We start from the raw sequence: 113,669 nt of genomic DNA on the forward strand, positions 1-113,669 counted from the left end.
GCCGAACTTTTCGATCGATCGGGCCAGTTCGATGTGATCGCGGGCATAGTCCGCCAGCGCAATGCCCTCGACCGCCGCCTGCCAGGCCTGCAGCACGGCCCGCACGCCGGCACCGGGTCCGTCCGGATGGCTGACGATGCCGCCGCCGCAGAGGTAGAGGAGGTCGACCGTGCGGCCGGTGCGCTCATAGGTTTCGGGTGCCTGGCCGCCCCATTGGCCCGAGCAGGCCACGGGCAGCGCGCAATCGTCTGATGAAAACAGCGGCGTCGTCACTGCCTCGAAGGAGCGGATGAAGGAATCGTCCGGCTCCCAATATTTCGAGCCGATGCCGTTGATCTGGAACTGGTCGACGCCGAGCAGCCGCCAGAATTGCTGCCAGACCTTGAAGTCCATGCCGAGGCCGGGGTGGCGTGTGAGAATGTCCCAGCCATTGCGATGGGCATGCAGCACCAAGCCGGAACGCTTCCGCAGAAAAGCCATGCCACCGAAGCCGATCGAGTTGATGTTGACGACCGCGCAATTGCCGCCGGCTTGGAGCACAAGATCGTGGTTGCGCATCATCTCGTCGGGATCGGCATGCGAGATGCCGAAGGCATACATCACCTTCTTGCCGGTCTTCTGCTCATGGTCGAGAATCCCTGGCATGATCGCCTTCACCCGCTCCGCCAGCGGCGAATAGGCAGGGCTCATCAGCTTCTCGTCGTCCTTGATGAAATCGACGCCGGCCTCGATCAGTTCGCCCACCATCGCGGCCGTCTCGTGCGGCCTGAGACCAAGCGCCGGCTTGACGATGGTACCGATGATCGGGCGGCCCTCGACACCGGTCAGCCTGCGGCTGCCCGCAACGCCGAACTGTGGACCCGGATGGGCACCCCGGTATTGTTCCGGCAGCTTCATGTCGATGACGCGGATGCCGGACAGGCCCCTGATCGAATAGGTGCCACCAATGGCAATGGTCATCAGTGCCGACAGGTCGGTGCCGATGGCGTCGAAGGGGAAGGCGATGTCGACATCGGCGCGCCGGAAGGGCCCGCTGCCGGATCCCGGGAGAGAGGGTTGCACGGCATCCGGCAGGTGCCGGATCGCCAGCACGCGCGCCGCCACGCGCGCCTTCAGCTCCTCGGTCTCGCCCGGCAGCGCGACGAAGGTGCCGGTCGACTGGTCGCTGGCGATCTTGGCGGCCAGCGCCTCGATGCTGCCAGGGGTTTCGATGCGATAGGTAAGCGTGATCATGGTCGGTCGGCCGCTCGAAAAGGGTTCGAAAAAAGTTTCGTCGCGCAGGAAATCTGGTATAATGAGTACATAAGTATTGCAAGAAATATCCGCGCCTCGGCAAGAGCGGGTGTGCTGCGGCAAAGCTGGAGCGAACCCGCTCCAGGCGCGGGCATTCCGGTAATCCTGCCGGGAATGCTAAACAGGAACCGGGCCAGGGAGTGATTCGTCACGATGAACCGTTCGGAGCCGATCGTCCGGCGCAAACTTTCCGACGAAGTCTTTGCAAGACTGAAGCGGCTGATCACCAGCGGCGAACTGCAGCCGGGCGACGACATGCCGTCCGAGCGCGAGTTGATGGAGCGCTTCGAGGTCGGCCGGCCGGCGATCCGCGAGGCCATGCAGGCGCTGAGCAATATGGGATTGGTCGCCATCTCGCATGGCGAGCGCGCCAAGGTGCTGCAACTGACCGCCAAGTCGATCATCAAGCAGGTCGACGGTGCGGCCAAGATCATCCTGTCCTCGTCCCGGGACACGCTGGAGCACCTGAAGACCGCGCGCATCTTCTTCGAGCGCGGCATGGTCAGGGAAGCCGCGGAAAAGGCCAAATCAGAGGATGTGCAATTGCTGAAGGCGACCGTGGCCGAGCAGCGCGCCGCGCGCGGCGATTCCGAAGCCTTCATCTCCGCCGACATGAAATTCCATACCCAGATCGCGTCCATTTCAGGCAATCCGATCTATGTCGCCGTCAGCGAAGCCACACTGGGCTGGCTGAAGGAATACCACACCGAAATGCTGATCTGGACCGGCAAGGAAAAATACACGCTGACCGAGCACGAAGAGATCATCGACCGCATCGAGCACGGGGATGCCGACGGCGCCGAGAAGGCGATGATCAAGCACCTCGAGCGCTCGCGTGCGCTCTATGTGATGAATTCCGAGAAGTAACCGATCCTGGTAATCGCATAGGGAGACATCACGAGATCGCCCCGGCCAAGCGCGGAAGCGTCGACCCGCATGTCGTTCGGTGTCAGGTTCGCCAGCCAGACGATGGTCTCGCCCGACGCGGAGCGGCCGGCCAGCGCCAGGACCCGCGTCTCGTCGCTCGTCGTGGCGGAAACATGCGTCAGCCCGGCCAACTCACAAAGCCCTTCAATGGCCTGGAAAATCGGCCGCGGCGATCCCTCTGCGGCGGATTCGCCCGATCCCGCGACCACGCCGAACGGTCCAGCGAAACTGGACAGAGTCAGCATCTCCAGTCCCGCCGGCGCGACCCGCGCGGCATAGCCGATCGTCCATGCGGCGGCGAACTGCGCGGCGTGGCGCGGGTCGCGGTTCGCCATGGCGATGCGCTGTCCCTGAGGATTGTCCTTGGTCGCGCCGCCATAAGGGTTCTGGCGCATGGCAATCGTCGATGGTCCGATCCGGTACGGCTTTGTCCCGAAGATCGCCCGCGTGGACCGGGTGATGAAGGGCAGCGCCTCCAGCGATTGCATCACGCTGAGATCGTCGGCGGCATGCACGATCGGGTTGGTGCAGTGGGTGATGAAATCGAGCTGGCCGGCTGGAACGCGCTTGCGGTTGAGCTCGGTGAAATAGCTGAACATGCCGCCGCCGAGGCGGAGGCCGGGAAAGGCGCGGCGAGCGGCCGCGTAGACATCCTCGAGCGGTGGGCATGCCGGCCACGCACTGCCCGGCGGCGTCGATTGCCGGTCGACCGCAGGCGACACCGCGATGGCGTCGAGCCGCAGGCCTGCCCGGCGCACCATGTCGGCGATCTCGGAAAGTTCGGCGTCCAGATCGCCGTCACAAGCGACCACGCACTCCAGCGTCGTCGAAACAGGATAGGCGGCCGCCAGCCGGGCATGGGCGCGCAGCGCCTCGAGGCCGTGACCACGCGTCGGGTCGAAGTGGAAAAGCAGTTGCCGGGGACCGAGCCCTCGCAGCAACGGCAGGTCGGCAAGTGCCGCCTCGATCTCCTCGGGATAGACCACGATGCCGATATCGGGCAGCTTCGCGCCGGCTTGCCCGAGCTCGACGCGGACCGGTTCGGCCGGCGCCGCCGAGGCAGGCACATTGGCATCGCCGGTGATGCGCAGGCTGATCGTCTGGCGCATCGGTTCGCCGGCTGGCAGCACATACGGCCATGGCAGCGCCAGCGGCCGCACATAGGTTTTGTACGAGGCGTCGGACCAGTTGCGCTGGTCCTCCATCTCGAATGCGTCGCCTTCCATCCGGCATTGCGCGACAACGCCGGGCCGCACCTGATGCGTGATGGCGCGCAAATCCTTGAACGGCTGCCAGGGGTCGATCAGATCGGGGAGTTCCGTCTCGACCACGCTGCCGTCGGTGTGCTCGACGGTCATCGGGCTGCCGGCGAAGCCGGCGATCGGGTGCAGGATGCAGAAGCCGCAGCGGTTGGTTTCGAAATTGCTCTCGGGGAGCGCGGTCACATCGAAGACCAGCCTGCCGTCGGCGGACCCTTCGATCGTCGCGTGGAAGCCGAGCCGGCTGCCGTCCGGACTGAGGCAGCTTGCCGCGTAGCCGACGGAGAAACGGTCGTCCTTCTGGTCGATGGTCAGGTCCGTCAGGTCGGGCTCATAGGTGCCCCAGTCGCGGTCGCGCACGATATAGGCGATGGCGCGCAGCACTTCGGTGCCGCCGTGGCGGATGGTGCGCAAATTGCCGTTGACCAGTTCCGCGCTCAATGCGCCCGCACGCAGCGTGACCGGCTTGGGCTCGGCCGCGCGCGTGCCGTAGAGCTGGAAAGCGTCTGCCGTCATCTCAGCAAGGCTTCGATCTGCACCGGTTCTCGGCTGGCGGCACCGGCATAGGCGGCCTCGACCAGGGCGAATGTCCTCAGATTGTCCGCGCCTGACGTCGCCGGTTCCTGGCCTGATGCAAGGCAGTCGACCCAGTGCCGCTGGATGGCGGCAACGCTTTCCTGGATGTTGTGCCACGGTCGCGAGGCCCAGGGCAGCAGCGGTGGCGAGACGTCGCTCACCCTGGTTCCGCTCTTGCCGGTGACGGTCAGCCGGTAGCCTTGCGCCAGCCGGATCGTGCCGTCGCTGCCGTCGAGTTCGATGAGCGTCTCCGGGAACGGCTCCACGGCAAGCTTGGTCGCATAACTGCAATCGACCACCGAGGTGGCGCCGCCGGCGTGATCCATGAGGATCGTGGCGACATCCTCGCCGGCGATGACCGGGTTGATGCGTTTGGTTCGCGCGGTCAGGCTCGACACATCGCCGAGCAGGAAGCGGGCGATATCGAGGATATGGATGCCGAGATCCTCGATAATGAAGCGCTTGCCCGTCGCGAGATAGGGCTGGCCGGAAAACACGTCATAGCCGGAGCGGAAGGAGATGCGTCCGAAGAAGGGCGTGCCGATCTCGCCGCTGTCGAGCACCGCGCGCACCGCCTGGATCGGCGATTGCCAGCGAAAATTCTCATGCACCATCAGCGGGACGCCGGCGTCCGCGCAGGCCTTCACCATCGCCTTGGCGTCGGCCAGCGTTGGCGCGAACGGTTTCTGACAGATCACGGGAACGCCATGCGCGGCCGCCATCTCGACCAGCGGCCGATGGCTGCCGACCGTGGTGGCAATGTCGACGAAGTCGAGCGTCTCGGCGGCGAAAAGTTCCGCCGCATCGGTGTAGCGCCGCGTCACGCCGAACTGGTCGCCGACTATCTTGAGCCGCTCGGGATCGCGGTCGCAGATAGCGACGATCGAAGCGCCCTCTATGTCGTGCCAGGCATGCATCTGGTTGACGGCGAAGAAGCCGCAGCCGATCAGCGCTCCACTTAAGCTCGCCATGCTCAACCCGCCTTGGCCATCTGCATCAGGGTGACGCGCTGCTGCAGCCGGCGCTGCGCCTGGTCGACGACGACGGCGACGATGATGACCAGCCCCTTGATCACCATCTGCCAGAACGAACTTACGCCCATCATCACCAACCCGTCCGACAGGATGCCGATGACGAAGGCGCCGACTATGGTGCCGCCGATCGTGCCGCGCCCGCCCGACATCGAGGTGCCGCCGAGCACCGCCGCGGCGATGGCGTTCAATTCGAAGCTCTCGCCCGTCGCCGGATGCGAGGCCATCAGCTCCGAGGAGATGATCAGGCCGACGATCGCGGCGCAGAAGCCGGAGAACATGTAGACGAACATCTTGACCATGTTGACGCGCACGCCCGAGATGCGCGCCGCCCGCTCATTGCCGCCGACGGCGAAGATGTGCCGGCCGAGCGGGGTGTAGCGCGCGAGATAGGCAGCCCCCAGCGCCACCACGATCAGAATCCAGATCGACACCGGCAGGCCGAGCAGCCGGCCGGCGCCGAGGAAGCCGAAGCCGGTGGTGCCGAGTTCCGGCTTGCCGACCAGGTTGGGGAAGGTGCGGCCGTCGGAGGACAGCAGCGCGAAACCGCGCGCGACATAGAGCACGCCGAGCGTGGCGATGAAGGGTGCGACGTTGAGCCTGGTGATCAGCAGCCCGTTGACGGCGCCGATCGCTATGCCGACCAGAAGCGTGATCAGGGCGATCTCGACGACGTTGAAATAGATGGTGTAGCCGATCTGCAGGTCGATGCCGTTGAGCACGAGATAGCCGGCCACCATGCCGCACAGGCCGACGATCGAGCCGACCGAAAGATCAATGCCGCCGGTGATGATGACGAAGGTCATGCCCATGGCCAGGAAGGCGTTGAGCGCCACGTGCTTGGCCATCAGGATCAGGTTCGCCGCAGACAGGAAGTTCGGCGCGGCGATCGAGAAGAACACCAGGACCGCGATCAGCGCGATAAAGGTCCTGAGCTTCATCAGTGTCAGCAACGCGGAGCCGCCGGAGGCGGAAGGAGCGGTCGCCTTGGCCGGAATGTCAGTCATCAGCGTTGCTCCCCATGTGCGGCCGGTCCGTGGCCCAGCGCCGACGCGGCGACGATCGCCGCCTCCGTCGCTTCGGTGCGGTCGAACATGCCGGTCAATCTGCCATTGCTCATCACCGCGATGCGGTCGGACAGTGCCATCACTTCGTCGAGGTCGGAGGTGGCGAACAGGATGCCCAGCCCGTCGCGCGAAAGCTTGCGCATGGTGCGGAAGACATCGGCCTTGGCGCCGACATCGATGCCACGGCTGGGCTCGTCCATCAGAAGCACTTTCGGTCCGGTGAGCAGCGCCTTGCCGATCACCACCTTCTGCTGGTTGCCGCCCGACAGCGACGAGACTTCCTGCGCCGGGTCGGCGACCTTGATTGCCAGTTCCCGCACCATCTGCATCACGGCCTGCCGCTCGGCGCCGCCACGGATATGGAACAGGCGTACGAAACGCGACAGGCTCGCCAGCGTCAGGTTGCTGGCCACCGAGAGGATCGACACCAGGCCTTCGCGCTGGCGGTCCTCGGGGATCAGTGCAAGCCCGCGCTGGATACGGCGCGTCGTGTCGCGCTCCTTCACTTGCCTTCCGGCGATGAAGATCTTGCCGCTGGCATGGCCGTGGCGACCCATGATGCAGTCGAACAGCTCGCTCCGCCCGGCGCCCATCAGCCCGTATATGCCGAGGATTTCGCCGGCGCGCAGCGACAGCGAGACATGGTCGACCGCCAGTCCGCCGGTGACGCGCGGCAGGCAGATCTCCTCGGCGCGGAAGATTTCCTCGCCTGGCTGGTGGCCGTCGGCCTTGGCGAAATCCTTGGCATCCGAGCCGATCATCTGCCGCACGATCCACTGCGTGTCGACGTTCTTCATTTCCTCCTGGCCGGTGATGCGCCCGTCGCGCAGCACGGTGACCGTGTCGCCGATGCGGATCAGTTCTTCCAGCCGGTGCGAGATGTAGACGATAGCGACGCCGCGCGCCTTGAGGTCGGCGATCACCTTGAACAGGATTTCGACTTCCGTAGCACTCAGCGCCGAGGTCGGCTCGTCCATGATCAGGATCTTGGCGTCGAGCGATACCGCTTTGGCGATCTCGACCAGCTGCTGCTGGCCGATGCGCAAGTCCTCGACCAGCATGTCTGGCCGGATGCCGGCCTCGAGCCGGTCGAGGAATTCGCCCGCCCGCTTTTCCTGTGTCTTGCGATCGATCTTGCCCAGCCGGTTGGTGATCTCGCGTGTGGCGAAGATGTTCTCGGCCACGGTCATATTGCCGAACAGGTTCAGCTCCTGGAACACCATGCCGATGCCGCGCGCGACCGCGTCTCCCGACGAGGAGAAGGAAACCTCTTCGCCTTCGAGCAGGATACGGCCGAGGGTCGGCTGCTCGACGCCGGCGATGATCTTCATCAGCGTCGACTTGCCGGCGCCGTTTTCGCCGACCAGCACGTTGACGGCCCCCTTGTGCACCTCGAAGTTCGCCTGCTTGACCGCAACCGTGCCGGCATAAACCTTCGAGACGTCCTCCAGCTTCAGGATAACCTCGTGAGCGGGGCTCATGGCTTCGGTCCGATCTCGGCCTCCGCCGGAGTCACCAGCGGCAGGTCTTGGCCGCCTTCGATCGTATAGGCGCCGATCACCTTGGCGGTGCGGCCTTCAAGCGCCTCGCGCGGCAGTTTGGACAGCACGGTCTTATCGGCATAGGCGTTGAAGGCCTTGCCGAACTGGGCGAAGTCGATCTGATTGGTGAAGTCGTTGAACTGGACGAAATCGAGGCTGTCTCTAAGTGCAGTGCCGCGTATCGCCGGCCCGATCTGGACGCGCGCATCGGCCTTGTCGTCGCCGTCCACGTCGACATCCATCGTTGCCGCGCGCGACTGCGTGTTGGCGGCGACGATCTTGCCCTCGACGCGGACCGCGAAGGTCCATGGCGAATTCGCCTGCTTCCTTGGATTGCCGTATTTGGCGCCAGCCGCCGCCGGATCGGTTTTCGCCAAGGCATGGACCTCGGCGAACGGCCCAGCCTTCTGCCTGAGGTAGGGGATGACCTTCGGGGCCCAGATGTCCTCGACCATCTTGTCCGGGTTAAAGGCAGACGCGCTGTTTTCACTCTGCGCCACCGGCGTCGGCAGGATTTTGCAACCGCCGAGGCCAAGGCCCGCGAGCGCGACAAGCGTCAGCCAACTAAAAGGGGTTAGCCAGGTCAATGTCTTCGGCATGGCGGTCAAAAGCACCCGGAACGTGAAATTAGAGCAATTCCAGGAAAACTGTGAAACGGTTTCCCGTCCGGAATTGCATCAAAATAAAGCACTGAGGGGCGAACGCGTGTCCGCCCCTCGCAATTATATCGTGCCGGCTCAGTTCTTCAGCGCGAAGGTTTCCAGCTTGGCGGCATTGTCGCCATTGATGAGCACGCAGTCCATCAGCTGCTTTTCCTTCTCGGGCGACTTCTTGTTCTTGATGAAGTCGTTGGCCTGTTCGACCGCCATCTGCGCCTGGGCGTAGGCCGGCTGCAGCACCGTCGCCTTGATGCCGCCCGAGGTGATGGAATCGCGCACGTCGTTCGAACCGTCGAAGCCGACGACGATGACATCCTTGCGGTTCGCCGCCGCGAGCGCCGCATAGGCGCCCATCGCCATCGTGTCGTTGCCGGAGATGACGCCCTTGATGTCGGGGTTGGCCTGCAGGATCGATTCCATCTTGGAATAGGCCTCGGTCTGGCTCCAGTTGGCCGATTGCTGCGCGACCATTTTCAGGTCCGGATAATCGTCGATGACGTCATGGTAGCCCTTGGAGCGGATGCCGGCATTGGTGTCGGATTCCTTGCCGACCAGCTCGACGAAATTACCCTTTTCGCCCATCAGCTTGACGAACTCCTGCGCGCCGAGCTGGGCGCCCTGGTAGTTGTTGGAGACGATCTGCGCCACGGCAACGCCTGTGGCGTTGATCTCGCGATCGATCAGGAAGGAGGGAATGCCGGCGTCCTTGGCCTTCTGCACGGCGGCGACGGTCGCGTCGGCGCCGGCATTGTCGAGGATGATCGCCTTGGCGCCGCGGCCGATCGCGGTATCGATCAGCTCGGACTGCTTGTTGGCGTCGTCGTCATGCACCAGCACCAGCGCCTCGTAGCCGAGTTCCTTGGCCTTGGCCTCGGCGCCGACGGCTTCCGCCTTGAAGAACGGATTGTCGTGCGATGGGGTGATGATGGCGATCAGGTCCGCCGCGTAGGCGGGCATCGCCGTGCCGAGCGCCAGCACGCCGGCGAAGGCGGCAAGCGTCATTCTGCGTGTCAGTTTCATGAAGTCCTCCCGTTTGAAAAGCCTGTGTCTCGATCGTTCGAGCCACTTGTCTGTGTTTGAATTCGTCAGCGTGTGAAGGTTGCGGAACGCCCGGGCTCAAGCCCACCAGCTCCGCCAAGGCAAGTTCCTATTCCCCCATCCTCCACCCGTCTCAGCATCGAACTCCCGGCGAAGCGTGATCCGAGCGAACATTAGCTTAGCTAACTGGTATGATGAGTCAACCACAAATTCAGGTGATCTGTACCTAAGGCAGATCTGTACCTAGAGACGCTCAAGTGATCCGCTGGATGCTGGCCGCGATCTCTTCGGGCTCGAAGACGCGCTTCCAGTCGTCGCGCATCAGCACCGGCTTGCCAAACTCGATCGCCTTGTTGCAGGCATCCGAGAACACCCCCTTGGTTTCGCCGAAGATGACGGCGCCGAGCACGTTCATGTGGCCAAGCAGGAAGTCGAGTGCCGCCTGCTGGTCGACGCCGCGCGCCACCACCTCGTCGACCGCTTCCTTCATGACGACCAGCAGCGAGGCGCACACCGTTTCCGAAAGTCCCGGCTCGAGCAGCGCCATCTGTTCGACGGAAACGCGGTGCGAGCGCATTACCGGCGCCCAGATGATCTTGGCGATAGCCTCCCCCTTGGCGTAGTCGGCCTCCGGTCCCTGCATCAGTGCGCTGACCATGTGCTGCTTGGCCTTGACGCCGCCGAAATAATCCTTCTTGGCCGCCATGTCGGTCTCGTCGTTGAAGATCGGCGGATGACAGGGATGGGTGACGAAGTAGGTCAGGTCGGGACGATTAGGCAGATGGCCGGCAAACGGTGCGGCGGCATCGAGCACGATGACCATCGTGCCCGGCGCAAGCTTGCTCTCGATGCCGGCCGCGACCTTGCCGATATGGGTGTCCGGCACGGCCAGGATCACCACGTCGGCGCCTTCCAGCGCCTCGTCGGCGCTGACTGTGTCGAAGCCCAGTCCGGTCTTCAGCCGCTCGCGCCCGGCCTCGCTGACCTCGACATGGCGGATTGTATAGGGCGAACCGCGGAAATTGGTCGAAAGGCGGTAGCCCATTTTGCCACCGGCACCGAACAGCGCAATCGTCGTCATCTAGCCCTTGCTCCTTGGTCGCGGACGCCGGCATTGCCGATCGTCACCTTATCTACTGGTATGATCACTCTACCACAGCTTGGCAAGAGAAATCATCACTCGGATTTCAGCGTGCCGTCGTCGCCTGCGCGGTCGACGGCGGCTCGCCTCGACAGCACCTGGCGGCCGGCCAGCGCCAGAACGAAGATGACGACGATGCCTTGCACGATGTCCTGCGCACCTGGCGGCAGGCCGACGATCTGCATGGTGGTGACGATGAGGATCAAAAGGATGCTGGCGAACAGCGTGCCGACGGCGCTGGCCGAGCCGCCGAAGATCAGCGTCCCGCCCAGAACCACCGCAGCGATCGACTGCAGGAGATAGGGCTGGCCCATTTCGAGGAAGGCGCCGCCTATATAAGCGCCGAGCAGCAGCCCGTTGAGCGAAGCCAGCACCGCCGAGATGATGAACGCCGACGCGATGATCCGGTTGTTGCGGATCGCCGCCAGTCGCGCGGCGGTGCGATTCTGGCCGACCGCCGACAGCAACTGTCCGAACACCGTGTAGCGCAGCACGAACGCGGTCGCGGCCACGCCGACAATGGCGATGACGGCCATGATCGGCACGCCGGAGACGCGGCCCGTCGCCAGCGTCTTCAAGAGCGGGCTGACGGCGAAACCCGATATGGCGCGGTTCGACAGCAGCGTTGCCGTCGCCAGCACATAACCCGTCGCCAGCGTGGCGATGATGGCTGGTATGTTCAGCCCGACGACGAGCAGCGAGTTCAAGCCGCCGACCGCAAGGCCGAGCAGGATCGCCGCACCCACGCCGATGGCGAGGTTGGCATCCTGGCCCTTGATGGTGAGCAGCGCCACGAAGGCGCTGAGCGTGATCACCGACGCCACCGAAAGGTCGATATTGCCGCGCCCGGTGGTGACGACGAACATCTGGCCTATGCCGACAACGGTCAGGAACGACGCCGATAGAATGATGCCCGACAGGCTGGAGAGGCTGAACCGGTTGGTGACGATGGACAGCACCAGCCAAAGCACGAGCACGCCGATCGCCGACCAGACCCAGCGGTTCTTCTGCGCCCACAGGCTGAAGGCGGCGAGGCCGTTCATTGTTCGCTCCTGCGGTCGGCGGTCAGGCTGCGCAGCGTCAGCAGGGCGATGAGGATCAGCCCTTGCGTTGCCGCGTTGAAGTCGCTGCTCACGTTCAGCGTGCCGAGCAAGGCGCCGATCAAGGCCAGCGTGACCGCCCCGGCGACGGCGCCGACCGGCGAGATGACGCCGCCCAGCAGCGAGCAGCCGCCCATCACCACGGCGGCGACGCTGAGCAGCGTGAACGAATTGCCGGAATTGATATCGCTTGCCGTGTTGATCGCGGTCAGCGACAGGCCGGCGGCAGCCGCGAACAGTCCGGCGACGAGGTAGCGCACCAGCGCATAGCGCGTCGGCGACCAGCCGGAGCGGATCATGGCGGTCGGATTGTTGCCGAAGCCGCGCAGCACCACGCCGAGCGGCAGCCGGTCGATCACCAGCACCACCAGCGCGACCGCGGCGATTAAGATGATGGAGGTGGGCAGGAAACCCAGTGACCAGCTGAACATCGCCGACAGCCATTCGGGGCTGGCGCCGCCCGGCGTCGGCTGCAGCGCGTAGCCCAGTCCCATCCAGATGAAAGAGGCGCCAAGCGTGACGACGATGGCTGGGATCTTGCGTGCCTGGATCAGGCCGCCAAGCCCGGCATAGGCGGCGACCGCCGCCACCAGCGCCAGCGCGCCGAGCCATGGCTGATCGTAGAGCAGCGTGGCGGAAAGCACGCTGACCAGGCCGGCAAAGGCGCCGACGCCGAGATCGATCTCGCTGCCGCCGACGATGAACATCTGCGCCGCCGTCACTAGCACCAGCGACAGCGCCGGCATCAGGAGCAGGTCGAGCCCGAAGATCGAAGCGACCGCCGGGTTGGCCGAGATCATCACCGCCAGCACGGCGGCGAGGCCGATGAAGGGAGCCGCGTTCACCAGCCGGCGGGCAAGCCCGGCGCCGGCAGAGCCGCTGCGACCGGCGCCGATGGCTTTGTCCGCCTGCTGGGCAAAGGACGCTCCAACGATGGCTGATTCCGTGATCGCCTCGCCGGCCAATTCCTTGACGATGCGGCCGCCGGAAAACACCAGCACGCGGTCGCAGGCCAAGAGTTCGGCATCTTCGGTGGTGTGCCACACCAGCGTGCGCCCGCTGCGCGCGATCTCGTTGCAGAGCCTGTAGAAGTCCTGCTTGGTGGCGATATCGACGCCGCGCGTCGGATCGTCGAGCAGCAGGATCGGCGTGTCGGCGACGAGCGCCCGGGCAACCAGCGCCTTCTGCTGGTTGCCGCCGCTGAGTTCGAGGATGTTGGAGCCGAAGCGCTTGTCGTCGAGCCGCAGCCGGCCGGCCGCTTCGGCCGCCGCCTCGCGGTTGGCACGCTGCGAAACCAGCCCCAGTGCCGGACGGCGGGCAAGGCTGCCAATGCTGATGTTTCCAAGCACGCTCCACAGCGGGAACACGCCTTCCTTCTGGCGGTCGCCGGCAATGAAACCGGCATCGCCGCTCCGGGTCACCGCGGCCCCTCTGGCGGAATCCGGCTCGAAAATGGCGTGCAGCAACTCCTTCTGTCCGCTGCCCTCGAGCCCTGCCAGTCCGATGATCTCGCCGCGGCCGATCTCGATGTCGCGGCCGAGCCCGGCAGTCAGGAAGCCGGACAGTTTGACCAGCGCCTCGCCGCTGCTGGCGGCAGTCGCGCTGTGCTGGTGGATCGAATTGGCGTCGCCGCCCATGAGCTGCACAAGTTGGCCAATCGAAGTGCCGGCGACATCGCCGCGCCAGGCGGTGCGCCCGTTGCGCAGCACCATCACCTGCGTGGCGATGTCGATGATTTCCTGCAGCTTGTGGCTGATGAAGATGAAGGCAAGGCCGGATTTGGCTCGTTCGCGGATGAAGGCCCGCAACTGCCTCGAGCGGTCGAGGTCGAGCGAGGAGGTCGGCTCGTCGAGCACGATCAGCTTGACACCCGGCGTGGCGGCGGCGCGCGCGATCTCGACCATCTGCCGCTCGGCGATGGAGAGATGGCCGACTTCGGCGTTCACATCGATGCCGTTGGCGGGAAAGACGGCGTCCAGCGCCGCCCGGGCGCGGGCTCGATAGAGCGCGCGCCAGCCCGGCCGGTTGCCTGCGTCGCCTGGCGTCTCCAGGAAGAAGTTCTCGGCCACGGAAAGGTTGGCGCACAGCGACAGTTCCTGATGCACCATGCGGATGCCGCGCCTTTGCGCCTCCGCCGTGTCGTAGTCGGCGAAGCCCACATCCTGGCCGGTGAACGAAATCGAGCCGAGGGTCGGTGACGTCGCCCCGCACAGGATGCGCATCAGTGTCGATTTGCCGGCGCCGTTGCCACCGACCAGGCCGATGATTTCGCCGGCCGAGACGGCGAGGTCGATTTGCGCATTCGCCAGCGTCGGCCCGAAGCTCTTGGTGATCCGCGACAGCGAGACGACGTTTGGCCTGGTGTCGGGCACCGTAGCGGCTGCACCCTCCGGATCGGTTACGGCGAGATGGGACATTCGTCCTCCGTTTCTTACGGGCAGGGACCGGGCGCGGCCGTTTGGCGCGCCCGGTCCCTGGCAATGGCAGCCTTACTTGCTGAGCAGGTTCTGCTTGACCCAGTCGAGCGAATAGGTAGGGCTGATGATCTGGCCGCCCGGCAGCTTCGCATACTCCTTGAGATTGCTGGCATCGACCGTCGCCACCGGCATGATCATCAGCTTCGGTGCCTTGCCGCCCTTGAGCAACGAAAGGCCGAGCCAGAACGCGGCGCCGCCAATGCCCGGCGTGGTGTTCATCGAGACGGTCTGGTAGCCGTTCTTGGCATTCTCTTCGGCCCACCATTTGACGAAGTCGGTGCCGCCGCCGCCTTCGATGATCGGCATCTTGCCGGCATAATCGCCGCCATACTGGACGAAGGCCTGGGCGATGCCGACATCGTCGCTGCCGCCCTGGCCGAGCACGGCGTCGACATGTGGCAGCGAGGGCAGGACGTTGGCGATCGCCGCCTGCGCGACCGAGGCGGTCGCCTGGCCGTAGACGGTGGCAACAACCTTGATGTCGGGATATTTCGCCAGCACCGACTGCTGCGCGTTGAACATGTCGTTGTCGGGCGCAGAGCCCTTCACGCCGCGCACCTGGATGACGTTGCCCTTGCCGCCGATCATCTTGAAGACGGCTTCGGCCTGGGCCGCCTTGTAGCCCTTGAAGTCGAAGTTGAGCTGGTAGTTGCAGGGCGCCGAAGCAACCGAATCGAAGGAAACGACGATGATGCCGGCCTTGCAGGCCTTTTCGATGATGCCGTTGACCGCGGTCTCCGAGGCGGCGTCGACGGCGAGCACATCGACCTTCTTGAGGATCAGCTCGGCGATCTGGCTGTTCTGCTGCGCCACCGAGCCGTCACCGTTCATGATGATGTAATCGGCGATCTGGCCACCTGCCTTGGCTTCCTTGGCCGAGGCCTCGAACGCCTCCACCATCTGGTGGCGCCAGGTGTTGCCGTAATAGGCGTTGGCGAGCGCGATCACCGGTTTGTCCGACGATGCGATCGCCGGCAAAACAGAAGCACTGGCCAGCGCGGCGCCGGCAAGCGCCGCCACAATTGAAAACTTCATGATCTCTCCTCCCAAAAATCGGCCGACCTGATCGGCTCGTCTGTCACTCCGTAAAGGTGTCTCTTCCGAAGGACACCATACCAGCTACATGTTATACCAGCATACCAAATAGGCAAGTCACTCGGAACCTCATTTGACTGCGTCCACGGGAGCAACGCGCCCGCCGGGTTCTCCGTCTCATCCCTGGCCAGTCGGGCCGTGCCGACACTATGTTTGCCGTCACGCGCCGCATTGAGACTGGCCACACTGGACGCTAGGTCATCATATATGTAATGTCAATTATTAGCGGGGACCTTGCCTGTTGGTGCGACTCGGGATCGATTGCCCCCGGGAAACGATCAGGAGAGATGCGGATGGAACCGGTCCAGAAGAAGAAGTTGTATGTCGAGGTGCTCGATCGGCTGATGGCGGCGATCTCGACATCCGAATTTCCGCCCGGTTCCCAATTGCCGTCGGAAAAGGAACTGATGACGATGATCGGCGTCGGGCGGCCGTCGATCCGGGAAGCGATGCTGACGCTGCAGCAGATGGGGCTCATCCGGATATCGCACGGCGAACGGGCGCGCGTCATCAACCCGACGCCGGAGGTGATCGTCGATCAGGTCTCCGCGGCAATGGTCATGATGCTGGCGACGAATTCGCGCGGCCTCGAAGAACTCAAAGAAGTCAGGCTCTTGCTGGAAACGGGCCTGGTTCGGATCGCCACGCGACGCGCCACGGCCAAGAGCCTGGAACGGCTTGCCGGGACCTTGCGCCACCTACGCGAGGCGAAGGGCGACCAGGCTCGGTTCGTAACCGCCGACATGGAATTCCACGCCGTCATAGCGGAAATGAGCGGCAATTCGATGATCGCGGCCGTGGCCAAGGGCATGCTCGAATGGCTGTCGCGCTTCAAGCGCGATCTCGTGGCCGTGAAAGGCGCCGAGCGTCTGACGGTCGAGGAACACGAACGCATCTACAAGGCGATCGCCAGCGGCGACGCCGAAGGCGCCAGCGCCGCCATGGCGGACCATATAGGCCGCGCCAACGAACTCTATTCGAAACTGGCGGGCAACGACGGCGGGGACTGACAGTCGCAAATTTTTTGACCGGGAAAACTCATGTGATGACATGATGTCTTTTTGATGCTATCGCTCCCGTTATGAAGTTCATTCCAGCCGGGAAGCCTGCATTGACCGGTCGTCTTAACGCCACCTACCTGATCGAAACCCGCTATCCCATGGAGGTCGCCGCGGCCGCGATGGCGGGTGAGCAATCGAGCGGGACATTCCGTCCGATCCCTGGGGAGACGCCGGAACTGCTGCTCAGATTTGGCGCGCGCGTCGAATTCATCGAGGATCTTGGCGAGGTCGATGGCGAGGCGTTGCCGTTTTCGCGCGCGCCCGGAGATGCGGCGGCCGTCAGGCCGCGCCGGGCCAAGGTGGGTCTTTCCTGGAACATCGAGAACATGGGCACCGTGCTGGCTTCGGTCTGGTCGACGGTGCTCGGCAATCTGTTCGAGCTGCATCATTTCTCGGCCATGCGTCTGCTCGACGTCAGCTTTCCCGATGTCTTCGCTGATGCCTATCCGGGGCCGGCTTTCGCTGTCGAAGGCACGCGTCGTCTGACCGGCGTCACGGGACGGCCGCTGATCGGCACCATCGTCAAACCGAGCGTCGGCCTTACGCCGCGGGAGACCGCGACCCTGGCCGATACGCTGATCTCAGCCGGCCTCGACTTCATCAAGGACGACGAACTGATGGGAGATCCCCCGCATTCGCCGTTCGAACAGCGGTTCGAGGCGGTCATGGCTGTCATCGACCGGCACGCCGACAGGACTGGGCGCAAGGTCATGTACGCGGCCAACATTTCCGGCGACATCGACGCCATGCGCCGCCAGCTTGACCTGATCGAGCGCCGTGGCGGCACCTGCGCCATGCTTGTCCTCAATTCCGTCGGCCTGTCGGGTGTCGTCAAGATGCGCCGGCATTCCGCCGTCGCGCTGCACGGCCATCGGGCGGGCTGGGGTCTCTTCAGCCGTTCTCCTGATGTCGGCATGAGCTATCTCGCCTACCAGACATTCTGGCGCCTGGCCGGCATCGACCACATGCACGTCAACGGGCTGTCCAACAAGTTCTGCGAGCCCGACGATTCGGTGATGGCATCCGCCCACGCCTGCCTCACTCCGATGTTCGGCCGGGCCGACCGGCCCGATACGGTGATGCCGGTGTTTTCGTCCGGACAGACCGCGGTGCAGGCGGGCGAGACCTATGGAAGGCTCGGCACGAACGATTTCATCTATTGCTGCGGCGGCGGGATCATGGCGCATCCCGGCGGTCCGGCCGCCGGCGTTCAAAGCCTGCACGATGCTTTCGAAGCCGCGGCGGCAGGCATTCCCGCGCGCGACTACGCCGCCACGCATCCGGAGCTCGAGGCCGCGCTGCAAGCGTTCGGCTGAATCTGCGCCATCGGCGCGCCATCAAGAGGAAATGGGAGAGAAGCAAATGATGACATCCGTGGCGGTGCTTGGAGCCGGAGGGAAGATGGGCTTCCGCGTGACGCGCAAGCTGATCGAAGCAGGCTACGATGTCCGCGCCGTGGAGATCGGCGAGGCCGGCCGCAAGCGGTTGGGAGAAGCCGATATCGCCGCCGTCGCCATGGAGGAAGGCATTCCCGGCGCCAAGGTCGTGGTGATGGCTCTGCCGGACAACATCATCGGCCAGGTGACGCGGCAAATCTCGCCGATGCTTGCCAAGGGCACCATGATCCTCGTTCTGGATGCGGCCGCACCCTATGCCGGCGACCTGCCGAAGGACAGGCCAGATCTCACCTATTTCGTCGGTCATCCGTGCCATCCGCCGCTGTTCGGCGACGAGACGGAGTGGGCCGCGCGTCGCGACTATCATGGCGGCATCGCCAGGCAGTCGATCGTCTGCGCCCTGATGCAGGGACCTGAAGAGGACTACGCGCTTGGCGAGGAGGTGTGCAAGGCGATGTGGTCGCCGATCATCGACAGCCACCGGGTGACGGTCGAACAGCTGGCGATCCTGGAGCCCGGCCTGTCCGAAATGGTCGCCATGCCCTTCGTCGACACGATGGTCGAGGCCGTCGAGGAGTGCGAGCGCAAATATGGCATTCCAAGGCAAGCCGCGCTCGACTTCCTGATCGGTCATCTGAATGTCGAGATCGCCATGTGGTTCGGTTTCTCGCCGAAAGTGCCGTCCGACGCCGCACTGCGCCTGATGCGCTTCGCCAAGGGCGTCGTGGTCCGTGACGACTGGCGCGAGGCACTGTCGCCGGCCAAGGTGAAGGAAGCCTCGGAATTGATCGTCTACGGCAAGGGAGCCTGAGCCCTGCCTTCGCGGATCATGTCGGTATCGACCGCTCTCTTCGACGGCTATTCCATGGAATTGGCCGTCGAGGAGATTGCCGCTGTGGGTGCCGCCCATGTCGAGCCGGCCTTTATCAGCGGCTATGTCGATTTCGACGAGGGTCTGTTTGCGGCTGCGCACGCCGCGAAGCTGCGCCGGGCAGCGGAACATGCCGGGCTGGGCATCAACGCCGTGTCGGCTCATCTCGACCTGTCGGGGGCCGATGCCGCCGACGCCTTGTCCCGGCGCATCGGCTTTGCCGCCGGTCTCGGCGCGTCGTTCCTGATCACCAATGCCGGCCCGGCGAGAAACAGCGCGGCGATCCGCGCGACGATCGACGCTCTCCTGCCGAGGCTGGAGGAGGCCGGCATGGTTCTGGCGCTCGAAAACCCCGGACATGGCAGTGGCGATCTGCTCGGCAGCGCGCGATCGGGGGCAAGCTTCGTCCGCGACATCGGATCGCCGTACGTCCGCCTGAACCACGATGCCGGCAACATCTTCACTTACAGCGGCGAGACGATGCAGCCGGCGCAAGATATCGCCGATGCCATCGATACGGTTGGACATGCTCATCTGAAGGATGTCGTCAGCACCGGCGAGGGATGGGCCTTCTGCGCCATCGGCGACGGCTCTGTCGACTATGCATCCTACTGGGCCGTGCTGCCCGCCACGCTGCCAGTCAGCATCGAACTGCCGTTGCGGCTGCAGCGCCCGCAGCGCAATGATCCCCAGCGGCGAAGCACGCCGGTGGATATCGGCACCATTCGCGGCGCCTTGCGGCGCTCGCTGGAATTTGTGAACGCGCTGGACAATGCCGAGTTCTGAGCGCGGCCCGCCTATCCCCGCTCGGGGAACATCGCCTTCAGCCCCTCGCGCGACGCTTTGGCGATGCCGCGCTCGGTGATCAGCCCGGTGACCAGCCGCGCCGGCGTCACGTCGAAGGCGGGGTTTGCCGCAGGCGTTGCTTCGGGCGAGACGCGAACCTGGGCGATCTCGCCGCTCGCTGTCTTGCCCCACACCAGCGAAACCTCGTCGCCGGAGCGCTCCTCGATCGGGATTTCGGCAAGTCCGTCGCCCACCGTCCAGTCGATGGTCGGCGAAGGCAGCGCAACGTAGAACGGCACGTCGTTGTCCGCGGCGGCGAGCGCCTTCAGATAGGTGCCGATCTTGTTGCAGACGTCGCCGTCGGCGGTGGTGCGGTCGGTGCCGACGATGACCATGTCGATTGCGCCGCGCTGCATCAGATGGCCCCCGGCATTGTCGACGATCAGCGTGTGCGGCACGCCGTGGCCAGCCATCTCCCAGGCGGTGAGTTGGGCGCCCTGGTTGCGTGGGCGTGTTTCATCGACATAGACATGGACCGGAATGCCGGCTTCGACAGCGAGGTAGATCGGTGAAGTGGCTGTCCCGTAGTCGACCGTCGCCAGCCAGCCGGCATTGCAGTGGGTGAGGATATTGACCGTCTCGCCCGGCTGCTTGCGCGCCGCGATATCCTTGATGATGGCGAGACCGTTCTCGCCGATGGCGCGGTTGAGCCCGACATCCTCGTCGGCGATCTCATTGGCACGCCGGTAGGCGGCCGCAGCGCGTTCACCAAGCGGCAACGGCCGCAGAAAGCGCCGCATCTCGTCGAGCGCCCAGCGCAGGTTGATCGCCGTCGGCCTGGTATCGTGCAGTATCTCCCACACAGTGTCGAGCGCTTCGTCGGATGCATCATCCGTCATCTGCATGGCGACGCCATAGGCCGCGGTGACCCCGATCAACGGTGCGCCACGCACCCACATGTCGCGGATCGCGGTGGCGATGCCGGCGACCGTGACGAGCTTCTCGATACGGAACTCATGCGGCAGCCAGCGCTGGTCGATGATATCAACTGAGCGGCCGTCGTCGCTCAGCCAGATGGTCCGAAAGTGGCGGTCGCCGACGTTCAAATGCTGTTCTCCTGTTCGATCAGCGCGGCCAGATTGTTGACCTCGTCGATGCTGTGGATCTGGCGCCGATTGACAGCGATGTGGCGGCCGAATTTCAGTGCCTTCGCCTCACAACTGGCGCGCAGATCTTCATCGGCAATGGTCTCGAAGTCGGCATTGTGGGCGAGGCCGAGGATGCGCCGGTGCACCTCGATGCCGGCAAAGCCGAGCAGATCGTCCCAGATCAGATGCAGGACATTATCGAGTGCCTGCTCGGCGCCCAGCCGGTCGCCCTGATCCTCGAACAGGCTTTTTTGATAGAGCATGCCGGTGCGCTCGGTGCGCCATAACAGCGAGAACTCGGCGCGGAACACGGCCCAGGTCTCGGCCGTGACGCCGAGCAGATAGGCACGCATGGCGTCGCGCCTGCCGTTCTGCTCATGCCCGCGCTGCGAGAAGAAGGACATCCAGAAATTGGCGAGCAGCATGCCGACGTCGAAGGCCATCGGGCCGTAGAAGGCGAACTCCGGATCGATCATCCGCGTTTCCTGGTCGGTGACCATGATCGAGCCGGAATGCAGGTCGCCATGCAAAAGCGTCTCGGCATTGGCGGCGAACATATGCTTCAGCCGCTGCGCCTCCACCTTGAGGTCGCGGTCGGCCCGCAGTTCCGCCACCAGCCCATCGAGCTGCGGACTGGTGTGGCGGTTCATCTTGGCGTCGAAATAGGGGTCGGAAAACACCAGGTTTTCGGTGATGTCGCAAAGCTCGACATTGTCGGCGAACAGCGCCAAATCCGCCTTGCGCTCCTTGGTCACCATCGACAGGTCCGAACCGCGAAACAGCGTGCGGGCCATGAACAGGCCGATATCCCTGGCAATGTTCGGCAGTCGGCGCCCGTCGATCAGGGCGCGCCTGAGAATGATGTGTGGCGGCGCCAGATACTCCATGATGATCAGCGCCTGGACCTCGTCGAAGTAGTAGATCTCCGGCACCGAGCCCGGCGCGCGTGCCTCTTGCCGGGTCAGTGCGTGGTATTCGAAGAAGGAACGTTTTAGCGGCAGCGGCCAGCTGTCGCCGACCAGGCGGACATAGGGCAAGGCCTGCTTGACGATGGCGCCGCCACTGGCGCCTTCGACGATGAACACCAGGTTCAGATTGCCGTCGCCAACCTCGCGAACTTTCCAGGCGCTCGCATCCTTGCCGATCTTCGCGCACAGCGCTTCGTTCGTGCCGAGACGGGTTGCGAGCGTCTCCACCGACAATGCTTCGAACGGCAAGTTCCCAGTCATCCTTGTCCCTCCCGCCTATGTGCTCCGATCATAAGGAGCCCAAGCGGCGGGGCCAAGCTAGGAAGCTGTCTGGCAATTGTCAATCGTGTTGACAATTGCCTACATTGACCATAGCGTCATGACCAGGGAGGAACGCATGGTCGGCAATGCCGTGTTCCGCGTAGAGGGACTGAGGAAATCCTTTGGCCGCAACGAGGTGCTTGGCGGCATCGCGCTGGACCTCCATGCCGGCGAAGTGACCGTGCTGATGGGCGCCAACGGCGCCGGCAAATCCACCCTCGTCAAGATCATCAGCGGCGTCTACGAGCGTGGCGGCGGCTCTATGACCCTCGCCGGTGCGGAGTTCGCGCCGAACACGCCGGCGGAAGCGATCCGCGCGGGTGTCGTCACCGTGCACCAGAACATCAATGACGGCGTGGTCGCCGATCTCGATGTCGCCACCAATCTTACGCTCGACCGGCTGAGCGGCCGGGGCGTGCCGACCCTGTTCAATCCCGCTCGCGTGCGCCGTGAGGCCAAGGCGGTCGCCGACCGCATGGGGCTGGCCATCGATTTGAAGGCGCGCGTCAGCGATCTTTCGCTGGCCGACCGCCAGATGGTGGCGATTGCCCGGGCGCTGGCGCACCAGCCGAAAGTGCTGATCCTCGATGAGCCGACCTCGTCGCTCTCCAGTGCCGAGGCCGACAGGCTGTTCGCGCTGGTCGACCGTCTGCGCGAGCAGGGCGTGGCGATCCTCTATATCTCGCATCGCATGTCGGACATCAGGCGGCTCGCCGACCGCATCGTCTCGATGCGCGACGGTGTCGTCTCGGGCGCCTTCGATGCCAAGCCGCTCGATTATGAAGGCGCGGTCAACGCCATGCTCGGCCGCAAGATCCATCTCGACCGGATCGTGGCCAGGAGTTCCGCCAGGGCGGTCCTGACCGTCGAAGGCCTGCGCATCGCGCAGGGCGCCAGGCCGATGTCGCTGACACTCGGCGATGGCGAGGTCGTCGCCATCACTGGCCTCGTCGGCGTCGGCAAGACCGCTCTTGCCGAGACGCTGTTCGGCGTGCGCCGACCGCTCGACGGCACCATGACGATGAACTGCAAGCCTTACGCGCCGCGCTCGGCGGGCGACGCGATCGCAGCCGGCGTGTTCCTGGTCGCCAAGGATCGTGCGACCAGCGGCATCGTCGGCAGCTTCAACATCGAGCGCAATATCAGCCTGCCGTTTCTGAAGCGCATGTCCAGTCTAAGCGTGCTCAGGCGCCGCCTCGAACGCGCCACCGCGCGCAGGCAGATCGAGCAACTGGGCATCGTCTGCCGCTCCGAGAAGGACGAGATGTCGGCGCTGTCGGGCGGCAACCAGCAGAAGGTGATGGTCGCCCGCTGGATGGCGCAGAATGCCGCGCTGTTCATCCTCGACGAGCCGTTCCAGGGCGTCGATATTTCCGCCCGGCGCGACATCGCCGCCAAGCTGAGGGCAAGCGCCAATGGCCGCGCCACGCTTCTGTTCGTCACCGAACTCGATGAAGCGCTGGAGACGGCCGATCGCATCCTGGTGATGTCGGAGCACACGATCGTCGGCGAACACCGCAATGCCGATGTCGACCTCGACCGCCTGCTGGCCGAGGTTGCCGGTGGACCGCTGCACAGCGCTGCCTGAGCGTGGCGGCCGAAGGAATTGGAAATGGAGAGACCATGGTTTCGAGTTGGGTAAAAACGGCAGCGGCGCCGGGATGCGCCGAATGACGCTGCGCGACTATGCCATCCGCTATGGATTCATCGTGCTGCTGTTCGGATTGGTCGCCTATTTCGCGATCGCCGCCGACGGGTTCGTTTCGCCGCAAAGTGCCGTCTTCATCTTCCAGTCTGTCGCCATCACCGGTGTGCTGGCGCTCGGTGTTACCGCCACGCTTGTCGTCGGCGGCTTCGACCTGTCGATCGGTTCGGTCGCAACCTCTGCCATGATGGCTGCGGCCTATGTGATGGTGGTGCTGGAGCAAAACGCGTTCGTGGCGGTCATCGTCTGCCTGTTGATTGGCGCCATTGTCGGCCTGATCAATGGCTGGCTGATCGTCTACATGCGTGTACCCGATCTGCTGGCGACGCTCGGGATGATGTTCCTGCTGGTCGGCCTGCAACGCATCCCCACGGAAGGCCGCTCGATCGCCACCGGCATGACCATGCCCGATGGCTCGGTCGCCAGCGGCAAGTTCTCCGATGCCTTCCTGGCGCTCGGCCGCCACCGCTTCGACTTCTTCATCCCAAACCTCATCCCGGTCTCGGTCGTCGTGCTTCTGGCGCTGGCCGTGCTGATCTGGTTCTTCCTCGAATACACCCGCTTCGGCCGCATGATGTATGCGGTCGGCAGCAATGAGCGCGCCGCCGAACTCGCTGGCGCGCCTGTCAAGGCATACAAGATCTGGGCCTACGTTATTTCAGGCGTTTTTGCCTCGATCGGCGGCATTTTGCTCGCGGCCCGGCTTGGACGCGGCGACATCGCCTCGGGTAATAATCTGCTGCTCGATGCGGTTGCCGCGGCGCTGATCGGCTACGCGGTGCTCGGCGCCGCCAAGCCGAACGCCTTTGGCACCGCCATCGGCGCGCTGTTCGTCGGCATCTTGCTGCAAGGCCTGACAATGATGAACGCGCCTTACTACACGCAGGATTTCGTCAAGGGCGTGGTTCTGGTCGTCGCCCTTGTCTTCACCTTTGCCCTTTCGGGCAGGGGCAGGAACTAGCATTCGGCCAGATAGGATTTGGGTTCAACAAAAGTGGAGGAAAACAAGGTGAACATCACTAGAAGACTTCTGGGGAAAGTGGCGCTCGGGCTCGCCGGCGCAACCATGCTGATGCAGGGGGCATTTGCCGCCGACAAGCCGGCGCCGTTCGACAAACCCGGCGTCAAGATCGCACTGGTTCGCTATCTCTCGACCGGCGACTTCTTCCAGGCGTATCTGTCGGGCGTCGAGGCGCAGTCGAAGGCGCTCGTTATCGACCTGCGCGTGCTCGACAGCCGCCAGGACGCCGCCCTTCAATCCGACATGGTCGACCAGGCCATCGCGCTCGGCGTGCAGGGCATCATCATCCAGCACGGCCTGACGGAATCGATGAAGGACGCCGCCCAGCGCGCCGTCGACGCCGGCATCAAGGTGGTGGCATTCGACGTCAATGTCGAAAACCCCAAGATCCCGCAAATCGAACAGTCGGACAAAGATCTGGCACGGCTGGCGCTCGAACAGGCAGTCAAGGACAATGGCGAAAGCTGGAACGCCGGCTATGTCTATGTCGCCGGCATTGCTCCGCTCGACCGCCGCAACGAGACCTGGGTCGACGTCAAGAAAAAATATGCCGGCATAAAGGAAGCCGCCATGTTCGGCACGCTCGACAATCCGATCGCCAACTCCGTCGCCAACCAGGCGCGCTCGGTGCTGTCGGCGCACCCCGACATCAACGTGATGTTCGCGCCCTATGACGAGTTCGCCAAGGGCGTGAAGATCGCCGTCGACGAAGCCGGCCTGAACAAGAAGATCAAGATCTATTCGGCCGACATTTCGACATCCGACATCGCGGCGATGCGCGAGCCCGACAGTGCCTGGGCGGCTACCGCGGCGACCAACCCGGCAGTCGTCGGCCAGGTCTCGGTGCGCGCCCTGGCGCAACTGCTCGCCGGCGAAGATCCCGGCCACAACGTCATCGTACCGCCGACGCTGATCACCCAGAAGGAGCTGATCGACAAGGACATCAAGAACATGGAGGACCTGTCGGCCAAGCTGCCGCAGTTCGCCCATGCCGACGTCGCCATGCCGGCATGGATGCCGAACCCGAACGCGAAGTAGCTTCGGCACAGACTCTTGCTGATTATGGAGTCGAGACGAAATGAAAGCCGCCCTGTAGCAGTCGCTGCGGGCGGCTTTTTCGATGTGGTTCACTCGTTGAACAGGTCGGAATGCGAACCGGTACGGGCAAGCTGCAATTCGTCGTCGACAACGCGATAGATCAGGAGCCAGTCCGGCTCGATATGCGCGTCGCGAAGCCTTTCCAGTCCCCTTTCAGAGGATGATCCTTGTACACCGCAGGCAGTTCTTGTCCGGCGATGAGCAGGCCTAACAGATCGCGCAACTTGCCCAGATCCTTGCCACGCTTTTCCATACGCCTCACATCCCGGCGAAATTGCCCGGAGCGAATGGGAACTGGCATGCCTAGATCCCCAAATCCTTGAACAACTCATCGGCCGAGGCAAGGCGCTTGCCCTTGCCTTTTTCCAACTCGGCCATGGCCTTTCTGGTGGTCGCGTTGGGTACTTTCACTGGAAAGGGAAATTCCTTATCGGCAGCGACGCGCACCAGAAGCAGGCGAATGGCATCGGAGACCGACAACCCCATGGCGGCCAAGGCCTCCGTTGCCCGATCTTTCGTTGCGCTGTCGATGCGAGCGCGGACCACTGAATCCGTTGCCATATAGTGGCTCCTTCATGCTGAGCCACAATGTAGCTACGGTGCGCAACTCTTGCAAGCAGGTTGCTGCGACCATTCGGCAGCAAGCCTACCTCAGCGCCGCCGCGATGTTGCCACCGTCGACCGTCGTCACATCGGCGGTCGTCCGGTCGGCCAGGGCATGGTGCAGGAAGGCCTGCGCCACGTCCTGCGCGGTCACTTCCTGGCCGAGCAGATTGCCGGACATGTATTCCTTCTCCGACACGCCGCGTGCGCCCGAGCGGCTGGCGATCATGGCGTCGGTCAAAAGGCCGGAGCGGATGCGGTCGGCGTTGACGGCGTTGGAACGGATGCCATGGGCGCCGTAGTCGAGCGCGTATTGCCTTGACAGGAACAGCGTCGCCGCTTTCGGCACGCCATAGGCGCCGAATTTCGGACCCGGATTGACCGCCTGCTTGGAGGTGTTGAACAACAGCGCCCCACCTGTACCTTGTTCCAGCATGATGCGCACGGCGTTCTGCGCCGCCGACTGGTGAGCGAAGAAATTGAGCTCGAAGCTCTTGCGCAGCAGCGTATCGTCAAGCTCGCCGATGCGGCCTTCCCAGGCAGCACCCGCATTGGACACCAATATGTCGACGCCGCCGAAGACGGCGACCGCCTTGTCGAAGGCGGCACGCATCTGGTCCGGGTCGGTGATGTCGGCGCCGACGCCAATCGAATTGTTGCCGGCTTTCCTGGCGGCATCGGCGGCCTTTTCGGCGTCGAGATCGACGACGACGGCATGAGCGCCATTGTCGGCGAACAGTTTTGCGGTCGCCGCACCAATCGCACCGGCGCCGCCGGTGATCAGCACCACCTGGCCGGTCAGCGGCTTCGGCTTGTTGGAGGCGAGCTTGGCCTGTTCCAGCGACCAGTATTCGAGCGGGAACAGGTCGGCCTTGGATAGCGGGTGGAAACGCCCGACGGCCTCGGCGCCGCGCACGGCCTCGATCCACATCTCGCCAACGTCCGAGGCGATCCTGGCATCCTTCAGCGTGCGGCCATGGCCGAACATGCCGAGCCCCGGCACCAGCGTCAGCCGGGGCATCGGATCGAGCATGGTGCGCTTGACGTCGTCGAGCGCGTCATTGGTCTCGAAATAGGCGCGGTAATCCTTGGCGAAAGCGTCGACATGGTTCTGGATTACGGCCTTGTAGTCGCCGATCTTGTCGGCATCGGGCGCTGGCACGGCCATCGGTCCGGTCTTGATCCGGATCGACAGATCCGGCGTCGACACGCCACGTCCGGCATAGTCGGCGATCTCTGCGGAATTGATGAAATCGACAATCGCGTCCGAGGTGCGGAAGTCGGAGATCATGCGGTCGAAGCGGCCTTCGCCGCGTGGGGCCGCTACAGCGCCGCGCAGCATGGGCGCGATCGCCGCTGGTGACGCTAGTCTTGCCGGCAGCGCTGTCTTAGCAGCCTTCGGCTTGGCATGCTCGGCCACATAATCCTCGGCGACGTTCACATAGTGGATCATCCGGTCATAGGCCTGCCTGGCATCCTCGCCGAAAGTGAAGATGCCGTGCTTGTCGAGGATCAGGCCTTCTACCGTCGGGTCGGCGTCGAAGACATCGGCCGCCGCCTTGGCGAGATCGAAGCCCGGCATGATGTAGGGCACATAGCCCATTTTTGCTCCGAACACCTTTGCCACCAGCGGCTTGCTGTCTTCCTGGTCGACGATAGCCAGGATAGCGGTCGAGTGGGTGTGGTCGACGAACTTGTGCGGCAGGAAGGCATGCAGCAGGGTCTCGACCGAAGGGTTGGGCGAGGCGGGGTCGATCAGGTTGGCCCGCTGCAATGCGACCATGTCCTCGTCGGAAAGCCTGTCCAGCTTGCGCGCCTTGAGCAGGGCGCCCATCTTGACCGCCGGCAGGCCCTGCGGCTCGATGACCGCCATATCCCAGCCGCTGCCCTTGACGCACAGCACGTCCCATTCGTCACCGACGAGATCGGTCGCCTTGATCTTGCAGGAGGTGTTGCCGCCGCCATGCAGGACCAGTTGCGGCACGCCGCCCAGAAGCCGCGTCGTGTAGACACGCAACGCCAGATCGCGGCCGACGCCCTTCTTCGCATAGTCGGCAACGAGTTGTTCGGCCAGGTCGTCGTTCCACAGATTCTTCATGTTCGCTTCGTCCAGTTGCTGTCTTTGATGGTGAACAGGAATGCCGCGACGCCTTGATGACAAATGCGTCGGCAAAGGATTGGTTTTCAGGACGCCTTTTCTGCTGACGTTCCGGCATGATCGAGCAGCCGCTGCGCCATATGCGCGCCGACCACCAGATGCGTGCAGAGGCCGCCGGCGATCGCGGCGAGCAGCGGCTCGAACTTGCTGTCTTCCTGCACGACCATCAGCCGCTTACCGATGACGCGCAGTGAAGCAAGCCCCGCCGAGATGACCCGCCGGTTGTAGCTGCAGTCGAGCAACTCGCCACGGGCATCGATGATCTGCCCGGCAATGACACCCGCGGCACCTTCCCTGCGCAGCGCCGCCATCTCGGCTGCCGTCAGCGCGCCGCACTTCACCAGATGGCTGTCGGCATCGACCGCGCCGATGGAGTAGAGCGCAAGATCGCAGTCGCTGATCCCGGCAAGCTGGTCGCGGATCACAGGTTCGGCGCGCAGGCCTTGCGCCAGTTCCTCGGTCGACAGCACCAGGGGCGCGTAGAAGTTGAGGCCCTTGGCATTGAGCCGGCGCGCGATTTCCATCGTGCATTGATCGGGCCGGTAGGAATAGGGTGCACCGAGATTGCCGCAGAGCTGCACCACGGTGACGTCCTGCAGGTCGGCATAGGACATGATGTCGGCGATGGTGTAGACGGTGCGGCCCCAGGCGACGCCGATGCGGTCGCCTTTCCCGACGAGTTCCAGGAAAACGCTTGCCGCCAGCACCGCGATATCGGTCGAGGGGTCGGCGAGATAGGCGTTCTCAGGCGCGATCCAGACGGCGTCGAGCTTCAGGGCGTCTTCCAGCCTACGCGCCATGACGTCGTCCGTGAAGAGCTGCGTCGAGGTCGAGATGTTGACGATGCCTGTCTCGCGCGCCTTGCGCAGATACATGGCGACGGAGGCGCGCGAAATGTTGAGTTGATTGGCCACTTCGTCCTGGCGAAGCCCATGGGCATAGTAAAGCCAGGCCGCCTTGTGGATGAGCTGTTCTGCCGGTCGGATCGCCATGCCGCCTCCTTGGCTGACATTAGTCACGGCTCTCGACAAAAGTCAAATTTGGATAAACAGGAAGAGATCTCCTGCCGGCGCGGCACAGACCCCCATTCTAGCAAGTCGGTGCAGGATAGCATTCTCAGCCCTTCAGGGGGATAGCGTGACGACGAGCGTAAGGTTAGAAAGCTCGAAAAGACTTTGGGGAGAATGGGATGGCCAATCCCTACGAACAGGATCTCGACAGGAACGCGGCCAATCACCAGCCGCTGACGCCGCTCACCTATCTGGAGCGCGCTGCAAGAACCTATCCCGACCATGTCGCCGTCATCCATGGCAGCCAGCGCATCAGCTACCGCGATTTCTGGCGCCGTTCGTTGAAGCTCGCCTCGGCCCTGCACAAGCATGGCATCGGCAAGGGCGACACGGTGACGGTCATGCTGTCGAACACGCCGCCGATGCTGGAAGCGCATTTCGGCGTGCCGATGACCAAGGCGGTGCTGCACTCGCTCAACACGCGTCTCGACGCCGCCGTCATTGCCTTCCAACTCGACCATGCCGAGACCAAGGTGCTGATCGTCGATCGCGAGTTTTCCGGCGTGGTGCGGGAAGCGCTCGGTCTGGCCGTGGTCAAACCGCTGGTCATCGACTACGACGATCCCGAATACGCCACCGACGCGCCCTATCCGAAAGGCGAGAGGGTCGGCACGGTGGACTATGAGGCCTTTGTCGCCAATGGCGACGAGGCGTTCGCCTGGTCGATGCCGGACGACGAATGGGACGCCATCTCGCTCAATTATACTTCGGGCACGACAGGCAATCCCAAGGGCGTCGTCTACCATCACCGAGGTGCTGCGCTGATGGCCTACACCAACACCATCCATGCCGGCATGGCCAAGCACGCGGTCTATCTCTGGACCTTGCCGATGTTCCACTGCAATGGCTGGTGTTTTCCCTGGACGCTCGCCGTCCAGGCCGGCACGCATGTCTGCCTGCGCTGGGTGCGGCCGAAGCCCATTTATGACGCTATCGCCGATCATGGCGTCACCCATCTGTGCGGGGCGCCGGTGGTCATGTCGGTGCTGATCAACGCCAAGGACGAGGACAAGCGCGCGTTTGCGCAAACGGTCACCTTCAACACGGCGGCCGCCCCGCCGCCCGAAGCCGTGCTGTCGGGCATGGCCGATGCTGGCTTTGCCGTCACCCATCTCTACGGCCTGACAGAGACCTATGGTCCCGCTGTCGTCAACGAATGGCATAATGGCTGGGACGCACTCGACAAAGGGGCGAGGGCGGGCAAGAAGGCACGGCAGGGCGTGCGCTATGCCGCACTCGAAGGCCTGACGGTAATGGACCCCGAGACCATGGCCGAGACGCCCGCCGACGGCGAGACCATCGGCGAGGTGATGTTTCGTGGCAACATCGTCATGAAGGGCTACCTGAAGAACCGCAGGGCGACTGACGAGGCTTTCGCCGGCGGTTGGTTCCACTCGGGCGATCTCGGCGTCATGCACCCGGATGGCTATATCCAGCTCAAGGACCGCTCCAAGGACATCATCATCTCCGGTGGCGAGAACATTTCCTCGATCGAGGTCGAGGAAGCGGTCTACAAGCATCCCGCCGTCGCCTCCTGCGGCGTCGTGGCGCGCCATGACGACAAATGGGGCGAGGTGCCTGTCGCCTATGTGGAACTGAAGCCGGGCAAGGAGGCGAGCGGGGCCGAGATCATCGAGCACTGCCGGACGCTGCTCGCCCGCTTCAAAGTGCCGAAAGCGGTGATCTTTGCCGAGATACCGAAGACCTCGACCGGCAAGATCCAGAAGTTCCGGCTGCGGGAAATGGCCAAGGTCGCCTGAAGCCCCCCGGGGGTCTTCGAGAGAATATTTTCAATGGTCCGCATCCTGAGGGCGCCTTGTGACGTCTACTGGATGTCACCAATTGTCACCTATCGTACGCGTACACCGAATCCGCGTTGACACCTCGCTCATTTAGATTTACGAGTGATGAAAATCGAAATTCGTCACTCGTTATTTGACAGAGAGCTATGTCCGAAGCCGCCAACATCGTCGCCGACGTCGCCCGACAGGAAAATGTAACGCGCATTCTCGATTGCGCCGAGCGCCTGTTCCGGCACTATGGCTACGGCAAGACCAATGTCGCCGACATCGCCCGCGAACTCGGCATGTCGCCGGCCAACATCTATCGTTTCTTCGCGTCCAAGGTTGAAATCCACCAAGCCGTATGTGGCCGAATGCTCGGCGCCAGCTACAAGATGGCTTACGAGATCATGCACCTGCCGATCAGCGCCGAGGAGCGGCTGCGTCGTTATGTGCATGCACAATACAAGCTGACGATGGAGGTCATGCTCGACGACCAGAAGGTCCACGAGATGGTCATCGTCGCGCTCGAGCGGGACTGGGGCGTCATCGACAAGCATGTCGACAGCATTCACGATCTTTTCGCCGAGGTGATCGGTGAGGGCATCGAGGCCGGCGAGTTCAGGAAGCAGGACCCGGTGACCGCGTCGCGCTGCTTCGGTGCCGCCACCGTCATCCTGTGCCACCCGCAGATGGTGGCGCAGTGCCTCGCCAAGACCAATCGGGCAATGCCCGACGACCTCATCGATTACGCCATCAGAGCCTTGAAATAGCCGTCGCCAGCCGGTGCCGGTGTCGACAGTCCGTCTCCAGTCGGGAGTACCGAAATGTTTTTGCCCAGTTCCATCCTTCGCAAGCTGCCAGCTGCCGGCCTGATCGTCGCATCGCTGGGGCTTGCCGGCTGCTCGCAGGAAAAAGCCGAGGTGAAGGACATCATCCGTCCGGTGAAGGTCGTCGAGATCGCCCAGGCGCATGACACCCGTACGCTGTCCTATTCCGGATCGGTGCGCGCCCGCACCGAGAGCACGCTGGGTTTCCGGGTCAATGGCAAGATCACCGAGCGTCTCGTCGACATCGGCCAGCACGTGGCGCCTGGCGACGTGCTCGCCCGCATCGATCCCTCCGACTATGACCTGTCGGTCAAGAGCGCGCAGGCGGCACTCGATGCCTCTGAACGGCAGGTCGAGACGGTCGAACTCGCCCGCAAGCGCGCCGAACAGCTTTTCGCCAAGAACTTCGCGCCGAAATCGCAGCTCGAACAGGCGACACTGACCTATGACCAGGCAATCGCCACGCGCGACTCCGCCCGCTCTACGCTTGCCCAGGCCAGGAACCAGGTCGGCTATACCGACCTCAAGGCCGACAGGGATGGCATCGTCACGGCGGTAAACGCCGATGTCGGCCAGGTGGTCGGCTCGGGCACGCCCGTGGTCACCGTCGCGGTCGACGGTGAAAAGGAAGTGCTGATCGCGGTTCCGGAAATGGAGATCGCCGAGTTCAAGCCGGGCAAGGACGTCAAGGCGGGCTTTTGGTCGGACGATGGGCTGAAGCTCGACGGCAAGGTCCGTGAGGTCGCCGGCAGCGCCGATCCGCAGTCGCGCACCTTTGCCGTCCGCGTCAGCCTGCCCAACGACCCGCGCGTGCTGCTCGGCATGACCGCCAATATCGAGGCGTCGGCGGCCAACGAAAAGCAGCTCGTGTCCATCCCGCTCAGTGCACTCGCCGAGAAAGACAGCCAGTCAATCGTCTGGACGGTCGATCGTGGCGCCGACACCGTGCATGCCCGTCCCGTCAAGGTCGCCGAGTTCGCCCCAAACGGCGTGCGTGTCGCGGAGGGATTGAAACCGGGCGACGTCGTGGTCGCCGCCGGTACGCAGTTCATGACCGAGAACCTGAAGGTGAAACTCCCCGGCGGCACCGCACAGCAGTCCGCCTCGGCCGAGGGCGACGAAGCCAGCCAGTTGCGCTGACGACAGACAGGTCGGCCGCGCGTTCCCGCGGCCGCAGGTTTCCGGGCGGCGTGCCCGAAGGTCGAGACGTCAAGGCCGATGTACCCCCGCATCGACCCTCGCGTCCCACCGCGATGAGTGTCTCTCCGCTCGAAGAGCAACGCCGCCCGGAAGCCAGTATCGAACGCAGATGATTTCGTTCCGCGCGCGCTTCCTCGAAGCCCCTTTTTCGAAGCACCAAGCGTCGGCAACCAAGCAAAGTGGACCACTTCCGATGACGACCCCCACTGAAGAAAAGCGTCCCTTCAACCTGTCGCGTTGGGCCATCGGCCATCCCTCCATTGCGCGCTTCCTGTTCGGGCTGATCATCATAGCCGGCGCGCTCGGCTTGATGCGCATGGGCCAGAAGGAGGATCCCGACTTCACCTTCCGCGTCATGGTCGTGCAGGCGATCTGGCCGGGCTCCTCGATCCAGGAGATGGAGGACCAGGTCGTCAACAAGATCGAGCGCAAATTGCAGGAGACGCCGCATCTCGATTTCGTGCGTTCCTTCACCCGCGCCGGCAGCGCCATCATCACCGTCCAGATCAAGGGTGACACCAACGCCGCCGAAGTGACGGATGCTTTCTATCAGGTGCGCAAGAAGGTCGGCGATATCCAAGGCGACCTGCCGCAGGGCCTGCTTGGGCCGTATTTCAACGACGAGTTCGGCGACACGTTTATCACCCTGCATTCGATCAGCGGCGACGGCTTCTCCTTTCCCGAATTGAAGAAGTTCGCCATCCAGGCGCGCGATATGCTTTTGACGACGCCCGGCGTCGAAAAGGCCGTCATCATCGGCGACCAGCCGGAAAAGCTCTATATCGATGTCTCGTCCAAGGCGCTGGCCGAACGCGGCCTGACGCTGACCGACCTGCAGAACGCGATCAAGGGCCAGAACAACGTCGACCCCGCGGGTTCCGTCGACACCGGCGTCAATTCGGTTCGCATCTCGGTCGAAGGCGACGTCGCCAAGGCGGCCGACATCCGCGAACTGCGCCTGCGCGCCGGCGGCCAGGTTACCCGGCTGGGCGACATCGCCACCGTCACTTCGGGCCTGGAGGACCCCTTCCAGCGCAAATACCGCTTCAATGGCCACGACAGCGTGCAGCTTGGCGTGGTCATGGCCAAGGGTTTTAAAGTCACCGATGTCGGCAAGGATGTCGAGGCGACCTACAAGCGCTTCGAGGAGGCGCTGCCCTATGGCGTTTCGGTCGACCAGATTTCCGACCAGCCGGGCGTCGTCACGGATGCCGTCAGCGAATTCATGCATGCGCTCGGCGAAGCGTTGCTGATCGTGCTCGTCGTCTCGTTCCTGTCGATCGGCTGGCGCTCGGGGCTGGTCATCGCCATCGCCATACCGCTGGTGCTCGCCGCCACCTTCGCCATCATGTACGAGATCGGCATCGACCTGCAGCGCATTTCGCTGGGCGCGCTGATCATCGCGCTCGGCCTGCTTGTCGACGATGCCATGATCGTCGTCGAGATGATGGAGCGCAAGCTCGAGGAGGGGCTGGTCAAGATCGAGGCGGCGAGCTTCGCCTATTCCTCGACCGCCTTCCCGATGTTGACCGGCACACTGGTCACCACCGCCGGCTTCATACCGGTTGGGTTCGCAGCTTCGACGGCTGGCGAATATGTGCGCACCTTGTTCTATGTCGTCGGCATCGCGCTGATCGTGTCGTGGTTCGTGGCGGTCTATTTCACGCCCTGGCTCGGCTATATGATCCTCAAGCAGCGCAAGCATGCCGGCAGCCATCACGACGCCTTCGACACAGGCTTCTACCGTCGGCTGCGTGCCACGGTGGGCTGGGCCGTGCGGCATCGCATCATCGTTTTGGTGATGACGCTGGCGACTTTCGGCACCAGCCTTTGGGCGTTCCAGTTCATCCCGCAGAATTTCTTCCCGCAATCGTCACGGCCCGAAATTCTCGTCGACCTCTGGCTGCCGGAAGGCACCAGCATCAAGGAGGTCGAGGCGCAGGCCAAGGCCCTGGAAGCCAAGATGATGGACGACAAGGACAAGCGTTTCATCGCCACTTATATCGGCGAGGGCGCCCCGCGCTTCTTCCTGCCGCTCGACCAGCAACTGCGCAACCCGAACTTCGCCCAGATGCTGGTCATGGCCAATGACGAGCCGGCGCGCGAGCGGCTGATCGTCAAGCTGCGCACGGTTCTGGCCGAAGACTTCCCGTCGATCCGTGCCAAGGTCGACCGCCTGTTCCTCGGACCGCCGACCGGCTGGCCCGTGCAGATGCGCGTCATGGGTCCGGACCGCCAGGAGGTGCGCCGCATCGCCGACCAGGTGAAGGCGAAGTTCCGGCAGGATCCCCTGCTCGGCGCCGTCCATGACGACTGGCTGGAGCCCGTTCCGGCGATGAAGCTGGTTATCGATCAGGATCGCGCCCGTGCGCTCGGCGTCACCTCGCAGCGCATCCGCCAGATGCTGCAGGCGACGATGTCCGGCGCGCCGCTTGACGATTTCCGCGACGGCGAGGAGACGGTGTCGATCGTCGCCCGCGAGCCGGATGCCAGCCGCAGCCTGCTGTCGTCGGTCGACTCGGTCTATATCCCGACCGATTTCGGCGGCTTCGTGCCGCTGTCGCAGGTGGCCAAGGTGGTGCCTGTGCTGGAGCAAGGCATCGAATGGCGGCGCGACCGCCTGCCGACGATCAGCGTGCGCGCCACATTGCCAGACGGCGTGCAGTCCAACGACGTCGTCACCAAGATGTACCAGGACATGCAGGGCCTGCGTGACGGCCTGGCGCCCGGTTACAAGATCGAGATCCAGGGCGGTGCGGAGGATTCGGCCGAAAGCCAGGCTTCGATCGCCGCCAAGGCGCCGATCATGCTGGCCATCATCGTCGTGCTCCTGATGATCCAGCTGCAGAACTTCGGCAAGGCGATGCTGGTGCTGGCCACCGGCCCGCTCGGCATCATCGGCGCGGCCGCGGCCCTGCTGATCAGCGGTGCACCGTTCGGCTTCGTCGCCATCCTCGGTGTCATCGCCCTGCTCGGCATCATCATGCGCAACTCGATCATCCTGGTCGACCAGATCGACGAGGACATTGCCAGGGGCATGGACCGTTCCGAAGCGATCGTCGGCTCGGCCGTGCGCCGCTTCAGGCCGATCGTGCTGACGGCTATGACGGCGGTGCTGGCACTGATCCCGATCTCGCGCGGCGTGTTCTGGGGGCCGCTCGCCTATGCCATGATGGGCGGCATTCTGGTCGCCACCGTGCTCACCATCCTGGTGCTGCCGGCGGGCTATGCGCTCTTCTTCGGCCGCGAGCCGAAGAAGGCGAAGACCGACGAGCAGGCGCCGGAGCCAGGGGAGATCGAAGGCATCGAACGGCCGCAACTGCCGTTGGCGGCGGAATAAAAAACCGGCCGGTCGATTTGCGACCGGCCGGTTTTCCTTGATGCAATGGTTTAGGCCGCGGTCAGACCATCAGATGACGAACACCCAATTCGCGATGAGCATGACCGCCACGCCGGCGACCAGTGTCAGATAGGGCAGCATGCCCGCCTTCTTGACCGAAAGGTCGGCTCCCGTCATGCCGAGATCGGCCAGCATATGGTCGGGGAACTTTCCGCCATCCTGGATGTAGTGGCGGAAGCAGAACACCGGGATGATCAGCGCCGCCGTGATCAGTCCGGCCCACAGCGCCATCGGGTTCCACACCTTGGCGCCTGCGCCCATGAAGATCGCGTTGACGTAGGCGAAGATCGCTCCGATCCCCAAGAGCCAGCTCGGTGCTTTCCATGGTCGTGCGATATGGCCGTTGTCGATGCGGTGGATCCAGCCGGCATTGAGGTTGAGGAAGTTGAAGATGATGTAACCGCAGTTCGACACGGCAAGGATGAAGAAGAAGCTCGTCGCGTCGGCCGAGGCGATCGCCAGCACGACCAGATTGAAGCAGAGATCGGTCCACATGGCCCGCGTCGGCGCGCCGTGCTCGTTGACGTGGCTGAGATAACGGGGCAGCCAGCCGTCGACCGAGCCCTGGTAGAGCGTGCGCGACGAGCCGGCCATCGCCGTCATGATGCACAGCACCAGCGCCAGGATCATCAGCATCACCAGCAGACTGTGGATAAGCCTGCCTCCGCCGACCATGCCGGCCAGCGCATCGGCCACGCCGGAGCCGTCGACGATCGGTGTTGCCAGCATGCCGTTCAAGCCCAGCACGCCCTGGAAGGTGAAGGGCACCAGGATGAACAAAAGCATGCAGAGCAGGCCGGAATAGAAGATGGCCTTGAACGTATCGGTACCCGGGTTCTTGAACTCCGACGTGTAGCAGACGGCGGTTTCGAACCCATAGGTTGACCATGCGGCGATGAACATGCCGCCGAGCGCCAATGTCCAGCCGGCGATGTTCCAGGAGCCGGGCTCAGGTGCATAGGCGGCGGCGAGCGGCACCAGAGGCGAAAAGTTCGACCAGTCGATCTGGCCGGTGAAGATCGGCACCACGCCGACGATCAGCATCGGGATAATGACCAGCAGTCCGATATATTTCTGCACGCTGGCAGTGCCCAGGATGCCGCGATGTTGGATCGAGAAGATGATCAGCATCAGCACCGCGCCGATGAAGAAGGTGGCATTGAGCGTGAAGGACACCGGGCCTAGCGTGTGGCTCCACAGCGTCCAGTTGCGGACCGCCGGCGTCGCGGCGGCGGTCACCGCGGTGATGGCGTCGGCAGGCGCCGTTCCGGCATGCGCGGCGATGTAGGCGACGACATCGGGCGAGGCCTCGGTGAACAGCGGCACCGGCGCCAGTGCATTGAGGATATAGGCGGCGGCGATCGAGCAGCCGAGCGACAGCACCGGCGACCAGGCGAACCAGTTGCACCACACCGACAGCGGCGCGATGAACTTGGAGTAGCGCAGCCAGGCCGTGGCGCCGTAGATCGAGGCACCGCCGGACTTGTTCGGGAACAGGCCGGCGATCTCGGCATAGGTGAAGGATTGCAGAAAGCCCATGATCATGGAGACCGTCCAGATCAGGAACGCCAGCTTTCCCGTCGTGCCGGCAATGCCGCCGATCGAGAACAGGACCAGCGCCGGAACGCCACTCGCCACCCAGAAGGCGCCGCGCCAGTCGATATGCCTGAGCAGCTTGCTTTCGGCAGGCTGGTCCAGGACCGTACTTATTGTGCTCATGTGGATGAGTTCCCCTTTTTCGATGTTCCCCGCCAGTGATGCCTCGGCTACGCGAAACTTACTCCCCGGCAAATGATCGTTCCGGCCGCAGTGTTTCCACTCAGTCGTATTTTTTTCTTAGGAGTGAAGATTGATCCGGCGCGCCGTCACGTCAAGCGATTTGTGAAACCATGCACATCACGCTTGCGCGCGCGAACATCAAAGCGTCCGGCGGTGCGGCCGGCGGGCGCTTTGCGAGTCCCAAAAGGGCAGGTCAGGAACGTGGTTTGGTCTTTTGCGGATCGTAGTGGGCAAAGGCCACGACCCGAGCCGGCAGCCGCTTGGCGTGGCCGTCGAGCTTGCCGATCTCGACCTCCGTGCCGACAGCGGCATGAGCGACGTCGAGCCGCGCCAGCGCGATGTTCTTGCTCAGCACCGGCGAGCGCATGCCCGACGTGACGACGCCGATCTGGGCGCGCCCGACATGGACGCAGTCGCCGTGGCCGACGGCGACATTGCTGTCGATGTCGAGGCCGACCAGCTTTGTCTGCGGATGATCCTTGCGCCGGATCAGCGCCTCGCGGCCGATGAAATCGTCGGTCTTGCTCTTCAGCGGCACGGTGAAGCCGATACCAGCCTCGAACGGATCGGTCTGGTCGGAAAATTCGTAACCGGCGAAGATCAGTCCGGCCTCGATGCGCACCATGTCGAGCGCCTGCAGGCCCATCGGCTTCAGCCCATGCGGCTGGCCGGCCTCCCAGATCGCGTCGAAGACTTTTTGCGCGTCGCGCGGATGGCACCAAATCTCGTAGCCGAGCTCGCCGGTGTAGCCGGTGCGTGAAACGACGACGGGGATGCCGTTGCCGCCGCCGATCCTGGCGACGGCGAAGCGGAACCATTCGAGTTCCTCGATCGACGGCTGCAGCGGCGAGGTCCAGATCACCTCCTTCAGGATGGCGCGACTCTTTGGCCCTTGCACCGCGATGTTGTGCATCTGATCGGTGGACGAGCGCACCAGCACGTTGAGGCCAAGTTTTGTCGCGGTCTCGCGCAGCCATTCGCCGGACAGATCGTCGCCGCCAACCCAGCGGAAATTGTCCTTGCCGAGCCGCAGAAGCGTGCCGTCGTCGATCATGCCGCCATGCTCGTAGCACATGGCGGAGTAGACGACCTGGCCGACGCCGAGCTTCTTGACGTCACGCGTCAGCGTATATTGCAGCAGCGCTTCGGCATCCGGGCCGGTCACTTCGAACTTGCGCAGCGGCGACAGGTCCATGATCACGGCATCCTGCCGGCAGGCCCAATATTCGGCGATGGCGCCTTCCCTGGCGAACGAATTGGCCAGCCAATAGCCTCTGTACTCGACGAAGTCGCGTGTGTGTTTGGCAAAGCTCGAATGGAAAGCTGTCTCGCGGGTCATTTTCGGTTCCGAATCAGGCGTCATGCGTCTGGCGATCGCTCGCGAGAATTTGTGCTGGCCGGAATAGGTCCGCACGTGGATGTCGGTCAGGTCCCAGCCATTGGCCGGCGTCGTGTCGTCGGGGCAGGCCGAGGAGACGCAGACGATGTCGGTCAGCGCTCTGAGCAGAACATAGTCGCCGGCCCGCGACCATGGCTCGTCCGACACCATGACCCCATGGGCGTCGATCGCCGTGTTGAAGAAGAAGTTGATCGCCATCCAGCCGGCGCGGGGATTGACGCCCTTGCCGTCCAGCGCGCGATTAAAGTTCTCCGAGCAGTTGGTGTGGCCGGGATAGCCGATGTCGTCATAATATTTCGCCGCGCAGGCGAGCGCGAAGGCATCGTGCCGGCCGCATGTGTCCTGCACCACCTCAACCAGCGGTCCCATGTCCTGGTCGTAATATTTCGAATGCAGGCCGGGCATCGGATAGCTCGCGCCCATCAGCGTGCGCGTGGTCGTGACGTCGAGCGGATGGTCGAGCCCCTTGTCCAGCTTGCGGGCCGAGAAACACTGGAAGTCGGTGCACTGGCGCCCGTCGACATCGATGATCTGCAGATAGTCGCCCGCCTTGACGAAATACGATTCCGCCGTCGCCGAATGAACGCGCAAATCGAGCACCGGATCGGCTAATGGATCGGCAAGCCGGGATTTCGTTTTCAGGCGGATCGTGTTGCGCCGCACGACGACGCTGAGCGGCGTCACTGTGTCGTGCCCGTCGACCAGCATCGGACCGCCGGGTGCGGCGATCAGCATCGCGCCGTCGCGCGCGACTGTGAATGCCTGCTCGGTACCGGCTGGTGTGGTGCCGCCAAACACGCGCACCGCCTCGGCCTGCCCAAGCTGAACCTGGCGGCGTTCGAGGCCGCGGCGCACCGCCGAAAGACTGTCGTCGCCCTCGGTGAGCAGCGCCTTGATGCCGGCGGCATTGCTGTTGGATTTTTCACCGAGCATGCCGGGATCGCTGGCGCCTGACCTGTCCCAGGCCAGCAACTCGCAGGCCTGGCCTCCCTCGACGTTGCGAACCGTGATCGTATCGCCGGCCTCGACCTCGATCAGCACCGCGCCATTCCCCTGTACGGTATAGCGCTCCATGCCGGCCGGCAGCGCGATCTGGCCAGGCCGCAGGATCAGGCTTGGCCTGGGCGGTCCGGCTGTCACGGTGGGGTAGGGCGACTGGCTCATCTCAGCCTTGCGGTTCGAGAAACAAGTTTGCCTGTGTGTGAAATTATTTTAGCAGCAAGAATAGCAGCGGAGCGGAGTTTGGCAAGGCGGGGAAGAAGCGCAGTGCTACGCCAAGTCCTCCGAATGCCCGATCTCGACACCATACTCGGCAGCCGAGTCCAGCATCGTGTGCCACAGGCTTTCGGCGAAGGTCGAAAACACCAGAACGGTGAAAACAGCCTGTCCGTCCGGCGCATCATTGCCACGCCACAGCGTGACGCTGGTGTGATCCATCGAGGTGGTTGCCGCGGCTCCGACCGGGAACGTCGCCGGATACAGATCGATCGACGACAGTTTGGCGAGCAGGGCGCGCGCCTTGTTGCCGGAAATGCTGATCAACACCCGCGCATGTGACTGGTCCGAGAGCGAAGCCGAGGTCGCGAAAACCGGGGCCAGCGACTCCACCGTGTGTCTGCCTTTCGACAGCACGAAGAACTGATCCGGTCCCGACCAGATGAGCGTGGCTTCGGCTGCTGCGGCCGCCTTCGGTGTTTCCGGCGCCGTCACGCCGAAATGCGCGTTCGCGGCGCTCGCCATCTCGGCCGTCTTGCCGCGCCGCGCCATCACCTGGACAAGGTCGAAATTGCGGATCTCGCTCAGGGTCACGCCGGCGTCGCCTCGCGCGCCGTGTGGACCGGCGACGAGTGCGCGGTGGAGAGGGCTGCGGGTTTCCCAGGAAAACTCAGCCACGCTGGCGCCCTCCATCCGGGTCATAGAAGACAGGGTTGCACAGTTCCAAATCGTAATCCTCGCCGCGTAGCGGATCGTGCGCATGCACGATCTCGCCGAACCGCTCGCGGCCGCGCTCGACAAGTGCAAGCCCGATCCATTGGTCTGATGTCGGCGAAAAGCAGACCGAGGTGACGTAGCCCTGGTCGTTGTCGGGCCCGGGTGTCTGCCCCTTCGGAATGATGTGCGCGCCGGAACGCAGGCGCCGGGCCTTGTCGGTCGGCTTGATGCCGACGACGACCTGCCGATCCGCTGCGATCAGCGCCTCGCGTCCGGCCATGACGCGGCCGATGAAATCCTTCTTGGTCGACATCATCTTGCCGAGGCCGAGATCGGCCGCGGTGGTCGTGCCGCTGAGTTCCGGACCCGCGACGTGACCCTTTTCGATGCGCATGACGCCGAGTGCCTCGGTGCCGTAAGGCGTCACGCCGAACGGCTTGCCCGCAATCATCAAATTGCGCGCCATCGCCTCGCCGTAGCGCGCCGGCACCGAAATCTCGAACGCCATTTCGCCCGAGAAGGAAATGCGGAACAACCGCGCCCTGACGCCGCCGCGCAACGCGACTTCGCGCGCGCCCATGAAGGGGAACCCTTCGTTGGAAAGGTCTTCCGAGGGATCGACGATCTCTTTCAACAGGTCGCGGGTTTTGGGTCCGGCAATGGAAAATTGCGCCCACTGGTCGGAGACCGAGGTTAACTGCACATCGAGTTCCGGAAACAGCACCTGCCGGCAGAATTCGAGATGCTGCATCACCAGCCCGGCCTTGGCCGTGGTGGTGGTGAGGAAATAGTGGTCCTCGGCCAGCCGCGACGTGGTGCCGTCATCATAGACGATGCCGTCCTCGCGCAGCATCAGCCCGTAGCGCGCTTTTCCCACCGCAAGAGTGGAGAAGGTGTTGATGTAGACGCGGTCGAGGAAGGCGCCGGCGTCCGCGCCATGCACGTCGATCTTGCCCAGCGTCGAGACATCGCAGAAGCCGACGCCTGAGCGCACCGCCTTGACCTCGCGGGTCACCGATTCCAGCCAATCCTTCTCGCCGGCGCGCGGATACCATTGCGCGCGCTTCCACAGGCCGGTGTCGACGAAGATCGCGCCCTGTTCGGCGGCCCAGTGATGCGACGGCGTCAGCCGCGTGGCGTGAAAATTCTCGTCGCGATGATGGCCGGCGAAGGCGCCGATGGCGACCGGCACATAGGGAGGCCGGTAGATTGTCGTGCCGGTCTCGGGAATGGATTTACCTGTGACCGCCGCCATGATGGCGAGGCCGGCGACGTTCGAGGTCTTGCCCTGGTCGGTCGCCATGCCGAGCGTGGTGTAGCGCTTCAGGTGCTCGACCGATTCGAACCCTTCGCGCTGCGCCAGCTCGATATCCGATGCGGTGACATCATGCTGCTGGTCGACGAAAGCCTTGCCTTTGCCGGCAACGTGCCAAAGCGGCGCCAGTAAAAAGGCTTCGTCGTCGGCCACCGGCGTGGAGCCTGAGCCATTGCCGTGTCCGGCATCACGTGCCGCAGCCGCGCCCGCCGCAAATCCTTCGCGCAAGCAGGCGCCAAGCCCGAAGGCGCCGTTGGCGGCACCAGCCGCGACCATTCCCGGAGGCGCGCCGTCGGGCACGAAGGCGGCGATATCGTCGCGCCATTTCGGCCGGCCGCGATGATAGGAGGTGAGCCCGACCGCCGGGTTCCAGCCGCCGGAAACGGCAAGCCCGTCGGCTTCCACTTCGGCACGCGCGCCGCCGGTGAGTGAGACGGAAATCTTGCGCACGCCATTCTTGCCGCCATCGATGCCGCTGACGGAGCCATGCAGAACCGCAAAGCCGCCCTTGCTGGCAAGCGAGCGGTGCTCGGAAGAGATTTCGGCGCGCGCGTCGATCACGGCGGCGACCTGCAGTCCCGCCCCGAGCGCTGCCTCGACGGTGCGCCAGCCGTCCTCGTTGTTGGTGAACAGCGCGATGCGTCTGGCCGGTGCCGCGGCATAACGTGCGATATAGCTGCGCATGGCGGACGCCATCATCACGCCCGGCATGTCGTTGCCGGCAAAGACGATTGGCCGTTCGAGCGCGCCTGCCGCGACGACGCAGCGCTTGGCCACGATCCGCCATAGTCGCTGGCGCACCTGGTGCTCCGGCGGCGAGGGCAGATGGTCGCTGACACGCTCGATCGCGCCATAGGTGCCGCCATCATAGACGCCGAACAGCGTCGTGCGCGTCATGATGCGGACATCAGGCATGGCGGCAAGCTCACTGAGCGTGCGCGCGATCCATTCGTCGGCAGGCATGCCATCGATCGTGCCGCCATCGGCAAGCAGGCGCCCGCCGGGAACAAAGTCCTCTTCGCACAGGATGACGCGGGCGCCGCTGCGGCCTGCTGCGAGGGCGGCTGCGAGGCCCGTCGGGCCGGACCCGGCGATCAGCACGTCGCAATGCGCCCACGCCTTGTCGTAATGATCCGGGTCGGCAATGCCGGCTGCACGGCCGAGACCCGCGGCGCGGCGAATCGCCGGCTCATAGATCGCTTCCCAGAACTTCGCCGGCCACATGAAGGTCTTGTAGTAGAAGCCGGCGACGAAGATCGGCGCGAACAGCTGGTTGACCGACATCACGTCGAAGGCGAGCGACGGCCAGCGGTTCTGGCTGGCGGCGTCGAGCCCTTCATAGAGCTCCGCTGTCGTCGCCTTGGTGTTCGGCTCGCGCCGTGCACCGCTGCGCAGCTCCACCAGCGCGTTAGGTTCTTCCGATCCCGCGGTCAGGATGCCGCGCGGGCGATGGTACTTGAACGAGCGGCCAACCAGCTTGACGCCGTTGGCAACCAGTGCCGAGGCAAGCGTGTCGCCTTTGAAACCGGAGAAGCTCTTGCCGTCGAACCTGAAATTCAGCGGCGCCGAACGGTCGACGAGACCGCCGGATGTGAGACGATGGGGTTGAGAGGTCACGATTGTCTAGCCTCTCTTCGATTCGATGTCATGGCGGAGGGCAGCACTGCCCCTCATCGCCCTGCCGGGCACTTCTCCCCGTATGGTGGCGGGGAGAAGGGGGCTGGCCGCTAAGTTGGCTTCCTTCTTGCAGCGCTGGCGATCGGCGAAACCGGGGACGGCAGCACCCCTCTCCCCGTCATTATACGGGGAGAGGATGCCGGCAGGCAGGTGAGGGGCGGCGCCGAGTTGGCAGGAAATATTCATTTCGCAACCTGCCTCGCCCCGGCACCCGCTGCCGGTTCCACAGCCGAAATCTCGTGCGTCAGCGTGTTGCGGGTGACCTTCAGCCAGGCCCGGCAGCCGCCGCCATGATACCAGTTCTCATCCATCACGCCGGCGATGTTGTCGCGCAGATAGACGTAATCGTAGACCTCATCTTCCGACGCTCCAGGCGCCGGCCGCACCGGCTTGGCGTCGCCGAGATAGGTGAACTCGCCGAGCTCGCGTTCACCACAGAAGGGACAGACAATACGCATGTTTTTCGACTGTCCTCAGTGCAGGTTCGGTTGGGCGCCCTGGCCCTTTTCGTCGATGACAGCACCAGACCGGAACCGGTCGAGCCGGAAGCGGGCGGCCTCGGCGTGCGATTCATCGCGAGCAAGCAGATGGGCGAAGACGAAGCCTGAGCCGGGTGTCGCCTTGAAGCCGCCATAACACCAGCCGGCATTGAGGTAGAGCCCGTCGACCGGTGTCTTGTCGATGATCGGCGAGCCGTCCATCGACATATCCATGATGCCGCCCCACTGGCGCAGCAGGCGGACGCGGCCTATCATCGGCATCAGCGCCATGCCGCCCTCGCAGACATCTTCCATGACAGGCATATTGCCGCGCTGGGCATAGGAATTGTAGCCGTCGATGTCGCCGCCGAAGACCAGCCCGCCCTTGTCGGACTGGCTGACATAGAAATGGCCGGCGCCAAACGTCATGACGCCGGGAATGAGCGGCTTGATCGCCTCCGAGACGAAGGCCTGCAGCACATGGCTTTCGATCGGCAGCCGCAGGCCAGCCATCGCCGCGACGCGCGATGAGGACCCGGCTACCGCCATGCCGACCTTGCCGGCGCCGATCCTGCCGCGCGAGGTCTCGACACCAGTCACCTTGCCCTTGGCGTCCCTGACAAAGCCCGTGACTTCGCAATTCTGGATGATGTCGACGCCGAGTTCGCTGGCAGCGTGGGCGTAGCCCCAGGCCACCGCATCGTGCCGCGCCGTGCCGCCGCGCCGCTGCAGCAGCCCGCCCTGCACGGGAAAGCGCGCATTGTCGAAGTTCAGGAACGGGATCATCTTCTTGACCGCCGCCAGGTCGAGCAGTTCGGCATCGATGCCGTTGATGCGCATGGTGTTGCCGCGCCGTGCATAGGCGTCGCGCTGCGCATCGGAATGGTAGAGGTTGATGACGCCGCGCTGGCTGACCATCGCGTTGTAGTTGAGGTCCTGCTCCATCCGTTCCCAAAGCTTCATCGACAATTCGTAGAAGCCGGTATTGCCGGGCAGGCCGTAGTTGGAGCGGATAATGGTGGTGTTGCGGCCGGCATTGCCGGAGCCGATCCAGCCTTTTTCCAGCACCGCGACATTTTTGATGCCGAATTCGCTGGCCAGGAACCAGGCGGTGGCCAGCCCATGGCCGCCGCCGCCGATGATCACCACGTCGTAGCGGTCCTTCGGCGCGGCGTCGCGCCAGGTGCGTTGCCAGTTTTTGTGGCCGGAAAGAGCGGCGCGGGCGAGCGAGAAGATCGAGTATTTCATACGTTCATTCCGAGGTCGCCCGCCCCACACAGGAACTTTCTTGACGCATCGCCTTTGCCGAAAACCGTGTCACACTTTTTCGGTCCGATGCTCTAGATGTCCAGCGTGTGGTCGCGCTCCCATTGCGTGAAATGCGAAGCATAGGAATTCCATTCCTGGTGCTTCAGCTTTAGATATGCCGACGAGAATTCCTCACCCAGCGCCGCCTTGAGCGATTTGTCCTTGTCGAACTCGCGCAACGCATCGAGCAGGTTGAGCGGCAGCTTGGGCGCGCCCTTCACCGTGTGGCCATGCTGGTACATGTCGATATCGTAGCGCTTGCCCGGATCGGCCTTCGAGCGGATGCCGTCGAGGCCGGCGGCGATGATGACCGCCTGCAGGAGATAAGGGTTGGCAGCGCCATCGGGCAGACGCAATTCGAAGCGGCCGGGGCCGGGCACGCGCACCATGTGGGTGCGGTTGTTGCCGGTCCAGGTCACCGTGTTCGGCGCCCAGGTCGCGCCCGAAATGGTGCGCGGCGCGTTGATGCGCTTATAGGAATTGACCGTCGGGTTGGTGATCGCGGCGAGCGCCGAAGCGTGCTTCATGATGCCGCCAAGGAAGTTCTTGCCTTTGGCGGAAAGACCGAGCTCCATCGAATTGTCGGCGAAGACATTGGTCTTGCCCGATTTGTCCCAGACAGAGATGTGGGCATGGCAGCCATTGCCGGTCAGGCCCTGGAACGGTTTGGGCATGAAAGTGGCGCGCAGCCCATGCTTTTCCGCGATCGACTTGACCATGAACTTGAAGAAGGAATGCTTGTCCGCGGTCGGCAGCGCATCGTCGAACGCCCAGTTCATCTCGAATTGGCCGTTAGCGTCCTCGTGGTCGTTCTGGTAAGCGCCCCAGCCGAGCGCCAGCATGTGGTCGCAGATCTCGGCGATGACATCGTAACGGCGCATCACCGCTTGCTGGTCGTAGCAAGGCTTCGATGCCGTGTCGTATTCATCGGAGATCGTCTTGCCGTCCGGCGAGATCAGGAAGAACTCGGCCTCGACGCCGGTCTTGACGTGCATGCCGTCGGCGGCTGCCTCGGCGATCAGCCGCTTCAGTGTGTTGCGCGGCGCCTGGTCGACGTCCTTGTCGTCCATGATGCAGTTGGCGGCCACCCAGGCGACTTCCGGTTTCCATGGCAACTGGATGACCGAGTCCGGATCCGGCACCGCCAGCATGTCGGGATGTGCCGGCGTGAGGTCGAGCCAAGTGGCGAACCCGGCAAAGCCGGCACCGTCCTTCTGCATGTCGGCGATGGCTTGCGCCGGTACCAGCTTGGCACGCTGGCCACTGAACAGGTCAGTGTAGGAAATCATGAAATATTTGACGTTTTTCGCCCTTGCGAACTCTGCAAGATCAACTGTCACTGAAGTTCCCCATTTCTTATCGATTGTCGGCCCTAGAGCATATGGCCTTCGGCCCTTTGTTGATCAGAAGCCGTTCTTCCCCGGTATCCAGTTGGTGCCGGCCAGCGGCACGCCGGCCATGGCGGCAGCCTCGATCGTCAATGCGACGAGGTCCTCGGGTTCGAGATTGTGCAGGCTGTTCTTGCCGCAGGCGCGGGCGATGGTCTGCGCCTCCAGCGTCATCACCTTCAAGTAGTTCGCCAACCGGCGCCCGGCGGCCACGGGGTCGACCCGCTTCATCAGTTCGGGGTCCTGCGTGGTGATGCCGGCAGGGTCCTTGCCCTCATGCCAGTCGTCATAGGCGCCCGATGTGGTGCCGAGTTCGTTGTACTCCGCCTCCCAGCGGGGATCGTTGTCACCGAGCGCCACGAGTGCCGCGGTGCCGATCGACACGGCGTCGACGCCGAGCGCCAGCGCCTTGGCCACATCGGCGCCGTTGCGGATGCCGCCTGAGACGATGAGCTGCACCTTGCGGTGCATGCCGAGATCCTGCAGCGCCTGCACCGCCGGCCTGATGCAGGCGAGCGTCGGCTGGCCAACATTCTCGATAAACACTTCCTGCGTCGCCGCCGTTCCGCCCTGCATGCCGTCGACCACGACAACGTCGGCGCCGGCCTTCACCGCAAGCGCTGTATCGTAGTAGGGCCGGGCGCCGCCGACCTTGACGTAGATCGGTTTTTCCCAGTCGGTGATTTCGCGCAGTTCGAGGATCTTGATCTCGAGATCGTCCGGTCCGGTCCAGTCGGGGTGGCGCGAGGCCGAGCGCTGGTCGATGCCTTTGGGCAGCGTGCGCATTTCGGCGACACGGTCCGAAATCTTCTGGCCGAGCAGCATGCCGCCACCGCCGGGCTTGGCACCCTGGCCGACGACCACTTCGATCGCATCGGCGCGACGCAGGTCGCGCAGGTTCATGCCGTAGCGCGAGGGCAGGTACTGATAGACCAGTTGCTTGGAATGGCCGCGCTCTTCCTCTGTCATGCCGCCATCGCCGGTCGTGGTCGAGGTGCCCGACAGCGTCGCGCCGCGCCCGAGCGCTTCCTTGGCGGGACCGGACAGCGAGCCGAAGCTCATGCCGGCAATGGTGATCGGGATCTTCAGTTCGATAGGCTTCTTGGCGTGGCGCGAACCGAGCACCACGGATGTGTCGCAGCGCTCGCGGTAGCCTTCCAGCGGATAGCGCGAGATCGAGGCGCCGAGGAACAGAAGGTCATCGAAATGCGGCAGCTTGCGCTTGGCGCCGGCACCTCTGATATCGTAGATGCCGGTCGCCGCGGCGCGGCGGATTTCGGAGAGCGTGTAGTCGTCGAAGGTCGCGGATTTGCGCGGCGTCGTCGGCGGGTTGCGATAGGTCATGCTGCCTCAATACGCGTCGGCGTTGTCGATATTGAAATTGTAGAGCGTGCGCGCCGAGCCGTAGCGCTTGAACTCCGACGGCTTGACGCCGGTCACGCCGGCGCGGTCGAGCAGACCCTGCAGCAGTTCAAGATGCTCGGGCCGCATCTCCTTGGCGATACAATCCGCACCGAGACTGTCGACCTTGCCGCGCACGAAGAGCCGCGCCTCGTAGATGGAATCGCCCAGTGCATCGCCGGCATCGCCCAGAACAACCAGGTTGCCGGATTGCGCCATGAAGGCCGACATATGGCCGATATTGCCGTGCACGACGATGTCGATGCCTTTCATCGAGATGCCGCAGCGCGACGAGGCATTGCCTTCGATGACCAGCAGCCCGCCCTTGCCGGTGGCGCCGGCATACTGGCTGGCATCGCCTTTGACGGTGATCGAGCCCGACATCATGTTCTCGCCAACGCCGGGGCCGGCCGAGCCGTGCACGGTGATGGCGCTGCCGGAGTTCATTCCGCCGCAGTAATAGCCGACGCTGCCGCGCACATCGATGCTGACAGGATGATCGACACCCACGGCGACCGAATGGCTCCCTTTCGGGTTGAGCACTTCCCACGCCGTCTCGTTCGAACCCGGAGCCAGATTGTGGAGCGCTTGATTGAGTTCGCGCAGCGACAGGACGTCGAGGTCGAAGACGCGCGCATGGCTGTCGCGCGTTGCCTTGGAGGTTGCCGGCATGAACTCAATGCTCCCAGAAATAAACGGTTGCGGGCTCCGGTTCCCAGACCCTCGCATTGTCTATGCCGGGCAGTTTGGTCAGCGCGCGATATTCCGAGCCGAAGGCGACATACTGGTCGGTCTCAGCCATCACGGCGGGCTTGCAGGCGATCGGATCGCGCACCACGCCAAAACCATTCTTGGTGCCGACGACGAAGGTGAAGAAGCCATCGAGGTCGGACAGCGTGCCTTCAAGTGCCTCGCCGAGGTTCTTGCCATGCGCCATTTGCGAGGAAAGGTAAGCGGCCGCCACTTCGGTATCGTTCTCGGTCTCGAATTTCATGCCTTCGCGGATCAATTCGCGGCGGACATTGTTGTGGTTCGACAATGAACCATTGTGCACGAGACACTGGTCGGCACCGGTCGAGAAAGGATGCGCACCCATCGTCGTCACTGCCGATTCCGTCGCCATGCGGGTATGACCGATGCCATGCGTGCCGGTCATCTTGCGCACGTCGAAGCGATCGACGACGGCTTCGGGCAGGCCGACTTCCTTGTAGATTTCCACCGCTTCGCCGGCGCCCATGATGCGGATGTCGGGCCTGAGCGACTGGAGGGCCTCACGCGCCGCGTCGACCTTGTCCGGCGTGGTCCTGACCACCGCGTGGGTCGATTTCACCGCAATGCTCACCGGCGCTCCGACGGCCTTCGCGAGTTCGGCGTCCAGGCCGCGGAAATCGCGTTCCGGCTTCGGCGACTGGATGGTGATCTTGGCCTCGTTGCCGGATGTCGCGCCATAGATGGCGATGCCGGCACTGTCAGGGCCGCGATCGCTGAGCGATACCAGCATCTCCGACAGCATCGCGCCGAGCTTCGGCTCCAGCGCCTTGTCCTTCAGGAAAAGTCCAACGATTCCGCACATGTCAGCCTCCCGACGTTTGTGACTAAGATGATGTACCGAATGAAATCCTCTAATTCAATGGCATGAAAGAAATTTTCCTCTGGTTACGTATGCGGCTCAATGCCGCTCTGCGTATCGTTTCCTTCCGTCCGGGCATTATGAGCCCATTTGGCGGTACGGATGCGGGCGATCTTGTAGGCGTCGAGGATCGACAGCGCATAGATCAGGAAGCCGCCGGCGTGACGGCCGACGAAGCTGGCGTCCGGCGGTGAAATCCTGGCGGTCACCCAGGCCAGGACGACCATGAAGAAAAGGAACTGCAGTCCGCGCACCGGGATGCCCAGAATGACATGACCGCTTGCCGGCAGCACGATTGCGGCGCCCAGGACGAGATAAGGGCTCACTGGCGCCGGCGAAGTGTCTGAAGTGCTCATGCGGCCTGCCGTTCGCTTCGGTTGATGGCGTCGCGCAGATCCGAGAGCGACACCAGCAACCGCTCGATCAGCGCAGAATCGATCCGTGTGTCACCGAACGCGGCTTGCCGGAAGACACCGTAGCGTGCCCGCTCGGCCTCGGCCAGCAGCCACACGATGCGCACTCCGTTCGGCGTGATCAGCAGCTCCTTGGCGCGGCCTTCTGAAAACGGTTCCATATGGCCGGCGATGAGGCTCTGCGGGAACCGCGTGCCCCTGCGGTCTGTCCGCAGCACCGCCTCGGCCGGAAAACCGGGCGCCTTCGGCAACGTATGCTGGAGATGGTCGAAATTGGAGAACGTCGTCGGCGAGCCCGGCCGCATCATCATGTCGAAGATGGCAGGTACCGAGACCTTCTCGGTGATCGAAACGCTGAGCCAGCGCGCCGGCAGTTTCCGCGTCGCCAGCGTGTCGACGATGGTGCGCACCTGCACGCGTTGGCCGTTCCATGATCCTTCCCAGGTGATGACGCCGGCGGTGCCGTCCGAGACATTGTCTGCATCCGCGACGACGGCGCGAATGCCCGCCTCATCGGCGGCCAGCGCTGCCGAGGCCCTGTCGCGGCTGCGGCGCGCCTGCCACGCAAAGTGAAGGACGAGAGCCAGGACAATTGCCCCGGCAAGCAGTGCTGATGTCACGTCTGACATTTTATCGTGCAAGGCCCATCCAAATCCTGGACGGGCCTACTCCCATCAATAGCCCTGCGGTTTCGGCCACGGCATGGTGAACTGGTCCCCACGCCGCACGAATTTGTAGCGATAGAAATGGAACCACAGCGAAATCAGGAAATAGAAGGCGACCATGGCGATCAACTGCGAGCCGAAGCCGAGAAAGATGGCGAAGAAGGTCACCACGCACAGGCAGAACAGGACGATTGCCGGCAGCGGATGGAACGGGTGCGTGTAGCCGCGGCGGATCGAGCCCAGCGGCCACTTCTTCCTGAACATCATGATGTTGATGCTCATGAAGGTGTATTGCAGCACGCCCGACAGGATCGAGAAGGTGATCGCCTGGTTGAGGTCGGCGATGAAGGCGAAGGCCAACGCGATCGGCAGCAGGAACAGGATCGAGCGATAGGGCGTGCGGTATTTCGGATGCACCGCCGAAAACCAGCTCGGCAGATAGCGGTCGCGGCCGAGCGAGAACCAGGCGCGCGCCGCGTCATTGATGCAACCATTGGCGGAGGCAAGCGCGGCGAGCAGCGTCGCTATGAACAGGAGGTTCTCAAGCAGCGGGCTGCCAGTCAGTTTGCCGGCGTCCCACAGCGGATAATAGGTGATGCCGAGATACTCCCAAGGCATCAGCGAGGCGCAGACATACCAGGTCATGGCGGCGGCGATGAGCAGCGTGATCATGCCGGCCATGGTGCCGTAGGGCAGGGAGCGTGCCGGCGAGCGCACTTCCTCGGCGGCCTGGGTGGTCCCTTCGATGCCGAGATAATACCAGATGCCGAACTGGAAGGCGGCGATGACGCCGATCCAGCCATAGGGCAGCGCGTTGCCTGGAGTGACCAGTTCGTTGAGCTTCAGCACCGCGCCTTGCGTCCACGGGCTGACCGAGAAGAACAGGACGACGATCGAGACATAGGCGATGGCCGTGATGACGAAGTTGACGTTGAGCGTCATCAGTACGCCGCGATAGTTGAGCCAGGCCAGCACCACGATGGTGGCGGCGATGAAGGAATTGTGGGTCAGCCCTTCCACACCCGCCTTGGCGACGATGGTGTCGCCGAGCAGGATGGCATCGGACACTTCCAGCATCGTATAGGCAAAGACCAGGAACAGCGCGACGTTGAACGCCATCAACGGCCCGACAATGTGCTTGGCCTGCGCATACTGGCCGCCGGCGGCGGCCACTGTCGACGTCACCTCGGAATCGATCATGGCCACCGAGGTGTAGAGCAGCCCGACGACCCAGCACACGATCAGGGCAGCCAGCGCGCCGCCCTTGTCGGCCGAGAAATTCCAGCCGGTGAACTCGCCGACCAGAACGATGCCGACGCCGAGCGCCCAGACATGGGCCGGGCCAAGCACCCGAAGCAGCGATACCCGGTCGCCGTGAATTGTGGTGGTGGTGGTGTTTTCAAGCGCGACCGTCATCGATCAATCCCCACTCAGATCCGGTGTTTTTCGGAAGCGGCTTCAAGCTCGCCTTCACGCGACGAGGTCAAAACGTCCTCGGAGTAGTTCGTATCGACCTTGAACCAGTCGTAGAGCATCCACAGCGCGAGCACGATCGAGATGCCCCAGCATGCGTAAGAGAGTGCCACCCACATGATCGTGTCCCCAAATTCTTCGTCGCCAAACTTTACCTGTCGTCGAACTTCTCGTTGATCACATCGCGATATTCGCGGTCGGATGCCCGGAACAGGAACACGAAATAACCGATCAGGACGGCCGCCATGATGATCAGCGTCGGCCAGTCGATGATGTAGTGGAACCGGTTCTGGATGATGTCGTGCGCGGTCTCGGGCGTATAGCCGAGCTTTTCCCAGATTGACGCCATGGTCGGATTCTGCCCGAGCGCTTCCCAGGTCTTGGCGTCGAGCGCGTCGATTGATTTTGCGGCACCGGCAAGACCAAGCTTCAGCGGCAGCCACAGCGCCACGAAGATGGCGACCACGACAACGGCGATGTCGAAGACTTGCCCGGCCTTGCTCTGCTCCGGCGGCGTATAGCGGGACATTGTTTCTCCCCTCAGGACTTGCGGTTGCGGGACGCGTCGGCGTTCTTGATGTCGAGCCCGTAGATGAACTCCTTGTCTTCCTTGTAGTGTTTGACCATCGCCAGGATGGCTGCCGTGTTGAAGATGAGCACGGCGGCGGCGGCAATGGCGACGACGGCCTTGATGCCGCCCTGCGGAATGTATGGCCATGTCATGAAGAGGACGAAGAGGATCGTCGCCCACAGGCAGATGATCAGGAGCGCGGATCCGCGCAAGTCGGAGCGGTACAGCGCCTCGATGCGCTGCTGCAGGTCTGCCATCGGTTTTCCCCTTCTTTGCCGACGCCCGGTTCCGAATCCACCGCCCGCCGCTCTCTTTCAAGAGAGTGAAATTTTTTTCATAAGTTCAGGCCGAATTTCGCAATTGTCAAGACGAATTTACGCTGAGTTAACCGCTCAGTTCGGACGAGCGATTTTGCCTGACAATGAAATTATTTGCTTGCAGGGGATTGCGGGCCTCCCACGTTTGCGATCAATATTCGACCAAGCTCCCGGCCTTGCGCACGGGAGCAGGGAACAGCAGCATTTTCGAATGGAGGACGAGCGGATGACGGCATCCTGGAGATTTTCGACCTTGGCGGATCGCCATCGTGCGCTGGGTTCGAAACTCGAAGCCTGGAGCGGCATGGGCACCGCCTGGACCTACGACAAGGATGCCGACGAGGAATATATCGCCATCCGCACCAAGGCCGGCCTTATGGATGTTTCCGGCCTGAAGAAGGTGCACATCACAGGGCCGCACGCCTCGCATCTGATCGACCTCGCCACCACGCGTGACGTTGAAAAGATCTATCCCGGCAAGTCGGCCTATGCCTGCATGCTGAACGAGGCGGGAAAATTCACCGACGACTGCATCCTCTACCGCATGGGACCGAATTCCTGGATGGTGGTACACGGCTCGGGTACCGGCCATGAGGAACTGCAGCGGGCGGCGATGGGACGGGACGTGTCGCTGCGCTTCGACGACAATCTGCACGATTTGTCGCTGCAGGGGCCAACAGCGGTCGACTATCTGGCCAAGCACGTGCCCGGCATCCGCGACCTCAACTACTTCCATCACATGCAGACGCAGCTGTTCGGCTTTCCCGTCATGATCTCGCGCACCGGCTATACCGGCGAACGCGGCTACGAGATCTTCTGCCGTGGCCAGGACGCCGGCACGATCTGGGACAGGATTCTCGACGAGGGCAAGAACGCCGGCATCATTCCCTGCCGCTTCACCACGCTCGACATGCTGCGCGTCGAAAGCTACCTGCTGTTCTACCCCTACGACAACTCCCAAAAGTATCCGTTCGAGAATGAAGGCCCCGGCGATACGCTTTGGGAGCTCGGCCTCGACTTCACCGTCAGCCCCGGCAAGACCGGCTTTCGCGGTGCCGAGGAGCACTATCGCCTGAAGGGCAAGGAGCGCTTCAAGATCTATGGCGTCCTGCTCGACGGCAAGGAGCCGGCGGACGAGGGCGCTCCGGTCTATCGCGACGGCAAAAAGGTCGGCGTTGTCACCTGCGCCATGTATTCGCCGCTGGTCGAGAAATCGATGGGCATCGCCCGGCTCGACGTCGACTGCGCGGTCAAGGACACCGCGCTCGAAATCCGCAACAAGAGCGGATTGATCAAGGCGACGGCGCAGCCCTTGCCGTTCGACGATCCCAAGAAGACCAAGCGCACGGCGAAAGGCTGAGGCATAATCGACAGCGAAGGTTTTCGAGGCACAAAGAGAGAATGGCAGCCAAGACCATCATCAGCCGGCCCATTTACGGAACCCTGTCTCCGCAGCCTGGCAGGCATCATCTGTTCATCGCCGACGCCGAAGGCGCGCTGGCGATTACCGATATGGCCCGAACCGCGCCACCTGGCTTTTTCGATTGTGCCGAGATCGTCTTCATTCCCGGTCCTGACGGGAAATACAGTGCCGCTCTCGAAGCACTGAAGCCAGCCCAGCTTCATGTGGCCCCGTCCTTCGCCAGTCTGCTGCCGCGTCTGAAGCAGACGCTTGATAACGCGCATATGGGGCTGCGCCTCTATCTCGCCGGCACCGAAGGGCTGATCGGGCAGGCCATGCAGGTGGCGCTCGAAGCCGGCATCGACCACACCTCCATGCAGACCGAGCATCGCGGCTCGCTGGCACGGCGCATGCAGTGCGTGCACTGCAAGGGCATCACCGAGAATGTGACGACGCAGCCGGCGACCTGCTCGCATTGTGGCCTGCTGCTTCTCGTGCGCGATCACTATTCCCGGCGCCTTGCCGCTTTCCAGGGCGTCTGCATCAATGCCGAGGATCGCAGTGAAATTCCTCCGATGGAGGAGATATTTCGATGAGCACCGGCACCACCAAGCTCGACGTCGTCGTCAGCGATGTCGTCCCGGTCAATGAGCTGGTCACGCGGTTCCATTTTCGCCGGCGTGATGGCGAGCTGTTGCCGACCTTTTCCGGCGGCGCCCATGTCGTGGTCGAGATGCGCGATGGCCAGCGCACAAGGCTCAATCCCTATTCGCTGATGGGCTCGCCGCTAGACACGCGCGAATACACCATCTCGGTGCGCCGCGACGACGTCGGTCGCGGCGGCTCGCTGTTCATGCACAGGTCGGTCAAGCCGGGCCTGGAGATGGTGATCAGCTATCCGGTCAATCTTTTTTCGCTCGATCTTCGCGCCAAGAAACACCTGATGCTGGCCGGCGGCATCGGCATCACGCCGTTCATGGCCCAGACCGCGCAACTGGCGGGGGAGGGCGGTAATTTCGAACTGCACTACACCTGCCGCACCGCTTCGCTTGGCACTTATGCCGACGTGCTGAGGGAACGCTACGGCCGTCGCGTTCGGCTCTATCACGATGACCTCGAGGAGCGGATCGAACTCGACCGGTTGCTATCCTCGCAGCCGCTCGGGACGCACCTCTATGTCTGCGGCCCGGCCGGCATGATCAACTGGGTGCGCGACCGCGCAGCTAGCCTGGGCTGGCCGCCGGAGACCGTCCACTACGAGCATTTCGCGGCGCCGCAGCCCGGCCTGCCATTCGACGTGACGCTTGCCGTCAGCGGCAAGGCCATCCGCGTCGGCGAGCAGCAGAGCCTGCTGGAAGCCATCGAAGCCGCCGGCGTCGATCCGCCCTATCTTTGTCGTGGCGGCGTCTGCGGCCAGTGCGAGACCAACGTCATCTCGTGTGACGGCAAATTCATCCACAACGACCATTGGCTGAGCGAGGAAGAGCACCGTTCGGGCAGGAAGATCATGCCGTGCGTGTCGCGCTTCGAGGGCAGGTCGCTGGTCTTGGAAAGATAGGAGGCGAGAATGGGCATCACCTTTCGCAAGGAAACGTTCCGCGACGACTTCACTTTCAAGAACAGTCCCGAGCACATCAGGCGGTTTCCGTTCCCCTTCCATGAAGACAGCTACATGTACGCCGTCAACATCGAGCCGCATGTCGTCGGGCCCAAGGGCTCGGTGCTCGAAAACCTGATCGACGTCGACGAACACTATGTCGCCGAGATGCAGGACCGCGCCTTGGTGCTGGCCGAGGATCCCCTGCGCTGCCAGTCGCTGCCGCACATGACGCTCGCCGGCTGGGATCTGCTGGAACTCTTGATGGAACAGCAGGCGCTGGGCTATCCCGAGCATTTCACGCTGACGCGCGACGGCGACCGCTGGCGCTGGATCAACCGGCCGCTCGGCATCGACGATACTTTCACCTTCGGCGACACCTCGACTTTGCCTTACGGGCCGATGGAATACATCACCCGTCAGAGCCAGGGCGATTTCTGCATCCTCGACCAGCGCGACGGCAATCTGTGGATGGACGCAGGCATGGTCACCACCCAGGCCGACTGGTCGCTCGATTTCGACATCGGCATGAATTTCTTCGAGTGGCACGCGCCTGTGCCGCTGGCGCATGAGAAGGGCATTTTCACGCGCGCGCTGAAGTTCCTCACCAACATCCAGCAGGGCAAGCCGGCACGGCGCCTGAACTGGACGATGACCATCAATCCGCGGCTGGACACCAGCCCGGAGAATTATCACAAGTGGGGTCCGGACCGCGCGACGGTGACGTCGGAGAATGTCGGCGACAAGGTGCATCTGCGGGTCGAACTGCAGAGCTTCTGGCGCTTGCCGCGCTCCAATGGCATCGTCTTTCCGATCCGCTGCTACCTGATCAAGATGGACGAACTGGTGACGCAGCCGAAATGGGCACGGCGCCTGCACCGCGTCATCCGCGACCTACCCGAGGAACTCGCCAGCTACAAAGGCCTGACGCGCTTTCGCCCGACACTGGTCGAGTGGTTGTCGAAGCTGGACGATGGCAGCCCGACGAGCCCGGGGTTCGGGCCGGATTGAAAGCCCCCCTCATCCGGCCGCTTCGCGGCCACCTCCCCGAGGGGAGAAGAGATCGCCAACGCTGGCGTCGGGCTCCTCTGCCCTGGGGGCAATCCGGGTGAAGGGGCTGCGGCGGCCCGCCTACCCAGCACTGCCCTGCGGGTAGCAGATAATCGACAAATACCGCATCGGCAGTTTCGTCAGTTGCTCCGGTCCGTGCGGCGCGTCGGCGTCGAAGAACAGGCTGTCGCCAGGCTTCATCGGGTAGAGGTTGCTGCCATGCCGGTAAACGACCTCGCCCTCGAGCATGTAGAGAAACTCCATGCCTTCGTGCTGGAAGGTCGGGAACACGTCGGAATCCTCGGTCAGCGTGATCAGATAGGGCTCGACGACGACGCCGCTGGTGTTCGAACCGATATGGCCAAGCAGATTGTACTGGTGGCCGGCGCGCGTGCCGCGGCGCTCGACGTCGAGGCCCTGGCCGGCCTTGACGAAGACGGCGCTGCGTTCTTCCTCGAAGCGGCGGAAGAAGGCGGTGACGGGAACGCCGAGCGCCCGCGACAGTGCCTGCAAGGTGGTCAGCGACGGCGAGGTGATGCCGTTCTCGATCTTCGACAACATGCCCAGTGAAATATCGGTGGCGACCGCGAGATCCGCCACGGTGATGCCGAGCTTCTTGCGGAAGGCCCGCACCTCGCGGCCGATCGCGACCTCCAGCACTTTTTCGCGGGTATCGCGAATAGCGTGCGGGTTTTGTGTCAGTGGCGCGCGTATGGTCCTGCCGTCCGCCGACACTTTCGGCGACGGCTTTGCCTTTGCGCTCGCGGGAGCCTTGGAATCCGAATTAGCCTTTGCCATGCCGCCCCCAATCGTCAGGATTTATTTCACTCAAGGTGAACATGTCAGGTGCCGATACAGGAGCGCAACCGCAACGGCAAGCCATCTTATGTTGCGCGCGGCAGTGCGACCATCGCGACGCCCGCGGGTTTTCCGCCAGGAATCCACTGCGCGCAAACGCCGTTCCAGCAGATGTCTGTTGACAGCACCAAGAGGCCAATTACTGTCACTGCCAGTGAAATTTGTTTCGCTGGGGAAATCAAAAAAAGGAGGCCCGGAATGAACACTCGCGTTGCCGTCATCGGAGCCGGACCGTCCGGTCTGGCCCAACTCAGGGCTTTCAAGTCGGCGGCCGACAAGGGCGCCGAGATTCCCGAGATCGTCTGCTTCGAAAAGCAGTCCGACTGGGGTGGCCTGTGGAACTACACCTGGCGTACCGGCCTCGACGAACATGGCGATCCCGTGCACGGCTCGATGTACCGCTATCTCTGGTCGAACGGGCCGAAGGAATGCCTGGAATTCGCCGACTACACATTCGAGGAGCATTTCGGCCGGCCGATCGGCTCCTACCCGCCACGTGCGGTGTTGTGGGACTACATCAAGGGCCGCGTCGAGAAGTCGGGCCTGCGCAAATGGGTGCGCTTCAACAGCCCGGTGCGCATGGTCACCTTCTCGGACGAGACGAAGAAATTCACCGTCACCGCGCATGACCGCACCAACGACGTGACCTATTCGGAAGAGTTCGACAATGTCGTCGTCGCCTCGGGCCATTTTTCAGTGCCCAACGTTCCTTATTTCGAGGGCTTCTCGACCTTCAACGGCCGCATCTTGCACAGCCACGATTTCCGCGACGCCATGGAATTCAAGGGCAAGGACATCCTGATCATCGGCCGCTCCTATTCGGCCGAGGACATCGGCTCGCAGTGCTACAAATATGGCGCCAAGTCGATCACCTCCAGCTATCGTTCCAAACCGATGGGTTTCAAATGGCCCGAGAATTGGAAGGAAGTGCCGCTGCTGCAAAAGGTCGTCGGCAAGACGGCGCATTTCAAGGACGGCACGACCAAGGATGTCGACGCCATCATCCTGTGCACCGGCTATCTCCATTCCTTCCCGTTCCTGACTGACGATCTCAAGCTCAAGACCGCCAACCGCATGTGGCCGTTGGACCTCTACGAGGGCGTTGTCTGGGAGAAGAACCCGAAGCTGTCCTATATCGGCATGCAGGACCAGTTCTACACCTTCAACATGTTCGACGCGCAGGCCTGGTTCGCGCGCGACGTCATCATGGGCCGCATCAAGCTGCCGTCGGCCGAGGCGATGGCGGCGCATGGCGCCAAATGGCGCGCCCGCGAGGAGACGCTGGAGGACGCCGAGCAGATGATCTGGTTCCAGGGCGACTACACCAAGGAATTGATGGACCAGACCGACTATCCCGGCTTCGACGTCGAGGCGGTCAACCAGACCTTCATGGAGTGGGAGCACCACAAGGCCGAAGACATTATGAGCTTCCGCGATCATTCCTATCGCTCGCTGATGACCGGCACCATGGCGCCGCTGCACCATACGCCCTGGCTGCAGGCATTGGACGATTCCATGGAGAGCTATCTTGAGGTGAAAGGAGTGGCGGCCGAGTAGGCCGCCGCCGCTATCCCAGCCTTGCCCGGGCCTTGGCCGTCCAGGCATTGAACAGCCGGTCGGCGACGATGCCGATGAAGGCGATGGCGAGGCCGGCGACGATGCCGCGGCCGGAATCGGCTTTCGACAGCGCGATGAACACTTCCTGGCCGAGATCGCGCGTGCCGACCATGGCGCAGATGATGATCATTGCCAACGCCATCAGGATGGTCTGATTGACGCCGAGCATGATCTCCGGCAGCGCCAGCGGCAGTTGCACGCGGAAAAAGGTCTGGCGCGGGGTGCAGCCCGACACTTTCGCTGCCTCGATCAGTGCCGGCGGCACCTGCCTTATGCCGTGATTGGTGTAACGGATCGCCGGCACCACGGCGAAGGCTATCGTTGCAATCATCGCCGTCACGTCGCCGACCCTGAACAGCATCACGACCGGGATGATGAAACAGAAGGACGGCAGCACCTGCAGGGTGTCGATGACGGGTGTGACGATCTTTTCGAAACGGTCGCTACGGGCAGCCATCAGGCCGATGGGAATGCCGATCAGGCAGGCGATGAAGGCGGAGATGCCGCAGAGATAGACCGTCGCCATGGTCTTTTCCCATAGGCCGGTGACCGCGCAGAAAGCGGTCAGCATTGCCACCAGGACGGCCAGCCGCGGGCCGGAAAGCTGGTAGCCGGCAAGGCCGAGCAGGAACACCGCGCCCAGCCAGGGGAAGCCTTCGCAGAAGGCGCGCAGCGGATTGAGCACATTGAGGATCAGCGCCACGCGGAAGGCTTCGATGAGATCGAAGAAGTTGATCGTCACCCAGTTCACCGACGCTTTCCACAGTGGCGCGGTGGTGAAGGTGATCGCCTTGGGCACGGCCGCGAAGGCGGGTACGAACAGGCCGAGCAGAGTGGTGACGGCAAGGATGGCAATGGCGAGCGTCAGATTGGGGTAGCGGCGCCAGAACCCCGGGTTCGCGGACTGGTGGACATTGCCCTTCGCCTGCTTATGGGCGATGGCCTGGCTCAGCCGGTCGAGCGCGATGGCCAGCGCGACGATGGCAAGCCCGGCTTCCATCGCCTCGCCGACCTTGAGCGCACGTAGCGCCAAAAGCACATCGTAGCCTAGGCCGCCGGCGCCGATCATCGAGGCGATGATCACCATGTTGAGTGCCAGCATAATCACCTGGTTGACGCCGACCATCAGTGTCGGCCGCGCCGACGGCAGCAGCACGCGCCACAATTTCTGCCGCGCCGTGCAGCCTGCCATCTCGCTGAAATCGTCGATCTCGGACGGCACCCGGGACAGGCCCAGCATCGTCGCCCGCACCATCGGCGGCGTCGCGAAGATGGCGGTGGCGATCATCGCCGAGACCGGGCTGTTGCCGAACAGCAGCAGCATCGGGATGAGATAGGCGAAGGTCGGGATCGTCTGCATCAGGTCAAGTGCTGGGGAGACCACAAGCCGCTCGGCCCACGGCCTGCGCCAGGCCCAGATGCCGGCGAACAGCCCGGTGAGAATGCAGAACGGCACCGCGATCGAGATCAGCGCCAGGGTCAGCATGGCACTGGTCCATTGGCCGAACAGCGCGATGTAGAGGAAACATCCGCCAACCAGCAGGCTGAGCTTCCTGCCTCCTGCCGCATGGCCGGCGAGGAAGGCGACGGCGCAGACGCCAACCCAGGACAAACGCGGCAGCACGAAAGCGTCGGCGCCATGGCCGAACTTGAAATTCTTGGCCAAGAGATTGAGCGCGAAGTCGAGCGGCACGCCGAGCACCGCGGTGACCGAGCGCGTCAGCCAGGACAGGTTCGACTTGATCCAGCCCATCAGCGCGCTGACCCAGTCGGCGACGGGGACGACCGCCTCGACCGGGTAGTTGACGGCCCATGGCAGCCTGTCCTGCAGCAGGAACATCACCAGCACGGCGGCAAGCGCCAGCACCCAGATCACCAGCCACCGTTGGATCGGCGGCCTTGTCCGGCTGGCGTTTGCGGTTACCGTCATGCGCCGGCCCGCTCGATGCCGGCCAGAAGATCGATCACCGCTTGCGGCGTCACTTCGCCGATCGGCGTGCCGGTGCCGTTGATCACGGCGAAGGGTTTGCCGGCGGCAACGATGCTGGCCGAAAAACTCGATATCTTGGTCTCGGGCGCCACCGTGCCGCCGTGCTCGGCGCCATCGCAGCTACGCATCAGGCTGCGCGCCGAGATCACCTTGGCGCGGTCGACGTCGCGGGTGAACTCGGCGACATAGTCGGTCGCCGGATTGACCACCAGTTCCTCCGGCGTGCCGATCTGGATGACTTGGCCGTCCTTCATGATAGCGATGCGGTCGGCCAGCCTGATGGCCTCGTCGAAATCATGGGTGATGAAGACAATGGTCTTGTGCAGCATGGTCTGCAGCCGCATCAGCTCGTCCTGCATCTCGCGGCGGATCAGCGGATCGAGCGCCGAGAACGGCTCGTCGAGAAACCAGATCTCCGGCTTGGTGGCGAGGCTGCGGGCGATGCCGACACGCTGCTGCTGGCCGCCCGACAGTTCGCGCGGATAGAAATGCTCGCGGCCGCGCAGACCGACGAGTTCGATGACTTCCCGGGCGCGCGCCTCGCGTCTCGTCCGATCCTGTCCCTGGATACTCAGAGGAAAGGCGATGTTGTCGAGCACGTTGAGATGCGGCAACAGCGCGAAATTCTGGAACACCATGCCCATGCGATGGCGCCTGAGTTCGATCAGGGCGGCATCGGAAATCTTGAGCAGGTCCTTGCCCTCGAATTCGACCTTGCCATGTGTCGGCTCGACCAGCCGCGACATGCAGCGCACCAGCGTGGACTTGCCGGAGCCGGACAGGCCCATGATGATGAAGATCTCGCCCTGGCGGATTTCGAGGTCGACGGCGCGCACCGCACCGACAAGGCCTGCCGCCGAGACCTCCGCCATGCTGGCCTTGCCGTCACGCTCGCGGATGAAATTGGCGGCGTTCGAGCCGAACAGTTTCCAGACGTTGCGGCAAGCAAGTTTTATCGGGCGGGCATCCGTCGAGTCGGATGCCTGTTCAATCGCTTCCGTCATTCAGTCGCCCTTCTGGAACATCAGGAATTGAGGCCCGGCCGGTCAACGGCCGGGCCTCCCTTTCCAGTCGGAAATCACTGTGCCCAGGCTTTCCAGTCTGCCTCGTGAGCGGCGATCCAGGCGGCGGCGACGTCTTCCGGCGTCTTGCCGTCAAGATCGATCTCGCCGCTCATCTTGTTCAACTCGTCGGTGTCGATCGTGTAGGCCTTGGCCACTTTGTAGGCGACCGGCCATTTGTCTTTCATGCCGTTCCAGGAGTACTTCCAGATTTCGCCATGCGGCTTGCCGCAGTCGTATTTGGCGTCCGGGTTCACGCCCCATTTCGGGTCGGTGTAGCATTCGGGCGTGTATTCGGGGAATTGCACCCATTCGCCCTTGTATTTTGCAGGCGCCCAATGCGGCGAATAGATCCACAGCATGATCGGCGCCTTGCGCTGATAGGCGGAGTCCAGTTCGGCGAACATCGCGGCATCAGTGCCGGCATGGATCACGGTGAAGGGCAGCTTCAGCGCCGCGACACGCTCGTCGTCAAAGCCTTCCCAGGTCACCGGGCCGCCGAGATAGCGCCCCTTTGGCGCCGTCTCGGCGGTCGAGAACGATGCCGCGCAGGTGGCGTCGAGCAGAGCGTGCCAGTCCGGCAAGGTCGGACATTTCTCCTTCATGTATTCGGGAAACCACCACTCTTCCTTGGCCTTCGGGCCGAGCTTGCCGAGCCTTTCGGTCTGGCCCGTGGCGTCGGAGGCCTTCATCGCTTCGCCTGCCGTCGTATCCCAGAATTCCAGGCCGACATCGATATCGCCATTGGTGAGGCCGGTTGTCAGGCTGGAGAGATAGTCGGCGGTCGGGTATTCGACGGTATAGCCGAGCTTTTCCAGGATGCCGCCGAGGATCTTGGCGTTGAGATTGACGCTGGTCCAGTCGAACAGCGCGATCTTGATCGGGTCGTTGGATTCCGGCGCCGCTGCCTGCGCTGTCGGCGTCAGGACACTTGCCGCGGCAAGTGCAAAAGCTCCCATTGAGGATTTCGATATCACACTGCGGAATGGCATTGCTTGGTTCTCCTTCAAGCTGTGACGGTTATTGGTCGTTCCCTTGTTGCGTCTTTTCTTGATTGTGTTGGAAAGGCAGGCTGTTGTGCAAGACCGTTCTCGCCATGTCGGGGCCAAGCCGGCACAGGCGCGATGAGGCTCGATTTCGGTGATGACGGACGCTGCCGAGACAGCCAGTCTCATGGCCGATCGATCGCCGCGATGGCGATCGTCCGCGGATCAATTGTCAGTCCTGCGGCGCCCTGCAACATGCGAGCCATCAAGGTCCCATGATCCCGAGCATTTCCGGCGGATTTGCTCTCGGCTGTCGCCCTGGCAAGCCCCCATCTCGCCAGCGCGGTTTCATAGGATGAAAATATATATACCAACGTTCATGCCGCGCAACGACTAACGCCGCGAGGAAGCAGAATTCCAGACTGCAGGCGAAGCCGGCCGACGACGGCGGGACACGGGTCGCACGCCCTGTTTACCAGCAGACGTAGCCGCCATCGACGATCAGGTCGAGGCCGGTGAAGAAGCTCGACGCGCGGCTGGCCAGGAAAACCGTCGGCCCGACCATTTCCTCCGGCGCCGCCATGCGTCCCATCGGCGTGTCGCGTTTGAAGATCTTCACCTCTTCGGCCACCTCCGGCCGCTTGTTCATCGGCGTCAGCGTGTAGCCCGGGCTGACGACGTTGACGCGCAGGCCGCGGTCGGCCCACTCCATGGCCAGGCTCTTCGACATGTGGATGACGGCGGCCTTCGAGGAATTGTAATGCGCCTGCGTCAGTCCGCGATTGACGATGGTGCCCGACATCGAGGCGATGTTGATGATCGAGCCCTTGCCCCGCGCCAGCATCTTGCGCGCTTCTGCCTGGCAGGACAGGAACACGCCGGCGACATTGACCTCGTGCACCTTCCGCAATCCCGCATCGTCGGATGTGCTCGACGTCGCGTTGACCGGATTGCGGACACTGGCAAGGGACTGGACCGGTGATCGGGGCTTTGCCGAGGGGGACCGCTCCTTCAGCACCGGCCAGGCGTGATGGATGCGGGCCGCTTACGCCGGCAGGGCTGCGACCGCCGCCGGTTTCTGCAGCCGCCTCAACTCGGCATAGGGAATGTGGCAACGGATCGAATGCCCCGGCTCGGCCTCGGCGAGCGGCGGCTCCTGCTGTTCGCAGATCGGCCCGATCTTGCGTGGGCAGCGCGTGTGGAAGACGCAGCCCGATGGCGGGTTGGTGGCGCTGGGGATTTCGCCATCGAGCCGGATGCGTGCCGTCTCGGTCTGACCGAGCTTGGGCACGGCCGATAGCAGCGCCTCGGTGTAGGGGTGATGCGGTCCGGAAAAAACGTCCTCCGATGGGCCGATCTCCATGATGCGGCCGAGATAGAGCACGGCGATCTTGTCGGAGAGATAACGCACCACGCCAAGGTCATGCGAAATAAAGATGTAGCTGACGTCTTCCTTGGCCTGCAGGTCGGCGAGCAGGTTGAGGATCGCCGCCTGGACGGAAACGTCGAGCGCCGAGGTCGGCTCGTCGCAGACGACGATGCGCGGGTCGCCGGCGAAGGCGCGCGCTATGGCAACGCGCTGTTTCAGCCCTCCCGACAGCTGGCGCGGCTTGACGGCCAGATGCCGTTCAGTCAGCCGCACCGAGCGGAAGAGGTCGTCGAGGCGCGCCTCCAGCGCCTTGCCGCTCAAGCCCGCCAGCCGCTTCAGTGCGCGGCCGATCAGATGCCTTATCGAGTGCGAGCGGTTGAGGGCGGAGTCCGGATTCTGGAAGACGATCTGCATCGCCTTGACCTGGTCGTCGCTGCGGTCCCCCAGCCGCGGCGCCAGCGCCTTGCCCTCCAGTTCGATGCTGCCGCCGTCATCGGGCGGCACCAGGCCGAGCAGCAGCCTGGCGAAAGTGGTCTTGCCGCTGCCGGATTCGCCGACCAGCCCGAGCGTTTCGCCCGGCCTGAGATCGAGCGAGACATCCTTGACCGCGCGCAGCGCATGGCCATGGCTGGCGTAGGTCTTGTTCAACCCAGCGACGCGCAGCACCGGTGCTGCCGCCGGCCTGGGTGGCGGCACCACATCGCTGGGCGTTGCGCGTGGCAGGGCCTGCGCCTGGTCGTGGTAGTGGCAGCGCGACAGCCGCCTCCCGCGCTCGTCGGTCAGATCATAGAGCGGCGGCAATTCGGTGCGGCAGCGGTCGGTGGCCAGCGCGCAGCGGTCGGCGAAGGCGCAGCCCTTGATGTCAGCGCCGATGCCGGGCAGGAAGCCCGGGATGGTGTCGAGCCGGCCCTGGTCCTTGCGCTGGCCGCCGCGCGGCAGGCAGCGCAGCAGCGCCACCGTGTAAGGGTGGCGCGGATCGTTGAAGACGACATCGGTCGGTCCTTCCTCGACCAGCATGCCGGCATAGAGCACGCCGACCCGGTCGCACATGTTGGAGACGACGGCGAGGTTGTGGCTGATGAACAGGATCGAGGCCGACAGTTCCTGCCTGAGCTGCGCGATGAGGTCGAGCACCTCGGCCTCGACCGTCGCGTCGAGGCCGGTAGTCGGCTCGTCGAGGATCAGCATCGAGGGATCGTTGGCCAGCGCCATGGCGATCGCCACGCGCTGCTGCATGCCGCCCGACAGCTGGTGCGGATAGCGCTGCATGACGCTTGGCGGATCGGAGATGCGCACGCGGTTCAGCATGGCGATGGCGCGATCGGTGGCAGCTTGGCCCGTGATGCCGCCAAGCTCGAAAATTTCGGTCAATTGCCGGCCGATGCGGATCGACGGGTTCAGCGCCTTTCCCGGGTCCTGATAGACCATGGAGACGCTTTCGGCGCGCGCGCGCCGAAGCGCCTCCGCGTCGAGCTTCATCACGTCCTGGCCGTCGAGTGAGATGGCGCCACCCGATATCGAGCCGTTGCGCGGGAGATAGCGCACCACCGTGAGGGCTACCGTCGACTTGCCGCAGCCGGATTCGCCGACCAGCCCATAAGCCTCGCCCTGGCCGATGGTGAGGCTGAGATCGCGCAGCACCGCGCGATTGCGCCCGGCGACCCGGTAGGCGACCGACAGGTCCGTGATATCGAGCGCGTCCTTTGCCTTCCCGGTCGTTGTATTGGCGGGTTTAGTCATTGAAGGCCCCATGCACGCCGTCGGCGGCCAGGTTGACGCCGATCACCAGCGAGGCGATGGCGAGCGCGTCGAACAGCACCGTCCACCAGAAGCCGCCGCCGATCATGCCGTAATTGCTGGAAATGGAGAGCCCCCAGTCGGGTGACGGCGGCTGGATGCCAAAGCCCATGAAGGAGAGGGTAGCGACCGCAAAGATGGCGTAGCCCAACCGCACCGTGGTCTCGACCAGGATCGGCGGGATGACGTTGGGCAGGATCTCGACGAACATCGTATGCAGCGCGCTCTCATGCCTGAGCTGTGCGGCGGCGACATAGTCGAGCTCGCGCTCGGCCAGCACCGCCGAACGCACGGTACGTGCGATGATCGGCGCGAAGCTCAGGCCGATGACGATGATGACGGTGGTCTTGGATGTGCCCAGCGCGACGATGGCAAGCAGCGCCACGATCACCACGGGGATCGCCATGAAGGCTTCAAGGATGCGGCTGACGACATCGTCGACGAGGCCGCGGAAATAGCCGGTGAGCAGGCCGAGTGCGGTGCCGGCGACCGTCGCCAGCAAGGTCGCCAGGGGCGCGACGGTGAGGATATCGCGCGAACCGACGATGACGCGCGAGAAGACGTCGCGGCCGATCTGGTCGGTGCCGAACCAGTGTTCGGCCGAAGGCGGCGCCAGCGCGTTGATGATGTCGTCGGCAAGCGGATCGTAGGGCGCGAAATGTTCGCCGAACAGCGCGCAGGCGACCCAGAACAGCACGATGGTCATGCCGACGAGGAAGGTGCGGGAGCGAAGCAGCGAGGACAAGACCTCCACCAGGGGGCTGCGCTGGCGTGTGTCGTCCTGCCTGGCGGGACTGGTCTGGACGGCGCTCATTGGTCTGACCCCAGCCGGATGCGCGGATTGAGCACGGAATAGAGGAAGTCGGCGGCAAGGGTCGCCACGGCATAGACGATGCCGATGGTCAGGATGCCCGATTCCAGCATCGGGAAATCCTTGCCGCGCGCGGCGGTGAAGATCAGCGAGCCGATGCCCTGGTAGCGGAACAGCGTCTCGATCACGACAAGGCCTCCGATGAGATAGCCGGTCTGGGTCGCGATGACGGTGATGGTCGGCAACAGCGCATTGCGCAGCACATGGCGCCAGATCACCGTGCGCCAGGGCAGGCCCTTGAGCACGGCGGTTCGCGTATAGTCGGAATCGAGCGCCTCGATCATGCCGGAACGCGCCATGCGCGCGATATAGCCGAACAGCACCAGGAACAGCGGCAGCGACGGGAGGATCAGGTAATAGAGCTGGGTGAAGAAGCCGGCATCCCTGGGCCACGCGGCCGAGATCGGCAGCCAGCGCAGCCACACGCCGAAGATCAGGATCAGGATGATGCCGGTGACGAATTCCGGCAGCACCGTCACCGACAGGCCGCCGAGGCTGATCATGCGGTCGAGCGGGCGGTTGAGGTTGAGTGCGGCAATGACGCCGCCGAGGATGCCGATCGGCACCACCAGCACGAAGGCGACCGCCGCCAGCTTCATCGAATTGCCAAGCGCACCGATGACGAAGGGCGCCACCGGCGAGCGGAATATGTAGGACGTGCCCATGTCGCCCTGGACGAAGTTCGAGATCCAGCTCCAGTACTGGGTGAGCAGCGGGCGATCGACGCCGAGCGTGTGATTGAGCGCGTCGACCGCGCGTTGGTCGGCGAACGGGCCGAGGATCGCGCGCCCGACATTGCCAGGCAGGACCTGGCCGCCCAGGAACACCATGATGCTGAGCAGGAACAGCGTCACCAGCGACAGGGACACACGCCGCGCAAAAAAGGAGAGAATGGCTAAGACTCCTTGCAAAGCCAGCCCCCCGGGGGAGCTGGCTGTTAGAGGACTGGCTTTCCCTTTTCGCTTACGCCTTCGATGCCTTTTCGAGGAACAGCTGCGACATGGCTGTCGGTTGCACGCCGGCCACGCCCTTCGCCGTCGCCGTCAGGTAGTCGTAGAAATAGCCGAAGATGACAGGCGTTTCCTCGAGCAGAAGCTTCTGGATCTTGCCGGCGTCAGCCTTCTGCGCCTCGAGGTCGAGCGCCGCGATATAGCTGGTCGCCAGCGCGTCGTAGTCCTTGTTCTTGAAGTGCGCGGCATTCCAGGTGCCGTCGCTCTTCAGGGGAGCGGCAAGATAAACATTCGGCACGCCGCGATGGCCATAGTCGGTGATGCCCATCACCGAATCCAGCCAGTTCGATTTCCCGAACACCGCGTCGCCATAATAGGCGCTCTGGTCGAGGATGTTGAGTTCGAGCTCGATGCCGATCTCCTTGACCCAGTTCTGGATGAGCTGGGCATATTCGGGGATTTCGAGATAGCGCTCGGTGGTCAGCGTGATCTTGAAGCCCTTGCCGGCACCGGCCGCTTCCATGAGCTGCTTGGCCTGCGCGATGTCCTGCTTGCGCTGCGGTATGCTCGTATCGGTCGAGGGGTAGACCGCGGCGAATGGGCTGTCATTGCCAAGCGCCGAGCGTCCCTTCATCAGGCCGGCGGCGAGCTTGTCGCGATCGAGGCAGAGCGCGATGGCGCGGCGCACGCGTGCATCCTTCAATGGGCCGTCGTCGCAGCGCAGATGCAGTTGCTGGTGAGCCGACGACTTCAGGCTGATGATTTCGAAGCCCGGATCGTTGAGCAGGGCCACGCCGGCCAGCACCGGCATCTGGTTGATGATGTCGACCTGCCCACCCTGCAGCGCCAGGATCATCGGCTGCACGTCGGTAAAGAAGGTGAACTCGGTACGGTCAGGCAGCGCCTTCGCTCCCCAGTAGTTCTCGTTGCGGACGAAGGAAGCGCCGACCTTCGGCGTGTATTTCTCCACCTTGAACGGGCCGGTGCCATCGAAGCTCTTCTCGTAGTCGCCCTTGTAGTCCGCCGGGATGATGACGGCGTTGTAATTGTCCGACGAGACCATGTAGGGAAAATTGCCGTTCGGCGCGTCGAGGTGGAATTCCACCGTGTAGTCGTCGACCTTCTTGCTGGCCCCCTTCGACAGGATACCGGTGAACACCGACAGCGCGTTGGATGAGTTTGCCGGATCGGCCAGGCGGTCGATGCTCGCCACCACGTCCTCGGCCTTCATTTCGCCGCCGCTGTGGAATTTCACGCCCTTGCGCAATTTGAAGGTCCAAACCGAGCCGTTGTCGTTCGGCTTCCAGCTCTCGGCCAACGCGGGCTGCAGCACCAGGTCGGGGCCGTCGACGCAGAGGAATTCCGCAACCTGCTGCATGATCAGCAGGCCGCCGGCGTCGGCGATCGTGACGGGATCGATGGCTGCCGCCGGCACGCTGCTGGCGACACGGATGGTGGCGCCGGGTGCGCCCTGGGCGCGCGCCAGCGACGGCATGCCGCCAAGGCCGGCAGCCGTGGTGATGCCTCCAAGCAGCGGCAGCGACAGGCCAAGCAGGCTGCCATGGCGGATGAAGTCGCGGCGGCTGACACGGCCGTCGACGAGGCCGTCGATCAGGTGATTTTCAAGCGGCGAGCGATTGCGCCGGATCAGGTCGAGAATGCGGTAGTTCTTGATCATGGGTTTAACCCTTCCCCTGTTTCTTATGGTTTGATGAATGCGTTTTTCAGTTGACGAAGTCCGTGGAGTTCTCCTGTCCCGGCCATCAACGATGTCAGTCGCACGGGACTGTAGCATGCGGTTTTTCCTGGTCCATCCGATCCTTGCGGCGCGGGGGTCAGATTTTCTTGAGCAATGCTTCCACCCGTCCGCTCCTGCCGTCGCCATCGATCGCGGCGGCGGACTCTTGTTCTTGAAATACGTCTCCTTTCCCGTGTCGTTCTCCTAGTTCAGCGGCAAACGGCGATATGTCCCGGGCTTGGCCGGGTCGTGATATTTGTTGCAAGGCCCGTTCTCGGCAAAGTCGCGATGGCACGCCGCGAGATTTTCCCGCGACAAGGTGACACCAAGACCGGGACCTTCCGGGACACGCACCGTATTGTTCCTGGGGCAAAACGGCCCCTCCTCGGTGATGTCCATAGGTTGCATACGAAACAGCGACTGGTTCGGCTCCCGGATCCAGCCGAGTGCTGCGCACAGATGCAGGTAGGCCGCGCTGCCGATGCCGCTGTCGCCGCTGTAGCACCAGAAATCGATGCCCGCGTGCTCGCAGGCGCCGACAAAGCGCAGCATCCGGCCGATGCCGCCATGCGCGGTCGGGTTGCCGACGAATGCATCCGGCACCTTGAGGTCCATGGCGCGCGCGATGTCGATATTGTGGGTCGAGAACGGGATCGAGCAATGGCGGCGCAGTTCGCGCATCTCCTCCGATGTCGCCACCGGATCCTCCCAGTTGCGCACGCCGAGCTCTTCCAGCGGCCGCGCAAGCCGCCGCGCCGTGCTGAGCGAGTAAGCCTGGTTCGAATCGATGCGGATCATCGCATCGTCGCCGAGTTTTTCGCGGATCAGCTCGACCATTCTCAGCGAGATCCTTGGGTCGTCGGTCGAGAATTTTCCTTCGAAGAAGGTCGTGCCGTGTGTCTCGTGCAGTTCCACGCAATAGTCGGCGACTTCTTCCGGCGTCGTCTCGCCCTTGACACCATCCCCATCGCCGCGCAGCGAGAAATAGTCGGTGAACGGGATGTCCTTGCGCACGGCCCCGCCGAGCAACTGATAGAGCGGCTGGTTCCAGGCCTTGCCGCGCAGGTCCCAAAGCGCCATCTCGATGGCGCCGAAGGCCGTGATGCGGGTGCGGTCGTTGATCGACTGCACGCCGGTCCAAAACGGCAGGCAGACATGTTCGGCGCCGGCAATGTCGAAGGCGTCGCGGCCGACCAGCCGCTGGGCAAGAACATCATTGATGATGGCGGCCGCTGCCGGCGTCGGTGCTTCGCCCAGCCCGACAAGGCCGTCCTCGGTCTCGACTTCGACGATAACAGGCGAAAAACCGTCGAGTTCGCCGAACACCCAGGCATAGGGCGCTTCGAGGCGAAGATTGATCGGCGTGGCCTTGATGCCGCGGATCTTCATCTCAGCGTCCAACTTCGAAGAAGGGCTTGCCGAGCAGGTCTGGAACGACGTCGATGCCAAGGCCTGGGCCGGCGGGAATACCCATGCGGCTGCCGGTGACCGGCGGCGCGTTCGACGCGGTGCGCACCGTCACCCATTCGTGGAAGGCGATCGCGTGCAGCCGGCGCTCCTCCGGCGTCGACAGCGACAGATGCGCCATGGCGGATGTGTCGATCTCGGCGCCGCCGGTATCCTCGACCGTGATCATGAAGCCGAGATCGACGGCGACGTCACGGATCAGCCGGGTCTTGGTGACGCCGCCGAGCCGCGAGATCTTCAGCGTCAGCCCGTCCGCCGCGCCGAGGCGATGGATTTCCAGCATCGCCTCCAGCGAGGTGACGGATTCGTCGAGCACCATCGGCTTGTCGAGCATGCGGCGCACCGACATGTTCTCGTCGATCGTCGTGCAAGGCTGCTCGAACGTATAGTCGATCGCCCGCGTCGCGTCAGTGAACTGACGCGCCTGGTATGGTGTCCACCCGGCATTGGCGTCGCAGAAGATGACAGTGCCTTTCGGCACCGAGGCGGCGACCGCCATGACGCGCTCGACGTCGTCATGGACATTGCCGCCGACCTTGACCTGGAGCCGGCGGAAACCGTCCTCGACGATGCGCTTGGCAAGTGCGGCCATTTGATCGATCGTGCCATGGGTGACGACCTTGTAGAGTTCGGCCGTGTCGCTTTCCCTGCCGCCGAGCAGCGTCACCAGCGGTACGCCGGCGGCACGCGCCGCCAGATCCCAGCAGGCCATGTCGAGCGCCGATTTGATGTAGGGATGGCCCTTGAACACCGTGTCCATCAGTCGGCCGATGCTGGCCAGCCCGCACGGGTCCTGGCCGATAAGGTGCGGTGCGATCTCCGGCACGCCGGCTCGGGTGCCGGCCGGGAAGGCGGCCGAGTAGAAATTGCCGAGCGGCGCCATCTCACCCCAGCCGGTGACGCCGCTGTCGGAGGTGATGGAGACGATCACAGCGTCGAAGCAGTCGGCCACACGCCCCTTGGACATGCGATAGGGGCCGTCCACGAAAGGCTGCACGACGTGATAGGCTTTGATGGTTTCGATTTGCACGTGGAGTATCCATTATCCGCGGTGAGGGGAGGGTCAGGCGCCTTTCGACGGACGCTTTTCGAGGTCGCGCGCATAGGCAAGAAGCTCTTCGAAATCGTGGTCGATATGCTCGCGTGCGTGGCGCTGGGCGGCACGCATGTCGTCGCTCTTGAGCAGCCGCACATAAGTCTCGTGAACGTCTTCGGCGGGCACGGCTTCGTTGCGTGCCTGCTGGTGCAGGGCGAAATACATCTGCAACCGGCTGGTCAGCCTTTGCCAGGTTTCCAAGAGCACTGAATTGTCGGCCCATTCATGGATCAGGCCATGCAGTTGCAGCGCGGTCTCGATCTGGCGCGTGGTGTCGCGGTCGCGCGTCGCCTGCTTCACCGCCTCGTGGCGCCGGTCGAGCTCATCGAAAAAGCGCTGGTCGCGCAGTTCCCACATCCGCTCGATGGCGAATTCGTCCAGCACCTTGTTGAGCGAATAGACGTCGTCGATGTCCTTGGCGGTGACATTGATGACGAAGGTGCCTGCATAGGGAATGCTGGTCAGTATGCCTTCCTGGACCAGCTCGCGCATCGCCTCGCGCAGCGGGGCGCGGCTGACCCGCATCTGTTCGGAAATCCTGAGCTCGTTGAGCTTCTGGCCTGGCTCGAGCTGACCGGTCAGGATCGCGCGTCTGAGCAGTGCCACGATTTCGGCACGGCGTGTCGTGTCGGCAATCGGACTGAATTCCGTCTTCACCATCCGGCCCACTCCCGCGAGAACAGAAGCAGAGACAATCAGATTGTCGACAATCTAACAAGAGCAAGTGATCGGATTTTTCCGTCTCCCAGCGCCAATGTCGCCGCTCTGGTCGGCCTGCTCGTGAAAACGGCGCCCGCGACCTGAGAAAAGGTCGGGGGCGCCGCGCGGAAACCGGGCCTGCGGGGGAGTCAGGTAGCCGGTTTCTGTGGCAGGGGCGAAATCGGCATTCCGGGGCCGATCTTCTGCAGATTGCCTGTGATCACCTGGTCGCCTTCAGCGACGCCGCTGAGGATGGCGACCATGTCGCCGCTGGTCGGCCCCAGCGAAACCAGCCGCTGGTCGACCGTATTGCCCTTGCCGACGACATAGAGATACTTGCCGAGTTGGCTCGATCCCAGTGCGACCTGCGGCACCATCAGCGCATCGGGCTGTTGTTTGACGTGCAGCCGCACGCGAACATACTGGCCAGGCAAGAGCGTGAACTTGGCGTTGCCGATTGTGGCGCGTGCGGTGATCGTGCCGGTCGAGTGATCGATCGTGTTGTCGATAAAGGTGAGCTCGCCCTTCTGGTGGGCCTCGGTCTCACCGGGAAGCAGGACCTCGACCTCGATCGGGCCGGCGGCACGCGCTTCCTCGATCTGCGCCAGGTCCGTCTCGCTCGGATTGAAGGTGACGTAGATCGGATCGAGCTGCACCAGCGTGTTGAGCACGGTGCCGGCAACGCTGACCAGCGTTCCCACGGAAGCCTGGTTGCGGCCCAGACGTCCAGCGAACGGCGCGTGGATTTCAGCGTAGCTCAAATTGAGCTCGGCCGTGCGCACAGCCGCCTGGTTCAGCGCCAGCGACGCCTGCGCCTCGCGCAAGGTGCTGGTGCGCTGGTCGAAGCTGTCCTTGTCCAGGTAGCCGCTCTTGGCGAGTTCGGTACCGCGACCGAGATTGGAACGTGCATAATCGAGGGTCGCCGTGTCGCGCTGAACCTGTGCCTTCGCCTGGTCGAGCGAGGCCTGGAAGTCATCGGGCGAGATCCTGTAGAGCAGGTCGCCTTGCCGCACGTCGGCGCCGTCTTGCGCCGTCTGTTCCTGCAAATAGCCGGGGACGCGTGCCTGCAGCGTGATGCTGCGGATCGGCTCGGTCCGCGCGGCATAGTCGAGATAGATCGGGATCGTCTTCTTGACCACGTTCGCCACCGGCACCGGCATGACGAACGCTGCTGGAGCCGGCGCGGCCCCGGCCGTGCCGGCATTCAGGCTGAGATTGCCCATGTCCAGCAGGTGGACACTGGCCACCGAGATCGCACCCAGCGCGACAGCCGTTCCCAACGCGATTTTCCATTTACGCATGATGATTCTCCAATCTTATTCGGCCGCTTCCGCCAGAGGAGGAAAGGCGGGTTTGGCCGTTGGTTCAGTGTGTTGAGAAGCGGGCTCGTCGCCGCCGCGCCGTTCGCGCAGCTGTTCGATGACCGCGTAGAAGACCGGCACGAACACCAGCGACAGGATGGTCGCGGCGACCATGCCGCCGAACACGGTGGTGCCGATGGACTGGCGGCTGGCGGCACCCGCACCGGTGGCGATCATCAGCGGCACCACGCCGAGGATGAAGGCAAACGCGGTCATCAGGATCGGCCGCAGTCTCAGCCGGGCGGCCTCCATTGATGCCTCGACGATGCTGAGGCCTTCCTCGCGCCGCCGTCTTGCGAACTCGACGATCAGGATCGCGTTCTTGGCCGCCAGGCCGATCAGCATGACGAAGCCGATCTGCGAATAGACGTCGATCTGCATGCCGCGCACCCAAAGTGCGGCGAACGCGCCGAACAGTGCGAGCGGCACGGCCAGCAGCACCATGAAGGGCATCGCCCAGCTCTCGTACTGCGCCGCCAGGATCAGGAAGACGAAGACGATGGCGAGGGCAAAGACCACCGACGCGATCGACCCCGCCTTGAGCTCCTGGAAAGTGATGCCGGTCCATTCGAAACCGAAATCCCTGGGCAGCGCGGTCGCCGCGGCCCGTTCCATGGCGGCGACCGCCTGGCCCGACGAATAACCGGGAGCGGCGCCGCCATTGATGGTGGCCGAGGCGTTGTTGTTGTAGTGCGGCACGGTTTCCGGGCCGACGAACGGCACCAGTTTCCCCAACGTGCTGAGCGGCACCATGCCGCCGGAGGCATTGCGCACATAGAGCCGTGAAATGTCGGCTGCACCGGCACGTGAATCCTTGTCGGCCTGGATGGTCACCCGGAAGGTGCGGCCAAACAGGTTGAAGTCGTTCACGTAGAGCGAGCCGAGATAGATCTGCAGCGTGTTGAAGACGTCGGGCAGGTTGAGGCCGAGCAGCTTCGCCTTGGCGCGGTCGAGATCGTAGTTGAACTGCGGCGTCGAGGTCGAGAACGGCGAAAACAGCTGCTGCGGATTGATTTCAGGCTGCTTGCGGGCCTCGGCGATCACCGCTTGCGTGGCGTCGTTGAGGGCCGTGCCGCCGCGGCCGGTGAGGTCCTCGACGACGAATTCGAAGCCGCCCGTGGTGCCGATGCCGGGGATGGAGGGTGGATCGAAGGAGAGCGCAAAAGCCTCCGGAATCTGCATCAGCTTGCCACGCACGTCGCCGACGAGCTTCGAGGCGCTCTGGTCGGGGCCACGCTCCTCCCACGGCTTGAGGATGGCGAACTCGACCGCCGAGTTCGACTGCGCCGCGCTGGTGAGGAAGTTCAGGCCGCTGATCGAGCCGACGATGTCGACGCCTGGCGTTGCCTGCAGGATGTCGCGCGCCTTCTGTGCCACTGCATCGGTACGCTCCAGCGAAGCGCCGTCGGGCAGCTGGATGACGACGAAGAAATAGCCCTGGTCCTCGACCGGAAGGAAGGTCGAGGGCAGCTTTTGCCAGACGAAGTAGGTGGCGACCAGGCCGGCGGCGAAGAGGCCAAGCATGATCCAGCGCAGCCGGATAAGGATGCGCACGCCATTGGCATAGGCATGCGACAGTCTGTCGAAGCCCGTATTGAACCAGCGGAACAGGAAGAATTGCGTTTCGCCGCGATGGCGCAGGAAGGCTGCACTGAGCGCCGGGCTGAGCGTCAGCGAGTTGAAGGCGGAGATGCCGACGGAGATCGCCACCGTCAGCGCGAACTGGTTGTAGAGCTTGCCGGAGACACCGGGAATGAAGGCAACCGGCACGAACACCGCCATCAGCACCGCGGTGGTCGCAATGATCGGGCCGGTGACCTCGGCCATGGCGGCCTTTGTCGCCGCCAGCGGTTTCAGTCCGGCCTCGAGCTGTCGTTCGACATTCTCGACCACCACGATGGCATCGTCGACGACAAGGCCGATCGCCAGCACCATGCCGAGCAGCGAGAGCATGTTGAGCGAGAAGCCCATCATCTCCATGATGACGAGCGTCGCCACCAGCGACACCGGGATGGCGATCGTCGGGATGATTGTGGTGCGCCAGCTTTGCAGGAAGATGAAGACCACGGCGACGACGAGCACCAGGGCTTCGCCAAGCGTGATCAGCACGTCATGCATCGAGGCCGAGACGAAGCGCGTCGTATCGTAGTGCATCGCATAGTCGACGCCCTTGGGAAAACGGGCCGACAGTTCCTGCATCTTGTCCTTGACGCGCTGCTGCAGATCGAGCGCGTTGGAGCCGGGCATCTGATAAACGGCGAGCACCACGGTCGGGTCCTTGCCGAAAAAGGCCGAGGACGAATATTGCAGGGCGCCAAGCTCGATACGGGCGACGTCGCGCAGCCGCACCAGCGAACCGGTGTCGGTGTTGGCACGCACGACGATGTCGCCGAATTCCTTCGGGTCGCTCAACCGTCCGACGGCGTTGACCTGCATCTCGAAGGCGGTGCCGGCGGGCGCCGGCGACTGGCCGATCTTGCCGGCCGCCACCTGGACGTTCTGTTCGGCGATGGCATTTTGCACATCGACCGCGGTGATGCCGAGATTGGCGAGCTTGTCCGGATCGAGCCAGACGCGCATCGAATAACGCCGTTCGCCGAAAATCTGCACGTCGCCGACACCAGGCAGCCGCTTCAGCGGATCCACCACCTGCAGATAGGCAAGGTTGGAGAGCGCCACCGGATCGACCGAATGGTCGGGCGAGGTCAGGTTGACGATGAGCACGAAGTTCGGGTTCTGCTTCTTGATCGTCACGCCGCCCTGGTTGACGATCGCCGGCAGCGACGAGGCGGCCTGCGAGACGCGGTTCTGGACGTCGACGGCGGCCGTGCTCAAGGAATAACCGACATCGAAGGTGATGGTGATGGTCGACGAGCCGTCATTGGAGCTCGTCGAGGACATGTAGGTCATGCCTTGCACGCCGTTGATCTGCTGCTCCAGCGGCGTCGTCACCGTGTCTGCCACCACTTGCGCGCTGGCGCCCGGATAGTGGGCGCTGACCACGACTTGCGGCGGTGTGATGTCGGGAAACTGCGAGACGGGCAGCAGGAAATAACAAATCGTGCCGGCGAGCACCATGATGATGGCGATCGCCGAGGCGAAGATCGGACGATGGATGAAGAAGTTTACCACGACACGCACGCCTCTCCGGCCGCTCTTGCCCGCCCGAAGGCGCTGGCGACCCTGGATAACTGGCCGCGCCCGTCCCCGGACCCTTCCCGTGAACGCAGCAACGGCACCTCGCGACGCTGCCCATCGGCAAGCGAACGCAACATGTTCTCGAACGCGCGGGGGTCGACCCCATCTGCTTTCATGACCAGCCGGATCATCGGATCCCGGACGGCCTCATCTATGGTAAGATCGCGGCGCTGTGGCATTGGCCGGCTCCTTGTCTGTCGATTCGCAGCCCGTGCTCGCGAACCGTTTTTCATCTCTTCACCGGCCGAGGCCGCATGATTGGCAATCTTTTCGTCCATCTCGATCTGGTAGGACCAGTTCACGACCTTGTTATTGACGACGGACGATATAGGTGTTACCAGTAAGTAACATTCAGGAAGTTACAGACCGGTAACACCCTAGTCAAGAGGTGGCCGAGGGTTTTTTGGAAACGAAAGGAGATCATGATGACAGACGGCGTCGTGGAGCGCTCTCGTCCCCGGGATCGAATTCTGGAGACGGCGCGTGACATGTTCCACAAGCACGGCATCAAGGGCGTCGGCGTCGACGCCATCACCGAGGCTGCCGGCACGAACAAGATGACGCTCTATCGTCACTTCGAATCCAAGGACGAACTGATCGTCGAATGCCTGCGCGCCAACGCACTGAAAGCTGGCGCGATGTGGGAAACGTTCGAGGCCGAGCATCCGGGTGACAAACTCGCTCAACTTCATGCCTGGGTTCGCAAGGCCGCCGCCATGCTCAACACCGACGGCCGTGGCTGCGACATGGCCAACGCCGCCGCCGAGCTGACCGAACCCGATCATCCGGCAAGGCGCGTCATCAAGGAACTCAAGGAAGCCCAGCGCGAACGCCTGGTCGGGCTCTGCCGGGATGCCGGCATCGGCCAGGCCGAGCTTCTCGCCGATACGCTGTCGCTGCTGTTTGAAGGTGCGCGGGTCAGCGTGCAGACCGTCGGTGCCGAGGGCCCGAGCACGCAGTTCGTGCGGATGGCTGAAGGACTGATCGTTTCCTTCCGGGGCACTGCCGCCGGTTAAGTATTGCCGTGGCTGCTGGTGATTTTGCGGTCGCGTGACCGAAACGATGTCTGCTACCCTATAGGCAGCACGCTATTTCCCGTTGACTGAACGAAAAAAGCCCGCTGCCGGGAGGAGGTGGCAGCGGGCTCGATTTCGAATGTGGCGCGGGAGGAGGTGCACCCCATTCAGCGTCGGCATCGCATCTGGGAGGAGTAGATGGCCGACAACCTGAACGTACGAGTTGCCCAATGATTCGGCAACAATGAATTGTGCATAGCTGCTGTGCAGATTTGCAGGGGCGGTCAGGTTCCCAGGAGATGCGGGATCTCACTGCACGGGTACGTTTTCCCGGAAGATCAGTCGCGGCTCGATGAATTTGCGGGTGAGATAGGGCGCCGATGATGCGATCGAGCCGAGCAGCTGGATCACCGACTGCTCCGCGATCAGCCTGGCGTTCTGGTCGATGACGACGTCGGCGAGGTCGTCGACGAGGTAGCCGCGTGTCTCCCTTGTCAGGTCGTGGCAGATGAAGACCGGCTTGCGGTTGGGCCTGGTTTCCCGGATCGCCTTGGCAATGCCGGAGCGCCCGGCGCCGACACAATAGATGCCGAGCAGTTCCGGCTCGTTGCGCAACGCTTTCATGGTTGCGGCATAGCTGGCATCGGGCTCGTCATTGATCTCGACGGCGCTGCTGACGGTGAGGTTGGGAAACTCCTCGCCAAGCACGGAGCGGAAGCCCATCTCGCGCTCTTCATGACCGCGATAGGAACGCGAACCGACGACCATCGCCAGCTGCCCCTCGCGGCCGCCGAGAAAGCGTCCCATCAAAAGTGCCGCCGTCCGTCCCGCCACGCGGTTGTCGATGCCGACATAGGCCGAGCGGGGTGCGGCCGGAATATCGGACACCAGCGTCACCAGCCGGATGCCGGCCTCGACCATGTCGCGCAGGATGTTGCGCGTCCTGGGATGATCGACCGCGATGACACCGACGCCGTTGGCGCGCAGCGACAGCTTTTCGACCGCGGTCTGCAAGGCATTGGGCGAGATACCGGCGAGATTGTGAATCCGGCAGGACGCCACCAGCGGCAGGCGCGAGGCGTAGTCCTCGATGTGCTTTGCCAGGTCGTGCATGAAGTCGTTCGAGCCGATCGGCAGGAAGAATTCCAGGTTTGCGGGCCTCGAGGGAAGCGTCACCTGGTCGGCGACCGGCAGATAGCCGAGCTGCTTGGCGGCCTCCATGACGCGTTGCCGGTTGGCGGCACTCGCTCCGGGCCGGTTGTTGAGCACCCTGTCGACCGTCGCGGTCGACAGCCCGCAGTTCCTGGCGATGTCGGAGACGGTAGCCTTCATGCCGCAACCCTACACGTCGATACGTACGTCCTCAGTGCGCCGGCTTGCCGTCCGCGAGGGCGTCGCGGATGTCCTTGTCCGACATGCCGGTGATGATGCGCTCGACTTCCGTCACGGTTGTCGTCTTCGGATCGATGTCGTCGGCGACCACCTTGCCCCTGCGCATGACGACGATGCGGTCGACCACCTGGAAGACATGGTGGATGTTGTGCGCGATGAAGATGCAGGAGTGGCCGGAATCGCGGGCGTTGCGCACGAAGCTGAGCACGCCTTGGGTTTCGGCCACGCCGAGATTGTTGGTCGGCTCGTCGAGGATGATCAGGTCGCTGTCGAAATGCATGGCGCGCGCGATCGCAACCGCCTGCCGCTCGCCCCCGGAGAGCGAGCCGATCGGCGTCGTCGGCGGGATGTTCTTGGAGATTCCGACCTGTTTGAGCAGATCGCGGGCGACCGTGTTCATGGCGTCCTGGTCCATGCGGTTAAGGAAGCGCGGCGGCTTGATCGGTTCTCGACCCAGGAACAGGTTGCGCGCGATCGACAATTGCGTGACCAGGGCGGAGTCCTGGTAGATGGTCTCGATGCCGTGGGCGATGGCGTCGCTGGTATCGCGCAAGGTGACCTTCTTGCCGCGGATGAAGATATCGCCGCTGGTCAGCGGCACCGCGCCGGAGAGAACCTTGATCAGCGTCGATTTGCCGGCGCCATTGTCGCCCAGAAGGCCGACGATCTCACGCTCGTTGACATGGAAATTGGCGTCCACCAGCGCCTGCACGCGGCCATAGGACTTGCGGATGTTGTGCATGCGGATCAATGGCTCGGCCATGGTTCAAGTCCCCGCCTGGTGCCGGCGTTCCAGCCATGAATGCAGCGCCATCATGCCAAGGATGATCGCGCCGATGAAGATGTTGTAGGCAAGGCCGGGCACGCCGATCAGCACGATGCCGTTGCGCATCACGCGCAGGATCAGGATGCCGAGCACGGTGCCGATGATGGTGCCGCGCCCGCCGGTGAGTGCGGTGCCGCCGATCACCACCATGGCGATCACCTCGAGCTCGTAGCCAGTACCGCTGTTGGGGTTGGCGGCGGATGTGCGCAGCGAGGAGATGACGCCGGCAAGCGAGGCCATGACCGACGACAGGACGAACAGGCCGACCTTGACGCGATTGACATTGACGCCGCGGGCACGCGCCGCGTTGGGATTGCCGCCCGCCGCCTGGATCCAGTTGCCGGTCCGGCTTTGCGTCAGGACATAGCCGAGCGCGATCGCCGCGGCGATGAACCAGAACAGCGACATGTAGATGCGGAACGGCCCGATGAAGAAGTCGCCGACCAGAGCCTCCGCCAGCCAGCTGCCTTCGGCACTCCAGGTGCGCTGCGGAAACCCGTCGGTGATGAAAAGCGCGCTGCCGCGCACCACCAGCAGCATGCCGAGCGTCACCAGGAAGGACGGGATCTTGAGCTGCGTGACGAACCAGCCATTGACCAGGCCGATCAAGGCGGCAACCACCAGCGCGACAAGGAAGCCCATTTCCAGCGAGGTGACGCCGGCATTGAACAGCGTCCACATCAGCACGGGCGAGAAGCCGAACAGGGACCCGACGGAGAGGTCGAATTCGCCCGAAGTCATCAACAGCGTCATCGCCAGCGCGATCAGGCCGAGCTCGACCGTGAAGGCCAGCGTGTTGGAGATGTTCTGCGGCGACAGGAAGTCGTGGTTGAAACCCCAGAAAACGGCGATCTCCACGATGAGCAGAATGAAAGGTCCGAATTCCGGCCGCGCGATCAGGCGTTGGATGAGCGAATGATTTTCCACTGGGAACCCGCGACATGGTTGGGACGGGCCGCGAGCTCCACCGCATCGGGTGGCATGCCACGGCGCAGGAAGATATCTGGCGCCGTGCGAAAACGCGCGGCGCCAGGGGATCGCGGATTATTTGCCGGACAGGATCTTGTCGTAGACCGCCGCGGTGTCCTTCTCATAGAGCGCGCCGGTGATGACGTTGAAGCCCGGAGGAATGCCGCTGGCCGCCATGTTGGCGAGCGACAGCGCCACATAGCTGGTCGCCTGCGGATCCTGCCACTGGCCGGCATTGACATAGCCGTTCAGCACTTCCTGGGTGGTGTCGAGCGAGTTGCCCCAGCCGACGACCGGGATTTCGCCCGGCTTGACGCCGACCTGGTCGAACACGCGCTTGATCGAACCGGTTACGAGGTCGCCCAGGCCGATGATGGCGTTAACCTTGCCCTTGTGGGCGGTGAGGTAGTCGACCATGCGGTTGATCACCTCGGCCTGGTCGAGCGTCGCTTCGGTCACTTCATAGGTGATGCCGAGCGGGCCGAAGACGCTCTTGATGCCTTCTTCTTCCTGCACGCCGTAGGTGGCGCCGGGGATCTCGACCGGCATCCAGACGAAGTCGCCCTTCTTCACCAGGCCCTTGTCGACCAGATACTGCGCCCAGTGCTTGCCGAAAGTGACGTTGTCACCGCCGACATAGGCGTTGAAATTGGCCTTGGGATCGGGCGTGTTGAAGTTGATGATCGGGACGTTGGCCGCGCGCGCTTCCTTGACGATCTCGACCAGGCTGCCCGGATCGGGGCTGGTGGTGACGATGCCGTCGGCCTTGGCCGAGAGGGCGGCACGGACCGCCTCCTGCTGCGAGGCGACGTCGCCATTGTGGAACGACGTGTTGACGGTGTTGCCGGTGTCCTTGGCCCATTGCTTGGCGCCGGCGAGGAAGTAGGTCCAGACCGGGTCGGCCGGCCCGCCATGTGAAATCCAGTAGAACGTCTTGGCCTGCGCGGCTGCCGGAATGACCGTCAGCGCGATCAGCAGGCCGTAGAGCACAAGTCTTAGTCTCGTCAGCATTTGATTTCCTCCCGGTTGAAGATGATCCGTCCCTTGTTCCGGCTTCAGCCGGATTGCGTCTTTTTGCCAGCGCCGCTCGGATGCCTAAGAGCATTCCCTTTTTCGGCGAATGGCAAGCCTCCATCTGCAGATGTAGTGGGCGCCTGACGCGGCGCCATCAGCGACCCCATCAGATCGCATCAGTCGGGATGATTTTTCCCGGGCAGTCGGATGATTGTCGCCGAGAGCTCAGCCGGGCGGACTATCCCGATCACGTCTGGGCGATCTCTGAGGGCGAAAGCCCCCAAAGAGCCGCTTAGAGCAGGCCGGCCTTGGCGAGGTCGCGCATCAAATGGCTGGCGCCGTAGGTCCAGTGCGGGCAATCGGGCGACAGCCGCACGCGGTTGACCAGCGCGCCGAATTTCTCCGACGAGATGGTGACGATGTCGCCGACCTTGTGCGTGAACCCCTTGCCCTTTTCGCCGCGATCCTTCGACGGCACGAACATGGTGCCGAGATAGAGCGCCAGCCCGTCCGGATACTGGTGATGCGGGCCCATGGCCGCCGCAACCAGCTCCTCCGGCGAGCGGCTGATCTCGGCCATCGAGCTTGCCCCCTCCAGCGAAAACCCGTCCTCGCCCTCGACCTTCAGGCGCACGACGGCCTGCTTCACGTCGGCGATGGAGAACGTGTCGTCGAACAGCCGGATGAAGGGGCCAAGCGAGGCCGAGGCGTTGTTGTCCTTGGCCTTGCCGAGCAGCAGCGCCGAACGCCCCTCGACGTCGCGCAGATTGACGTCGTTGCCGATGGTGGCGCCGACGATCCTGCCGCTCGATGCGGCGATCATGGCGATCTCCGGCTCCGGATTGTTCCAGGTCGACACCGGATGCAGGCCGACATCGGCGCCGAAGCCGACCGAGGCCATCGGCTGGCACTTGGTGAAGATCTCGGCATCGGGGCCGATGCCCACTTCCAGATATTGCGACCAGGCGCCGCGCGAAATCAGCTTGGCCTTGATCTCCATCGCCTCTGGCGAACCGGGCTTGAGCTTCGAAAGATCATGGCCGATCAGGCCCGCAATGTCGGCGCGGATGGCGTCGGCCTTCTCGGCCGAGCCACGCGCCTGTTCCTCGATCACCCGTTCGAGCAGGCTGACCACGAAGGTGACGCCGGAAGCCTTGATCGCCTGCAGGTCGACCGGCGACAGCAGAAAGGGTTTTGCCCGATCGCGCGTGGCTTCGAAACTGTTGGCCGCGATGGCGTCGAGTGAACCGATCGGCTTGCCCCTGGCCGAGCGCACATGGCCGGCCGGGTCGGCCAATTCGCAGACGTCACGCACGGTGGGCGCCGCGCTGGATGTGATGTCGAAGACGGTGTCGTCGCGCACCGTGACGACCAGGGGGTACGAGGCATCGCCGCTCCTGGCGCGGCCGACAAACAAGCCTTCGGCGGGCAGATGTGTCGGGTTGGTCATGAGTTGGGTTCCTCGTTGAATCGAAAATGCTGGCCCGGTCGGCGCGGCACTTTCGCCGGATTTCATTCAAAGGTCTATCCCATCCAAGCAGTCGAGCGGTGGCCGCGAATATGCCGACTGGGTCATCCACGATGTCCGGATGTCAAGGACATCACCGGGCTTAGGGTCCGGTTACTCGAACTTGACTCAGAGAATTGTTCGTGTTTTGTTCCGGGCGCCAGAACAGAACGGAGGCGTTCCTTGGCGAGCGTATAGGTAATGTACCAAGGCGAACTAGATTTCGGAATTCCAGAACCGCCAAGGCGGCCCAAAAAACCGGATCGTGTCTTCTTCGGCGTGTTTCTGCAGGCAGGGGATTATTCTAGGTTTGCTGATTGTCAAAGCCGACTATGCCACAAATTTGGCATAGCCGGCTCACCGCTGATACCGGAGCGTTTTCATGTCAGCCAGCAGCATGTCGGGGACTACAAGCGGCTGCGGTCGAAAATCATCTTTGCGGCCACCCGATCGGGGCAGCGCGTCGTGATGCCTGCTTTTGAGATCACCTTTCGCCACGCCAGGAGCTTTCCTGGCCGTCCGGCGACAAGAGGCCGACCGGCCAAGCACCCCTTCGTGCTTGTGGCCGATGACGGACCGGTTTGTGAACTGAGCGGGAATCTCGGCGCCGAAATGCTGCGTCAAGGCCTCAAGGCGTCAGACGGGTTCGTCCCTCATCTGACCCTTGCCTATGACCAGAAACTTATCCCACAACTGCCGATCGAGCCGATCAGCTTCGTGGCGCGGGAGTTCATTCTCGTGCACAGCCTGCGCGGGCTGACGCAATATGATTTTCTGGAACGTTGGCCGCTGATTGCGATGTAACGAAGGGGCCGCTGGTTCGCGCGACACCCCATCCTGACAGGGTCATGTCAGCTATCGACCTGTCCGCGATGGCAGGTCCGCAAGCGGTTCCCTACTTGCAATGCGTCTGAACAGGAGGAACAAAAATGACCGTCACGGAAATCGCCAAGGAGTTCACCGAACTTCTCAAGCAGGGCAACAACGAAGGTGCTGCCGAAAAATACAATGCCGACGATATCGCCAGCTACGAAGCGATGGAGGGACCGATGGCCGTCAGTCACGGCAAGGAGGCCCTCAGGCAGAAAAGCCAGTGGTGGCAAGAGAACCACGAAGTGCATGGCGGCTCGGTCGAGGGCCCTTATGTCAACGGCGATCAATTCGCGGTGCGCTTCACCTTTGACATAACGCCCAAGGCCACCGGCGAGCGTGTCACCATGGATGAGGTTGGCCTGTACACGGTCAAGAACGGCAAGATCACCGAAGAGCGCTTTTACTACTGAGGCCGGAAATCGGGCCTTCCTAGCTTTGCTCTCTTTGCGGCAAGGTTGAAAATGAGCACGGCGGCCAGAGGATCCTCTGGCCGCTGGGGGCGTTCAAATCGTCTTCACATACTGCGCAAGTTGATCGGCCACCGTGCCCCAGCCGTCGAAGAAACCCATCTCTTCATGGTTGTCGCGGGTGGCTTGGTCACGGTGAATGGCTGTAGCGGTATAGCGCGTACCCTGGCCATCCGGATGGAGCGAAATGACCGCGGTGATGAAAGGCTCCCCCGAGGGTCGATAGCCGGGCAGCAGCGCATCCGTCCACACCAGCCGCTCGTTGGGCACGATTTCCAGATAGCAGTAGTGGCGGTCACTGACCTCCTTGCCGTCGGGCGACTGCATGCGTGTCCGAAACAGGCCGCCCGGTCTGAGGTCGATCTCGCAGTCGGTGATCAGCCATGGCTTCGGCGTGAACCACTGCCTGACATGCTCAGGTGTCGTCCAGGCTCGCCAAAGCAATTCGCGCGGCGCATCGATTACGCGCTCCAGCGTCAGGTCCAGCCGGGGATCGGGCTCGAAGGAATAACTCATTTTTCCTGCTCCTTGAGGGTCATGACATAGGCATCGAACCGGTCGAGGCGGCGTTCCCAAACTGTACGCTGTTCGGCCAGCCAGCTTTCGGCGAGCTTCAACGGTTCAGGCGCAAGCTCGTAAGTCCTGACCCGTCCGGTCTTTTGCGAACGAACCAGCCCGCAGCCTTCGAGAATCTTGAGATGGTCGATGAAGGATGGCAGGGCCATCTCGAAAGGCTGGGCCAGTTCGCTGACCGAAGCAGGGCTCCTGTTCAGCCGCTCGACCACGCGCCGTCGCGTCGGGTCGGCAAGCGCGCGAAAAATGCCGTCGATCGGCGGGAGGCTTGGATTTGCACTCTGGAGGCTGGTCATCGATCGGTCCCGGGTCGTCAAAAAGCGATTAGAAACACTTAGGTAATTGCCTTAGTGTTGGCAAGCGCCAAATTTCCGGCAACGCTGACCAAGCTGCTGGCCAAGCGGGAAGGGCGGTTTTAGGCTGCGAAACGGATTCGACTGTCAGCCCAAGGGAAGAGCACTTTGACGATCACCATGTACGGCATCACCAATTGCGACACGATCAAGAAGGCGCGCGTCTGGCTGGAGAGCCATGACCTTCCCTATCGTTTCCACGACTATCGGGCCGAAGGGATCGAGGCGGGCAAGCTGAATGGCTGGGTCGGCAAGGTCGGTTGGGAAAAGCTGCTCAACAAGGGCAGCACGTTTCGCGAATTGCCGGAGGCGGACAAGCAAGGCCTCGACGAGAAGAAGGCGAAAGCGCTCATGCTGGCCAAGCCGACGATGATCAAGCGGCCGGTCTTGGAGATCGGCGATCGGGTGGTGGTTGGCTTCAAGCCGGAGGTTTATGAGCAGACGGTGGGGAAGTAGGCGGAAGCGTCGCGACGTCCGATCTCCACCCTCGTGGGGGAGATGTCCGGCAGGACAGAGGGGGGGCGCTGTCCCGCCTGCTTGCGAAGGTCCGAGCGCCTCAACCCGCGCTCAAATACTCCGCCAGCGCCACCGCATTATTGTGCGCCTCATCATGCGCGCCGTAGAGCAGCGTTACCTTGCCCTCGCCAAGCAAGCCGCGCAGCTGCGCAACCGCCTCACCATTCCCGTCGAGCTCAGCCCCGTACCGCTTCCGAAATTCCGCCCAACGTGCCGGCTCGTGCCCGAACCACTTCCGCAGGTCGTCGCTCGGCGCGATCTCCTTCAGCCACAGTGCCAGCGCGGCATGCTCCCTGCTGACGCCGCGCGGCCAGATGCGGTCAACCAACACCCGCTGCCCGTCATCGGCAGCGGGTGGTTCGTAAATCCGCTTGACCATCAGGTCGAAAGCCATTCGACCTCCCTACGCCGAACCCCTCAGGCCCACTCGCCCTTGCGCATCACCGGCACGCGGCTGCCATCCTTGGCGACGCCGTCAATGTCGATCTTGTCCGACCCGATCATCCAGTCGATATGGATGAAGCTCTTGTTGCCGCCGCGCGCCGCGATTTCGTCCTGGCTGAGCGAGGCGCCGTCGACGAAGCATTTCGAATAGCATTGGCCGAGCGCGATGTGGCAGGCGGCGTTTTCGTCGAACAGCGTGTTGAAGAACAACAGGCCGCTGGCCGAGATCGGCGAGGAATGCGGCACCAGCGCCACTTCGCCCAGCCGACGCGCGCCCTCGTCGGTGTCGAGCACCTTCTTCAGCACGTCCTCACCTTTCGAAGCCTTGGCCTCGACGATCCTGCCGCCCTCGAAGCGCACCGAGATGTCGTCGATCAGCGTGCCTTGGTAGGACAGCGGCTTGGTCGAGGAGACATGGCCCTCGACGCGCCGCGCATGCGGGGTGGTGAAAACTTCCTCGGTCGGGATGTTGGGATTGCAGGTGATGCCGTTCTTGGCGGTCGAGGCGCCGCCCATCCACTCATGGCCATCCGCCAGCCCGACCGTCAGGTCGGTGCCCGGTCCAGCGAAATGCAGGGCATGGAAATCATGGCCGTTGAGCCATTCGGTGCGGCCGCGCAGCGCCGCATTGTGCGCCGTCCAGTTGCCGATCGGGTCTTCCACATCCACCCGCGAGGCGGCGAAGATGGCGTCGGCGAGCTTCGCGACCGCCACGTCGTCGGCATCGCCGGGGAAAACCTGCCTGGCCCAGGCCAGATCCGGATAGGCGACGATGTTCCAGTTGATGTCGAAGCCGGTGATCTTCTCCAGCGCCGGCTGGTAGGCCATTGAATTGGCCTTGTTGGCGCGCGCCACCTTCGCCGGATCCTGCGCCGACAGGAGCGACGGATCCTCGCCGCGCACGGCAAGCCGGGCTGCGTTGTTGGAGAAGGCCTTAGCCATGCCTTCGTAGAGCCAGCCGGCGGCATGGTCGAAGCCAGCATCGGCGCCGAAGCGGTAGCGCGCCAGCGTCATCTCGTCATCGTTGAAGATCGGCGTCACCAGCCCGGCACCGGCCTTGTAGGCGTGTTCGACGATGCGCCTGGTCAGCGGCAGGGCCGCGATCGACGATGTCAGCACCAGGTCCTGTCCGGGCTGCAATTGCAGCCCCACCTTGATGGCGACTTCCGCCAGCCTGTCGAGCTTCACCGGGTCGATCGTTGCGGAAACGCCGCGCGAATGTGTGGTCATGATCCTGCCTGTCGTCTTGGGATGTTTGATTGAACATAGACCGGTGCCGCGGTGCTTTCCACCGTGATCGTGCCGCTGGGCTCCGCGACCGACGATCCGAACCGCGCCATCGTCGCCGCGATCTCTTCCTTGATCCAGATCATGAAGTCCCGGACCTTGCGGCTCTCGGCCTTGGTGGCGGAGGTCACCAGCCAGTAGCCGAGGCCGCTCTGGGCGCGAATTCCGAACGGCGCCACCAGGCGCCCGTCGGCCAGCGCATCGGCCGTCAGCAATTGCCAGCCGAGCATCACGCCATGGCCGGCGATCGCCGATTCCAGGCACAGCATCGGGTCGGTGAAGCTTGCGCCTTTCTGGAAGGTAACGGGTTGAACGCCGGCGGCCGCGAACCAGCTTTCCCAGTTGATCATCGCCCGCTCGTCGGTGATGGCGCAGGTCTGGGCGAGGTCGCAGATCGACGTTAGTTTTCTGGCAATCCCGGGCGCGCAGACCGGGAAGACTTCCTGCGCCAAAAGCAGCTCCGCCTTTCCACCCGGCCATTTGCCGTCGCCAAGCCGGATGGCAATGTCGACGTCCGAGTGATCGAGATTGGCCAGCCGCACTGAAGCGTCGATACGCAGCAGCACGTTGGGATGCCGGTCGAAGTGCCGCGACAGCCGTGGCAGCAGCCATTTGGAGGCAAAGGCCGGTGCCGCCGAAACGACCAATGTGCACTGGCTGGCTTCGTCGGCCAGTGCCACGGCCTGGGCAAGCTCGCGAAATCCAGTGCCAAGGCGGGCCGCGAAGACGGCGCCGAATTCGGTCAGGACCAGGCCGCTTGTGGTGCGCTCGAACAGTGCCTGGCCGAGCTGTTTTTCGGTGCGGCTGATCTGCTGGCTGACGGCGCTGACGGAAACATTGAGTTCTGCGGCGGCGGCGGCGAGCGAGCCGAGACGGGCGACGGTTTCCACGGCGCGAAGGCCGTTGAGATGAACGCGGTTGAGCATGGCCATTTGAGATTTTCTAAACCGATCCGGCCGAAATCTCAATTGAAAGGGATATCGAAACGGCAGACCTTATGGGTGGAAACAGGCCCATGGAGCCGGAAATGCTGAGCATGTTGCTGAAGGCCCTGGTCGCGGCCACTTCGCCGGATGACACGCGCTGCGACTTCGATACGCTGAGTTGGCTGACCGATCCGCTTGCCCATCCCGCGCTGGATGTAATGTCGGAGCGCGAACTCGGTGATGTGCCGTTCCGGTTGACGGCGCGCCGGACCGCCTATGAGACCGTTTCACCGAGCGCCGGTTTCGGCGATCGCTGCTGAGCGCGCGATCGCGATCAGGGCACTGGCCCAACACGAGGCGGATTGTTTCACCCGCTCGCACATCTATTGTGCACTGCAATGACTTCGCCCCAATCGACAGCGCTGCGTTACGCCTTCGCCGGCATGATCGCCATGGCCGTCGCCATGGGCATCGGCCGCTTCGTCTACACGCCGATCCTGCCTGGCATGATGGAGGAACTGCATCTGTCGCCGGCCAATGCCGGCTGGATCGCCTCGGCGAATTATCTGGGCTATCTCGTTGGCGCGTTGGTGGCGGCGGGCAGCTGGGCACATGGACGCGAGCGTTTGCTGATGCTGGGCGCCCTCGGTGCCAGCGCCGTGCTGGCCGCCTCGATGGGGCTGACCGACGCCATGGCCGCCTTCGTCGCCATTCGTTTTCTGGCCGGTCTGGCGAGCGCTTTCGTCATGGTGTTCATGGCCAGCATCGTTTTCAGCCATATCGCGGCCGCCGGGCGCGGCGACCTGCAGGCCTGGCATTTCGGCGGCGTCGGCCTCGGCATAGCGATATCGGCGGCGATGATGGCGGTGCTGGTCACCGAACATGCCGGCTGGGCGCAGGGCTGGCTGTGGTCGGGGGCGATTTCGGCTTGCGGCTTCGTCGCCGTGGTGCTGCTGGTGAACCAGGGGCCGCTCACCAACGGCGAGGTCCGCCGTGAACCGGCGCTGCCGAAGGATCGGTCGCTGATGAAGGTGATCGTCGCCTATGGGCTGTTCGGTTTCGGCTATGTGGTGACGGCGACCTTCCTCGTGGCCATCGTGCGCCAAGGCGGCGGCAGCCGCGTCTTCGAGGCCATGGTGTGGATGGTTGCCGGCCTTGCCGGTTTCCCTTCGGTCTGGCTGTGGCAGAAGATAGCGGCGCGGATCGGGCTTTATGCCGCCTATGCCTTGGGATGCTTCGTCGAAGTTGTCGGCGTTACCGCGAGCGTCGCCACCGGCGGGCGCATGGGGCCGCTGCTTGGTGGCGTGCTGCTCGGCGGCACGTTCATTGCCATCACGGCACTTGGCCTGCAGGCCGCCCGGCAGCAGGCCCCAGCGTCGCCCCGGCGCATCTTTGCCCTGATGACCGCCTCCTTCGGTCTTGGCCAGATCATCGGCCCGATCGCCGCCGGACTTTTGGCGCAGGCATCGGGCGATTTCTTCCTCGCCTCCATCGTCGCCGCGGCCGTCCTGGTCGTCTCCGGCGCCGTCACGTGGTCCGCTGCGCCAAAATCGCCATGATTTGTGGTCTTGCTCTGCACCGGCATCGGGCAGGCATTTTCTTTCCCCCTAATGTGTGACCTTATGCCGGCTCAAACCTGCTGATTTGCGCATCGATCGAGGAATTCGCCACAGTGTTCGTATCCTTCTTCCCGCAGCCGAAGCTGTTCTTCTCTTCGGCCGCCATCTGGAGCCTTGCGGCAATCCTGTTCTGGTTTTTCGGCGGGGAGCAATTGGGAGCGGTTTTCGGCATGCCGCCTGCTGCTCCCGGAGCGCCACCCATCATCGGCATCGCCATTCTCGTATCGAAGCCATTCCTCTGGTTTTATATCTACTTCACGCTTTGCGTGGCCATCTTCTACGCGTTCTGGAGTTGGTATTCGCCGCACCCATGGCAGCGCTGGTCGATCCTGATGACGGCGGTCATCCTGTTCTTCATCTATTTCAACGTGCAGGTCAGCGTCGCCGTCAACGCGTGGTACGGCCCGTTCTTCGACTATGTACAGGGGCTGATGTCGGGGACCGGAAAGTCGACGAACGCCGAGTTCTACACCGGATTGGCCGACTTCTCATGGCTGGCCCTGGTCGGCATGAACGTGCAGGTGGTCAACGCCTTTATCGTCAGCCACTGGATCTTCCGCTGGCGCACAGCCATGAACAACTACTTTATCGAGAACTGGAGCAGGCTGCGCCATATCGAGGGCGCTTCGCAGCGCATCCAGGAAGATACGATGCGGTTCTCGCAGATCATGGAGGATCTCGGTTCCAGCTTTGTCCAGTCGATCATGACCCTGATCGCCTTCCTGCCGGTGATGATCCAGTTGCAGGCCCACATCAGCGAACTGCCGATCATCGGCGCGATCCCGCAGCCATTGGTGGTCGCGGCACTTGCCTGGTGTCTGTTCGGCACGATCTCGGTGATGATTGCCGGCATGAAGCTTCCCGGCCTGCAGTTCCGCAACCAGCGCGTCGAAGCCGCTTACCGCAAGGAGCTGGTCTATGGCGAGGATCATGCGGACAGGGCGCAACCCGCCACCACCGCCGAGCTGTTCGCCAATGTCCGGCACAATTATTTCCGGCTCTATTTCCACTACATCTATTTCAACGTCGTCCGGTACACCTACCTTCAGGCCGACAACATTTTCTCGCTGCTGATCCTGGGCCCGTCGCTGGTCGCGCACAAGATAACGTTCGGCGCGCTGAATCAGATATCGAACGCGTTCGGCAAGGTGACGGGTTCGCTGCAGTTCCTGCTTACCTCATGGTCGACCATCGTCGAGCTGCAATCGGTGCACAAACGCCTGCGCGCCTTTGAGGCGACGCTGCAAGGCGAGCCGTTGCCCGACATCGACCAGCGCTATCTGGCAAGGCAAGGGGCCGGGGATCCGGCCTAGGAATGCTCTGACGAAACGCCGGTTGGCGGCTCAGCCGCCAACCGGCGCCTGCTTCTGGCCGCCATCCTGCCGCGAGATGTAATCGCGAAAGCTGATGCACTCGACATCTGATTTGACGCAGACTTCGCCGGCAAAATGCTCCAGCGCATTCCAGTAGGCGCCGTCATTCATCAGCGTGAAGTGGAAGCCGAGTTCCAGCGGAAGGCGCTTGCCCCGATATTGCGCGTCGAAGGCGGCGCGAAACGCCTGATAGGTCCGGTCCGCGAACTCGCCGGCGTTGCTCGGCCGCTCGAAGCCGCCGGAATGGCGGACGTACAGATTGTAGTCCATGGCGATCACCGGCCGTGATTTCGGCCCTTCGGGAATCTGCGGCAGGGAAAAGCGGGTGACGCCGCCAACGGTCGGCGGCAGGGCAGGACCCATTGAAACGCCGCTGGCGTCGAACCGATAACCGGCTGTCGGGAGTGCCTCGTAAAGCGCCTTGCCGGTCGACAGATAGGGCGCCCGGAAACCCGCCACCGCATGCCGCGCGAATTCCCGCCAGCCCTCGGGTTCGGGCCCAATGCCGTTGATCGCATAGGCGTTCTCAAAAATGTGCTCGAAGGAGGCGAACTCTTTCAGCCAGTCGGCCTTGCTCCAGTCCTTGCCGTCGAAATGGCCGCAGGCGTGGCTGGCAATGTCGTGACCCTCATGGGCGGCGAGGCCGATCTGTTCCAGCCGCTCTGCCACGTCCTGCCTGGAGGCGGCGAAGCCGATGTTGGATTTGCCCGCCGTCTTGCCAGGCGCGGTGTATTGGCCGCGTGTCTCGGGCGACAGCAGGAAGACGCAGGACAGGAAATAGGTGAAATGCGCGCCGGTGCGCTGGGCCAGCGCCCGGCTGCGCTTCCACTGCGAGATGTCGCGCGCGCTGTCGAAGGAGATGATCACGATCTGCTTCGGCCTTGCCGGTGCTGGTGGCGCGGGCGGATCGGCCAGGGCCGCGCCGGCGGTGGCGAGTGAGGCAAGCGAGAACAAAACAACGCGGGACAAACAAGGCATTGGCAAATTCACGGGCTCCGGGTGTCGGCAAGCCGGCTATCGCCCAAATGTGGCGCCGGTGCGATTGGGGAATTCGTGGGTTGCCCCCCGGGACGAACATTGGTTTGTCCCGGGGACAAACATTGGTTTGCGCCGGGGACAAACATTTGTTTGCCCCAGGAATAGCCGATTTTCCGGCCGAACCCCTTCCATGCCGACAAAATTTCGCTAAAACGCGGGCTCATGAACCGCCCCGGCCCCGGGGCAGGAATGGTTTTGATTGATGTCCGACGACAGTTTTATTCGCGAAGTCAATGATGAGATGCGTCGCGAGCAGGCGCAGAAGCTGTGGGACCGTTTTGGCCCGGCCTTGCTTGTCACTGCGGTGCTTGTGGTGCTCGGCACCGCGGCCTTCGTCGGCTATCGCTATTGGGACGAGACGCGCGCCAATCGCTCCGGCGATGCCTTCTCGCAGGCGCTGAAGCTCGCCAATGACGGTAAGAACGATGACGCGCTGGCCGCGCTCGATCAGCTGGAAAAGGATGGCTACGGCGCCTATCCGCTGCTCGCTCGCATGCGTGCCGCGACGGTCAAGGCCAACAAGGGCGACGTCGATGCCGCCGTCAAGGACTTCGACGATGTCGCCGCCGACACCGCCATTCCCCAGGGCCTGCGCGACATGGCGCGGCTGAGGGCGGCGTTCCTGCTCGTCGATCATGGCTCCTTCGCCGACGTGTCGAGCCGCGTCGAGGCGCTGACGTCGGACACCAACACGCTGCGCCACAGCGCGCGCGAGGCGCTTGGCCTTGCCGCCTGGAAGGAAGGCAAGACCCAGGATGCGCTGAAGCTGTTCGATCAGATCGCCGCCGATGATGGCGCCCCGCGCAACACGCGCGAGCGGGCGACCTTGATGTCCGAGCTGATCCGCGGGTCGGGCAGTGCATCGTGACCCCTTGCCCAAGGCGCGCAGCGGTTTGGCACCACGACATGCGTGGAAGATGTAGGGTCGGATGACATTCAAAGTCGCCATCATCGGCAGACCTAACGTCGGCAAGTCGACGCTTTTCAATCGGCTGGTGGGAAGAAAGCTGGCGCTCGTCGACGACACGCCGGGCGTGACCCGTGACCGCCGCGTCCACGCCGCCAAGCTTTACGATCTGCATTTCGATGTCATCGATACCGCGGGCTTCGAGGACGCCGGCGCTTCGACCTTGCCAGGCCGCATGCGCGCGCAGACCGAAATCGCCATCCGCGAGGCGGATCTGATCTTTTTCACCATCGACGCCAAGTCCGGCCTGCTGCCGGATGACAGGACCTTTGCCGAGATCGTGCGAAAATCCGGCAAGCCGGTCGTGCTGGTCGCCAACAAGGCCGAGGCGAAGGGCGCCCAGGGCGGCATGCTGGAGGCCTGGGAACTTGGCCTTGGCGAACCGATCCCGGTTTCTGCCGAGCACGGCCAGGGCATGCCCGACCTGCGCGACGCCGTGATCGAAGCGCTCGGCGAGGGGCGCGCCTTCGGTGAAGACGAGGATACAGACGACGAAGAGGCCGCCGCCAGCGAGGTGCTGATCGGCGAGGACATCGCCGATCCGGACGCCGAGCCATCCTATGACGATACCAAGCCGATGCGCATCGCCGTCGTCGGCCGGCCGAACGCCGGCAAATCGACCTTGATCAACGCGCTGATCGGCGAGGAGCGGCTGCTGACCGGACCGGAAGCCGGCATCACCCGCGATTCCATTTCGGTCGACTGGGACTGGCGCGGCCGCCGCATCAAACTGTTCGACACCGCCGGCATGCGCCGCAAGGCCAGGATCCACGAAAAGCTGGAAGTGATGTCGGTGCAGGATGGCCTGCGCGCCATCCGTTTCGCCGAGATCGTCATCATCGTACTCGACGCCACCATTCCCTTCGAGAAGCAGGACCTGCAGATCGCCGATCTGATCATCCGCGAGGGCCGGGCACCGGTGATTGCCTTCAACAAATGGGACCTGATCGACAACCCGCAGGAACTGTTGGCCGAACTGCGCGAGAAGACCGAGCGGCTGTTGCCGCAGGCGCGCGGCATCCAGGCCGTGCCGGTCTCGGCCGAGACCGGACGCGGCCTGAACAAGCTGATGGATGCGGTGTTGAGAACGCACAAGGTCTGGAACAGCCGTGTTTCGACCGGCAAGCTCAACCGCTGGCTTGAAGCCATCCTGACGCATCACCCGCCGCCCGCCGTCGCCGGACGCCGGCTGAAGGTCAAATACGTCACCCAGGCCAAGACCCGGCCGCCGGGCTTCGTGGTCCAGTGTTCACGGCCGGACGCGATGCCGCAAAGCTATGTCCGTTATCTCTCCAACAGCCTGCGCGAAGCCTTCGACATGCCGGGCGTGCCGATCCGCATCGCGCTGCGCACTTCGGACAATCCGTTCGCCGGCCGCGCGAAGAAGCGTTAACCATAGGGGCGGCGACCCCCTCCGCCGACAGCTGCGGCTAAGCGACTTTCAGCAGGTTCTCTTTCATTTCGGCGCCCTCGGGCAACGCTTCGAACGCCGATTGCAGCAGGATGCCGGCCAGCCGCGCCGCGACCGGATCGAGCTCGGCGTCCTTCTGATGCAGATGCAGCGCCATCTTCGGCAGCGGCGGCAGTCCTAGCATTCCGGGCGCGAGCGCCCGGACATTCGCGGGCAGGCCGATATCGGTGCGGATCGTCAGCCCGAGGCCCGCCGCCACCGCAGCCCATATGCCGCCAAGGCTGGGGCTGGAGAACGCCATCCGCCAGGGCCGCCCGGCACGATCCAGCGTCTCGGTCGCCACGGTGCGCAGCAGGCAAGGCGCCTCGAACACGACCAGCTGCAGCGCCTCGCCGTCGTGGGGGCCCGCCTCCATCGGTTTCGACGGGCCGATCCAGCGCGCCTGCACGTCGGCGACATGCCGGCTATACGGCAGCGTCGTACCATCATGCCAGGCGAGCGCAATGTCGAGGTTGCCGGAGAGGACACGCTCGGCCAATTCGTGGCTACGTCCAATCCGTGCTTCGATCCGAACCTTAGGGTGGGCGCGAGCGAAGCGACCGAGCACTTCCGGCAACACGGCCTCGCCGAAATCCTCCTGCAGGCCGAGCCGCACCCAGCCCTCCAGTTCGATGTCGCGGATTGCCAGGGCGGCCTCGTCATTGAGCTCGATCAGGCGCCGCGCATAGCCGAGCATCGTCTCGCCGGCTTCGGTCAGTGACAGGCCGCGCCCCGCTTTGCGGAAGATCGGCGTATCGGCCTGCTCTTCCAGTTTCTTCAGCTGCGCGCTGACGGCGGAGGTCGAGCGGCCAAGCCGCTCAGCTGCCCTCGCAAAACTTCCCAGGTCCATGCCGGTGACGAAAGTCCTCAGCACGTCGAGATCGAAGGTGACGCGGCGCATAAGATCATCCCTATTTTCAGGATTATTGATCAAAATATTCCTGATTTTATGGATGAAGCTATGGCGCTATATGCCTCCCGTCAAGGCCGCTCGGCCGGCGTCACGGGAATGGAATCATGTCTGCCACCGTCATTCGCAACGATTGCCAGCTATCCGGGCGAGGCATCGCCGCGGCCGGCCGGACCTTCGGCCCCAACCACCGCTGGAAGGTTCTTGGCATCGGGGTTGCCGCGAATGCCGGTTTCTCGGCCACTTTCTCCGGCATACCGGCAACGGCGGTCGTGCTTCGCCAGGGCTATCATTTGAGCAATGCCGAGCTTGGCCTGGCCCTCGGTCTTCTTGGACTGGGGGTTGCGCTCAGTGAGCTGCCATGGGGCCTGCTCACCGACCGCTGGGGGGATCGCCGCGTGCTTCTGATCGGCCTCGGTGCAACGGCGGCCTGGCTGCTTGCGATGGCGATGCTCGTCGTGCCGACAAGCTCAAGCATTCCCGATGTCACGTTGCTGGCGGCAAGCCTGCTCGTCACGGGATTGCTCGGCGGCAGTGTCAATGGCTCGAGCGGCCGCGCAATCATGGCCTGGTTCCGGCAGAATGAGCGTGGTTTTGCCATGAGCATCCGGCAGACGGCGGTGCCGCTTGGTGGCGGCCTTGGCGCGCTCGTCCTGCCTTCGCTTGCCCTGGCTTTCGGTTTCGCCGCGGTGTTCGGGCTTCTGGCGGCGGCATCCGCTCTCTCCGCCCTGTTCGCCTGGCGTTGGCTGCACGAACCGCCGATGGCGGGCGACGCCGTCTCATCTGATGTGGCCGGACCGGCACCGTTGCGCAACATCGAGGTCTGGCGCATCTCGACCGCCATCGGCCTGCTCTGCTTTCCGCAGGTGGCGGTCCTCACTTTCGCATCGGTGTTCCTGCACGACTTTGCCGGGCTTGGCACGACGGCGATCAGCGCCAGCCTCGCCGCTGTACAGGTCGGCGCCATGGTCATGCGCGTCTGGAGCGGCCGCTTTACCGACCGCCACGGCAACCGCCGTCAATTTCTTCGCTTGTGCAGTGCGCTGAGCGCGCTGGCCTTCGTGGTGCTCTGGTTGCTGGTTCTGGCCGCTCCCGCAACGCCTTGCAGCCAACCTTTCCTGATCGCTGTCCTGCCCCTGGTGCTTGTCGTTGCCGGCATCTCGGTCTCCGCCTGGCACGGCGTTGCCTATACCGAGCTTGCCACGCTTGCCGGTGCATGCCATGTCGGAACCGCACTCAGCCTTGCCAACAGCTTTGTCTTCGTCGGCTTCTTCCTGGTTCCGGTGGCCATTCCAGGGCTGCTGCACCTCTGGTCATGGCCCGGCGTGTGGCTGTCGGCAGCCGCCTGCGCCCTGGTCGCCTGGCCGATCTTCCTGCCGCGGACCTGAGCCTCCCGCCGCAAAATCGCCCGACTTCGAACCCACGACCTCTAGCCGACCGAGAAAACCTGACCGACCTCGTTAACGTCCCATCAAGGTTAATGCATCATTTTGCTCTCCAGTGGGGTCAGTTGCGTTCCTGGAGAGAGTTCCGTGCATCGACGTGTCTTGAAGCGGCTGATGGCCGTCGCCGGTGAGAAACGCAGCCTTGTGTCTCCGTTCATCATTGGTCTCGGTATCTGGATCGGCTTTCCGACCGTCGCTGCCTACCAGGACATGACCAGCCTCGTTTCCGGCCTTGAATCGCCGACCACGCGCTGGAATTCCTATGTCGAGAAATCCGTCGCCGGTTCGGTCCACGCCGCCGAGATGCCGTTCGTCGATTCCGACATCACCAGCTCGATCTCGGGTTCCGGTGTTCGCCTTCCCGGTGTCGGCGCCGTCTCGTTTCGCGGCAAGGGCGGCAAGGTCAGCGGGTCGCCCGACGAGGATCGCGTCGTGCGCGCCGACAAGAAGGGCCGCATCGTCCAGGTCTCTCCCGTGGCGCCACCGAAGAACTTCAATGCCGGCTCGATCTTCCAGCGGACCTCCTCGCTGATGCGGCCGAGCATGGACGGCGATCTGAAAATGGCCTTCGCCAAGCCGCGGATCAAAGGCAAGGAAATCCAGATCGCCGCGGCATTCCATGCGCGTGAGGACAAGAAGCCGGATCCCGGCGTGCCGGCCATGCTTGCGGCCCTGGTCAACAACGACCATCCCGATGTGCTGGCGACCGCCTATGCGCAATCCGCGCCGGACTATGCCAAGGCCTCGCCCTTTGAAGCCCTGCTTCAGGATGAAGAGCCCAACAGCGGCCGCTTCATTCCGCCGATGGCCAAGGGCGACCATTCGTGGATCCAGAATCCGCTTCCGGCCAGCGTCTTCTCCAAGCCGGAGCAGAAGTGCCTGGCCAACGGCATCTATTTCGAGGCCCGCGGCGAAGCAGTGCGCGGTCAGGCCGCCGTTGCCCAGGTGATCCTCAACCGGGTCCGCAATCCCGCCTATCCCAATTCGATCTGCGGCGTCGTCTACCAGAACGACAGCTGGCTCAACCGCTGCCAGTTCTCCTTCGCCTGCGACGGCAGGAAGAAGCGCATCGACAATCCGGTCGCCTACAAGACCGCTCAGGATGTCGGCATGGCCGTCACCGCTGGCAAGATCTTCATTCCGGAAGTGGGATCGTCGACCCACTACTATGCCAATTACGTCCATCCCGGCTGGGCCCGCACGATGCAGAAGATGACCAAGATCGGCCTGCATATCTTCTACCGGACCTATGGTGGTGGCTGGAGCTGAACGGTCCGCCGCCCGCCCGTCTTTTCGCACGGTCGCACGGTCGATCGGAGAGACATTGTCGGGGGGATTCGCGCGGCGCATCCCGCCGATCGCAAAGGGCACGATGTCGCACCTTTCTAACCGATTGATTTTACTAGCTAAAATACACAGCGCGGAACTTCCCTCCGTGGCTTGACGGGCGCAAACCCTCTAACTATGTTGCCGGCGACTTTAGAAGCGGACGGACGGTGACGGTCTGCCCGGGCAGGGGGGTTGCGATGGCCGAGAAAAACAGGCCAGACGGAACCGGAGAAACCGGCCGCGGCAAGCAGCATGACCCCGAAATCCGCGACGACGATCTTGAGCGACGTCGGCGTGAACTTGGAGCATCGCTTGCGACAAGGCTGCCGAACCGGCTCGAGGGGAAAGACGACGCGAAACCAGTGACCGGATACGGTCAGGCGATCAAGCTATCCAGCGAGTTTATCGCCGGGGTGGTGGTAGGCGCCGGCATCGGCTGGATCATCGACCGTATGGCGGGGACATCGCCGTGGGGTCTGATCATTTTCCTGCTGCTTGGTTTTGGCGCCGGCGTGCTCAATGTCATGCGTTCAGCTGGCGTTGTGGCGGAATTCGGACAGGGCGATAAATCGCGTCCTGACCGAGGCGACAGCAAATAGCCGCCCTGGCGCGGCAATGGTAATTTAGCCGTGCGCGGCATTGACGGGGTTTGAACGTGGCAGCTGACAAGGTCGATCCGATCCACCAGTTCCATATCATCAAGCTGGTTCCGATCGAGATCGGCGGCTATGATCTGTCCTTCACCAATTCCGCGCTGTTCATGGTCGCGACCGTGGTCATTGCCGCGGCCTTCCTGTACCTGACGACGTCGAGCCGCAGCCTGGTTCCCGGCCGGCTGCAGTCGGTCTCCGAAATGGCCTATGAATTCGTCGGCAACATGCTGCGCGATGCCGCCGGCACGCAGGGCATGAAATTCTTCCCCTTCGTGTTCTCGCTGTTCATGTTCGTGCTGGTCGCCAATCTGCTCGGCCTGTTCCCGTATTTCTTCACCATCACCAGCCACATCATCGTCACCTTCGGTTTGGCCATCATGGTGATTGGCACCGTGATCGTCTATGGATTCATGAAGCATGGCCTTGGCTTCCTGAAGCTGTTCGTGCCGAAGGGCGTGCCCCTCCTGATGATGGTGCTTGTCGTTCCGATCGAGGTGATTTCCTTCGTGTCGCGCCCGGTCAGCCTCTCGGTTCGTCTGTTCGCAAACATGCTCGCCGGCCACATCACGCTGAAGGTTTTTTCGGGATTTGTGGTCAGCCTCAGTGCGCTGGGTGCGCTCGGCATTGCGGGATCGATCCTGCCGCTGGCCATGGCGGTGGCGTTGACGGCGCTCGAATTGCTGGTGGCGCTGTTGCAGGCCTATGTCTTTGCGGTGCTGACCTGCATGTATCTCAACGACGCCCTCCATCCTTCGCACTAATCAGGTTTCCGGCACGACGCCGGATGGAATAGCAACGGAATTTTCAGATCCAAAGGAGTTGAACAAATGGACGCAGAAGCAGCAAAGTACATCGGCGCCGGCATCGCTTGCCTGGGCATGGGTGGCGCGGGCATTGGCCTGGGCAACATCTTCGGCAGCTACCTCTCGGGCGCGCTGCGCAATCCGTCGGCCGCCGACGGCCAGTTCGGCCGCCTGATTTTCGGCTTCGCCGTGACCGAAGCTCTGGGCATCTTCTCGCTTCTCATTGCGCTGCTGGCCCTGTTCGGCTGAGTACTGAGAAGATTGGACAGGTCGGCCGCGCAAGCGGCGGGCCTGATATCTGGGGATAGTCCATGTTCGTGACATCTGCCTTCGCGCAAGAGTCCGCGCCACCAGCCGACACCAGCCACGCTGCGACCGGAGGAGACACGCATTCCGGCACCAGCGTGCCTGCCGAAGCGCACGGCACGTTTCCGCCATTCAATCCGGAGACGTTTCCGTCGCAGCTTCTGTGGCTGGCGATCACGTTCGGGCTGTTCTACCTGTTCCTGAAGCGGGTCGTGATGCCGCGCGTCGGCGGCATCATCGATGTCCGCAACGACCGCATCAGCCAGGATCTCGACCAGGCGGCCAAGTTGAAGGGCGAGGCCGACGCCGCCGTTGCCGCTTACGAACAGGAACTGGCGGAAGCCAAGAAGAACGCGAACTCGATCGGCCAGCAGGCCAGCGATGCGGCGAAGGCGGAAGCCGACACCGCGCGCAAGAAGATCGAGGCCGCGCTCGATGAGAAGCTTGGCGAGGCCGAGGCACGCATTTCTTCCATCAAGGCCAATGCCATGAAGGAAGTCGGCAGCATCGCCGAGGATACCGCTTCGGCGATCGTCGAGGCACTCGTTGGCGGCAAGGCCAGCAAGGCCGAGATCGCGGCCGCGGTCAAATCCGTGGCCCGGTGAGGAGCGCATCATGGACGCTACATCTCTCGCAACGCTCTGGGCCACGATTGCCCTGATCATCTTCCTGGCCATCGCCATCTACATCAAGGTGCCCGGCATGATCGCCAAGGCGCTCGACGCCCGCGCCGCCAGGATCAGCAGTGAGCTCGACGAGGCCCGCAAGCTGCGCGACGAAGCCCAGCAACTGCTCGGCCAATACAAGAAGAAGCGCAAGGAAGCCGAGCAGGAGGCCGCCGACATTGTAGCGGCCGCCAAGCGTGAGGCCGAACTGCTGGCTGCCGACGCCCACAAGAAGACCGAGGACTACGTTGCCAGGCGCACCGCGCTTGCCGAGCAGAAGATCGGCCAAGCCGAGCGTGACGCGGTTGCCGAAGTGCGGGCCAGCGCCGTCGATATAGCCGTCGAGGCGGCACGCGCATTGCTCGCCGCCAAGGTTGACGCTAAGGCCGGAGCCGACCTGTTCAGGTCCGCGCTGCAGGATGTGAAGGCCAAGCTGAACTGAGCGTTCTTCAGTCGCTGACACGAAGCCGCCCGGGCAACCTGGCGGCTTTTTTGTTTGGGAGAAAGCGGCGCGTCAAAGCGGCCAATCTCCGCCCTCGTGGGGAAGATGGAATTGCCACTGCCGTCGCCCTACTCCAGCCCGGCCAAGCTCTCTTCCTCAACCACTTCAGTCCCGCCCAGCCGAAACGGCGCAAACGAGGTGCGATGCAGCCGAGCCACTGGCCCATGCGCCTCGATCGCCGTGCGGTGCCGGACCGTGGCGTAGCCCATATGGACTTCGAAGCCGTAGCGGCCGTGATGATTGCCGCAGCCGCGCATCATGCGGTCGCGCATGACCTTGGCGACGATCGAGGCTGCGGCGATCGATTGGGAGCGCTGGTCGCCCTTGATCAGCGCGCGCCCCTCGCAGGGCAATCCCGGCGGCACGTCGCGCCCATCCGCGAGCGCGAGCTTAGCCTGCACCGGCAGCCCGACCAGTGCGCGGCGCATCGCTTCGAGGCTCGCCTTGAGGATGTTGCTGCCATCGATGCCCTCGGCGCTGATCGAAGCCATCGAGACGCCGAGAGCGGAGCCGATGATGTGCAGGAACAGCGCTTCGCGCTGCAGGTGGCTAAGCCGCTTGGAATCGTCGAGACCCTCTGGAATATTGGCGGGGTCGAGCACCACTGCCGCCGCGACCACGGGACCCGCGAGCGGGCCGCGGCCGGCTTCGTCCATCCCCGCGACCGGCCACAAACCATCGGCCATCGCCTTCGTCTCGAAGGAGAAATCGGGTTTCTCGACGATTTCGAAGAGAGGCGGAGAATCAGAACGCGCGCGAGCCATGTTGCGGCGAGGTTCGCATCGGCTCCGATTCTCCGCAAGTCCCTCCGGGTCGGGTGGGGCGCCGGACCGGGAGGGCACCGTCTGCAGGCCGGGGCAGGCCGGACGGGATTTCTTTGCCACGGCGGCAATGAACAGCCGAGGCGATTTTCGGTTCAGAGCAGCATCAACTGCTCCTGGTCCTTGCCGGCAGCGACGAACTGGTCGGTCCGCAGCGTACGCCGCTCGGCATTGAGGCCGAGCCGCTTTGCGGTGATTTCGAAGCGCCGGCCGATCTGCCAGGCATAGGGTCCGGCGCCCTTCATGCGCTTGCCCCATTCCGAATCGTAGTCCTTGCCGTCGCGCATCGAACGGACCAGCGACATGACGTGGCGGTAGCGGTCGGGATAGTGGCGCAGCAGCCAGTCCTTGAAGATCGGGCTGACCTCCAGCGGCAGGCGCAGCACCACATAGCCGGCTTCGCGCGCCCCGGCATGGTGCGCCGAGTCGAGGATGCGTTCCATCTCCTGGTCGGTCAGGCCCGGAATGATCGGCGCCACCATCACCGAAGCGGGGATACCGGCATCCGAAAGCTGCCTGATCGCCTCCAGCCGCTTGGTCGGCGTCGATGCCCGAGGTTCCATCGTCCTGGCCAGCATGCGGTCAAGCGTCGTCACCGACAGCGCCACCTTGGCCAAGCCCCGCTCCGCCATGCGCGACAGAATGTCGATGTCGCGCACGACCAGGGCTGACTTGGTGACGATGCCGACCGGGTGGCCGCGCGCCTCCAGCACTTCGAGGATTTCGCGCATGATCCGGTACTGCTTCTCGATCGGCTGGTAGGGATCGGTGTTGGTGCCGATGGCGATGGTGCGCGGCTGGTAGCCATCCTTTGACAATTCCTTGTCGAGCAGGCGTGCCGCGTCGGGCTTGGCGAACAGCTTGGATTCGAAGTCCAGGCCCGGCGACAGGCCCATGAACGAGTGTGTCGGCCGCGCGAAGCAATAGACGCAACCGTGTTCGCAGCCGCGATAGGGATTGATCGACCGGTCGAAGGAGATGTCGGGCGATTCGTTGCGGGTGATGATGGTGCGCGGCTTTTCCACCTGCACCTCGGTCTTGAAGGGAGGAAGTTCCTCCAGCGAACTCCAGCCATCGTCGAAGACATGCCGGCTGACAGGTTCGAACCGACCGGACGGATTGATGCCTGCCGACCGGCCGCGGTTGCGGTCCGGACGGACCCGCATGCCGCTCTGCTCGATCATCGCGTTGGCCATTTCGGCTCGCCCTGCTCCGAAGGCAGCAATGTCGGCTCGCATGATCGGTTCCATCTTCGCCCGCTCCCAGGGACTGTCCATGTTGTGTCGAATCGCTCTGCTCATGAAACTATTCCTATTTTGTCGATGAGAACAAATCAAGAACTTTCTATGGTGCGCTGCAAAAACTGGCGCCGACCAACGCTTTCCGCTATTCGGCTAACCATGCTCAGTGTTCTGATTGAAACGCACAATGACGAGGAGGGTCTCGCCCGTACGCTGTCGACGCTGATTGGCGGCGCGGTCGAGGGCGTGGTGCGCGAGGTTGTCGTCTGCGACACGGGCTCCAGCGACCAGACGCATCGCGTCGCCGAGCATGCCGGCTGCCACTATGTGGGGAGCGGCGGCATCGCCGCCGGCATCCGCCAGGCCAAGGGTGACTGGCTGCTGTTTCTCGAACCGGGTGCCAGGCTGGTGGAGGGCTGGATCGACGCCGTCGTCGCCCATACGGCCAGGCAGACGATGGCGGCCCGGTTCTCGCGGGCGCGGGGCAGCCGTCCACCGCTCCTGGCCCGGGTCTTTTCGGCAAACCGCGCGCTCGCCGACGGACTGGTGATCAGCAAGCGACAGGCGGCATCTCTGTCCAAGAATGCCGGCAGCGCCGAGGCATTGGCACGCGGTCTGGCGACAAAGAAACTCGACGCCGAGATCTGGGCGGCGCCGCCCAGGCACGAGCGCCGCCCTTCGAGGTGATTTTTGCAGGTGCTCTGTTCATTGTACGTCATGCCGGAATGACAGGCACCGACGCTGTGTCGGCGCTGTCATCACACCCCGAGGATCACCATGGATCTTTCGACCCCTGACAAATCCGGCACTGCCAGTCTCGAACCTGCGCCGCATTGCCGATGTCGTCAGCCTGGCTAACAGGACCTGAAGCCGACACTTTGCCTAGGCTTTTACGGGGCCGATTTGCCGCGCCGCAGATGCTCGTCCAGGCGCGGCATGATCTCGACGAAGTTACAGGGCATGTGCCGGTAATCGAGCTGTGGCTCGAGGATGCCGTCCCAGGCGTCCTTGCAGGCGCCGGGCGATCCCGGCAGCACGAAGACGAAGGTGGCGTTGACGACACCGCCGGTCGCCCGGCTCTGGATAGTCGAGGTGCCGATCTTGTCATAGGAAATGCGGTGGAACACTTCCGAAAATCCGTCCATGCGCTTTTCGAAGATCGGCTCCAGCGCCTCGGGCGTCACATCGCGTCCGGTAAAACCGGTACCGCCAGTGGTGATCACGACGTCGATGGCCTTGTCCCGCGACCACGCCAGAACGGCGTCGCGGATTTTTTCGCGGTCGTCGGTGACGATATCGCGGGCGGCCAGGATGTGGCCGGCCTTGGTAATGCGATCGGCCAGTGTCTGGCCGGATTTGTCGTCGGCCAGGCTGCGTGTGTCGGAAACAGTCAGCACCGCGATGCGCACCGGAATGAAGGCACGGCTCTCGTCAATTCTGGCCATCTCGCCCAGCCTCCGACGCCATGCTGCGCGTTGCCGCGACGAACCAGTCGGGCTGGCGGTCGCGGATCTCGGCCGCCGCGCGCTTGGCGACATTGCCGGTCTCGAACAGGCCGAAGCACGTCGCGCCCGATCCGGACATTCGTGAAAAGCCCGATCCGGCCTTATCAAGCCATGAAAGCGCCCTGCCGATGGCGGGCTGCATCGCAAGGGCTGGCCGCTCGAGATCGTTGCGGGTGATTTCCAGCCAGTTGCGCAGGCTGTGAAAATCGATACTGCGCGGCAGCGGCGGCAGCGGCTCATTATCGCGATGCGAAAGTGCGGCGAAGATTTCCGCCGTCGAGACCGGCACACCCGGATTGACCAGCACGAGACCCAGTGCTGAAAAATCCGGCACCATCGACAGTTCCTCACCGATGCCGCGCGCGACCAGCGGCTTTGCCGCCAGGCACATCGGCACATCGGCGCCAAGCGAAAGACCGATCCGCGCCAGTTCGGCGCTATCGAGCTCCAGCCCCCAGCTCTCGGTCAGCCCGCGCAGCACGGCCGCTGCGTCGCTCGACCCTCCGCCCACGCCGGATGCGACCGGAAGGTTCTTTTCGAGCCTGATGCTTACCGGCGGCGTGCTCCGAACGCCGGCGGCCTGCCGCACGGCGTCGCGGCCCTTCAGCACAAGATTGCCGCCATCGAGCGGCACGTCCGCCGCATAGCGGCCGGACACGCTGAACTCATCGGCGTCGGCCGGCGCGATCTCGATCCTGTCGCCAAAGCGCGTGAACACAGCCAGGCTTTCGATGAGATGATAGCCGTCGGCGCGCCTGCCGGTGACGTGCAAAGCTAGGTTTATCTTGGCGGGTGCGGCCCATGTCCGGACACGCTGACCGGATTCCGCAGTCTCGATTGCGAGTGAAATGAGGGTCAGTCCTTGGCCAGCCGGTATTCGCCGGTCTGCGGATCCTTGACCAGCGTTCCCATCGCGCCGTTGGCCGCCTGTTTTTCGGTGCGCCGCACCTTGGCCGTCACGCGTTCAGCCTCGCGCACGAAGGTGCGGTAACCGAAATAGGCGGCGACGCCGACGACGGCGAAAAAAATGAGCTGCGGCATGTCAAACTCCTACCACGCTGGGCCGGTAAGACCGGCCGGTCGGGTCTTTCGGGCAACCATGCTAGACGCTTTCATGGCTTTTTCAAAGCCCGAAGCGCGCCCACGACGCGCGCTCTTCCGCCGCATTGATGACGCCGCTGGCGGCAGCCGCCGCGATATCGGGCGCCGAAAAGCCCTTGCTCGAGCCGAACAGGCCAAAGCGGCCGAACAAACCGCGCGGCGCCGCCACCAGCCTGAGCTGGGTCTTCGGCCCGAAGCGGGTCTTCAGCACCGTGCGCATGTCGCCCAGCGCATCGACGAGGCCGAGCTCCAGGCCTCGCTTGCCGGTCCAGAACAGCCCGGTGAACAGGTCTGGATCGTCCGCCAGCTTCGTACCGCGCCGCTCCTTGACCAGATCGATGAAGGTCTCGTGCACTTCGAGCTGCAGCACCTTGAGCCGCTCGACGTCTTCCTTCTTCTCGGGCTTGAACGGATCGAGCACCGCCTTGTTCTGGCCGGCGGTGTGGACACGGCGCTCGACACCGATCTTCTTCATCAGTTCCGGGAAACCGAACGAGGCCGACACCACGCCGATCGAGCCGACGATGGAGGAGGGATCGGCGAAGATTTCATCGCCGGCGACCGCGATCATGTAGCCGCCGGACGCCGCGACATCCTCGACGAAGACCAGGACCTTTTTATTCTTCTCGACCGCAAGGTCGCGGATGCGCTTGAAGATCAGCCGTGACTGCACCGGCGAGCCGCCCGGCGAATTGATCGAGATCGCGACCGCCGGCGCCTCGAAGGAAAACGCCTTTTCGATCAGTCCGGCGGTGGAAGCAAGCGACAGGCTCGGCCGGAACTGGCCTCCGCCGGCCATGATGGTGCCGTGCAGTCGGATGACCGGAACGGTGACGACGGAGGAGCGCCAGGACTTCGGCAGCAGGCGGTTGAAAAGACGTTTCACGATGGCGTGGTCTCCGGCGATGGTTGCAGGCATGTAGGGATTTCCCGGCCAACGGCAATGTGTAGGCCGCCAACAGCTCAGTCTCCGAACAGCGAGGCGAGCCCGTTGGTGATCATTTCGCTGCGCTCGTCGGGGCCGTTGCCCGATCGCGCGTGAAGCATCAGGGGCGGACGGATGGCGAGCTTTCCTCGTGCCCCAAGTGCTGCCCGCACGATAATGCGGATTGCGGCCGCGTCCGGGCGAGGGTGCACGGCGAGCATCTCGGCTTCGCCGAAGCGGCCTGAAATCGCGTCGAGAATGGCGCCGAGCTGTTCGGGCCGGGCGATGACGGCAAGCCCGCCACGCGGCCTGACAACCGCCGCCGCACTGCGGATCCAGCTTTCGAACAGTCCGTCCTCCATGACATGCGCTTCCTTTCTTAGCGGCTCGGGAGTGGCGCGGTCCCGTGCGGCGTTGAAAGGCGGGTTCATGATGACGAAGTCGAAATCATTGTCGGCAAGGCCGGTGGCGGCCCGGGCGCGGCCCGACACGGTGACATCGGCGACGAGCACGGCAGCGCGATCGCTGAGGTGCGCGTTGCCCGGATGGGCAAGCGTGGCTGCCGCGAAGGCCGCCATCTCAGGCGCGCGTTCGACCAGCACAGCCTGGGCACCCGGACAGCGCGACAGCACCGCAAGACCGGCAGCACCGGCGCCGGCCCCGAAATCGGCGAGCCGTCCGCCAAACGAGGACGGTACGGATGCGGCCAGCATCATTGCATCCATCCCGGCGCGATGGCCGCCATGCTTGGGCTGCACGAGCCAGAACCGGCCGCGGTGGAACGCGTCGACCGTGTGGGCCGGCGTATCCGGGACAAGGGCGGCTGGCGCGGCCGACATTATTTCCCCCGGATCTCGTTGGCGATGCCGGCATCGGTCAGGATGCGGCGCGCGGCGTCGGCCTGGTCGGCATCCACCATGACGCGTCGCGGCAGGATACCAAGCGAGCCGTCGAGCACGCTCATGTTCTGGTCGGCGACGAAGCAGCCGATCCCGGCATCGCGCATCAGCGATTCGACAAAGGAGATGATGACGGCGTCGTTGGTGCGGATGAGCTCTATCATCGCAAGAAACTCGCAGGTTGCGGCGTGCATGTAAACGTGCGGCCGCATTCCCGCATTTCCCGGCGTTGACACGCTGTCGCCGCCGCCGCGCCAATTCGCCACTTGCCGTGGCCGTGCCAGCCGCCCTAGAGTCTTGTCGGGACTAAGGGTGCCGTCGCACGCGTTATACCAAGACGGGAGTGATTGTCGTGGGTGTCGTTCTCAACATCGAAAACGGGAAGCGGGAGCCCGCCTCCATCAAGGATCTCATCGATCTGACTGCTGCCGATATGGGACGTGTCAACGAGCTGATCCTGTCCAAGGCCGGCTCCGACGTCGAGATGATTCCCGAGGTCGCCAACCACCTGATCTCTTCCGGCGGCAAGCGGCTCAGGCCAATGCTGACGCTGGCTGCGGCGCAGATGTTCGGCTATGCCGGCGAGGGCCACGTCAAGCTCGCCACTTCGGTCGAATTCATGCATACGGCCACGCTTCTGCATGACGACGTGGTCGATGAAAGCGGCATGCGGCGCGGCAAGAAGACCGCCCGCATGATCTGGGGCAACCAGGCCAGCGTGCTGGTCGGCGACTTCCTGCTCGGCCAGGCCTTCCGAATGATGGTCGATGTCGGCTCGCTCGAAGCGCTCGACATCCTGTCCAGCGCAGCCTCGATCATCGCCGAGGGCGAGGTCATGCAGCTGGCCGCCGCCAAGAACCTCGAAACCACCGAGGACGAGCATTTCGCCGTCATCAAGGCCAAGACCGCCGCGCTGTTTTCGGCCGCCGCCGAGGTTGGCCCGGTCATCGCCCAGGCGACCCGCAACGACCGTGCGGCGCTGCGTTCCTACGGCATGAATCTCGGCCTTGCCTTCCAGCTGATCGATGATGCGCTGGACTATGGCGGCACCAGCAAGGATCTGGGCAAGAATGTCGGTGACGATTTCCGCGAGGGCAAGGTGACCTTGCCGGTCATCCTCGCCTACCGGCGCGGCAGCAAGGCCGAACGCACCTTCTGGAAGCGCGCCATCGAGGACAATGTCACCGACGACGCCGGGCTGGAAAGGGCGATCGGCCTGATGACCCGCCACGGCGCCATTGCCGACACGATCGGGCGCGCTCGCCATTTCGGCGAGATCGCCCGCGACGCGCTGGCGCCGCTGGAAGAGACGCCGCAGAAATCGGCGCTGATCGACGTCATCGACTTCTGCATCAGCCGCGTGAACTGAGCGCCTGACGGCTTGCTACCGGGGCCGTCGGTAAAAAGACACCTGTGAATTCGCCCTGCCGTCTCGACAAGCAGCCCAGTCGCAAATTATCTATAAAACATGGCCAAGGGCACTGACGACACCATCGCGGTCCGCATCGGCAAGGTTTTGGCGGATCGCATCATCTCCGGCGCGATCGAGCCAGGGGCGAGGTTGCGGCAGGATCATGTCGCCGAGGAATTCAACACCAGCCACGTTCCCGTGCGCGAGGCCTTTCGCCGACTCGAGGCGCAGGGCCTCGCCGTCAGTGAGCCGCGTCGTGGCGTGCGTGTCGCGGCCTTCGATCTGGGCGAGGTCAAGGAGGTCGCCGAAATGCGGGCCGCACTCGAAGTGCTGGCACTGCGCCAAGCCGCGCCGCATCTGACCTCGGCCATTCTCGACCAGGCCGAGGAGGCGACAAAAGCCGGCGACAAATCCCATGACGTCAGGTCGTGGGAGGAGGCCAATCGCGCCTTTCACCGGCTGATCCTGACGCCCTGCGGCATGCCCCGCCTGCTTGCCACCATAGACGACCTGCACGCGGCAAGCGCGCGCTTCCTGTTCGCGGCTTGGCGCTCGGAGTGGGAGACGCGCACCGACCAGGACCACCGGGCGATCCTCACCGCCTTGCGGCAGGGAAACACCGAATCGGCCGCGGCAACATTGGGACGGCATGTCCAATGGATTGGCCGCAAGCCGGTCAAGACAGCCTCCGGCGCCACGCGCGAAGCTTTCGCGATCGTGGGTTGAACGATCTTTTCCCAAGCCCAGGCTTGCTATCGCTCCAGAAATGTGGATTCGATAATAGACCGAAAACAGAAATTATCTATAATTTCGGATCGACCGAAGGGAAGCCTATGACCAACCTCGCATTCTCGTCCGCCAGACCGTCCTTCAGCCCGCTGCGTCTCCAGCAGCGATCGCTCGGTTGGCAGGCCGGCGCCGTCGTGCTCGGCACGCTCTTCCTGGCGCTGTCCTCTTACATCGAGGTTCCGATGGTGCCGGTTCCGGTGACCATGCAGACCTTCGCCGTGACGCTGATCGGTGCGCTCTATGGCTGGCGGCTTGGCGCGGTGACGATCGCCGCATGG

Annotated in this window: 103 protein-coding genes and 3 pseudogenes (2 of these 106 only partly in view); 38 read left to right on the forward strand and 68 right to left on the reverse strand. The window is 63.6% G+C overall.

The features are described 5' to 3' along the window. Positions 1–1,233: the 5' portion of a 3-oxo-isoapionate-4-phosphate decarboxylase OiaX gene (gene oiaX, locus FJ943_RS21350; RefSeq protein ID WP_140724604.1), read on the reverse strand. It extends 18 nt beyond the left edge of the window; 1,233 of the gene's 1,251 nt are visible here — the first part of the coding sequence; the start codon lies at positions 1,231–1,233; the stop codon falls past the left edge of the window. Positions 1,234–1,446: 213 nt separating this feature from the next. On the opposite strand from oiaX, the gene FJ943_RS21355 reads away from it, so the two are divergent. Continuing rightward, positions 1,447–2,160, forward strand: coding sequence for a transcriptional regulator NanR (locus FJ943_RS21355; protein WP_015318949.1), 714 nt, complete (start codon positions 1,447–1,449; stop codon positions 2,158–2,160). Here the strand turns inward: FJ943_RS21355 and FJ943_RS21360 are convergent. The 10 genes from FJ943_RS21360 to FJ943_RS21405 form a co-directional block, all read right to left on the reverse strand. Further along, on the reverse strand, positions 2,136–3,995 hold the full coding sequence (locus FJ943_RS21360; RefSeq protein WP_140724607.1) for a hypothetical protein: 1,860 nt from the start codon (positions 3,993–3,995) through the stop codon (positions 2,136–2,138). The genes FJ943_RS21355 and FJ943_RS21360 overlap by 25 nt on opposite strands. Next, a complete protein-coding gene (locus FJ943_RS21365) occupies positions 3,992–5,026 on the reverse strand; it encodes a Gfo/Idh/MocA family oxidoreductase (protein ID WP_140724610.1) in 1,035 nt (344 codons plus the stop codon). Before FJ943_RS21365 ends, FJ943_RS21360 begins: the two co-directional genes overlap by 4 nt. 2 nt (positions 5,027–5,028) lie before the next feature. Next, a complete protein-coding gene (locus FJ943_RS21370) occupies positions 5,029–6,093 on the reverse strand; it encodes an ABC transporter permease (RefSeq protein ID WP_140661496.1) in 1,065 nt (354 codons plus the stop codon). Then, positions 6,093–7,634 (reverse strand): sugar ABC transporter ATP-binding protein, encoded by a 1,542-nt coding sequence (locus FJ943_RS21375; protein WP_140724612.1) that lies wholly within the window; start codon positions 7,632–7,634, stop codon positions 6,093–6,095. Before FJ943_RS21375 ends, FJ943_RS21370 begins: the two co-directional genes overlap by 1 nt. Beyond that, entirely contained in the window at positions 7,631–8,293 is a 663-nt protein-coding gene (locus FJ943_RS21380; protein WP_140724614.1) for a DUF2291 family protein, read from the reverse strand. Before FJ943_RS21380 ends, FJ943_RS21375 begins: the two co-directional genes overlap by 4 nt. Before the next feature lie 138 nt (positions 8,294–8,431). Continuing rightward, entirely contained in the window at positions 8,432–9,373 is a 942-nt protein-coding gene (locus FJ943_RS21385) for a D-ribose ABC transporter substrate-binding protein (protein ID WP_015318943.1), read from the reverse strand. A 271-nt stretch (positions 9,374–9,644) separates the two neighbouring features. Then, complete coding sequence (locus FJ943_RS21390) at positions 9,645–10,472, reverse strand: phosphogluconate dehydrogenase C-terminal domain-containing protein (RefSeq protein WP_015318942.1); 828 nt, start codon at positions 10,470–10,472, stop codon at positions 9,645–9,647. A gap of 95 nt (positions 10,473–10,567) precedes the next feature. Next, a complete protein-coding gene (locus FJ943_RS21395; RefSeq protein WP_140617393.1) occupies positions 10,568–11,575 on the reverse strand; it encodes an ABC transporter permease in 1,008 nt (335 codons plus the stop codon). Further along, positions 11,572–14,049, reverse strand: coding sequence for an ATP-binding cassette domain-containing protein (locus tag FJ943_RS21400; protein WP_140617392.1), 2,478 nt, complete (start codon positions 14,047–14,049; stop codon positions 11,572–11,574). The genes FJ943_RS21395 and FJ943_RS21400 overlap by 4 nt, the downstream gene beginning before the upstream one ends. A 72-nt stretch (positions 14,050–14,121) precedes the next feature. Then, positions 14,122–15,144: an ABC transporter substrate-binding protein gene (locus FJ943_RS21405; protein WP_140617391.1), complete on the reverse strand. Its 1,023-nt coding sequence runs from the start codon at positions 15,142–15,144 to the stop codon at positions 14,122–14,124. Positions 15,145–15,497: 353 nt separating this feature from the next. On the opposite strand from FJ943_RS21405, the gene nanR reads away from it, so the two are divergent. The 4 genes from nanR (at position 15,498) to FJ943_RS21425 (ending at position 19,319) form a co-directional block, all read left to right on the forward strand. Further along, positions 15,498–16,214 (forward strand): transcriptional regulator NanR, encoded by a 717-nt coding sequence (nanR, locus tag FJ943_RS21410; protein ID WP_015318938.1) that lies wholly within the window; start codon positions 15,498–15,500, stop codon positions 16,212–16,214. 101 nt (positions 16,215–16,315) lie between these two features. After that, the gene (locus FJ943_RS21415) at positions 16,316–17,581 is read left to right on the forward strand and encodes a ribulose-bisphosphate carboxylase large subunit family protein (protein WP_348642095.1); all 1,266 of its coding nucleotides are present in this window, start codon (positions 16,316–16,318) and stop codon (positions 17,579–17,581) included. A gap of 49 nt (positions 17,582–17,630) precedes the next feature. Further along, positions 17,631–18,473, forward strand: coding sequence for a phosphogluconate dehydrogenase C-terminal domain-containing protein (locus tag FJ943_RS21420; protein ID WP_281406177.1), 843 nt, complete (start codon positions 17,631–17,633; stop codon positions 18,471–18,473). A gap of 18 nt (positions 18,474–18,491) precedes the next feature. Further along, positions 18,492–19,319 (forward strand): sugar phosphate isomerase/epimerase, encoded by an 828-nt coding sequence (locus tag FJ943_RS21425; RefSeq protein WP_015318935.1) that lies wholly within the window; start codon positions 18,492–18,494, stop codon positions 19,317–19,319. A gap of 11 nt (positions 19,320–19,330) precedes the next feature. On the opposite strand, the gene mtnA is transcribed toward FJ943_RS21425, so the two are convergent. Next, a complete protein-coding gene (gene mtnA, locus FJ943_RS21430; protein WP_140724622.1) occupies positions 19,331–20,425 on the reverse strand; it encodes an S-methyl-5-thioribose-1-phosphate isomerase in 1,095 nt (364 codons plus the stop codon). Continuing rightward, complete coding sequence (gene mtnK / locus FJ943_RS21435; RefSeq protein ID WP_140724625.1) at positions 20,422–21,696, reverse strand: S-methyl-5-thioribose kinase; 1,275 nt, start codon at positions 21,694–21,696, stop codon at positions 20,422–20,424. Before mtnK ends, mtnA begins: the two co-directional genes overlap by 4 nt. 136 nt (positions 21,697–21,832) lie before the next feature. Between mtnK and FJ943_RS21440 the strand changes: the two genes are divergently transcribed. The 3 genes from FJ943_RS21440 (at position 21,833) to FJ943_RS21450 (ending at position 25,520) form a co-directional block, all read left to right on the forward strand. Beyond that, the gene (locus FJ943_RS21440; RefSeq protein WP_140724879.1) at positions 21,833–23,344 is read left to right on the forward strand and encodes a sugar ABC transporter ATP-binding protein; all 1,512 of its coding nucleotides are present in this window, start codon (positions 21,833–21,835) and stop codon (positions 23,342–23,344) included. Positions 23,345–23,426: 82 nt separating this feature from the next. Then, the gene (locus FJ943_RS21445) at positions 23,427–24,422 is read left to right on the forward strand and encodes an ABC transporter permease (protein ID WP_140715142.1); all 996 of its coding nucleotides are present in this window, start codon (positions 23,427–23,429) and stop codon (positions 24,420–24,422) included. A 48-nt stretch (positions 24,423–24,470) separates the two neighbouring features. Next, complete coding sequence (locus tag FJ943_RS21450) at positions 24,471–25,520, forward strand: substrate-binding domain-containing protein (RefSeq protein ID WP_140724628.1); 1,050 nt, start codon at positions 24,471–24,473, stop codon at positions 25,518–25,520. Positions 25,521–25,609: 89 nt separating this feature from the next. Here FJ943_RS21450 and FJ943_RS21455 read toward each other — a convergent pair. From FJ943_RS21455 to FJ943_RS21470, 4 genes and pseudogenes are all read right to left on the reverse strand, one after another. Continuing rightward, positions 25,610–25,881, reverse strand: a pseudogene (locus FJ943_RS21455) (type II toxin-antitoxin system YafQ family toxin). A gap of 2 nt (positions 25,882–25,883) precedes the next feature. Continuing rightward, on the reverse strand, positions 25,884–26,141 hold the full coding sequence (locus FJ943_RS21460; RefSeq protein WP_140661483.1) for a type II toxin-antitoxin system RelB/DinJ family antitoxin: 258 nt from the start codon (positions 26,139–26,141) through the stop codon (positions 25,884–25,886). Positions 26,142–26,226: 85 nt separating this feature from the next. Continuing rightward, the gene (locus tag FJ943_RS21465) at positions 26,227–28,281 is read right to left on the reverse strand and encodes a bifunctional aldolase/short-chain dehydrogenase (RefSeq protein ID WP_140724630.1); all 2,055 of its coding nucleotides are present in this window, start codon (positions 28,279–28,281) and stop codon (positions 26,227–26,229) included. Positions 28,282–28,367: 86 nt separating this feature from the next. After that, positions 28,368–29,333 carry a sugar-binding transcriptional regulator gene (locus tag FJ943_RS21470; protein WP_140715138.1) on the reverse strand — a complete coding sequence of 322 codons (966 nt, stop codon included), beginning with the start codon at positions 29,331–29,333 and terminating at the stop codon, positions 28,368–28,370. Between the two features lie 197 nt (positions 29,334–29,530). On the opposite strand from FJ943_RS21470, the gene FJ943_RS21475 reads away from it, so the two are divergent. From FJ943_RS21475 to FJ943_RS21490, 4 genes are all read left to right on the forward strand, one after another. Continuing rightward, complete coding sequence (locus FJ943_RS21475; RefSeq protein ID WP_140724633.1) at positions 29,531–31,171, forward strand: acyl-CoA synthetase; 1,641 nt, start codon at positions 29,531–29,533, stop codon at positions 31,169–31,171. 188 nt (positions 31,172–31,359) lie between these two features. Then, complete coding sequence (locus tag FJ943_RS21480; RefSeq protein WP_015318925.1) at positions 31,360–31,965, forward strand: TetR family transcriptional regulator; 606 nt, start codon at positions 31,360–31,362, stop codon at positions 31,963–31,965. Between the two features lie 54 nt (positions 31,966–32,019). Next, a complete protein-coding gene (locus FJ943_RS21485; protein ID WP_140724636.1) occupies positions 32,020–33,162 on the forward strand; it encodes an efflux RND transporter periplasmic adaptor subunit in 1,143 nt (380 codons plus the stop codon). A gap of 253 nt (positions 33,163–33,415) precedes the next feature. After that, positions 33,416–36,562, forward strand: coding sequence for an efflux RND transporter permease subunit (locus tag FJ943_RS21490; protein WP_140724639.1), 3,147 nt, complete (start codon positions 33,416–33,418; stop codon positions 36,560–36,562). 69 nt (positions 36,563–36,631) lie between these two features. Here FJ943_RS21490 and FJ943_RS21495 read toward each other — a convergent pair whose 3' ends face one another. The 16 genes from FJ943_RS21495 to FJ943_RS21575 form a co-directional block, all read right to left on the reverse strand. Then, on the reverse strand, positions 36,632–38,341 hold the full coding sequence (locus FJ943_RS21495) for an APC family permease (RefSeq protein WP_140724642.1): 1,710 nt from the start codon (positions 38,339–38,341) through the stop codon (positions 36,632–36,634). Between the two features lie 253 nt (positions 38,342–38,594). Beyond that, positions 38,595–40,964 carry an aminomethyltransferase family protein gene (locus FJ943_RS21500; protein WP_140724645.1) on the reverse strand — a complete coding sequence of 790 codons (2,370 nt, stop codon included), beginning with the start codon at positions 40,962–40,964 and terminating at the stop codon, positions 38,595–38,597. A gap of 105 nt (positions 40,965–41,069) precedes the next feature. After that, positions 41,070–41,693 (reverse strand): sarcosine oxidase subunit gamma family protein, encoded by a 624-nt coding sequence (locus FJ943_RS21505; protein WP_140724882.1) that lies wholly within the window; start codon positions 41,691–41,693, stop codon positions 41,070–41,072. Beyond that, the gene (locus tag FJ943_RS21510; RefSeq protein ID WP_181174599.1) at positions 41,686–44,664 is read right to left on the reverse strand and encodes a sarcosine oxidase subunit alpha; all 2,979 of its coding nucleotides are present in this window, start codon (positions 44,662–44,664) and stop codon (positions 41,686–41,688) included. Before FJ943_RS21510 ends, FJ943_RS21505 begins: the two co-directional genes overlap by 8 nt. A 242-nt stretch (positions 44,665–44,906) precedes the next feature. Beyond that, positions 44,907–45,182, reverse strand: a complete 276-nt coding sequence (locus tag FJ943_RS21520; protein ID WP_140617375.1) for a sarcosine oxidase subunit delta — start codon at positions 45,180–45,182, stop codon at positions 44,907–44,909. A 15-nt stretch (positions 45,183–45,197) separates the two neighbouring features. After that, entirely contained in the window at positions 45,198–46,451 is a 1,254-nt protein-coding gene (locus tag FJ943_RS21525; RefSeq protein ID WP_140724653.1) for a sarcosine oxidase subunit beta family protein, read from the reverse strand. A 92-nt stretch (positions 46,452–46,543) separates the two neighbouring features. Continuing rightward, positions 46,544–47,851, reverse strand: coding sequence for a type III glutamate--ammonia ligase (gene glnT, locus FJ943_RS21530; protein ID WP_015318915.1), 1,308 nt, complete (start codon positions 47,849–47,851; stop codon positions 46,544–46,546). Positions 47,852–47,914: 63 nt separating this feature from the next. After that, entirely contained in the window at positions 47,915–49,243 is a 1,329-nt protein-coding gene (locus FJ943_RS21535; protein ID WP_015318914.1) for an FMN-binding glutamate synthase family protein, read from the reverse strand. Positions 49,244–49,249: 6 nt separating this feature from the next. Continuing rightward, positions 49,250–49,972 (reverse strand): GXGXG domain-containing protein, encoded by a 723-nt coding sequence (locus FJ943_RS21540; RefSeq protein ID WP_015318913.1) that lies wholly within the window; start codon positions 49,970–49,972, stop codon positions 49,250–49,252. A 4-nt stretch (positions 49,973–49,976) separates the two neighbouring features. Next, complete coding sequence (locus FJ943_RS21545; protein WP_015318912.1) at positions 49,977–50,873, reverse strand: glutamine amidotransferase family protein; 897 nt, start codon at positions 50,871–50,873, stop codon at positions 49,977–49,979. A gap of 83 nt (positions 50,874–50,956) precedes the next feature. After that, the gene (locus FJ943_RS21550) at positions 50,957–51,286 is read right to left on the reverse strand and encodes a hypothetical protein (protein ID WP_140724656.1); all 330 of its coding nucleotides are present in this window, start codon (positions 51,284–51,286) and stop codon (positions 50,957–50,959) included. Next, positions 51,283–51,972, reverse strand: coding sequence for a hypothetical protein (locus FJ943_RS21555; RefSeq protein ID WP_181174600.1), 690 nt, complete (start codon positions 51,970–51,972; stop codon positions 51,283–51,285). Before FJ943_RS21555 ends, FJ943_RS21550 begins: the two co-directional genes overlap by 4 nt. Before the next feature lie 45 nt (positions 51,973–52,017). Continuing rightward, entirely contained in the window at positions 52,018–53,424 is a 1,407-nt protein-coding gene (locus tag FJ943_RS21560; RefSeq protein ID WP_140507951.1) for an APC family permease, read from the reverse strand. A gap of 14 nt (positions 53,425–53,438) precedes the next feature. Continuing rightward, positions 53,439–53,600, reverse strand: a complete 162-nt coding sequence (locus tag FJ943_RS21565) for a hypothetical protein (RefSeq protein WP_015318908.1) — start codon at positions 53,598–53,600, stop codon at positions 53,439–53,441. A 32-nt stretch (positions 53,601–53,632) separates the two neighbouring features. Then, positions 53,633–54,010: a hypothetical protein gene (locus FJ943_RS21570; RefSeq protein ID WP_015318907.1), complete on the reverse strand. Its 378-nt coding sequence runs from the start codon at positions 54,008–54,010 to the stop codon at positions 53,633–53,635. Between the two features lie 11 nt (positions 54,011–54,021). Beyond that, on the reverse strand, positions 54,022–54,309 hold the full coding sequence (locus FJ943_RS21575; protein WP_140617370.1) for a hypothetical protein: 288 nt from the start codon (positions 54,307–54,309) through the stop codon (positions 54,022–54,024). Positions 54,310–54,595: 286 nt separating this feature from the next. On the opposite strand from FJ943_RS21575, the gene FJ943_RS21580 reads away from it, so the two are divergent. The 4 genes from FJ943_RS21580 to FJ943_RS21595 are packed head-to-tail and all read left to right on the forward strand — an operon-like array spanning position 54,596 to position 58,379. Then, entirely contained in the window at positions 54,596–55,729 is a 1,134-nt protein-coding gene (locus FJ943_RS21580) for an aminomethyltransferase family protein (protein WP_140724659.1), read from the forward strand. 41 nt (positions 55,730–55,770) lie between these two features. After that, positions 55,771–56,367 carry a dimethylamine monooxygenase subunit DmmA family protein gene (locus FJ943_RS21585; RefSeq protein ID WP_140724662.1) on the forward strand — a complete coding sequence of 199 codons (597 nt, stop codon included), beginning with the start codon at positions 55,771–55,773 and terminating at the stop codon, positions 56,365–56,367. Next, positions 56,364–57,329, forward strand: a complete 966-nt coding sequence (locus FJ943_RS21590) for a PDR/VanB family oxidoreductase (protein ID WP_015318903.1) — start codon at positions 56,364–56,366, stop codon at positions 57,327–57,329. Before FJ943_RS21585 ends, FJ943_RS21590 begins: the two co-directional genes overlap by 4 nt. Positions 57,330–57,338: 9 nt before the next feature. Next, complete coding sequence (locus FJ943_RS21595) at positions 57,339–58,379, forward strand: DUF3445 domain-containing protein (RefSeq protein WP_140724665.1); 1,041 nt, start codon at positions 57,339–57,341, stop codon at positions 58,377–58,379. Positions 58,380–58,499: 120 nt separating this feature from the next. On the opposite strand, the gene FJ943_RS21600 is transcribed toward FJ943_RS21595, so the two are convergent. Next, positions 58,500–59,216, reverse strand: a complete 717-nt coding sequence (locus FJ943_RS21600; protein WP_015318901.1) for an XRE family transcriptional regulator — start codon at positions 59,214–59,216, stop codon at positions 58,500–58,502. A gap of 258 nt (positions 59,217–59,474) precedes the next feature. Here FJ943_RS21600 and FJ943_RS21605 point away from each other — a divergent pair, with 258 nt between their 5' ends. Then, positions 59,475–60,833: an NAD(P)/FAD-dependent oxidoreductase gene (locus FJ943_RS21605; protein WP_140617364.1), complete on the forward strand. Its 1,359-nt coding sequence runs from the start codon at positions 59,475–59,477 to the stop codon at positions 60,831–60,833. A gap of 10 nt (positions 60,834–60,843) precedes the next feature. Here the strand turns inward: FJ943_RS21605 and FJ943_RS21610 are convergent, their stop codons facing one another. The 4 genes and pseudogenes from FJ943_RS21610 to FJ943_RS21625 form a co-directional block, all read right to left on the reverse strand. Then, complete coding sequence (locus tag FJ943_RS21610; RefSeq protein ID WP_140724681.1) at positions 60,844–62,823, reverse strand: ABC transporter permease subunit; 1,980 nt, start codon at positions 62,821–62,823, stop codon at positions 60,844–60,846. Continuing rightward, positions 62,820–63,887, reverse strand: a complete 1,068-nt coding sequence (locus tag FJ943_RS21615; RefSeq protein WP_140724684.1) for a glycine betaine/L-proline ABC transporter ATP-binding protein — start codon at positions 63,885–63,887, stop codon at positions 62,820–62,822. The genes FJ943_RS21610 and FJ943_RS21615 overlap by 4 nt, the downstream gene beginning before the upstream one ends. A 74-nt stretch (positions 63,888–63,961) precedes the next feature. Then, positions 63,962–64,936 (reverse strand): ABC transporter substrate-binding protein, encoded by a 975-nt coding sequence (locus FJ943_RS21620; RefSeq protein WP_140617361.1) that lies wholly within the window; start codon positions 64,934–64,936, stop codon positions 63,962–63,964. Between the two features lie 466 nt (positions 64,937–65,402). After that, positions 65,403–65,837: pseudogene (locus tag FJ943_RS21625) on the reverse strand (SDR family oxidoreductase); the annotation flags it as partial. 1 nt (position 65,838) lies between these two features. Here FJ943_RS21625 and FJ943_RS30035 point away from each other — a divergent pair. Beyond that, a pseudogene (locus FJ943_RS30035) lies at positions 65,839–65,961 on the forward strand (LysR family transcriptional regulator); the annotation flags it as partial. 14 nt (positions 65,962–65,975) lie between these two features. Here the strand turns inward: FJ943_RS30035 and FJ943_RS21635 are convergent. From FJ943_RS21635 to FJ943_RS21680, 10 genes are all read right to left on the reverse strand, one after another. Then, entirely contained in the window at positions 65,976–68,039 is a 2,064-nt protein-coding gene (locus FJ943_RS21635; RefSeq protein ID WP_140724687.1) for an ABC transporter ATP-binding protein, read from the reverse strand. After that, positions 68,032–68,910: an ABC transporter permease gene (locus tag FJ943_RS21640; RefSeq protein WP_140724690.1), complete on the reverse strand. Its 879-nt coding sequence runs from the start codon at positions 68,908–68,910 to the stop codon at positions 68,032–68,034. Before FJ943_RS21640 ends, FJ943_RS21635 begins: the two co-directional genes overlap by 8 nt. Continuing rightward, a complete protein-coding gene (locus FJ943_RS21645) occupies positions 68,907–69,860 on the reverse strand; it encodes an ABC transporter permease (RefSeq protein WP_140724887.1) in 954 nt (317 codons plus the stop codon). Before FJ943_RS21645 ends, FJ943_RS21640 begins: the two co-directional genes overlap by 4 nt. A 70-nt stretch (positions 69,861–69,930) precedes the next feature. Continuing rightward, positions 69,931–71,595 (reverse strand): ABC transporter substrate-binding protein, encoded by a 1,665-nt coding sequence (locus FJ943_RS21650; RefSeq protein ID WP_015318889.1) that lies wholly within the window; start codon positions 71,593–71,595, stop codon positions 69,931–69,933. A gap of 264 nt (positions 71,596–71,859) precedes the next feature. Further along, on the reverse strand, positions 71,860–73,044 hold the full coding sequence (locus FJ943_RS21655) for a mandelate racemase/muconate lactonizing enzyme family protein (protein WP_015318887.1): 1,185 nt from the start codon (positions 73,042–73,044) through the stop codon (positions 71,860–71,862). Between the two features lies 1 nt (position 73,045). Then, positions 73,046–74,152 (reverse strand): mandelate racemase/muconate lactonizing enzyme family protein, encoded by a 1,107-nt coding sequence (locus FJ943_RS21660; protein WP_015318886.1) that lies wholly within the window; start codon positions 74,150–74,152, stop codon positions 73,046–73,048. 33 nt (positions 74,153–74,185) lie between these two features. Then, positions 74,186–74,878: a GntR family transcriptional regulator gene (locus FJ943_RS21665; RefSeq protein ID WP_140724693.1), complete on the reverse strand. Its 693-nt coding sequence runs from the start codon at positions 74,876–74,878 to the stop codon at positions 74,186–74,188. Between the two features lie 188 nt (positions 74,879–75,066). Continuing rightward, positions 75,067–76,218 (reverse strand): efflux RND transporter periplasmic adaptor subunit, encoded by a 1,152-nt coding sequence (locus FJ943_RS21670; RefSeq protein ID WP_015318882.1) that lies wholly within the window; start codon positions 76,216–76,218, stop codon positions 75,067–75,069. 15 nt (positions 76,219–76,233) lie between these two features. Beyond that, on the reverse strand, positions 76,234–79,410 hold the full coding sequence (locus FJ943_RS21675) for a multidrug efflux RND transporter permease subunit (RefSeq protein WP_140724890.1): 3,177 nt from the start codon (positions 79,408–79,410) through the stop codon (positions 76,234–76,236). Continuing rightward, positions 79,404–79,778, reverse strand: coding sequence for a hypothetical protein (locus FJ943_RS21680; protein WP_224622707.1), 375 nt, complete (start codon positions 79,776–79,778; stop codon positions 79,404–79,406). Before FJ943_RS21680 ends, FJ943_RS21675 begins: the two co-directional genes overlap by 7 nt. Positions 79,779–79,901: 123 nt before the next feature. Here FJ943_RS21680 and FJ943_RS21685 point away from each other — a divergent pair, with 123 nt between their 5' ends. Next, the gene (locus tag FJ943_RS21685) at positions 79,902–80,492 is read left to right on the forward strand and encodes a TetR/AcrR family transcriptional regulator (RefSeq protein ID WP_015318879.1); all 591 of its coding nucleotides are present in this window, start codon (positions 79,902–79,904) and stop codon (positions 80,490–80,492) included. Between the two features lie 309 nt (positions 80,493–80,801). Here FJ943_RS21685 and FJ943_RS21690 read toward each other — a convergent pair whose 3' ends face one another. From FJ943_RS21690 to FJ943_RS21710, 5 genes are all read right to left on the reverse strand, one after another. Next, positions 80,802–81,824: a LacI family DNA-binding transcriptional regulator gene (locus FJ943_RS21690; protein WP_015318878.1), complete on the reverse strand. Its 1,023-nt coding sequence runs from the start codon at positions 81,822–81,824 to the stop codon at positions 80,802–80,804. Positions 81,825–81,855: 31 nt separating this feature from the next. After that, positions 81,856–82,647: an ATP-binding cassette domain-containing protein gene (locus FJ943_RS21695; protein ID WP_015318877.1), complete on the reverse strand. Its 792-nt coding sequence runs from the start codon at positions 82,645–82,647 to the stop codon at positions 81,856–81,858. Positions 82,648–82,650: 3 nt separating this feature from the next. After that, on the reverse strand, positions 82,651–83,637 hold the full coding sequence (locus FJ943_RS21700) for an ABC transporter permease (protein ID WP_015318876.1): 987 nt from the start codon (positions 83,635–83,637) through the stop codon (positions 82,651–82,653). A 117-nt stretch (positions 83,638–83,754) separates the two neighbouring features. After that, positions 83,755–84,690: a substrate-binding domain-containing protein gene (locus FJ943_RS21705; protein WP_015318875.1), complete on the reverse strand. Its 936-nt coding sequence runs from the start codon at positions 84,688–84,690 to the stop codon at positions 83,755–83,757. Positions 84,691–84,985: 295 nt separating this feature from the next. After that, the gene (locus FJ943_RS21710) at positions 84,986–86,143 is read right to left on the reverse strand and encodes a fumarylacetoacetate hydrolase family protein (RefSeq protein ID WP_140724696.1); all 1,158 of its coding nucleotides are present in this window, start codon (positions 86,141–86,143) and stop codon (positions 84,986–84,988) included. Positions 86,144–86,401: 258 nt separating this feature from the next. Between FJ943_RS21710 and FJ943_RS21715 the strand changes: the two genes are divergently transcribed. Then, positions 86,402–87,004 (forward strand): 2'-5' RNA ligase, encoded by a 603-nt coding sequence (locus tag FJ943_RS21715; protein WP_140715078.1) that lies wholly within the window; start codon positions 86,402–86,404, stop codon positions 87,002–87,004. A gap of 125 nt (positions 87,005–87,129) precedes the next feature. Further along, a complete protein-coding gene (locus FJ943_RS21720; protein WP_015318872.1) occupies positions 87,130–87,483 on the forward strand; it encodes a SnoaL-like domain-containing protein in 354 nt (117 codons plus the stop codon). Positions 87,484–87,576: 93 nt separating this feature from the next. On the opposite strand, the gene FJ943_RS21725 is transcribed toward FJ943_RS21720, so the two are convergent. Both FJ943_RS21725 and FJ943_RS21730 read right to left on the reverse strand, forming a co-directional pair. Continuing rightward, positions 87,577–88,056 (reverse strand): SRPBCC family protein, encoded by a 480-nt coding sequence (locus FJ943_RS21725; protein WP_140724699.1) that lies wholly within the window; start codon positions 88,054–88,056, stop codon positions 87,577–87,579. Beyond that, positions 88,053–88,409, reverse strand: a complete 357-nt coding sequence (locus tag FJ943_RS21730) for a metalloregulator ArsR/SmtB family transcription factor (protein ID WP_015318870.1) — start codon at positions 88,407–88,409, stop codon at positions 88,053–88,055. Before FJ943_RS21730 ends, FJ943_RS21725 begins: the two co-directional genes overlap by 4 nt. A gap of 165 nt (positions 88,410–88,574) precedes the next feature. Between FJ943_RS21730 and FJ943_RS21735 the strand changes: the two genes are divergently transcribed. Next, positions 88,575–88,922, forward strand: a complete 348-nt coding sequence (locus FJ943_RS21735; protein WP_140724702.1) for an ArsC family reductase — start codon at positions 88,575–88,577, stop codon at positions 88,920–88,922. A 100-nt stretch (positions 88,923–89,022) separates the two neighbouring features. Here FJ943_RS21735 and FJ943_RS21740 read toward each other — a convergent pair whose 3' ends face one another. Genes FJ943_RS21740 through FJ943_RS21750 form a run of 3 tightly spaced genes read right to left on the reverse strand, consistent with a single transcriptional unit; the run spans position 89,023 to position 91,645 of the window. Beyond that, positions 89,023–89,376 carry a DUF488 domain-containing protein gene (locus FJ943_RS21740; protein WP_015318868.1) on the reverse strand — a complete coding sequence of 118 codons (354 nt, stop codon included), beginning with the start codon at positions 89,374–89,376 and terminating at the stop codon, positions 89,023–89,025. Positions 89,377–89,399: 23 nt separating this feature from the next. Next, positions 89,400–90,656: an aminopeptidase gene (locus tag FJ943_RS21745; protein ID WP_140724705.1), complete on the reverse strand. Its 1,257-nt coding sequence runs from the start codon at positions 90,654–90,656 to the stop codon at positions 89,400–89,402. Further along, the gene (locus FJ943_RS21750) at positions 90,653–91,645 is read right to left on the reverse strand and encodes a LysR substrate-binding domain-containing protein (RefSeq protein WP_140715072.1); all 993 of its coding nucleotides are present in this window, start codon (positions 91,643–91,645) and stop codon (positions 90,653–90,655) included. The genes FJ943_RS21745 and FJ943_RS21750 overlap by 4 nt, the downstream gene beginning before the upstream one ends. Positions 91,646–91,740: 95 nt before the next feature. Here FJ943_RS21750 and FJ943_RS21755 point away from each other — a divergent pair, with 95 nt between their 5' ends. From FJ943_RS21755 to sbmA, 3 genes are all read left to right on the forward strand, one after another. Continuing rightward, a complete protein-coding gene (locus FJ943_RS21755; protein WP_140715070.1) occupies positions 91,741–91,959 on the forward strand; it encodes a hypothetical protein in 219 nt (72 codons plus the stop codon). A 78-nt stretch (positions 91,960–92,037) separates the two neighbouring features. Beyond that, complete coding sequence (locus FJ943_RS21760) at positions 92,038–93,198, forward strand: YbfB/YjiJ family MFS transporter (protein ID WP_140724708.1); 1,161 nt, start codon at positions 92,038–92,040, stop codon at positions 93,196–93,198. A 113-nt stretch (positions 93,199–93,311) separates the two neighbouring features. Then, positions 93,312–94,571 (forward strand): peptide antibiotic transporter SbmA, encoded by a 1,260-nt coding sequence (gene sbmA, locus FJ943_RS21765; RefSeq protein WP_015318863.1) that lies wholly within the window; start codon positions 93,312–93,314, stop codon positions 94,569–94,571. A gap of 30 nt (positions 94,572–94,601) precedes the next feature. Here the strand turns inward: sbmA and FJ943_RS21770 are convergent, their stop codons facing one another. After that, complete coding sequence (locus FJ943_RS21770; RefSeq protein WP_181174601.1) at positions 94,602–95,615, reverse strand: polysaccharide deacetylase; 1,014 nt, start codon at positions 95,613–95,615, stop codon at positions 94,602–94,604. Between the two features lie 256 nt (positions 95,616–95,871). On the opposite strand from FJ943_RS21770, the gene FJ943_RS21775 reads away from it, so the two are divergent. Then, positions 95,872–96,537 (forward strand): tetratricopeptide repeat protein, encoded by a 666-nt coding sequence (locus FJ943_RS21775; RefSeq protein ID WP_140724715.1) that lies wholly within the window; start codon positions 95,872–95,874, stop codon positions 96,535–96,537. A gap of 61 nt (positions 96,538–96,598) precedes the next feature. Continuing rightward, positions 96,599–98,029: a ribosome biogenesis GTPase Der gene (gene der / locus FJ943_RS21780; RefSeq protein ID WP_140724718.1), complete on the forward strand. Its 1,431-nt coding sequence runs from the start codon at positions 96,599–96,601 to the stop codon at positions 98,027–98,029. 37 nt (positions 98,030–98,066) lie between these two features. Here der and FJ943_RS21785 read toward each other — a convergent pair whose 3' ends face one another. Next, the gene (locus tag FJ943_RS21785; RefSeq protein WP_140724721.1) at positions 98,067–98,987 is read right to left on the reverse strand and encodes a LysR substrate-binding domain-containing protein; all 921 of its coding nucleotides are present in this window, start codon (positions 98,985–98,987) and stop codon (positions 98,067–98,069) included. Between the two features lie 116 nt (positions 98,988–99,103). On the opposite strand from FJ943_RS21785, the gene FJ943_RS21790 reads away from it, so the two are divergent. The 7 genes from FJ943_RS21790 to FJ943_RS21820 all read left to right on the forward strand — a co-directional run bounded on the left by FJ943_RS21790 (position 99,104) and on the right by FJ943_RS21820 (position 104,639). Then, entirely contained in the window at positions 99,104–100,384 is a 1,281-nt protein-coding gene (locus FJ943_RS21790) for an MFS transporter (RefSeq protein ID WP_246671915.1), read from the forward strand. 144 nt (positions 100,385–100,528) lie between these two features. Continuing rightward, positions 100,529–101,710 (forward strand): cell wall hydrolase, encoded by a 1,182-nt coding sequence (locus FJ943_RS21795; RefSeq protein ID WP_140724724.1) that lies wholly within the window; start codon positions 100,529–100,531, stop codon positions 101,708–101,710. A 257-nt stretch (positions 101,711–101,967) separates the two neighbouring features. Then, complete coding sequence (locus FJ943_RS21800; RefSeq protein WP_140724727.1) at positions 101,968–102,369, forward strand: AtpZ/AtpI family protein; 402 nt, start codon at positions 101,968–101,970, stop codon at positions 102,367–102,369. Between the two features lie 56 nt (positions 102,370–102,425). Beyond that, entirely contained in the window at positions 102,426–103,184 is a 759-nt protein-coding gene (locus tag FJ943_RS21805; protein WP_140617330.1) for a F0F1 ATP synthase subunit A, read from the forward strand. A gap of 66 nt (positions 103,185–103,250) precedes the next feature. Further along, a complete protein-coding gene (locus tag FJ943_RS21810) occupies positions 103,251–103,475 on the forward strand; it encodes a F0F1 ATP synthase subunit C (RefSeq protein ID WP_013896722.1) in 225 nt (74 codons plus the stop codon). A 62-nt stretch (positions 103,476–103,537) separates the two neighbouring features. Further along, entirely contained in the window at positions 103,538–104,137 is a 600-nt protein-coding gene (locus FJ943_RS21815; protein ID WP_140724730.1) for a F0F1 ATP synthase subunit B, read from the forward strand. Positions 104,138–104,147: 10 nt separating this feature from the next. Next, positions 104,148–104,639: a F0F1 ATP synthase subunit B gene (locus tag FJ943_RS21820; protein ID WP_015318854.1), complete on the forward strand. Its 492-nt coding sequence runs from the start codon at positions 104,148–104,150 to the stop codon at positions 104,637–104,639. Between the two features lie 128 nt (positions 104,640–104,767). Here the strand turns inward: FJ943_RS21820 and FJ943_RS21825 are convergent, their stop codons facing one another. Further along, positions 104,768–105,463 (reverse strand): ribonuclease HII, encoded by a 696-nt coding sequence (locus FJ943_RS21825; RefSeq protein ID WP_140724732.1) that lies wholly within the window; start codon positions 105,461–105,463, stop codon positions 104,768–104,770. A 152-nt stretch (positions 105,464–105,615) separates the two neighbouring features. Further along, the gene (locus FJ943_RS21830; RefSeq protein ID WP_041163509.1) at positions 105,616–106,770 is read right to left on the reverse strand and encodes a PA0069 family radical SAM protein; all 1,155 of its coding nucleotides are present in this window, start codon (positions 106,768–106,770) and stop codon (positions 105,616–105,618) included. Between the two features lie 150 nt (positions 106,771–106,920). Between FJ943_RS21830 and FJ943_RS21835 the strand changes: the two genes are divergently transcribed. After that, entirely contained in the window at positions 106,921–107,448 is a 528-nt protein-coding gene (locus FJ943_RS21835; protein ID WP_140724735.1) for a glycosyltransferase, read from the forward strand. 203 nt (positions 107,449–107,651) lie between these two features. Here the strand turns inward: FJ943_RS21835 and moaB are convergent, their stop codons facing one another. From moaB to FJ943_RS21865, 6 genes are all read right to left on the reverse strand, one after another. Beyond that, positions 107,652–108,206, reverse strand: a complete 555-nt coding sequence (gene moaB / locus FJ943_RS21840; RefSeq protein ID WP_140724738.1) for a molybdenum cofactor biosynthesis protein B — start codon at positions 108,204–108,206, stop codon at positions 107,652–107,654. Then, a complete protein-coding gene (locus FJ943_RS21845) occupies positions 108,193–109,116 on the reverse strand; it encodes a 4-(cytidine 5'-diphospho)-2-C-methyl-D-erythritol kinase (RefSeq protein ID WP_181174608.1) in 924 nt (307 codons plus the stop codon). Before FJ943_RS21845 ends, moaB begins: the two co-directional genes overlap by 14 nt. Before the next feature lie 5 nt (positions 109,117–109,121). Beyond that, positions 109,122–109,307: a membrane protein gene (locus tag FJ943_RS21850; protein ID WP_015318848.1), complete on the reverse strand. Its 186-nt coding sequence runs from the start codon at positions 109,305–109,307 to the stop codon at positions 109,122–109,124. A gap of 82 nt (positions 109,308–109,389) precedes the next feature. Next, positions 109,390–110,253: a S49 family peptidase gene (locus tag FJ943_RS21855; protein ID WP_140724898.1), complete on the reverse strand. Its 864-nt coding sequence runs from the start codon at positions 110,251–110,253 to the stop codon at positions 109,390–109,392. Between the two features lie 77 nt (positions 110,254–110,330). Further along, the gene (locus FJ943_RS21860) at positions 110,331–111,131 is read right to left on the reverse strand and encodes a methyltransferase (protein ID WP_015318846.1); all 801 of its coding nucleotides are present in this window, start codon (positions 111,129–111,131) and stop codon (positions 110,331–110,333) included. Continuing rightward, on the reverse strand, positions 111,131–111,355 hold the full coding sequence (locus tag FJ943_RS21865) for a DUF2007 domain-containing protein (protein WP_015318845.1): 225 nt from the start codon (positions 111,353–111,355) through the stop codon (positions 111,131–111,133). The genes FJ943_RS21860 and FJ943_RS21865 overlap by 1 nt, the downstream gene beginning before the upstream one ends. Before the next feature lie 188 nt (positions 111,356–111,543). Here FJ943_RS21865 and FJ943_RS21870 point away from each other — a divergent pair, with 188 nt between their 5' ends. The 3 genes from FJ943_RS21870 to FJ943_RS21880 form a co-directional block, all read left to right on the forward strand. Next, entirely contained in the window at positions 111,544–112,560 is a 1,017-nt protein-coding gene (locus FJ943_RS21870; RefSeq protein WP_140724744.1) for a polyprenyl synthetase family protein, read from the forward strand. A 99-nt stretch (positions 112,561–112,659) separates the two neighbouring features. Continuing rightward, on the forward strand, positions 112,660–113,328 hold the full coding sequence (locus FJ943_RS21875) for a GntR family transcriptional regulator (RefSeq protein ID WP_140617323.1): 669 nt from the start codon (positions 112,660–112,662) through the stop codon (positions 113,326–113,328). A 107-nt stretch (positions 113,329–113,435) separates the two neighbouring features. Beyond that, positions 113,436–113,669, forward strand: partial view of a biotin transporter BioY gene (locus FJ943_RS21880; RefSeq protein WP_140724747.1) — the 5' portion only. 360 nt of this gene lie beyond the right edge of the window; 234 of the gene's 594 nt are visible here — the first part of the coding sequence; it begins with the start codon at positions 113,436–113,438; its stop codon lies beyond the right edge, outside the window.

Source organism: Mesorhizobium sp. B2-3-10, assembly GCF_006442275.1.
Classification (GTDB): domain Bacteria; phylum Pseudomonadota; class Alphaproteobacteria; order Rhizobiales; family Rhizobiaceae; genus Mesorhizobium; species Mesorhizobium australicum.

What these genes read in the sequence shown, in the direction of transcription:
- FJ943_RS21570 (WP_015318907.1), bottom strand. Translation starts at nt 54,010, where the DNA reads ATGTCCCGCTATACGCCGCCGGAGCAGAGCAAGGCCGGGCAAGTCTTC.
- FJ943_RS21375 (WP_140724612.1), bottom strand. Translation starts at nt 7,634, where the DNA reads ATGAGCCCCGCTCACGAGGTTATCCTGAAGCTGGAGGACGTCTCGAAG.
- FJ943_RS21445 (WP_140715142.1), top strand. Translation starts at nt 23,427, where the DNA reads ATGACGCTGCGCGACTATGCCATCCGCTATGGATTCATCGTGCTGCTG.
- FJ943_RS21875 (WP_140617323.1), top strand. Translation starts at nt 112,660, where the DNA reads ATGGCCAAGGGCACTGACGACACCATCGCGGTCCGCATCGGCAAGGTT.
- FJ943_RS21665 (WP_140724693.1), bottom strand. Translation starts at nt 74,878, where the DNA reads ATGGTGAAGACGGAATTCAGTCCGATTGCCGACACGACACGCCGTGCC.
- FJ943_RS21485 (WP_140724636.1), top strand. Translation starts at nt 32,020, where the DNA reads ATGTTTTTGCCCAGTTCCATCCTTCGCAAGCTGCCAGCTGCCGGCCTG.
- FJ943_RS21535 (WP_015318914.1), bottom strand. Translation starts at nt 49,243, where the DNA reads ATGACCTATCGCAACCCGCCGACGACGCCGCGCAAATCCGCGACCTTC.
- FJ943_RS21525 (WP_140724653.1), bottom strand. Translation starts at nt 46,451, where the DNA reads ATGAAATACTCGATCTTCTCGCTCGCCCGCGCCGCTCTTTCCGGCCAC.
- FJ943_RS21740 (WP_015318868.1), bottom strand. Translation starts at nt 89,376, where the DNA reads ATGGCTTTCGACCTGATGGTCAAGCGGATTTACGAACCACCCGCTGCC.
- FJ943_RS21470 (WP_140715138.1), bottom strand. Translation starts at nt 29,333, where the DNA reads ATGGCGATCCGACCGGCAGAACAGCTCATCCACAAGGCGGCCTGGCTT.
- FJ943_RS21355 (WP_015318949.1), top strand. Translation starts at nt 1,447, where the DNA reads ATGAACCGTTCGGAGCCGATCGTCCGGCGCAAACTTTCCGACGAAGTC.
- FJ943_RS21760 (WP_140724708.1), top strand. Translation starts at nt 92,038, where the DNA reads ATGACTTCGCCCCAATCGACAGCGCTGCGTTACGCCTTCGCCGGCATG.
- FJ943_RS21605 (WP_140617364.1), top strand. Translation starts at nt 59,475, where the DNA reads ATGAACACTCGCGTTGCCGTCATCGGAGCCGGACCGTCCGGTCTGGCC.
- FJ943_RS21500 (WP_140724645.1), bottom strand. Translation starts at nt 40,964, where the DNA reads ATGAGCCAGTCGCCCTACCCCACCGTGACAGCCGGACCGCCCAGGCCA.
- FJ943_RS21575 (WP_140617370.1), bottom strand. Translation starts at nt 54,309, where the DNA reads ATGGCAGACCTGCAGCAGCGCATCGAGGCGCTGTACCGCTCCGACTTG.
- FJ943_RS21850 (WP_015318848.1), bottom strand. Translation starts at nt 109,307, where the DNA reads ATGCCGCAGCTCATTTTTTTCGCCGTCGTCGGCGTCGCCGCCTATTTC.
- FJ943_RS21465 (WP_140724630.1), bottom strand. Translation starts at nt 28,281, where the DNA reads ATGAAGAATCTGTGGAACGACGACCTGGCCGAACAACTCGTTGCCGAC.
- FJ943_RS21750 (WP_140715072.1), bottom strand. Translation starts at nt 91,645, where the DNA reads ATGGCCATGCTCAACCGCGTTCATCTCAACGGCCTTCGCGCCGTGGAA.
- FJ943_RS21775 (WP_140724715.1), top strand. Translation starts at nt 95,872, where the DNA reads ATGTCCGACGACAGTTTTATTCGCGAAGTCAATGATGAGATGCGTCGC.
- FJ943_RS21480 (WP_015318925.1), top strand. Translation starts at nt 31,360, where the DNA reads ATGTCCGAAGCCGCCAACATCGTCGCCGACGTCGCCCGACAGGAAAAT.
- FJ943_RS21400 (WP_140617392.1), bottom strand. Translation starts at nt 14,049, where the DNA reads ATGTCCCATCTCGCCGTAACCGATCCGGAGGGTGCAGCCGCTACGGTG.
- FJ943_RS21655 (WP_015318887.1), bottom strand. Translation starts at nt 73,044, where the DNA reads ATGAAGATCCGCGGCATCAAGGCCACGCCGATCAATCTTCGCCTCGAA.
- FJ943_RS21820 (WP_015318854.1), top strand. Translation starts at nt 104,148, where the DNA reads ATGGACGCTACATCTCTCGCAACGCTCTGGGCCACGATTGCCCTGATC.
- FJ943_RS21475 (WP_140724633.1), top strand. Translation starts at nt 29,531, where the DNA reads ATGGCCAATCCCTACGAACAGGATCTCGACAGGAACGCGGCCAATCAC.
- FJ943_RS21365 (WP_140724610.1), bottom strand. Translation starts at nt 5,026, where the DNA reads ATGGCGAGCTTAAGTGGAGCGCTGATCGGCTGCGGCTTCTTCGCCGTC.
- FJ943_RS21555 (WP_181174600.1), bottom strand. Translation starts at nt 51,972, where the DNA reads ATGTCAGACGTGACATCAGCACTGCTTGCCGGGGCAATTGTCCTGGCT.
- FJ943_RS21835 (WP_140724735.1), top strand. Translation starts at nt 106,921, where the DNA reads ATGCTCAGTGTTCTGATTGAAACGCACAATGACGAGGAGGGTCTCGCC.
- mtnK (WP_140724625.1), bottom strand. Translation starts at nt 21,696, where the DNA reads ATGACTGGGAACTTGCCGTTCGAAGCATTGTCGGTGGAGACGCTCGCA.
- FJ943_RS21560 (WP_140507951.1), bottom strand. Translation starts at nt 53,424, where the DNA reads ATGACGGTCGCGCTTGAAAACACCACCACCACCACAATTCACGGCGAC.
- FJ943_RS21495 (WP_140724642.1), bottom strand. Translation starts at nt 38,341, where the DNA reads ATGAGCACAATAAGTACGGTCCTGGACCAGCCTGCCGAAAGCAAGCTG.
- FJ943_RS21685 (WP_015318879.1), top strand. Translation starts at nt 79,902, where the DNA reads ATGACAGACGGCGTCGTGGAGCGCTCTCGTCCCCGGGATCGAATTCTG.
- FJ943_RS21600 (WP_015318901.1), bottom strand. Translation starts at nt 59,216, where the DNA reads ATGGCAAAGGCTAATTCGGATTCCAAGGCTCCCGCGAGCGCAAAGGCA.
- FJ943_RS21390 (WP_015318942.1), bottom strand. Translation starts at nt 10,472, where the DNA reads ATGACGACGATTGCGCTGTTCGGTGCCGGTGGCAAAATGGGCTACCGC.
- FJ943_RS21405 (WP_140617391.1), bottom strand. Translation starts at nt 15,144, where the DNA reads ATGAAGTTTTCAATTGTGGCGGCGCTTGCCGGCGCCGCGCTGGCCAGT.
- FJ943_RS21545 (WP_015318912.1), bottom strand. Translation starts at nt 50,873, where the DNA reads ATGTGCGGAATCGTTGGACTTTTCCTGAAGGACAAGGCGCTGGAGCCG.
- moaB (WP_140724738.1), bottom strand. Translation starts at nt 108,206, where the DNA reads ATGGCCAGAATTGACGAGAGCCGTGCCTTCATTCCGGTGCGCATCGCG.
- FJ943_RS21720 (WP_015318872.1), top strand. Translation starts at nt 87,130, where the DNA reads ATGACCGTCACGGAAATCGCCAAGGAGTTCACCGAACTTCTCAAGCAG.
- FJ943_RS21590 (WP_015318903.1), top strand. Translation starts at nt 56,364, where the DNA reads ATGAGCACCGGCACCACCAAGCTCGACGTCGTCGTCAGCGATGTCGTC.
- FJ943_RS21705 (WP_015318875.1), bottom strand. Translation starts at nt 84,690, where the DNA reads ATGCTGACGAGACTAAGACTTGTGCTCTACGGCCTGCTGATCGCGCTG.
- FJ943_RS21695 (WP_015318877.1), bottom strand. Translation starts at nt 82,647, where the DNA reads ATGGCCGAGCCATTGATCCGCATGCACAACATCCGCAAGTCCTATGGC.
- FJ943_RS21690 (WP_015318878.1), bottom strand. Translation starts at nt 81,824, where the DNA reads ATGAAGGCTACCGTCTCCGACATCGCCAGGAACTGCGGGCTGTCGACC.
- FJ943_RS21640 (WP_140724690.1), bottom strand. Translation starts at nt 68,910, where the DNA reads ATGAGCGCCGTCCAGACCAGTCCCGCCAGGCAGGACGACACACGCCAG.
- FJ943_RS21380 (WP_140724614.1), bottom strand. Translation starts at nt 8,293, where the DNA reads ATGCCGAAGACATTGACCTGGCTAACCCCTTTTAGTTGGCTGACGCTT.
- FJ943_RS21550 (WP_140724656.1), bottom strand. Translation starts at nt 51,286, where the DNA reads ATGAGCACTTCAGACACTTCGCCGGCGCCAGTGAGCCCTTATCTCGTC.
- FJ943_RS21595 (WP_140724665.1), top strand. Translation starts at nt 57,339, where the DNA reads ATGGGCATCACCTTTCGCAAGGAAACGTTCCGCGACGACTTCACTTTC.
- FJ943_RS21790 (WP_246671915.1), top strand. Translation starts at nt 99,104, where the DNA reads ATGTCTGCCACCGTCATTCGCAACGATTGCCAGCTATCCGGGCGAGGC.
- FJ943_RS21670 (WP_015318882.1), bottom strand. Translation starts at nt 76,218, where the DNA reads ATGCGTAAATGGAAAATCGCGTTGGGAACGGCTGTCGCGCTGGGTGCG.
- der (WP_140724718.1), top strand. Translation starts at nt 96,599, where the DNA reads ATGACATTCAAAGTCGCCATCATCGGCAGACCTAACGTCGGCAAGTCG.
- FJ943_RS21825 (WP_140724732.1), bottom strand. Translation starts at nt 105,463, where the DNA reads ATGGCTCGCGCGCGTTCTGATTCTCCGCCTCTCTTCGAAATCGTCGAG.
- FJ943_RS21460 (WP_140661483.1), bottom strand. Translation starts at nt 26,141, where the DNA reads ATGGCAACGGATTCAGTGGTCCGCGCTCGCATCGACAGCGCAACGAAA.
- FJ943_RS21730 (WP_015318870.1), bottom strand. Translation starts at nt 88,409, where the DNA reads ATGACCAGCCTCCAGAGTGCAAATCCAAGCCTCCCGCCGATCGACGGC.
- FJ943_RS21420 (WP_281406177.1), top strand. Translation starts at nt 17,631, where the DNA reads ATGACATCCGTGGCGGTGCTTGGAGCCGGAGGGAAGATGGGCTTCCGC.
- FJ943_RS21580 (WP_140724659.1), top strand. Translation starts at nt 54,596, where the DNA reads ATGACGGCATCCTGGAGATTTTCGACCTTGGCGGATCGCCATCGTGCG.
- FJ943_RS21440 (WP_140724879.1), top strand. Translation starts at nt 21,833, where the DNA reads ATGGTCGGCAATGCCGTGTTCCGCGTAGAGGGACTGAGGAAATCCTTT.
- FJ943_RS21810 (WP_013896722.1), top strand. Translation starts at nt 103,251, where the DNA reads ATGGACGCAGAAGCAGCAAAGTACATCGGCGCCGGCATCGCTTGCCTG.
- FJ943_RS21520 (WP_140617375.1), bottom strand. Translation starts at nt 45,182, where the DNA reads ATGCGTATTGTCTGTCCCTTCTGTGGTGAACGCGAGCTCGGCGAGTTC.
- FJ943_RS21800 (WP_140724727.1), top strand. Translation starts at nt 101,968, where the DNA reads ATGGCCGAGAAAAACAGGCCAGACGGAACCGGAGAAACCGGCCGCGGC.
- nanR (WP_015318938.1), top strand. Translation starts at nt 15,498, where the DNA reads ATGGAACCGGTCCAGAAGAAGAAGTTGTATGTCGAGGTGCTCGATCGG.
- FJ943_RS21830 (WP_041163509.1), bottom strand. Translation starts at nt 106,770, where the DNA reads ATGGAACCGATCATGCGAGCCGACATTGCTGCCTTCGGAGCAGGGCGA.
- FJ943_RS21610 (WP_140724681.1), bottom strand. Translation starts at nt 62,823, where the DNA reads ATGACGGTAACCGCAAACGCCAGCCGGACAAGGCCGCCGATCCAACGG.
- FJ943_RS21650 (WP_015318889.1), bottom strand. Translation starts at nt 71,595, where the DNA reads ATGATCAAGAACTACCGCATTCTCGACCTGATCCGGCGCAATCGCTCG.
- FJ943_RS21745 (WP_140724705.1), bottom strand. Translation starts at nt 90,656, where the DNA reads ATGACCACACATTCGCGCGGCGTTTCCGCAACGATCGACCCGGTGAAG.
- FJ943_RS21360 (WP_140724607.1), bottom strand. Translation starts at nt 3,995, where the DNA reads ATGACGGCAGACGCTTTCCAGCTCTACGGCACGCGCGCGGCCGAGCCC.
- FJ943_RS21425 (WP_015318935.1), top strand. Translation starts at nt 18,492, where the DNA reads ATGTCGGTATCGACCGCTCTCTTCGACGGCTATTCCATGGAATTGGCC.
- FJ943_RS21755 (WP_140715070.1), top strand. Translation starts at nt 91,741, where the DNA reads ATGCTGAGCATGTTGCTGAAGGCCCTGGTCGCGGCCACTTCGCCGGAT.
- FJ943_RS21815 (WP_140724730.1), top strand. Translation starts at nt 103,538, where the DNA reads ATGTTCGTGACATCTGCCTTCGCGCAAGAGTCCGCGCCACCAGCCGAC.
- FJ943_RS21865 (WP_015318845.1), bottom strand. Translation starts at nt 111,355, where the DNA reads ATGATAGAGCTCATCCGCACCAACGACGCCGTCATCATCTCCTTTGTC.
- FJ943_RS21565 (WP_015318908.1), bottom strand. Translation starts at nt 53,600, where the DNA reads ATGTGGGTGGCACTCTCTTACGCATGCTGGGGCATCTCGATCGTGCTC.
- FJ943_RS21620 (WP_140617361.1), bottom strand. Translation starts at nt 64,936, where the DNA reads ATGCCATTCCGCAGTGTGATATCGAAATCCTCAATGGGAGCTTTTGCA.
- FJ943_RS21615 (WP_140724684.1), bottom strand. Translation starts at nt 63,887, where the DNA reads ATGACGGAAGCGATTGAACAGGCATCCGACTCGACGGATGCCCGCCCG.
- FJ943_RS21860 (WP_015318846.1), bottom strand. Translation starts at nt 111,131, where the DNA reads ATGTCGGCCGCGCCAGCCGCCCTTGTCCCGGATACGCCGGCCCACACG.
- FJ943_RS21785 (WP_140724721.1), bottom strand. Translation starts at nt 98,987, where the DNA reads ATGCGCCGCGTCACCTTCGATCTCGACGTGCTGAGGACTTTCGTCACC.
- FJ943_RS21370 (WP_140661496.1), bottom strand. Translation starts at nt 6,093, where the DNA reads ATGACTGACATTCCGGCCAAGGCGACCGCTCCTTCCGCCTCCGGCGGC.
- FJ943_RS21490 (WP_140724639.1), top strand. Translation starts at nt 33,416, where the DNA reads ATGACGACCCCCACTGAAGAAAAGCGTCCCTTCAACCTGTCGCGTTGG.
- FJ943_RS21725 (WP_140724699.1), bottom strand. Translation starts at nt 88,056, where the DNA reads ATGAGTTATTCCTTCGAGCCCGATCCCCGGCTGGACCTGACGCTGGAG.
- FJ943_RS21540 (WP_015318913.1), bottom strand. Translation starts at nt 49,972, where the DNA reads ATGCCGGCAACCTCCAAGGCAACGCGCGACAGCCATGCGCGCGTCTTC.
- FJ943_RS21715 (WP_140715078.1), top strand. Translation starts at nt 86,402, where the DNA reads ATGTACCAAGGCGAACTAGATTTCGGAATTCCAGAACCGCCAAGGCGG.
- FJ943_RS21385 (WP_015318943.1), bottom strand. Translation starts at nt 9,373, where the DNA reads ATGAAACTGACACGCAGAATGACGCTTGCCGCCTTCGCCGGCGTGCTG.
- FJ943_RS21710 (WP_140724696.1), bottom strand. Translation starts at nt 86,143, where the DNA reads ATGACCAACCCGACACATCTGCCCGCCGAAGGCTTGTTTGTCGGCCGC.
- FJ943_RS21635 (WP_140724687.1), bottom strand. Translation starts at nt 68,039, where the DNA reads ATGACTAAACCCGCCAATACAACGACCGGGAAGGCAAAGGACGCGCTC.
- FJ943_RS21585 (WP_140724662.1), top strand. Translation starts at nt 55,771, where the DNA reads ATGGCAGCCAAGACCATCATCAGCCGGCCCATTTACGGAACCCTGTCT.
- FJ943_RS21395 (WP_140617393.1), bottom strand. Translation starts at nt 11,575, where the DNA reads ATGAACGGCCTCGCCGCCTTCAGCCTGTGGGCGCAGAAGAACCGCTGG.